This window comes from Velazquezella soli (genome assembly GCF_977018685.1).
The window spans coordinates 889,389-1,003,474 of record NZ_CDRNXF010000004.1 but is presented as its reverse complement, the minus strand read 5'-3'; the positions used below and the strand labels follow the sequence as shown (position 1 = coordinate 1,003,474).

104 protein-coding genes (3 of these 104 running past the window's edge) are annotated in these 114,086 nt (G+C 61.7%); 35 read left to right on the top strand and 69 right to left on the bottom strand.

Going from position 1 to position 114,086, the window contains the following annotated elements:
• On the top strand, positions 1-571 hold the 3' portion of the coding sequence (glgA, locus tag AC0JZ8_RS08375) for a glycogen synthase GlgA (protein WP_062461454.1). Its footprint begins 905 nt before the window's first position; 571 of the gene's 1,476 nt are visible here — the last part of the coding sequence; its start codon lies beyond the left edge, outside the window; its stop codon occupies positions 569-571.
• A gap of 96 nt (positions 572-667) precedes the next feature.
• Here the strand turns inward: glgA and AC0JZ8_RS08370 are convergent, their stop codons facing one another.
• Positions 668-1,372, bottom strand: coding sequence for an SDR family oxidoreductase (locus AC0JZ8_RS08370; protein ID WP_471892260.1), 705 nt, complete (start codon positions 1,370-1,372; stop codon positions 668-670).
• A 174-nt stretch (positions 1,373-1,546) separates the two neighbouring features.
• Positions 1,547-3,622 (bottom strand): glycogen debranching protein GlgX, encoded by a 2,076-nt coding sequence (gene glgX, locus AC0JZ8_RS08365; RefSeq protein ID WP_471892259.1) that lies wholly within the window; start codon positions 3,620-3,622, stop codon positions 1,547-1,549.
• A 188-nt stretch (positions 3,623-3,810) separates the two neighbouring features.
• Between glgX and AC0JZ8_RS08360 the strand changes: the two genes are divergently transcribed.
• The 3 genes from AC0JZ8_RS08360 (at position 3,811) to AC0JZ8_RS08350 (ending at position 5,301) form a co-directional block, all read left to right on the top strand.
• Positions 3,811-4,077 carry a hypothetical protein gene (locus AC0JZ8_RS08360; RefSeq protein WP_325263368.1) on the top strand — a complete coding sequence of 89 codons (267 nt, stop codon included), beginning with the start codon at positions 3,811-3,813 and terminating at the stop codon, positions 4,075-4,077.
• 409 nt (positions 4,078-4,486) lie between these two features.
• Positions 4,487-4,693, top strand: a complete 207-nt coding sequence (locus tag AC0JZ8_RS08355) for a hypothetical protein (protein WP_325263370.1) — start codon at positions 4,487-4,489, stop codon at positions 4,691-4,693.
• A 47-nt stretch (positions 4,694-4,740) separates the two neighbouring features.
• The gene (locus tag AC0JZ8_RS08350) at positions 4,741-5,301 is read left to right on the top strand and encodes a type 1 glutamine amidotransferase domain-containing protein (protein ID WP_062461469.1); all 561 of its coding nucleotides are present in this window, start codon (positions 4,741-4,743) and stop codon (positions 5,299-5,301) included.
• 110 nt (positions 5,302-5,411) lie between these two features.
• On the opposite strand, the gene AC0JZ8_RS08345 is transcribed toward AC0JZ8_RS08350, so the two are convergent.
• The 7 genes from AC0JZ8_RS08345 to AC0JZ8_RS08315 form a co-directional block, all read right to left on the bottom strand.
• Positions 5,412-6,437: a DNA topoisomerase IB gene (locus tag AC0JZ8_RS08345; protein WP_162728415.1), complete on the bottom strand. Its 1,026-nt coding sequence runs from the start codon at positions 6,435-6,437 to the stop codon at positions 5,412-5,414.
• 85 nt (positions 6,438-6,522) lie between these two features.
• On the bottom strand, positions 6,523-8,244 hold the full coding sequence (locus AC0JZ8_RS08340; RefSeq protein WP_471892258.1) for an HWE histidine kinase domain-containing protein: 1,722 nt from the start codon (positions 8,242-8,244) through the stop codon (positions 6,523-6,525).
• A 175-nt stretch (positions 8,245-8,419) separates the two neighbouring features.
• A complete protein-coding gene (gene treZ, locus AC0JZ8_RS08335) occupies positions 8,420-10,303 on the bottom strand; it encodes a malto-oligosyltrehalose trehalohydrolase (RefSeq protein ID WP_471892257.1) in 1,884 nt (627 codons plus the stop codon).
• A 134-nt stretch (positions 10,304-10,437) separates the two neighbouring features.
• Positions 10,438-11,529, bottom strand: a complete 1,092-nt coding sequence (locus AC0JZ8_RS08330) for an ABC transporter ATP-binding protein (protein ID WP_062461478.1) — start codon at positions 11,527-11,529, stop codon at positions 10,438-10,440.
• A 6-nt stretch (positions 11,530-11,535) separates the two neighbouring features.
• Positions 11,536-12,417: a carbohydrate ABC transporter permease gene (locus AC0JZ8_RS08325; RefSeq protein ID WP_062461481.1), complete on the bottom strand. Its 882-nt coding sequence runs from the start codon at positions 12,415-12,417 to the stop codon at positions 11,536-11,538.
• Entirely contained in the window at positions 12,414-13,340 is a 927-nt protein-coding gene (locus tag AC0JZ8_RS08320; protein ID WP_082471979.1) for a carbohydrate ABC transporter permease, read from the bottom strand. The genes AC0JZ8_RS08325 and AC0JZ8_RS08320 overlap by 4 nt, the downstream gene beginning before the upstream one ends.
• A gap of 193 nt (positions 13,341-13,533) precedes the next feature.
• Positions 13,534-14,790: an ABC transporter substrate-binding protein gene (locus AC0JZ8_RS08315; protein WP_062581941.1), complete on the bottom strand. Its 1,257-nt coding sequence runs from the start codon at positions 14,788-14,790 to the stop codon at positions 13,534-13,536.
• 248 nt (positions 14,791-15,038) lie between these two features.
• On the opposite strand from AC0JZ8_RS08315, the gene AC0JZ8_RS08310 reads away from it, so the two are divergent.
• Complete coding sequence (locus tag AC0JZ8_RS08310; RefSeq protein WP_113111850.1) at positions 15,039-16,127, top strand: LacI family transcriptional regulator; 1,089 nt, start codon at positions 15,039-15,041, stop codon at positions 16,125-16,127.
• A 192-nt stretch (positions 16,128-16,319) separates the two neighbouring features.
• Here the strand turns inward: AC0JZ8_RS08310 and AC0JZ8_RS08305 are convergent, their stop codons facing one another.
• From AC0JZ8_RS08305 to AC0JZ8_RS08285, 5 genes are all read right to left on the bottom strand, one after another.
• Positions 16,320-17,825 (bottom strand): tripartite tricarboxylate transporter permease, encoded by a 1,506-nt coding sequence (locus tag AC0JZ8_RS08305; RefSeq protein WP_062461487.1) that lies wholly within the window; start codon positions 17,823-17,825, stop codon positions 16,320-16,322.
• A 12-nt stretch (positions 17,826-17,837) separates the two neighbouring features.
• Complete coding sequence (locus AC0JZ8_RS08300; protein WP_062461489.1) at positions 17,838-18,299, bottom strand: tripartite tricarboxylate transporter TctB family protein; 462 nt, start codon at positions 18,297-18,299, stop codon at positions 17,838-17,840.
• Positions 18,300-18,557: 258 nt separating this feature from the next.
• Positions 18,558-19,541: a tripartite tricarboxylate transporter substrate-binding protein gene (locus AC0JZ8_RS08295; protein ID WP_471892256.1), complete on the bottom strand. Its 984-nt coding sequence runs from the start codon at positions 19,539-19,541 to the stop codon at positions 18,558-18,560.
• Between the two features lie 240 nt (positions 19,542-19,781).
• Positions 19,782-21,161: a sigma-54-dependent transcriptional regulator gene (locus AC0JZ8_RS08290; protein WP_471892255.1), complete on the bottom strand. Its 1,380-nt coding sequence runs from the start codon at positions 21,159-21,161 to the stop codon at positions 19,782-19,784.
• Positions 21,158-22,999 (bottom strand): sensor histidine kinase, encoded by a 1,842-nt coding sequence (locus AC0JZ8_RS08285; protein ID WP_471892254.1) that lies wholly within the window; start codon positions 22,997-22,999, stop codon positions 21,158-21,160. The genes AC0JZ8_RS08290 and AC0JZ8_RS08285 overlap by 4 nt, the downstream gene beginning before the upstream one ends.
• Positions 23,000-23,128: 129 nt before the next feature.
• Between AC0JZ8_RS08285 and AC0JZ8_RS08280 the strand changes: the two genes are divergently transcribed.
• The 3 genes from AC0JZ8_RS08280 to AC0JZ8_RS08270 all read left to right on the top strand — a co-directional run bounded on the left by AC0JZ8_RS08280 (position 23,129) and on the right by AC0JZ8_RS08270 (position 25,430).
• Entirely contained in the window at positions 23,129-23,605 is a 477-nt protein-coding gene (locus AC0JZ8_RS08280) for a DUF4126 family protein (protein WP_471892253.1), read from the top strand.
• A gap of 13 nt (positions 23,606-23,618) precedes the next feature.
• Positions 23,619-24,998: an FAD-containing oxidoreductase gene (locus AC0JZ8_RS08275; protein ID WP_471893340.1), complete on the top strand. Its 1,380-nt coding sequence runs from the start codon at positions 23,619-23,621 to the stop codon at positions 24,996-24,998.
• A 210-nt stretch (positions 24,999-25,208) separates the two neighbouring features.
• Positions 25,209-25,430, top strand: coding sequence for a hypothetical protein (locus AC0JZ8_RS08270; protein WP_062461504.1), 222 nt, complete (start codon positions 25,209-25,211; stop codon positions 25,428-25,430).
• 14 nt (positions 25,431-25,444) lie between these two features.
• Here AC0JZ8_RS08270 and AC0JZ8_RS08265 read toward each other — a convergent pair whose 3' ends face one another.
• On the bottom strand, positions 25,445-25,951 hold the full coding sequence (locus tag AC0JZ8_RS08265; protein WP_062461507.1) for a ferritin-like domain-containing protein: 507 nt from the start codon (positions 25,949-25,951) through the stop codon (positions 25,445-25,447).
• Between the two features lie 153 nt (positions 25,952-26,104).
• On the opposite strand from AC0JZ8_RS08265, the gene AC0JZ8_RS08260 reads away from it, so the two are divergent.
• Positions 26,105-27,643, top strand: a complete 1,539-nt coding sequence (locus AC0JZ8_RS08260) for a phospholipase D-like domain-containing protein (RefSeq protein WP_471892252.1) — start codon at positions 26,105-26,107, stop codon at positions 27,641-27,643.
• Here AC0JZ8_RS08260 and AC0JZ8_RS08255 read toward each other — a convergent pair.
• On the bottom strand, positions 27,614-28,564 hold the full coding sequence (locus AC0JZ8_RS08255; RefSeq protein ID WP_062581932.1) for a putative bifunctional lysylphosphatidylglycerol flippase/synthetase: 951 nt from the start codon (positions 28,562-28,564) through the stop codon (positions 27,614-27,616). The genes AC0JZ8_RS08260 and AC0JZ8_RS08255 overlap by 30 nt on opposite strands.
• 61 nt (positions 28,565-28,625) lie before the next feature.
• On the opposite strand from AC0JZ8_RS08255, the gene AC0JZ8_RS08250 reads away from it, so the two are divergent.
• Positions 28,626-29,399, top strand: coding sequence for an endonuclease/exonuclease/phosphatase family protein (locus AC0JZ8_RS08250; RefSeq protein ID WP_471892251.1), 774 nt, complete (start codon positions 28,626-28,628; stop codon positions 29,397-29,399).
• On the opposite strand, the gene AC0JZ8_RS08245 is transcribed toward AC0JZ8_RS08250, so the two are convergent.
• Together AC0JZ8_RS08245 and AC0JZ8_RS08240 are read right to left on the bottom strand one after the other, a co-directional pair.
• The gene (locus tag AC0JZ8_RS08245) at positions 29,396-30,301 is read right to left on the bottom strand and encodes a phosphoribosyltransferase (protein ID WP_471892250.1); all 906 of its coding nucleotides are present in this window, start codon (positions 30,299-30,301) and stop codon (positions 29,396-29,398) included. The genes AC0JZ8_RS08250 and AC0JZ8_RS08245 overlap by 4 nt on opposite strands.
• A gap of 61 nt (positions 30,302-30,362) precedes the next feature.
• Positions 30,363-30,917 (bottom strand): helix-turn-helix domain-containing protein, encoded by a 555-nt coding sequence (locus tag AC0JZ8_RS08240; RefSeq protein ID WP_062581925.1) that lies wholly within the window; start codon positions 30,915-30,917, stop codon positions 30,363-30,365.
• A 95-nt stretch (positions 30,918-31,012) separates the two neighbouring features.
• Between AC0JZ8_RS08240 and AC0JZ8_RS08235 the strand changes: the two genes are divergently transcribed.
• Both AC0JZ8_RS08235 and AC0JZ8_RS08230 read left to right on the top strand, forming a co-directional pair.
• Entirely contained in the window at positions 31,013-32,377 is a 1,365-nt protein-coding gene (locus AC0JZ8_RS08235) for an LLM class flavin-dependent oxidoreductase (protein ID WP_471892249.1), read from the top strand.
• An 88-nt stretch (positions 32,378-32,465) separates the two neighbouring features.
• Positions 32,466-33,668, top strand: a complete 1,203-nt coding sequence (locus tag AC0JZ8_RS08230) for a pyridoxal phosphate-dependent aminotransferase (protein ID WP_471892248.1) — start codon at positions 32,466-32,468, stop codon at positions 33,666-33,668.
• A gap of 32 nt (positions 33,669-33,700) precedes the next feature.
• Here AC0JZ8_RS08230 and AC0JZ8_RS08225 read toward each other — a convergent pair whose 3' ends face one another.
• Together AC0JZ8_RS08225 and AC0JZ8_RS08220 are read right to left on the bottom strand one after the other, a co-directional pair.
• Positions 33,701-34,006, bottom strand: a complete 306-nt coding sequence (locus AC0JZ8_RS08225) for a hypothetical protein (RefSeq protein WP_092659522.1) — start codon at positions 34,004-34,006, stop codon at positions 33,701-33,703.
• Between the two features lie 79 nt (positions 34,007-34,085).
• Positions 34,086-34,463 (bottom strand): winged helix-turn-helix transcriptional regulator, encoded by a 378-nt coding sequence (locus tag AC0JZ8_RS08220; protein ID WP_113111845.1) that lies wholly within the window; start codon positions 34,461-34,463, stop codon positions 34,086-34,088.
• Positions 34,464-34,571: 108 nt separating this feature from the next.
• Here AC0JZ8_RS08220 and AC0JZ8_RS08215 point away from each other — a divergent pair, with 108 nt between their 5' ends.
• Positions 34,572-35,633 carry an SDR family oxidoreductase gene (locus AC0JZ8_RS08215; RefSeq protein WP_471892247.1) on the top strand — a complete coding sequence of 354 codons (1,062 nt, stop codon included), beginning with the start codon at positions 34,572-34,574 and terminating at the stop codon, positions 35,631-35,633.
• Between the two features lie 54 nt (positions 35,634-35,687).
• Here the strand turns inward: AC0JZ8_RS08215 and alaE are convergent, their stop codons facing one another.
• From alaE to AC0JZ8_RS08200, 3 genes are all read right to left on the bottom strand, one after another.
• Positions 35,688-36,152, bottom strand: coding sequence for an L-alanine exporter AlaE (gene alaE, locus AC0JZ8_RS08210; RefSeq protein WP_471892246.1), 465 nt, complete (start codon positions 36,150-36,152; stop codon positions 35,688-35,690).
• A gap of 84 nt (positions 36,153-36,236) precedes the next feature.
• Positions 36,237-37,493: a DUF763 domain-containing protein gene (locus AC0JZ8_RS08205; RefSeq protein ID WP_471892245.1), complete on the bottom strand. Its 1,257-nt coding sequence runs from the start codon at positions 37,491-37,493 to the stop codon at positions 36,237-36,239.
• Between the two features lie 26 nt (positions 37,494-37,519).
• Positions 37,520-38,716: an aminotransferase gene (locus tag AC0JZ8_RS08200; protein ID WP_471892244.1), complete on the bottom strand. Its 1,197-nt coding sequence runs from the start codon at positions 38,714-38,716 to the stop codon at positions 37,520-37,522.
• Between the two features lie 90 nt (positions 38,717-38,806).
• Here AC0JZ8_RS08200 and AC0JZ8_RS08195 point away from each other — a divergent pair, with 90 nt between their 5' ends.
• Complete coding sequence (locus tag AC0JZ8_RS08195; protein ID WP_325263401.1) at positions 38,807-39,466, top strand: sulfite oxidase-like oxidoreductase; 660 nt, start codon at positions 38,807-38,809, stop codon at positions 39,464-39,466.
• A gap of 458 nt (positions 39,467-39,924) precedes the next feature.
• Here the strand turns inward: AC0JZ8_RS08195 and AC0JZ8_RS08190 are convergent, their stop codons facing one another.
• From AC0JZ8_RS08190 to AC0JZ8_RS08180, 3 genes are read right to left on the bottom strand one after another with little or no spacing between them, the layout of a single operon-like run.
• Positions 39,925-42,216, bottom strand: coding sequence for a xanthine dehydrogenase family protein molybdopterin-binding subunit (locus tag AC0JZ8_RS08190; protein WP_471892243.1), 2,292 nt, complete (start codon positions 42,214-42,216; stop codon positions 39,925-39,927).
• Positions 42,213-43,211 carry an FAD binding domain-containing protein gene (locus tag AC0JZ8_RS08185; RefSeq protein ID WP_471892242.1) on the bottom strand — a complete coding sequence of 333 codons (999 nt, stop codon included), beginning with the start codon at positions 43,209-43,211 and terminating at the stop codon, positions 42,213-42,215. The genes AC0JZ8_RS08190 and AC0JZ8_RS08185 overlap by 4 nt, the downstream gene beginning before the upstream one ends.
• On the bottom strand, positions 43,204-43,707 hold the full coding sequence (locus tag AC0JZ8_RS08180) for a (2Fe-2S)-binding protein (protein ID WP_471892241.1): 504 nt from the start codon (positions 43,705-43,707) through the stop codon (positions 43,204-43,206). Before AC0JZ8_RS08180 ends, AC0JZ8_RS08185 begins: the two co-directional genes overlap by 8 nt.
• Positions 43,708-43,988: 281 nt before the next feature.
• Between AC0JZ8_RS08180 and AC0JZ8_RS08175 the strand changes: the two genes are divergently transcribed.
• The 3 genes from AC0JZ8_RS08175 (at position 43,989) to AC0JZ8_RS08165 (ending at position 46,823) form a co-directional block, all read left to right on the top strand.
• On the top strand, positions 43,989-44,618 hold the full coding sequence (locus AC0JZ8_RS08175; RefSeq protein ID WP_471892240.1) for a TetR/AcrR family transcriptional regulator: 630 nt from the start codon (positions 43,989-43,991) through the stop codon (positions 44,616-44,618).
• A 79-nt stretch (positions 44,619-44,697) separates the two neighbouring features.
• Complete coding sequence (locus tag AC0JZ8_RS08170) at positions 44,698-45,804, top strand: carbohydrate kinase (RefSeq protein WP_471892239.1); 1,107 nt, start codon at positions 44,698-44,700, stop codon at positions 45,802-45,804.
• A gap of 95 nt (positions 45,805-45,899) precedes the next feature.
• On the top strand, positions 45,900-46,823 hold the full coding sequence (locus AC0JZ8_RS08165; protein WP_471892238.1) for a pseudouridine-5'-phosphate glycosidase: 924 nt from the start codon (positions 45,900-45,902) through the stop codon (positions 46,821-46,823).
• Positions 46,824-46,924: 101 nt separating this feature from the next.
• Here AC0JZ8_RS08165 and AC0JZ8_RS08160 read toward each other — a convergent pair whose 3' ends face one another.
• From AC0JZ8_RS08160 to AC0JZ8_RS08105, 12 genes are all read right to left on the bottom strand, one after another.
• Positions 46,925-47,527, bottom strand: coding sequence for a DUF2026 family protein (locus AC0JZ8_RS08160; RefSeq protein ID WP_471892237.1), 603 nt, complete (start codon positions 47,525-47,527; stop codon positions 46,925-46,927).
• Positions 47,528-47,717: 190 nt separating this feature from the next.
• Complete coding sequence (locus AC0JZ8_RS08155; RefSeq protein WP_471892236.1) at positions 47,718-49,091, bottom strand: M20/M25/M40 family metallo-hydrolase; 1,374 nt, start codon at positions 49,089-49,091, stop codon at positions 47,718-47,720.
• A 10-nt stretch (positions 49,092-49,101) separates the two neighbouring features.
• On the bottom strand, positions 49,102-50,904 hold the full coding sequence (locus tag AC0JZ8_RS08150; RefSeq protein ID WP_062581885.1) for an adenine deaminase: 1,803 nt from the start codon (positions 50,902-50,904) through the stop codon (positions 49,102-49,104).
• A 168-nt stretch (positions 50,905-51,072) separates the two neighbouring features.
• Entirely contained in the window at positions 51,073-53,412 is a 2,340-nt protein-coding gene (locus tag AC0JZ8_RS08145; protein ID WP_113166844.1) for a Wzz/FepE/Etk N-terminal domain-containing protein, read from the bottom strand.
• 93 nt (positions 53,413-53,505) lie between these two features.
• Complete coding sequence (locus AC0JZ8_RS08140) at positions 53,506-54,408, bottom strand: UTP--glucose-1-phosphate uridylyltransferase (protein ID WP_471892235.1); 903 nt, start codon at positions 54,406-54,408, stop codon at positions 53,506-53,508.
• Positions 54,409-54,455: 47 nt separating this feature from the next.
• The gene (locus AC0JZ8_RS08135; protein ID WP_471892234.1) at positions 54,456-55,418 is read right to left on the bottom strand and encodes a glycosyltransferase family 2 protein; all 963 of its coding nucleotides are present in this window, start codon (positions 55,416-55,418) and stop codon (positions 54,456-54,458) included.
• Positions 55,415-56,347: a glycosyltransferase gene (locus tag AC0JZ8_RS08130; RefSeq protein WP_471892233.1), complete on the bottom strand. Its 933-nt coding sequence runs from the start codon at positions 56,345-56,347 to the stop codon at positions 55,415-55,417. The genes AC0JZ8_RS08135 and AC0JZ8_RS08130 overlap by 4 nt, the downstream gene beginning before the upstream one ends.
• Positions 56,344-57,363 carry a glycosyltransferase family 2 protein gene (locus AC0JZ8_RS08125; protein ID WP_471892232.1) on the bottom strand — a complete coding sequence of 340 codons (1,020 nt, stop codon included), beginning with the start codon at positions 57,361-57,363 and terminating at the stop codon, positions 56,344-56,346. Before AC0JZ8_RS08125 ends, AC0JZ8_RS08130 begins: the two co-directional genes overlap by 4 nt.
• A gap of 13 nt (positions 57,364-57,376) precedes the next feature.
• Positions 57,377-58,570 carry a glycosyltransferase gene (locus tag AC0JZ8_RS08120; protein ID WP_471892231.1) on the bottom strand — a complete coding sequence of 398 codons (1,194 nt, stop codon included), beginning with the start codon at positions 58,568-58,570 and terminating at the stop codon, positions 57,377-57,379.
• Between the two features lie 22 nt (positions 58,571-58,592).
• Positions 58,593-59,492: an endo-1,3-1,4-beta-glycanase ExoK gene (gene exoK / locus AC0JZ8_RS08115; protein ID WP_471892230.1), complete on the bottom strand. Its 900-nt coding sequence runs from the start codon at positions 59,490-59,492 to the stop codon at positions 58,593-58,595.
• Positions 59,489-60,643 carry an acyltransferase family protein gene (locus AC0JZ8_RS08110; RefSeq protein WP_471892229.1) on the bottom strand — a complete coding sequence of 385 codons (1,155 nt, stop codon included), beginning with the start codon at positions 60,641-60,643 and terminating at the stop codon, positions 59,489-59,491. The genes exoK and AC0JZ8_RS08110 overlap by 4 nt, the downstream gene beginning before the upstream one ends.
• Before the next feature lie 389 nt (positions 60,644-61,032).
• Positions 61,033-62,517 carry a lipopolysaccharide biosynthesis protein gene (locus AC0JZ8_RS08105; protein WP_192085841.1) on the bottom strand — a complete coding sequence of 495 codons (1,485 nt, stop codon included), beginning with the start codon at positions 62,515-62,517 and terminating at the stop codon, positions 61,033-61,035.
• A gap of 110 nt (positions 62,518-62,627) precedes the next feature.
• Between AC0JZ8_RS08105 and AC0JZ8_RS08100 the strand changes: the two genes are divergently transcribed.
• Positions 62,628-63,611 carry a glycosyltransferase family 2 protein gene (locus AC0JZ8_RS08100; RefSeq protein WP_062461584.1) on the top strand — a complete coding sequence of 328 codons (984 nt, stop codon included), beginning with the start codon at positions 62,628-62,630 and terminating at the stop codon, positions 63,609-63,611.
• 45 nt (positions 63,612-63,656) lie between these two features.
• Complete coding sequence (locus AC0JZ8_RS08095) at positions 63,657-64,616, top strand: polysaccharide pyruvyl transferase family protein (protein WP_184654522.1); 960 nt, start codon at positions 63,657-63,659, stop codon at positions 64,614-64,616.
• Here the strand turns inward: AC0JZ8_RS08095 and AC0JZ8_RS08090 are convergent.
• The gene (locus AC0JZ8_RS08090) at positions 64,607-65,638 is read right to left on the bottom strand and encodes a glycosyltransferase family 2 protein (protein ID WP_471892228.1); all 1,032 of its coding nucleotides are present in this window, start codon (positions 65,636-65,638) and stop codon (positions 64,607-64,609) included. The genes AC0JZ8_RS08095 and AC0JZ8_RS08090 overlap by 10 nt on opposite strands.
• A 102-nt stretch (positions 65,639-65,740) precedes the next feature.
• Positions 65,741-66,022 carry an exopolysaccharide production repressor protein gene (locus AC0JZ8_RS08085; RefSeq protein WP_082472025.1) on the bottom strand — a complete coding sequence of 94 codons (282 nt, stop codon included), beginning with the start codon at positions 66,020-66,022 and terminating at the stop codon, positions 65,741-65,743.
• Positions 66,023-66,764: 742 nt separating this feature from the next.
• On the opposite strand from AC0JZ8_RS08085, the gene AC0JZ8_RS08080 reads away from it, so the two are divergent.
• The 4 genes from AC0JZ8_RS08080 to AC0JZ8_RS08065 all read left to right on the top strand — a co-directional run bounded on the left by AC0JZ8_RS08080 (position 66,765) and on the right by AC0JZ8_RS08065 (position 71,347).
• Complete coding sequence (locus AC0JZ8_RS08080) at positions 66,765-67,445, top strand: sugar transferase (protein WP_062461596.1); 681 nt, start codon at positions 66,765-66,767, stop codon at positions 67,443-67,445.
• A gap of 150 nt (positions 67,446-67,595) precedes the next feature.
• Entirely contained in the window at positions 67,596-68,963 is a 1,368-nt protein-coding gene (locus AC0JZ8_RS08075) for a polysaccharide biosynthesis/export family protein (RefSeq protein WP_092659470.1), read from the top strand.
• Positions 68,964-68,973: 10 nt separating this feature from the next.
• The gene (locus AC0JZ8_RS08070) at positions 68,974-70,287 is read left to right on the top strand and encodes an O-antigen ligase family protein (RefSeq protein WP_082476449.1); all 1,314 of its coding nucleotides are present in this window, start codon (positions 68,974-68,976) and stop codon (positions 70,285-70,287) included.
• Between the two features lie 34 nt (positions 70,288-70,321).
• A complete protein-coding gene (locus tag AC0JZ8_RS08065) occupies positions 70,322-71,347 on the top strand; it encodes an acyltransferase family protein (RefSeq protein ID WP_471892227.1) in 1,026 nt (341 codons plus the stop codon).
• 33 nt (positions 71,348-71,380) lie between these two features.
• On the opposite strand, the gene AC0JZ8_RS08060 is transcribed toward AC0JZ8_RS08065, so the two are convergent.
• The 3 genes from AC0JZ8_RS08060 to AC0JZ8_RS08050 all read right to left on the bottom strand — a co-directional run bounded on the left by AC0JZ8_RS08060 (position 71,381) and on the right by AC0JZ8_RS08050 (position 74,421).
• Entirely contained in the window at positions 71,381-71,536 is a 156-nt protein-coding gene (locus AC0JZ8_RS08060; RefSeq protein ID WP_092659468.1) for a hypothetical protein, read from the bottom strand.
• 41 nt (positions 71,537-71,577) lie between these two features.
• On the bottom strand, positions 71,578-72,273 hold the full coding sequence (locus AC0JZ8_RS08055; protein WP_062461599.1) for a superoxide dismutase: 696 nt from the start codon (positions 72,271-72,273) through the stop codon (positions 71,578-71,580).
• A 102-nt stretch (positions 72,274-72,375) separates the two neighbouring features.
• Positions 72,376-74,421 carry an NAD(+) synthase gene (locus tag AC0JZ8_RS08050; protein WP_471892226.1) on the bottom strand — a complete coding sequence of 682 codons (2,046 nt, stop codon included), beginning with the start codon at positions 74,419-74,421 and terminating at the stop codon, positions 72,376-72,378.
• A gap of 275 nt (positions 74,422-74,696) precedes the next feature.
• Between AC0JZ8_RS08050 and AC0JZ8_RS08045 the strand changes: the two genes are divergently transcribed.
• Together AC0JZ8_RS08045 and AC0JZ8_RS08040 are read left to right on the top strand one after the other, a co-directional pair.
• Positions 74,697-74,915 carry a hypothetical protein gene (locus AC0JZ8_RS08045; RefSeq protein ID WP_062461605.1) on the top strand — a complete coding sequence of 73 codons (219 nt, stop codon included), beginning with the start codon at positions 74,697-74,699 and terminating at the stop codon, positions 74,913-74,915.
• Between the two features lie 24 nt (positions 74,916-74,939).
• Complete coding sequence (locus AC0JZ8_RS08040; RefSeq protein WP_174197076.1) at positions 74,940-75,590, top strand: hypothetical protein; 651 nt, start codon at positions 74,940-74,942, stop codon at positions 75,588-75,590.
• Between the two features lie 6 nt (positions 75,591-75,596).
• On the opposite strand, the gene minE is transcribed toward AC0JZ8_RS08040, so the two are convergent.
• From minE to AC0JZ8_RS08000, 8 genes are all read right to left on the bottom strand, one after another.
• Positions 75,597-75,860: a cell division topological specificity factor MinE gene (gene minE / locus AC0JZ8_RS08035; RefSeq protein ID WP_062461607.1), complete on the bottom strand. Its 264-nt coding sequence runs from the start codon at positions 75,858-75,860 to the stop codon at positions 75,597-75,599.
• Complete coding sequence (minD, locus tag AC0JZ8_RS08030; RefSeq protein ID WP_062461610.1) at positions 75,857-76,672, bottom strand: septum site-determining protein MinD; 816 nt, start codon at positions 76,670-76,672, stop codon at positions 75,857-75,859. Before minD ends, minE begins: the two co-directional genes overlap by 4 nt.
• 53 nt (positions 76,673-76,725) lie before the next feature.
• Complete coding sequence (gene minC / locus AC0JZ8_RS08025) at positions 76,726-77,529, bottom strand: septum site-determining protein MinC (RefSeq protein ID WP_471892225.1); 804 nt, start codon at positions 77,527-77,529, stop codon at positions 76,726-76,728.
• A 91-nt stretch (positions 77,530-77,620) separates the two neighbouring features.
• Complete coding sequence (locus tag AC0JZ8_RS08020; RefSeq protein WP_471892224.1) at positions 77,621-79,273, bottom strand: urocanate hydratase; 1,653 nt, start codon at positions 79,271-79,273, stop codon at positions 77,621-77,623.
• A 14-nt stretch (positions 79,274-79,287) separates the two neighbouring features.
• Positions 79,288-79,839, bottom strand: a complete 552-nt coding sequence (locus tag AC0JZ8_RS08015) for an Imm42 family immunity protein (protein WP_471892223.1) — start codon at positions 79,837-79,839, stop codon at positions 79,288-79,290.
• Positions 79,836-80,933: a DUF917 domain-containing protein gene (locus tag AC0JZ8_RS08010; RefSeq protein WP_471892222.1), complete on the bottom strand. Its 1,098-nt coding sequence runs from the start codon at positions 80,931-80,933 to the stop codon at positions 79,836-79,838. The genes AC0JZ8_RS08015 and AC0JZ8_RS08010 overlap by 4 nt, the downstream gene beginning before the upstream one ends.
• 9 nt (positions 80,934-80,942) lie before the next feature.
• Positions 80,943-82,181 carry a Zn-dependent hydrolase gene (locus AC0JZ8_RS08005; protein WP_471892221.1) on the bottom strand — a complete coding sequence of 413 codons (1,239 nt, stop codon included), beginning with the start codon at positions 82,179-82,181 and terminating at the stop codon, positions 80,943-80,945.
• 4 nt (positions 82,182-82,185) lie between these two features.
• On the bottom strand, positions 82,186-83,562 hold the full coding sequence (locus tag AC0JZ8_RS08000) for a dihydroorotase (RefSeq protein WP_471892220.1): 1,377 nt from the start codon (positions 83,560-83,562) through the stop codon (positions 82,186-82,188).
• A 175-nt stretch (positions 83,563-83,737) separates the two neighbouring features.
• Here AC0JZ8_RS08000 and AC0JZ8_RS07995 point away from each other — a divergent pair, with 175 nt between their 5' ends.
• Positions 83,738-84,952 (top strand): LysR family transcriptional regulator, encoded by a 1,215-nt coding sequence (locus tag AC0JZ8_RS07995; RefSeq protein ID WP_471892219.1) that lies wholly within the window; start codon positions 83,738-83,740, stop codon positions 84,950-84,952.
• Here AC0JZ8_RS07995 and AC0JZ8_RS07990 read toward each other — a convergent pair.
• Positions 84,924-86,243 carry an Nramp family divalent metal transporter gene (locus AC0JZ8_RS07990; protein ID WP_062461632.1) on the bottom strand — a complete coding sequence of 440 codons (1,320 nt, stop codon included), beginning with the start codon at positions 86,241-86,243 and terminating at the stop codon, positions 84,924-84,926. The two genes, AC0JZ8_RS07995 and AC0JZ8_RS07990, sit on opposite strands and share 29 nt — an antisense overlap.
• Positions 86,244-86,465: 222 nt before the next feature.
• On the opposite strand from AC0JZ8_RS07990, the gene tsaA reads away from it, so the two are divergent.
• Positions 86,466-86,993, top strand: coding sequence for a tRNA (N6-threonylcarbamoyladenosine(37)-N6)-methyltransferase TrmO (tsaA, locus tag AC0JZ8_RS07985; RefSeq protein ID WP_471892218.1), 528 nt, complete (start codon positions 86,466-86,468; stop codon positions 86,991-86,993).
• 4 nt (positions 86,994-86,997) lie between these two features.
• On the opposite strand, the gene speB is transcribed toward tsaA, so the two are convergent.
• The 6 genes from speB to argH form a co-directional block, all read right to left on the bottom strand.
• Entirely contained in the window at positions 86,998-88,050 is a 1,053-nt protein-coding gene (gene speB, locus AC0JZ8_RS07980; protein WP_092659450.1) for an agmatinase, read from the bottom strand.
• 21 nt (positions 88,051-88,071) lie between these two features.
• Entirely contained in the window at positions 88,072-88,950 is an 879-nt protein-coding gene (locus tag AC0JZ8_RS07975) for a polysaccharide deacetylase family protein (protein ID WP_062581842.1), read from the bottom strand.
• Positions 88,951-89,095: 145 nt separating this feature from the next.
• Positions 89,096-89,929, bottom strand: a complete 834-nt coding sequence (locus tag AC0JZ8_RS07970) for an ABC transporter substrate-binding protein (protein WP_113166438.1) — start codon at positions 89,927-89,929, stop codon at positions 89,096-89,098.
• A gap of 50 nt (positions 89,930-89,979) precedes the next feature.
• Positions 89,980-90,750 carry an amino acid ABC transporter ATP-binding protein gene (locus AC0JZ8_RS07965; protein WP_062581839.1) on the bottom strand — a complete coding sequence of 257 codons (771 nt, stop codon included), beginning with the start codon at positions 90,748-90,750 and terminating at the stop codon, positions 89,980-89,982.
• An 8-nt stretch (positions 90,751-90,758) separates the two neighbouring features.
• Complete coding sequence (locus AC0JZ8_RS07960; RefSeq protein ID WP_430242087.1) at positions 90,759-91,631, bottom strand: amino acid ABC transporter permease; 873 nt, start codon at positions 91,629-91,631, stop codon at positions 90,759-90,761.
• Positions 91,628-93,088: an argininosuccinate lyase gene (argH, locus tag AC0JZ8_RS07955; RefSeq protein WP_471892217.1), complete on the bottom strand. Its 1,461-nt coding sequence runs from the start codon at positions 93,086-93,088 to the stop codon at positions 91,628-91,630. Before argH ends, AC0JZ8_RS07960 begins: the two co-directional genes overlap by 4 nt.
• 160 nt (positions 93,089-93,248) lie before the next feature.
• Here argH and AC0JZ8_RS07950 point away from each other — a divergent pair, with 160 nt between their 5' ends.
• Together AC0JZ8_RS07950 and eglC are read left to right on the top strand one after the other, a co-directional pair.
• Complete coding sequence (locus AC0JZ8_RS07950; protein ID WP_062461655.1) at positions 93,249-94,154, top strand: LysR substrate-binding domain-containing protein; 906 nt, start codon at positions 93,249-93,251, stop codon at positions 94,152-94,154.
• A 228-nt stretch (positions 94,155-94,382) separates the two neighbouring features.
• Positions 94,383-95,816 carry an endo-1,3-1,4-beta-glycanase EglC gene (eglC, locus tag AC0JZ8_RS07945; RefSeq protein ID WP_471892216.1) on the top strand — a complete coding sequence of 478 codons (1,434 nt, stop codon included), beginning with the start codon at positions 94,383-94,385 and terminating at the stop codon, positions 95,814-95,816.
• Here the strand turns inward: eglC and AC0JZ8_RS07940 are convergent.
• Positions 95,747-96,736 (bottom strand): hydrogen peroxide-inducible genes activator, encoded by a 990-nt coding sequence (locus AC0JZ8_RS07940; RefSeq protein ID WP_471892215.1) that lies wholly within the window; start codon positions 96,734-96,736, stop codon positions 95,747-95,749. The two genes, eglC and AC0JZ8_RS07940, sit on opposite strands and share 70 nt — an antisense overlap.
• A gap of 138 nt (positions 96,737-96,874) precedes the next feature.
• Between AC0JZ8_RS07940 and katG the strand changes: the two genes are divergently transcribed.
• Positions 96,875-99,079, top strand: a complete 2,205-nt coding sequence (gene katG, locus AC0JZ8_RS07935) for a catalase/peroxidase HPI (protein WP_471892214.1) — start codon at positions 96,875-96,877, stop codon at positions 99,077-99,079.
• Between the two features lie 57 nt (positions 99,080-99,136).
• Here katG and AC0JZ8_RS07930 read toward each other — a convergent pair whose 3' ends face one another.
• Genes AC0JZ8_RS07930 through coxB form a run of 5 tightly spaced genes read right to left on the bottom strand, consistent with a single transcriptional unit; the run spans position 99,137 to position 104,784 of the window.
• Positions 99,137-100,189 (bottom strand): c-type cytochrome, encoded by a 1,053-nt coding sequence (locus AC0JZ8_RS07930; protein ID WP_471892213.1) that lies wholly within the window; start codon positions 100,187-100,189, stop codon positions 99,137-99,139.
• On the bottom strand, positions 100,186-100,827 hold the full coding sequence (locus AC0JZ8_RS07925) for a cytochrome c oxidase assembly protein (protein WP_471892212.1): 642 nt from the start codon (positions 100,825-100,827) through the stop codon (positions 100,186-100,188). Before AC0JZ8_RS07925 ends, AC0JZ8_RS07930 begins: the two co-directional genes overlap by 4 nt.
• The gene (locus AC0JZ8_RS07920; RefSeq protein WP_062461668.1) at positions 100,824-101,207 is read right to left on the bottom strand and encodes a hypothetical protein; all 384 of its coding nucleotides are present in this window, start codon (positions 101,205-101,207) and stop codon (positions 100,824-100,826) included. The genes AC0JZ8_RS07925 and AC0JZ8_RS07920 overlap by 4 nt, the downstream gene beginning before the upstream one ends.
• Positions 101,204-103,720: a cytochrome c oxidase subunit I gene (gene ctaD / locus AC0JZ8_RS07915; protein ID WP_471892211.1), complete on the bottom strand. Its 2,517-nt coding sequence runs from the start codon at positions 103,718-103,720 to the stop codon at positions 101,204-101,206. Before ctaD ends, AC0JZ8_RS07920 begins: the two co-directional genes overlap by 4 nt.
• Positions 103,717-104,784, bottom strand: a complete 1,068-nt coding sequence (gene coxB / locus AC0JZ8_RS07910) for a cytochrome c oxidase subunit II (RefSeq protein WP_471892210.1) — start codon at positions 104,782-104,784, stop codon at positions 103,717-103,719. Before coxB ends, ctaD begins: the two co-directional genes overlap by 4 nt.
• A gap of 217 nt (positions 104,785-105,001) precedes the next feature.
• On the opposite strand from coxB, the gene ku (AC0JZ8_RS07905) reads away from it, so the two are divergent.
• A complete protein-coding gene (gene ku, locus AC0JZ8_RS07905; RefSeq protein ID WP_209902201.1) occupies positions 105,002-105,919 on the top strand; it encodes a non-homologous end joining protein Ku in 918 nt (305 codons plus the stop codon).
• A 14-nt stretch (positions 105,920-105,933) separates the two neighbouring features.
• Positions 105,934-106,740 (top strand): non-homologous end joining protein Ku, encoded by an 807-nt coding sequence (gene ku / locus AC0JZ8_RS07900; RefSeq protein ID WP_471892209.1) that lies wholly within the window; start codon positions 105,934-105,936, stop codon positions 106,738-106,740.
• Positions 106,741-107,107: 367 nt separating this feature from the next.
• Here ku (AC0JZ8_RS07900) and ligD read toward each other — a convergent pair whose 3' ends face one another.
• Complete coding sequence (ligD, locus tag AC0JZ8_RS07895) at positions 107,108-109,786, bottom strand: DNA ligase D (RefSeq protein WP_471892208.1); 2,679 nt, start codon at positions 109,784-109,786, stop codon at positions 107,108-107,110.
• Between the two features lie 153 nt (positions 109,787-109,939).
• On the opposite strand from ligD, the gene AC0JZ8_RS07890 reads away from it, so the two are divergent.
• A complete protein-coding gene (locus AC0JZ8_RS07890; protein WP_113111803.1) occupies positions 109,940-110,374 on the top strand; it encodes a winged helix-turn-helix transcriptional regulator in 435 nt (144 codons plus the stop codon).
• Between the two features lie 39 nt (positions 110,375-110,413).
• Here AC0JZ8_RS07890 and AC0JZ8_RS07885 read toward each other — a convergent pair whose 3' ends face one another.
• Positions 110,414-111,163, bottom strand: coding sequence for an SDR family oxidoreductase (locus tag AC0JZ8_RS07885; protein WP_471892207.1), 750 nt, complete (start codon positions 111,161-111,163; stop codon positions 110,414-110,416).
• A gap of 219 nt (positions 111,164-111,382) precedes the next feature.
• On the opposite strand from AC0JZ8_RS07885, the gene AC0JZ8_RS07880 reads away from it, so the two are divergent.
• Positions 111,383-111,892, top strand: coding sequence for a disulfide bond formation protein B (locus AC0JZ8_RS07880; RefSeq protein ID WP_471893339.1), 510 nt, complete (start codon positions 111,383-111,385; stop codon positions 111,890-111,892).
• A gap of 10 nt (positions 111,893-111,902) precedes the next feature.
• On the opposite strand, the gene AC0JZ8_RS07875 is transcribed toward AC0JZ8_RS07880, so the two are convergent.
• Positions 111,903-112,460: an HNH endonuclease gene (locus AC0JZ8_RS07875; protein ID WP_062461688.1), complete on the bottom strand. Its 558-nt coding sequence runs from the start codon at positions 112,458-112,460 to the stop codon at positions 111,903-111,905.
• Between the two features lie 101 nt (positions 112,461-112,561).
• Positions 112,562-113,215: a DNA-3-methyladenine glycosylase family protein gene (locus AC0JZ8_RS07870; RefSeq protein WP_430242066.1), complete on the bottom strand. Its 654-nt coding sequence runs from the start codon at positions 113,213-113,215 to the stop codon at positions 112,562-112,564.
• 18 nt (positions 113,216-113,233) lie between these two features.
• Between AC0JZ8_RS07870 and gluQRS the strand changes: the two genes are divergently transcribed.
• Positions 113,234-114,086 carry the 5' portion of a tRNA glutamyl-Q(34) synthetase GluQRS gene (gene gluQRS, locus AC0JZ8_RS07865; RefSeq protein ID WP_471892206.1) on the top strand. The gene runs 62 nt beyond the window's last position, so 853 of the gene's 915 nt are visible here — the first part of the coding sequence; it begins with the start codon at positions 113,234-113,236; its stop codon lies beyond the right edge, outside the window.
• Positions 114,071-114,086: the 3' end of a YihY/virulence factor BrkB family protein gene (locus tag AC0JZ8_RS07860; protein ID WP_192085789.1), read on the bottom strand. Its footprint extends 974 nt past the window's final position; the window shows 16 of its 990 coding nt (coding positions 975-990); its start codon lies beyond the right edge, outside the window; the stop codon is at positions 114,071-114,073. The two genes, gluQRS and AC0JZ8_RS07860, sit on opposite strands and share 78 nt — an antisense overlap.

Below are 114,086 nucleotides of genomic sequence, written 5' to 3'. Positions count from 1 at the left end.
CTGGCAGAAGGGTTTCGACATGTTTGCCGATACGGCGGACGAGGTCATCCACAATGGCGGTCGTATCATCGTGTTCGGCCAAGGCGACAAGGATATCGAACAGGCGCTGCTGGATACGGCTGCGCGCTATCCCGGCAAGATGGCCGTCCACATCGGCTACGACGAACCGACCGCGCATCTCATCCATGCCGGTTCGGACGCGATCGTGCAGCCCTCGCGGTTCGAGCCCTGCGGCCTGACGCAGCTTTACGCGCTTCGCTACGGCACCGTGCCCGTCGTCTCGCGCACAGGCGGGCTGTCGGAAACCATCATCGATGCCAATGATGCAGCGATGTCGGCACGGGTTGCGACCGGCTTCCAGTTCCACCCTGTGACGACCGACGGACTGCGTCTCGCGCTGCGCCGGGCCATGCACGCCTACCAGGAACCGAAAATGTGGGCCCGGCTGCAGAACCAGGCGATGAAGGCGAAATTCTCCTGGGAGCGCAGCGCCCAGCAATACGCCACCGTCTACACCAACCTGGTGCGCAAGGCCGGCAACTCCTCCGCGGACCGACGAGCGAGCTACTGATCCGGCAGGTGCCGTGATCGGCACCTGCGTCGTTTGATTCCTTGACGAACACGGCGCACGGCGCACACAGCGTTCGGCTAACGAAAACCGCAGGTCTCAGACCGACCGCGTCAAACCACCGTCCACCTTCAGGTTCTGCCCGGTGATGTACCCGGCACCTTCGGATGCCAGGAATGCCACGGTTGCGGCGATTTCCTCGCTTGTGCCGTAGCGCTTCATCGGCACGCTGTCGCGCCGATCATCGGTTGCCGGCAGGCTGTTGATCCATCCGGGCAAAACGTTGTTGATGCGCACATTGTCGGCCGCGTAGGTATCTGCAAAGATTTTCGTATAAGCGGCGAGCCCGGCGCGAAACACCGCCGATGTCGGGAACATCGCGGACGGCTCGAAGGCCCAGGCGGTCGAGATATTGACGATAGAGCCAGATTTCTGTGCCTGCATGATCGGCGCCACCAGCCGCACCGGACGGATGACGTTGAGCAGATAGACATCGAGGCCGGTATGCCACTGGTCGTCGGTGATCTCGACGATCTGTGCACGCGGTCCATGGCCGGCGCTGTTGACCAGCACGTCGATCCGTCCCCATGTCTCCATAGTCGCATCAACGAGCCGCTTCAGATCGTCGTTCGACTGGTTGGAGCCGGTGATGCCGAGCCCCCCGAGTTCCTGCGCCAAGGCCTCGCCCTTACCTGAAGAGGATAGGATCGCTACCTTGAACCCATCGGCCGCGAGCTTCTTCGCAGACGCCGCTCCCATACCGCTTCCGCCCGCTGTGACGATCGCTACCTTTTCTGCCGACATACTGTGCTTCCCTTCCCTGCATCGTGGTGTGAACAAGGACATAGCATGAGGAAAAGCTGTCATCGAATGAGTTCGGCTGAAGGCTGGTGAGTTCTGCCCTTGGGGCATACCACCCAAACGAAAAACCCCGCCGGAGACCGGCGGGGCTTGGAGATCAGAGTATTCAGGCTGCCATCACGGACGGCGGAACAGTGCCAGGCTGCGGCCTTCCAGCTCGAAGTCCCGTTCCTTGGTGATCACGAGACCCTTCTTGGAATAATCCGACGTGGTCATCTCCAGCACCCAGCCACCTTCGCCGAACTGCGGGATCTGGAACGGCACGTTGCCTTCGAACGGGTTGAACAGCAGCAGCACGTCGTGCCAGATGCCTTCTTCTTCCTTCAGGTCGCCACGGCCAATGTACAGACCGATCGTCGAGCCTTCGTCCCACTGTTCGGAGGTCTGGAAACCACCGCCGGCGTTGAACCACTTGATGTCCATGCCATCGCGCCAGTTCTCGCGGCGCAGCAACGGCTGCTCGTGCCGGAGCTTGATGATCTGGCGGGTAAACTCGCGCAGCTGCTCGTTGCTTTCAGGCAGGTTTTCCCAGGCGACCCAGGAGATCTCGCTGTCCTGGCAGTAGCCGTTGTTATTGCCGAGCTGGCTGCGACCGAACTCGTCACCGGCCAGCAGCATCGGCGTGCCGTGCGAGAACATCAGCGTGGCGAGGAAGTTGCGCTTCTGGCGCTCACGCACCGCGTTGATGCCCTCGTCTTCCGTCGGGCCTTCCTCACCGTAATTGTAGCTACGGTTGTCGTTATGGCCGTCGTTATTGTCTTCGCCGTTCTCGTCGTTGTGCTTCTCGTTGTACGAAACCATGTCGTTCAAGGTGAAGCCGTCATGGGCGGTGATGAAGTTGACCGATGCCCAGGGACGACGACCGCGCTGATCGTAAAGATCGCCGGAACCGAGAAGGCGCGCCGCAAAGTCCGTCGAGACGTTGTCGCCCTTCCAGTATTCGCGCACCGTATCGCGGTACTTGTCGTTCCATTCGGCCCAGCCGGGCGGGAAGCCGCCGACCTGGTAGCCGCCCGGACCGATATCCCAAGGCTCGCCGATAAGCTTGACCTTGGAGAGGACCGGATCCTGCGTGATGGCATCGAAGAAGCCACCACGCTCGTTGAAGCCTTCCGGCTCGCGACCGAGAATGGTGCCGAGATCGAAGCGGAAGCCGTCGATGTGCATGGCTTCAGCCCAGTAGCGCAGCGAGTCGGTGACCATCTGCAGAACGCGCGGATGCGAGGTGTTGACCGTATTACCGGTGCCCGTGTCGTTGATGTAGTAACGATGCTGGTCGGGCATGGTGCGGTAGTAGGAGAAGTTGTCGATGCCCTTGAACGACAGGGTCGGTCCAAGCTCGTTGCCTTCGGCGGTGTGGTTGTAGACCACGTCGAGAATGACCTCGACGCCGGCATCGTGGAAGTTCCTCACCATCTCGCGGAAACCCTGGATGCCCTTCGGCCCGAAGTAGCGCGAGGCCGGCGAGAAGAAGTTAAGGGTGTTGTAGCCCCAGAAATTCTTCAGGCCACGATCGAGCAGGTGCTGGTCATCCGGGAAGGAGTGGACCGGCAGCAGCTCCACCGAGGTGATGCCGAGGTTCTTGATGTAGTCGACCGTCGCCTTGTGGCCCATGCCTTCATACGTGCCGCGCAGATCGATCGGAACGCCGGGATTGAGCTGGGTGAAGCCCTTCACATGCGTTTCATAGAGGACTGTCTGTGGCCAGCTGATCTTCGGACGGTTGTTGTCGTACCAGTCGAAATTCGGGTCGATGACAACGCCCTTCGGCGTGTAGGGACCGCTGTCGCGTTCGTCGAAGGTCAGGTCCTTGTCTTCGGCAAGGAGATCATAGGCAAAATGTGCCTCGTTCCACTCAACGTCGCCGAACAGTTCGCGTGCATAGGGGTCGATCAGCAGCTTGTTGGGGTTGAAGCGATGGCCGTTTTCCGGGTCATAGGGGCCATGGACGCGGTAGCCGTAGAGGGCGCCGGGCTTCAGGCCGGGGATATAGCCGTGCCAGATCTCGTGGGTGTATTCCGGCAGTTCGAGGCGGGCGATTTCCACCTTGCCGCTCGGGTCGTACAGGCAAAGTTCGACGCGCTCGGCATGCGCCGAGAAAATCGCGAAGTTGACGCCATCGCCGTCGTAATTTGCGCCCAGCTGCAGCCAGGAACCCGGGTGAACGACAAAGTGGCTCGATTTCGTATCCATATTTCCCCGCTGGTCATACCAATTGAAACTTTCGCCTATAGAAGGTGCGAGGCTGCAATTCGTTCCAGAGGCCCTGTAATTTAGGAGGTTTCGCAAGTTGCCCGCGAAATTTTGAGGGCGGCACGCGTTTCCGGATGGGCCGCCTCCTCTATCTCTCTGTTGGTACCCATAACAACAGGGAGAAGACCATGACGACCATGCCCCCGGAAGAGCTCGAAGGCCGGCTGAACGCGCATCGCGAACTGATGATCGATCTGATCGCTGCAATGATTGGCGGCGAGCTGACGACCACCCGTTTCGTGCAGCGGCTGCGTGACGACGCTACATTCAAGGACAACGAGGAAGATCCCGGTTTCTCCCCCGATGGTGCCTTCGCGATCGAAAACGCCATGGCCCGCGAAGTGCGCTCGGTGCTGGAAGCGGCACGTGCAAGGGCAAAAGCCGACAAGAGTTAATCAAATTTTGTGAATAAGGCCGTTTCGCCGCATTTGTGGCCATTTCGTGGAACCATGATTCCGTATCGCAGTTGATAGGCTTTAGGAGTGTGGCGGGAGGCAATCATGGTCAAGGAATGGATCGAGGCTGCAGGTCTCCTGATGGTCATTGCGGCCTGTTACATGATGGTCGTTCCGATCTAGCGATCGACAGATCATCCGATTGATTGACACCAGCGACGCATAACTGTGGCTGGCCTCTTCGCTGACGCCAACCTTTGATCGGCGAGACTTCCTGTGAGCTTGGCGCGTTCGAGTCGTTCAGTAACGTAATGTTACATCGTGTAAGATCTGGAACGAAATGACACCGGTCGGGTTGGACATCCAGTGACCGGGCGAAAAACCTTGTGTTCACGACGGGAGATCCATCATGCATCACGTTCTGACAATGCTGAAGACCCGGTTCCTTTCGCATCGCAGCTTCGGCCAGCCAAAGCATCTTGCGGCCAAAAGCCCGCAAGAGCTTAGGGTCCTGGTGCCCGATGCCGTCGTACTGCCGCTTCCCAGAACAGCGCGAGAGGAGATCAGTGTCCCCGCGTCGATCAATGGCAGGGATCTCTCGACTGGCCGCCTTTAACCGGGCCGGCCACGACAACAGTCCATGACAATAAAAAGGAGTGAAACATGGCTGACATGAAGTCCGCTTCCATCCTGATTCTAGCAACCGACGGCTACGAGCGCTCGGAGCTCCGGTTTCCGCTCGATGAACTGCGCAAACGTGGTGCCGACGTGAAGATCGCTTCGATCAAGTCTGGAGAGATCAGAAGCTGGGACGAGACCGACTGGGGTGACTCTGTCGCGGTCGACCTTGAAGCGAAGGACGTCAAGGCAAGCGATTTTGATGCGCTGGTTCTGCCCGGCGGACAGATCAATCCCGATGTGCTGCGCAAGGATGAAACGGCGATCAGCGTCGTGCGAGATTTTGTGGCGAGCGGCAAGCCTGTTGCTGCCATCTGCCATGGTCCATGGCTGCTGATAGAGGCGGATGCCCTGCGTGGCCGCAAGGCGACATCCTACCCGTCGATCCGGACCGACGTTCGCAATGCAGGCGCGTCCTGGCAGGACGAAGCCGTGGTCTGTGATAACGGCATCATCACATCGCGGTCACCCGACGACCTGCAGCAGTTCGTCGACAAGATCGTCGAGGAAGTCAACGAAGGCCGTCACAACAGACAGGCCGCTTGATTGCAGAATGACTGATAACGAAAGCCCGCTCCGACATCGTCGGTGCGGGCTTTCTCTTGTCTGGGTGCCACGAGATCATACGCTGGCCGACTGAGCGAGAACCGGTCCGGTCAGATCTGTTCCTGCTTCAAAAATGCCAGAAGCCGGCGCTCGTTCATGCGCAGACCGCGGCGGCCGTCCGTCGGCAGGGTCTTCGCGTTCATGATCTTTTCGAGCGGCGAGACATCCTCGGCAAGGCCCAGGATCTGCGGATGGATATAGCTGGTGCGGCAGACGGCAGGCGTGTTGTGCAGCGCTTCGGAAGCCGCGTTGCACAGTGCCTTGATCTTGGGGCGGTGTCCGTCCTCAGCCATTGTATTCCAGGCTGACATGAAGGCTGCGAGGCTTCCGCCCCAGGTGCGGAACGTCTTTGCCGTGACCGGAAAGCCGGCGGCCTTGGCGAGATAGGCGTTAAGCCGGCCAGAATCGATCGGTCGCGGCGTACCGTGTTCATCGGGAAACGAAAACAGCTGGCGTCCCGGAAGGTCGGCGACGTCTTCCAGGATACGTTGCAGACGCGGATGTTTCAGCGTGTGCTGCACCCGCTTGCCACCCTTGGCGGTGAATTTCAAAAGGATGCCGTCGCCGGACAAAACCATGTGCCGCTTCAGAAGCGTCGTTGCGCCATAGGTGCGGTTTTCCTTGGCATAGGCGCGGTTGCCGACCCTCAGATGTGTCATGTCCATCAGCGCCACAAGTGCGGCGATCACCGCCTCGGACTTGTCGAGACCATGCGACAGATCGCGGGCAGCTCTGGACCTGATGCGCGGCAAGGCCTCGCCAAACTGGGCAAGCTGGTCGAACTTGCGCTCGCTGCGGAAATTCTGCCAGTCCGTGTGATAGCGATACTGCTTGCGGCCGCGGCTGTCATAGCCGGTTGCCTGGAGATGGCCGCTGGCATCAAGGCAGATCCAGACGTTTTCGTAGGCTGGGGGCAGGCCGAGTGCGGAGATGCGGGTATGGTGGTCATCCTCAACCAGCAAGCCACCATCCGGCAACCGATAACTGAACCCCTTGCCGCGTCGTTCCCGCCGAATGCCGGGTTCGGTATCGTTGACATAGGTGAGGCCGATCGTCTTGAGAGACTCGACGTCAATTTCAATGGTGCTGACTAACGTATCCATAACCGCTAAACTGAGATGGATATCGCTTCGTTCCCACGCATTGAAACACCCAGAGAACTTAAAGAGGGACGTCGCGCAAGCCTTCCGAAGCGTCCGGGCGCTCCAGGTTGGCACGCGGTACCGTCATCCGCCAGACCAGGCCGCCGGGCCGGAAATCAATATCGACAGTGCCGCTGAATGCAGCGGTCGCGTGGCGCTTGATGATGGTCGTGCCGAACCCGGTGCGGGTGGGCGGCTTTACCGTCGGGCCGCCGCTTTCTTCCCAGACCAGAAGCAGGTTCACACCACGGCTCTCGCCGTCTCCATCCGAGACCGTCTCCTCGGCGATATCGCTCCATGAGATCCGTACCGTACCATGGGGTACAGACAATGCGCCGTATTTGACGGAATTGGTGGCGAGTTCATGCAGCACCAAGCCGAGATTCTGAACTGCACCCGCCTTCAGCACGAAATCCTCGCCCTGGATCTGGACGCGGTCCGCCGCTTCCGCAAACGTGCTCATGTGGATCTCGACGACCCGATGCATCGGAACACCGCCCCATTGCTCTTCGGCGAGAGCCTCGATCGATTTCCCCAGCCCCTGGAGGCGGGTGCTGATTGCCCTCTGGAACTCGTCCATCGGCGTATCCTTGCGTGCCAGCTGGCGCATCATAGCCTGGACAAGCGTGAGGATGTTCTTTGTCCGGTGAACCAGCTCGTGCAGGATGAGATGAATACGGTCTTCCGCCTGGCTCCGGTCGAACGAGGCGTTCGAAAGCGCGACGGCGATCTGGTTCGCCTCGGTGATCTTGGTCTCCACCGGCGAGACGATTTCGCCCTTGCCGATCCGTTCGGCCATGTCGGCGATCTGCCTAATCGGGATCCGCAGCTGCCAGGCGACGAGGTAGGCGACGACCATGGCTATGGCGAGAAAGACGATGCCGCCCGCAACGAGCTGCCGCCAGGTGGAGATAATGTTTTCCTGCGCGGACGCGATCGGCCCCCAGACGACGGTCTTCCAGGCCCAGCCGGTAATCTGCGCATAGCCGTACATCTGTTTGCCCGCACCATCGACATCTTCGATCGTGCCGCGAAAACCGGTCATCAGCCGAAGAGTTTCGCTGGGAAACCTGGCGCCCTCCGCCATCTTTGCGGCACCGACCGAGGTGACGACCTGACCGCTGCTATCGAGGACCGCGGCAGACCAGCCATCCGGCAGGCCATCGACGGACAGTAGCTTTTGCAGATCCTCGGCATTCTGCGTGATGATCATCGCAGCGCCCGAGGCGTTTGTCTTCTCAGACAGCGGCATCGCGACGTTGAAGACCCACTTTCCGCTGGTCGTGCCGCGAAACATGCTGGAGGCTTCCGTCAAGCCGCTGCGCAGCATGGATTCGAGCGCTGGCATGTTGGCGGTCTTGCCGAGCGGCGTATCGAAGGGGACGCGGGTATTCAGCCGAAGCTGTCCGTCCCGGTCTGCGACGATCACGAAAAGCTTGGTGGAACGCAGGCTCGACCGGGTCCGCTCGTGGAAGGCGCGAAGGTCACCGGACTCCAGCTCGGGAGAACTGACCAGCAGGCGCAGCGTCGTTGCCATGTCCTGCAGCTCGCGGTCGACCGCACGAGCGATCATCTGGGCGTCTTCTGCCGTATTCGAGGAGAGCATGTCCCGTTCGTGCTCTTCCAGCTGCAGCATGAGAAAGGCGCCGAAGACAAGCAGCGGTAAAGCCACGCCCACGACGAGCGCGATCAGATAAGCCCCGATCGGTGCCGTCGGGAAGAGCCGCGCAAACCTAGCCATCCCGCACGACCGTTGCGCGGGAAGGTTGGCAGCCAGCAGAGCCGCCGCGCTGGTGATCCATTCTTAGCCCCGTCCCTTGGCTTTGAAAGCAACGCCATGAGTTCTAGCGGCTTTTGGAACACTGGCCAAGGACTTGGTGATGTGGCCGTCACCTTTCCGTCGAATATTCGAATATTCAGTGCCGCGAAATCGCGGCAAGCAGCGACGTTGCCGGCATGACGAGCGGCCCAGTTCCATCGGCAACGACGGTTTCCGGCACCCGGTGGATCACAAACCCGGAAATGCCAGGTGCTTCGACCTCAGACGCGCTCAGATTGGCACGCAGTTGCACGAGACGATCCGACAGCTGCCAGTCGATTGCGATCGTCTCCGGCGCGGAGGCAAGAACGCGACCGACGCTGTGAGGCATGCCGGAAAGCCCCGGAACCACGTGCTCGCGCCGCTTTCCGATCAGATCCCGGATCTTCCCGTAGGCGGCAGAGCCCTCCGCCGTGTCGCGACGCTCCCAGCGCAGTTTCGATTTCTCGAACGCTTCCGGCGCATTCGGATTGTCCAACTGCCAAGGTTCTGTGACGCCTTCCGGCAGGCCGCCGAATTTTTCCGCCTCGATCAACCGGTTGGCCCAGGTGGTCATGGCGATGTCGCCCTCGTATTCGGCAAAGAACGCGAACGGCTGCACTTCCCCATATTCCTCGCCCATGAACATCATCGGCACCTGCGGCGACAGAAGCAGCATTGACGTCATGACGTCGAGAAGCCCCGGCTCCGACAGGGAGATCAATCGTTCCCCATGGGCGCGATTGCCCACATGATCGTGGTTCTGCAGGAAGTGGATATACGAGGTAAGCGGCGAAGATCCGCCCGCGTCCGCGTCTGACCTCGCGTCTTGCTCGTCATCGTCCTGCGACGGCATGCCGCCATGCGCGAGGCAAGCGGCGAGCTTGGCGACCGGCTGCGCGGCAAAAGGTGCGGCATGGCCCACGGCCTCGCCTGTCGCGATCACATGTGCGGCGTGGTAGGCGTCGTTGTTCCATCCGGCCACAAACGCATCCGGCCTCCCGCCACGCTCCGGGTTGCGCAGGATGGCGCGATGGTCCTCCATCACGAGATGGCGCCGCCGACCCGTCGTTTCGGAATGAACGCGCTCTGCAAGTTCGACGAGAATGTGCTTCTCGGACGTTTCATCCAGGATCTCGTCCACCGCATCGATGCGAAGGCCATCGAGATTGAACTCTTCCAGCCAGTAGAGCGCGTTTTCGATGAAGAAAGCACGCACGGCTGGTTGGGCAAAGTTGATCGACGGACCCCACGGCGTGATAAACTGCGGATCGAAGAAAGACGGGATGTTCGAGACGATCAGGTTTCCAGCCGGGCCGAAGTGGTTGTAGACGACATCCAGCATGACCGACAGGCCGACCCGGTGGGCGGCATCGACGAAAGCCTTCATGTCATCAGGCGAACCGTAGGCGTGGTGCGGGGCATAGGGGAGCGCGCTGTCATAGCCCCAGCCGCGATCGCCCGGAAATTCGCTGACCGGCATCAGCTGAATGACAGTGAAGCCGAGATCGGCAAGATCGGCGAGACGCGACGCTGCGGCGCGAAACGTACCCTCGGCCGTGAAGGTGCCGATATGCATCTCGTAAATCACAGCCTCTTCCCAGGCATGCCCCTTCCAGGCCGGCATGTTCCAGCGGTAGAAGGCCGGATCGACGATCATCGAGTGGCCATCGACGCCACCGTCCTGCGCTCGCGATGCGGGATCCGCGAAGGCCTTACCGTCGGGCATGACGAACTGGTAGGGCGTGCCGGGCTCGACGCCTTCGACGGTCAGCGTGAACCAGCCCTGCCCGGCCGGCAGCATCTCGCGGTTGCGGCCGGCGATGCGGAGGCGCAGGCGCTCGATGTCCGGCGCCCAGAGGCGGAACAGAACGCTGTTTTCGCCGACATGTTCGGCACCCCAGGATTTGGGGAAGGATCGGCGCACGGGCGCGCCGGACGAGACGTGGCCGGACGCGGTCCGGCGCGAATCGTAGGGCGTGAAATCGCGGGTCAGCGACATGGCATCTCTCCCTTGTTTCAGTCACAAGGGAAACACGGGGCGGACAGGAATAGTTCCCTATTGCCCCGTAACGACCGGATTCGGGATAGGAAAATTGTCTTTTGTCAAGTCAATTTTCTGGCCCGATCATGGACTTAGCCGATGCGGTTGCCGCTTTCCGGATCAAACACGACGGCCTTGTCGAGATTGAAGGCGAAGCGGAATGTCTGGCCAAGCGTGACCGGTACTTCGGCGCGAGCGCGTCCCGTGAAATTCACCCCGTCCATCCGACCGGTCACGAACGTGTCGGAGCCCGTCGGCTCGACCATCGTTACCTGCGCATCAACGAAGGCAATCGCATGGGCTGTCGGATCGGCAAGGCCGGAATCGGTGATCGCTTCGGGGCGCAGGCCGAGAATGACATCCTTGCCCACGGACAGAACGGAAGTCACCGTCGGCGGCACGGCAACCGTCGTCGAACCGCCGAACAGGGCGACGCCGCCAGCGACGACCTTGCCCTTCAACATGTTCATCGCGGGCGAGCCCATGAAATCGGCAACAAACAGATTGGCCGGCAGATTGTAGATTTCGGCAGGCGTTCCGACCTGCTGTACGATGCCTTCCTTGAGGACGACGATCTTGGTCGCAAGCGTCATCGCCTCGATCTGATCGTGGGTGACATAGACGATCGTGGCGTTGGTGTTCTGGTGCAGCGCCTTGATTTCCGCCCGCACCTCGACGCGCAGCTTCGCATCAAGGTTGGAAAGCGGTTCGTCGAACAGGAACACGCGCGGCTTGCGAACCAGCGCCCGGCCCATGGCGACGCGCTGCCGCTGGCCGCCGGAAAGCTGGCTCGGGCGGCGCTTCAGAAGATGCTCGATCTGCAGGGTCTTTGCCACGCTTGCGACGGCCGTTTCCCGCTCCGCCTTGTCGATGCCGCGCATCTCCAGCGCAAACGCGATGTTCTCCTCCACCGTCATGTTCGGATAGAGCGCGTAGGACTGGAACACCATGGCGATGTCGCGCTTGGACGGATGCAGGTCCGTCACCACCTCGCCATCGATGACGATGTCACCGGATGTCGGTGGCAGCAGGCCGGCAATAGCGTTGAGCAGCGTGGACTTGCCGCAGCCGGACGGGCCGACCAGCACCAGAAAGCCGCCCTTTTCCAGATCGATGTCGATGCCCTTGAGGATCTCGACATTGCCGATCTTCTTGCGGATATTCTTGATCTCGAGAAAGCTCATGTTGGATCAACCCTTGACTGCGCCGGCCATCAGGCCACGCACGAAATAACGTCCGGCGACGACGTAGACGAACAGCGTCGGCAATGCCGCAAACACGGCGGCGGCCATGTCGACATTGTATTCCTTGACGCCGGTGGAAGACGAAACGAGGTTGTTGAGCGCCACCGTCATCGGCGATGCCTCGCCCGACGAGAAGGAGACGCCGAACAGGAAGTCGTTCCAGATATTGGTGAACTGGTAGATGACCGTGACGACGATGATCGGGCCGGAGCTTGGCAGCAGGATGCGCCAGAAGATCTTGAAGAAGCCGGCGCCATCCATCATCGCAGCCTTGACCAGCTCGTCCGGAAACGCCTCGTAATAGTTGCGGAAAAACAGCGTGGTGAAGCCGAGGCCGTAGACCACATGGACGAAGACGAGGCCGGCGGTGGAATTCGACATGCCCATGGCACCCAGCAGACGCGCCATCGGGATGAGCACCGCCTGGAACGGGATGAAGCAGGCAAACAGCATCATGCCGAACACCAGCTTGTGGCCGGGAAAGCGCCACTTGGTGAGAACATAGCCGTTGAGCGCACCGAGCAGCGTCGAGATGGCTACAGCCGGAACCACCATTTTCAGCGAGTTCCAGAAATAGCCCTTGATGCCGACGCAGGAGACGCCGATGCAGGCCTCGCCCCATGCCTTGACCCATGCGGCGATCGACGGATCTGACGGCAGCGCCAGCATGTCGCCGCCGCGGATTTCATCAAGAGACTTCAGCGACGTGGTCAGCATCACATAGAGCGGCAGCAGATAGACGGCGGCAAGGATGATCAGTGCGCCATAGATGAAATAGCGGACGGTGCGGACCGAGCCGGCGCTGACATTTTCAGGGATCGCGCTCAATGGTTCTTCTCCCGAAGCTCGGAATAGAGATAGGGGACGATGATCGCGGTAATGCCCATCAGCATCATCACGGCGCTGGCCGAGCCCACATTCATCTGGTTGCGGGTAAACGTGTAGGAATACATGAAGGTGGACGGAAGTTCGGTGGCATTGCCCGGCCCGCCGCCCGTGAGCGCGATGACAAGGTCATAGGACTTGATCGCCATATGCGCGAGCACGATGAAGGCCGACAGGAAGACCGGACGCAGCATGGGAATGATGATGCGGCGATAGATCGACACGGTCGAGGCGCCATCGATCTGGGCGGCTTTGACGATTTCGCCGTCGATGCCGCGCAGGCCCGCCAGAAACATCGCCATGATGAAGCCCGAGGCCTGCCAGACACCGGCGATGACGACGGTGTAGATCGCCATTTTCGGGTTGACCAGCCAGTCGAACTTGAAGCTTTCCCAGCCGAGATTGTGCATCGTGTTCTCAAGCCCGAGGCCCGGGTTGAGGAACCACTTCCAGGCCGTGCCTGTCACGACGAAGGACAGCGCCATCGGATAGAGAAAGATCGGCCGAAGGACGCCTTCGGCGCGGATGCGCTGATCCATCAGGATCGCGATGAAAAGCCCGATCGCGGTGCAGAGCACGATGTAGAGCACGCCGAATATGGCGAGGTTCTGCATCGCCACATACCAGTTGGGCTGCGACCATAGCCGGTAATAGGCATCGAACCCGCCCCACTTGTAGATCGGCATCATCTTCGACGTGGTGAACGACAGATAGACTGTCCACAGAATGAAGCCGTAGACGAACACCAGAATGATGGCAAAGGACGGCGCCAGAACGAGCTTCGGCAAGCCATTGCGCAAGCCATCGGCCATGGACCGCCGCGGCCTGGTCGGCGTCACCATCGGAGCCGGTTCGATTGTCGTCATGGGGGATCTCCGGATGCGAATAGAGACGTTTGAAGGTGCGCCGACAAAAACGCCCTCTCTGGCCTGCCGGCCATCTCCCCCACAAGGGGGGAGAAAACCTGCGGAGGCCCACCGACCAAATCAGGCCCAGACAGCGCGGCTGGGTTAAGCCCCTCCCCCTTGTGGGGAGGGGTTTGGGGCGGGGTCTTTTTGACTACTTCGCGGCAGCAACCGCTTCCGGCAGACGCTTCAGCGCGGCATCCGTGGTCAGCTGGCCATTCAGATGCTGGGTGATGACGTCAAGCATGGCTTCCTTGACAGCGGCCGGCTGCGCATAACCATGAGCAAGCGAGCCCATCAGCGTGCCCTTGGACGAGGCTTCCGCCAGATCCTTCATGCCCTTCTTGGCGCAATCGTCGAACTTTTCGTCCGAGACGTCGGTACGGGCAGGCACGGAACCCTTGACCGTGTTGAAGGCGATCTGGAACGCGGGATCTTCGACGGCGGATGCCATCTTCATCTGTGCGTCCTTCTGCTCTTCACCCACGTCGAACATCATGAACTGGTCGGCGTTGAACAGGACGGAGCCCTGCGTGCCGGGGAAGCGCATGCAGACGAAATCGGTGCCGGGGGTCTTCTTGGCGCGCAGCCATTCGCCCTTCGACCAGTCGCCCATTTCCTGAGCGCCGGCCTTGCCTTCGATGACGAGCGCGGTGGAGAGGTTCCATTCGCGGCCGGAGAAGTTCGGGTCGAAATAGGTGCGAAGCTTCGACATATCGTCGAACACCTTCTTCATCGTATCACCCGACAGCGCCGTCGGATCGGCGTCAAGCACGGCCTTCTTGTAGAAGTCAGGACCGCCGACGGAGAGAACCACGGCTTCCCAGAGCGTGCCGTCCTGCCACGGAACGCCGCCATGGGCGAGCGCGGTGATGCCCTGCGCCTTGAAGGCGTCGAGCATGGTGAACAGCTCGTCCATATTCGTCGGCTGCTTGCCGCCGGCCTTGTCGAAGGCAGCCTTGTTCAGCCACAGCCAGTTGGTGGAGTGGATGTTGACGGGGGCAGCAACCCAGTGGCCATCATACTTGGAAAACGCCTGCAGCGCTTCCGGAATGACCTTGTCCCAGCCTTCCTTGGCGGCGAGATCGTCAAGATTGGCGGCAACGCCCATCTCGGACCAGTCGCGCAGGTCGAAACCGAGCAGCTGGACGGCGGTCGGCGGATCGCCGGCGGTCACACGGGCGCGCAGCGCCGTCATCGCGGCAGAACCGGCACCACCGGCAACCGGCATGTCTTTCCAGCCGATACCCTGCTTGGCCAGGTTTTCCTTGAGCACGTTGAGCGCCGCGGCTTCGCCGCCGGACGTCCACCAGTGCAGAACTTCAACCTGTTCGGCTGCCTTTGCGGCGCCAGCGGTCAGCGCAATCATAGCCGCACCGGCGGCCAGTTTGCCGATCAAACGAATAGTCATTGAAATATCTCCCTCAAAGCCGGGCTCCTCTCCGGACATCGATTTATAACGATATAACTGATGTAAGTGTCAACCCCGTAGGGGACAGAATTTCTGTGATGCTAAAGATCCGGCATCACCCTGTTATAAAACGATAAAAGCGATCTTTCCTGTTTGCGACGGTGAAGAGTTGATTTGCACTTGCCGAATTTGCGGCGTTTTGCAACGATACAAACAGGCCGCCTGGAGGGGCGCTGGAGGAGACAGGAATGCCGCTTGACGACCGGGATGACCGGGGTGAGGACATCGACCCGGATACGCTGCAGCAGGGACGCCCGGCGCGGCCGCACGCGAACCGCTTGCCCCGCGATACAGCCCAGAAGAAACCGACGCTGAAGACCGTCGCCGAACTGACCGAGCTTGCGGTCACGACCGTATCGAGGGCGCTCTCCGACGATCCCCAGATTGCGCTCGAAACCCGCATCCGCGTGCGCCAGGCGGCCGAAGATGTCGGCTATCTGCCGGATCGCGCGGCGCAGCGGTTGCGCACCGGACGCACCAACGTGATCAGCCTCGTCCTTGATCCGCACGAGGAAATCCTCGGCTACGGCACATCGATGATCCGCGGCATGAGTGCGGCCCTGCGCGGCACCAGGTACCACTTGGTCATCACGCCGCATTTTTCAGACACGCCGCAGATCGATCCGGTGAAGCATATCGTCCGCAACCGGATGGCCGACGGCATCCTGTTCAGCCGCACCGAAGCCGCCGACGAGCGGGTGAAATTCCTGATGGAACAGGGTTTTCCCTTCGTGTGCCACGGCCGCACCGAGCTTGCGACGCCGCATCCTTACGTGGATTACGACAATTACGCCTTTAGCTATCGTGCCGCGAAAAGCCTGATCAATGCTGGCTGTCGGCGGCTGTTCATCATCCTGCCGCCCGCCCAGTTCACCTTCGCCCATCACATGCGCCACGGCTTCATGACGGCGGTGCGCGAGGAAGGCGTCGCCTTCGAGATTTCCGACCGTGTCTCGCTCGACAGCAAGTCCGACGCGATCCGCGACCATGTGGCGGAACGACTGGCGGCCGACGACGCGCCCGACGGCTTCATCTGCGGCGGCGAGGTCTCCGCCATGGCCGTGATGTCGGCAGCCTACGACACCGGCCGCATCATCGGCCAAGATGTGCGCCTGGTCGCCAAACAGACGTCCGGCCTGTTCGACCAGGTCCGCCCCCGCATCGAAACGATCTACGAGGACCTCGCGGAGGCGGGTCGTCTTATGGCCGCGCTGCTTCTGAAGCAGATGGGTGGAGAGGTGCCGGTCGAGGAACTGCAGGCGCTGCAGACGGTGTGATGCTGGGAGCCGCGGCGGCCCAGACCACCCCTCATTTTTGTGATTGTCACAGGAGGCCAGCCGCCACGCGTCCGCGTGGCGAAAGGAGTCTTTACACCCCAGGGACCTGGGCTGTCGGGATCCCTGTGGCAAGCACAGGAATGATGAGGAAAGGGAGCCGTCCCCCTCTCCTCCTCCAAAAGTTGCTACCCCTCAATCCTCCTCAACGAACACCTCTTCGCGCTTCTTCCGGACGCTGGGCAGGAAGACGACGATGAGCACAAGTGCGGCAAGCGCGAGCAGGCCGGCGCTGATGGGGCGGGTGATGAAGGTGGTGGCGTCGCCGCGCGAGAGGATCATTGCGCGACGCAGGTTTTCTTCCAGGAGCGGGCCAAGAACGAAACCGAGCAGAAGCGGTGCCGGCTCGCAGCGCAGCTTCAAAAGCACGTACCCGAGCAGACCGAAGAAGGCGACGGCATAGAGATCGAAGACGTTGGAATTGACGCTGTAGACCCCGATGGCGCAGAACGCCATGATGATCGGGAAGAGCACGTAATAGGGGATCGTCAGAAGCTTTACCCACAACCCGATCAGCGGCAGGTTGAGGATCACAAGCATCAGGTTGCCGATCCACATGGACGCGATGATGCCCCAGAACAGCGCCGGCTGTTCGACGGCAACGTTCGGACCTGGAACGATGCCCTGGATGATCATCGCGCCGACCATCAGCGCCATGACCGGGTTGGCCGGAATGCCGAGCGTCAGGAGCGGGATGAACGAGGTCTGTGCACCCGCATTGTTGGCCGATTCCGGCCCGGCAACGCCGGCGACCGCGCCGTGGCCGAATTCTTCCGGATGTTTCGATACCTTCTTCTCGACCGTATAGGACGCAAATGCCGCAAGGATCGCGCCGCCGCCCGGCAGGATGCCGAGGATGGAGCCGATCGCCGTGCCGCGCAGAACGGGGCCGACCATCGCCTTGAAGTCCTCGCGCGACGGCATCAGGTTGGACACCTTCGCCATCAGCACGGTGCGGGTCTTTTCGCTTTCGAGATTGCGCAGGATTTCAGCGATACCGAAGACGCCGACCGCGACCGCGACGAAGTTCAGGCCGTCGGCATATTCCCGGATTCCGAGCGTGAAGCGCGGCGTGCCGGTATAGATATCGGTGCCGACGAGGCCAAGCAGCAGGCCAAGGCAGACCATGGCGAGCGCCTTGATGATCGACCCGTGAGCAAGCGCGATCGACGAGACGAGACCGACGACCATCAGCGAGAAATATTCCGCCGCACCGAACTGCAGGGCGATCGAGGTCAGCGGCGGCGCGAAGATCGCCACAAGAAAGGTGGAAACCGTGCCGGCAAAGAACGATCCGATGGCAGCGATGGCAAGCGCCGGTCCCGCCTTGCCCTTGCGCGCCATCTGGTAACCGTCGATGGCGGTGACCGCCGACGAAGATTCGCCGGGCATATTGATGAGGATGGCCGTGGTGGAGCCGCCATACTGCGCGCCGTAATAGATGCCGGCCAGCATGATCAGCGACGACACGGGTTCGAGCTGGAAGGTGATCGGCAACAGCATGGCGATCGTCGCCGTTGCGCCGATGCCGGGCAGGACGCCGATCAGCGTGCCAAGCAGCACCCCGATGAGGCAGAAGAACAGGTTCTCGATCGACGTGGCGGTGGAGAAACCGAGGGCGAGATTGTTGAATAATTCCATGAACCGAGCCCCTTACATGCCCAGCCACGGCCCGAACCGCCGGAACGGCAGACCAAGACCATAGCTGAAGACGAGAACCGAAAAGACCGTGAGCAGAGCCGCCAGGATGACGGCCATCAACGGCTTCATCTTGTGCGAGGCGAATGCCGCAATCAGCGCCGTGAAGAAGATCGCCGGCACGAAGCCTAAACCGCGCACGGTGAGACCAAAGAAGATCGGTGCCGGCAGGATGAAGGCCATCCCGCGCCAGGCAAGCGCACCCACCGGTTCGCCGTGAACGCGAATGGCCTGGAAGACGATCACGCCGCCCAAGAGCACGAGAACGCAGGCGAGGATGAACGGAAAATAGCCCGGCCCCATGCGAAGCGCCGTGCCGAGTTCCAGTTCGATCGATTGATAGGCAAAGAACAGGCCGGTCAGCATGAGCGCCAGCCCGCAGACCAGATTGGTCCTGTCGATATTGAGTGAATTCATGATGGCTCCGAAATATTGGAAGAGCTCTGCGGATCTGCGCCGCGGGTCGGCATGGTCGCTAGCAGGAGTGTCGCTTGCCGGTGGGGTCCTTGCAGACGTTCGCGCCGATCAGCGGTCGATCTGAGCGATCAGCTTGCCGGCAATTTCTCCCCCGCGGGGGAGAAGGACGAAAGGTTGCGGGCTCCAAGGCCGATCGAGCAGAACTCCTCACCCTGCCCAGAGAGGGGCCAGGGTGAGGGGCAGTGCCGTGACGAGAGATCAGTCGGCGTACTGGCCGGCTGCCTCGATGACCGGCTTCCAGCGGGCGATTTCGCTTTCCAGCTTGGTCTTCAGCGCCTCAGGCGTGGCGTCGGCTTCCGGTGAAGGCTTGGTGCCGAGTTCACCGAAACGGGCAACGACGTTCGGGTCTTTCAGTGCGACTTTAAGCGCCGCAGACAGCTTGTCGTTGGCTTCCTTCGGCGTGCCCTTCGGCGTGTAGATGCCGTGCCAGATGCCCACTTCCATCTGCGGATAACCGGCTTCCTTGACGGTCGGCAGGTCCTTCAGGATGTCGAGGCGGTCAGCGGAGGTGACGGCGTAGGCCTTTACCGTGCCGCCCTGGATCTGCTTTGTCGTATTGGTGGTCTGGTCGCACATGATATCGACCTGTCCGCCGAGGAGATCGGTCATGGCCGGGCCGGTGCCCTTGTAGGGAACGGTCACGAGCGGCGTTTCGATCGAGCTCATGAACAGCATGCCGCAGAGATGCGACGCAGCGCCGATGCCGGCATTGGCAACAGTCACCTTGTCCTTGTTGGCCTTGGCGTATTCGATCAGGCCCTTGAAATCGGTGGCTTCCATGTCCTTGCGGGCGAGAAGCGTCATCGGCACTTCCGTGACGAGACCGACATATTCGAACGCGTTGAGCGTGTCATAGGCGAGCTTGCGATAGAGCGTGGCGCTGGTCGCCATGCCGATATGGTGCAGGAGGACGGTATAACCGTCCGCTTCCGCATTGGCGACGCGGCCGGCACCGAGCGAACCGCCGGCACCGCCGACATTCTCGACGACGATCTGCTGGCCGAGATGGCGCGACATGGATTCAGCCACAAGACGCGCAACCGTATCGGTCGGGCCACCGGCCGCAAACGGTACGATCATCGTGATCTGGCGTTCCGGATAGCTCTGCGCATTGGCAGAAGCCGAAAACAGCGACATTGCGGCCAGAGCCGTTGCGCCGATCATGGCGTTGACGATTTTCATAAATTGTCCTCCCGAGCGTGAAAATCAGCATGCAAACTGGTGTGCTGGCGACAGTCCTCCCTCGCCAGCCTTGGTGCCATTTGCAGTGGTGATTTCACTGGCCGCAATCAGGCGGGACGCAGCGTTGCTAAGTTTATCGCTGGCGTGCAATGCAGCATGGGTGGATTAGGGAACAATCACATCAAAGCCTGGGTGGAAATCCACCCAGTGCGGGGTTTCAAGACTTAGTTCGTCACCCATTCAATCGTCCTGAAGCATCTGGTCGGCCGAGATCAGCCGCTTGTCCAGCCCGTGTTTCTGCATCTTTTCGTAGAGCGTCTTGCGCGAAATGCCGAGCGATTCGTAGACGGGGCGCAGGGCACCGCCATGGGCAGCAATTTCGCCGGCGATCAGGTTGCGCTCGAAGGCTGCCACCTTGTCGGCCAATCGCCCGGCCGGATCGCGAAGTCTGCCATTTGAATCCGTCGGCGGAAGATCGAGACCCAGCACCAGCCGATCGGCGGCGTTGCGCAACTCGCGGACATTGCCGGGCCAGGCCTGGTCGCCGATCGTCGCGATCACGTCGACGGGAACGTCGAGATCGTCACGGCCGTAGCGGGCGGAGGCTTCGCGGACCAGCTGAAGAAACAGGAGCGCGATATCGGCCCGGCGCTCGCGCAAGGACGGGACATGGATGGTTGCGACGTTGAGACGGTAGAGGAGATCGGCCCGGAACCGGCCGGCAGCGACTTCCGCCTCCAGATCCACCTTGCTGGTGGCGATAAAGCGGACGTCGAGGGCCACGGTTTCGTTCGAGCCGAGCCTTGTGATGACACGCTCCTGCAGGACGCGCAGGAATTTCGCCTGCAGGTCGAAGGGCATCGAGCCGATCTCGTCGAGCAGGATGGTGCCGCCGCGACCATGTTCGAACTTGCCGTATCGGGGCCGGATTGCGCCTGGAAAGGCGCCTGCCTCGTGGCCGAACAGTTCGCTTTCGATCAGCGTTTCCGGAAGTGCCGCGCAGTTGATGGCGATAAACGGCCGGTTGGCGCGCGGGCTGACATCGTGCAGCGCCCGCGCCACCACTTCCTTGCCGGCGCCGGTCTCGCCGATGATCAGCGTATCGGCATCGGTGGCGCCGATCGCGCGGATCCGGTAGCGCAGGTCGACCATCACCTGGGTGCGGCCGGGCATGCGGGTTTCCAGATCGTCGCGCTTGCCGGCCACCGCCTTCAGTCGGCGGTTCTCCATGACCAGCGCGCGGCGATCGAGCGCTCTGCGGATGACACCAGCCAGATGCTGCGGCGTGAACGGCTTTTCGAGGAAATCATAGGCGCCCTCGCGCATCGCCTTGACCGCCAGCTGCACATCGCCGTGGCCGGTGACGAGAATGATCGGGATTTCCGCATCGAGTTCGCGCACCCGCTGCAGAAGCGTCATGCCGTCTGTTCCGGGCATGCGGATATCGCTGACGATAACGCCCTCGAAGCCGAAACCGGCGAGTTCGAGAACATGATCGGCATTGGAAAAGGTCTGCACTGAGAGCCCGAACAGCTCCAGCGCCTGGGCGGTGGATCGGCGCAGCTCCTCTTCGTCGTCAACCAGCAAAACCCTTTGCGCCGCATCCCTTGCTTCGCTCACTCGGCAGCCTCCATCAGGTTTTCATCGGCAATGTCGAGCTCGATGGTGAACACGGCCCCCCCATCGGGATCATCGGTGACGGAAAGGCTACCACCGAAATCCTTGACGATGTTGTAGGAGATCGACAACCCGAGGCCGAGACCCTTGCCGATGCCCTTGGTGGTAAAGAAGGGATCGAAGATGCGCTCGCGAATCGACGCCGGCACACCCGGCCCGCCATCGCGCACCTGCACCGTGATGGTATCGTGGGTTCTTGATGCCGAAACGGCGATGCGCCGGTCGGGTAGTCCCTCGACGGCATCTGCCGCATTGCCGATGACGTTGACCAGCACCTGCTGCAGACGGATCGAACCGGCCCTGACCTTCGGCAGGTTTGCCGGGATGTCGACGACGAGATCCGCATCGGCCGCCTTCAGCCGCGCCGCGACGATTTCCAGCGTGTCGTCCATCACCTCCTGCAGCGAGACGGCGCCGAGCTTTTCGTTCGGTTTGCGGGCGAAGTTGCGCAAATGCTTGCTGATCGAGGCCATGCGATCGATCAGCGCTGAAATGCGCCGCACGTTGTCGCGTGCCTCTTCCGTGCGGTCGAGATCCATCAGCACGCCGGCTGTCTCTGCATAGGTTTTGGCCGCGGCGAGCGGCTGGTTGAGCTCGTGCGACAGCGCCGCCGACATCTGGCCGAGACCGGCAAGCTTGCCGGCTTGGATGAGATCGGCCTGGGTCTGGCGCAGCCGCTGTTCGGTCGCCCGGCGCTCGGCCACCTCCTCCTCGATCTGGGCGTTGACGCGGGCAAGATCGGCGGTGCGCTCGGCGACCCGGTGTTCGAGCGCATTCTGCGCTTCCGCTTGGAGATGCATGCGCTCGGCAAGCCGCGCCCGGCGCTGCAGGATGACCGCAAGCCCGAGGACGGCGAGACACAAGGACAGAAGCAGGGCAGCGACGGTGGTCTTTGCCTGGGCATGCACGGACCCGGTATCCATCAGCACGCTGACGGTCCAGCCGGCGTCGGGCATCGGTTGCGACACGACGAGATATTCCCGGTCGCCACCGTTGTCGGCAATCGTCATCACCTCGTGGCCGGCGAATTCGCCGCGCCGAACCGGCAGCTCGCGCAGTTTCGCATCCGCATAGCGCCGCGAGGTCTGGGTGCGGGCGATGCGCCCCGGCGACAGCGGCAGGGTCGTGGCATAGAGCCATTCCGGCCGGCTGGTCATGAAGATGATGCCCTCGGGGTCGGCAACGAAGATGCGGTCTTCGGTGCCTTGGGCGGTCCCCTTCCCCCAGCTGTCCTCGACCAGATCGATATCGACCTTGAAGACGATGACGCCGCGGATCACCCCGGCGATCTCGATCGGCGACGAGAAGTAGTAGCCGCGTTTGAGCGACGTGGTGCCGAGCGCATAAAAGCGCGACTGGCGGCCCTTCGCAGCCTCCTGGAAATAGGGGCGGTAGGAAAAATTCTCGCCAACGAAACTGACGTCGCTGTCGTAGTTGCTGGCTGCAATGGTCTGCCCGTCCATCGTCATCAGATAGATGTCGGAGGATTTGAGGAGCGCGTTGGTGTCTTTCAAATAGGCGTTGGTGGCGGCCTGCAGGGTTGTGTTGGACGGATCGAGCACGAAGGCCTCGACATTCTGCTGGTCGGCAATCAGCGCCGGCAGCGCCTCGTAGCGCTTCAGGTGCCCGTCGAGACCGGAAACGGCAAGCCTCAGCGTGGTGTTGGCCTGCGCCTTCGCCTCCTCCATGTAGCCGCTCGCGATCATGCCGGCGCCCTGGACATAGATGCCCAGACCGATCATGACCGCCACGCCCGCCGCTGCAAGGATTGCGTATCTCACCAGATGCCGGGCTCCTCCTCCCAACTCGTCCTCGGTCGTCACCTTAAAATCCGGCACTGGCGAATTCCACTAAAACTTGCGAAGACTTGTTTTCACCGGCATCCGTCGGCGGCGGCAAAGGGAATCATCATGAGTTACATGCTTGCACTCGTCATCGGCGCGGTGGCCGGACTTCGCGCCATGACGGCACCGGCGATCGTCAGCTGGGCCGCCGGTCTCGGCTGGCTCGATCTATCCGGCACCTGGCTCGCCTTCATGGGCTCCAAATGGGCCGTGCTGATCCTGACGTTGATCGCCATCGTCGAATTCATCACCGACCAGTTGCCATCGACGCCAAGCCGCAAGGTGCCGCAGCAATTCGGTGCGCGCATCTTGACCGGCGCGCTTTCGGGTGCTGCGATCGGAATGCCCTACGGCTACTGGCTGGCCGGCCTCGTCTCCGGCATTATCGGCGCCGTGATCGGAACGCTGGGTGGCGCCGCAGTGCGGGCAAAGCTTGCTGCCCATTTCGGCAAGGATGCACCGGCAGCCTTTATCGAGGACGGCGTGGCCGTCTTCGCAGCCCTGATTGTCATCCTGCTTTTGCCGGGAACGCCGGCCGCCTAACGGAGATCTGAGCATCATGCAGACATTCGACGCGATCATCATCGGCGCCGGCCAGGCCGGGCCATCGCTTGCCGGACGCTTCAACGACGCGGGCAAGACCGTCGCCATCATCGAGCGCAAGCATGTCGGCGGCACCTGCGTCAACACCGGCTGCAAGCCGACCAAGACGCTGGTGGCCAGCGCCTACGCCGCGCATATTGCCCGCCGCAGCGCCGATTACGGCATCGGCATCGGCGGCGAGGTGACGATCGACATGCCGGCGGTGATGCGGCGCGCGCTGAAAGTGACGATGGACAGCCGCGGCAGCAATGAAAGCTGGCTGGAGAAGATGCCCCACTGCACGCTGATCCGCGGCCATGCGCGCTTTGAGAGCGCTAACACGATCCGCGTCGGCGACGAGTTGCTGACGGCGCCGCAGATCTTTCTCAATGTCGGCGCGCGCGCCACCATTCCCGATTTCGAGGGCGTCAACGACATCCCCTACATGACCAACAGCGACATCGTCGGGCTGGACCGGGTGCCGGACCATCTTGTGATCATCGGCGGCAGCTATATCGGGCTGGAATATGCGCAGATGTATCGCCGCTTCGGCGCGAAGGTAACCGTGGTGGAACGCGGGGACCGTATCGTCAGCCGCGAGGACCCGGAGATCTCGCAATCCATCCAAGAGATGCTGGAAGCCGAAGGGATCGTCATCAGAACGAGTGCCGACTGCATCCGCTTCAGGAAGATGGACGACGGCATTGCAGTCGGCGTCAGCTGCAACGAAGGCGAGCCTGAAGTCATCGGCTCCGACGTGCTGCTGGCGGTCGGAAGACGCCCCAACACCGACGATCTCGGGCTCGACAAGGCAGGCGTAACGCTCGACGAGCGCGGCTATATTGAGGTGGGCGACGATCTGTCGACCAGTGTCGCGGGCATCTGGGCGATGGGCGACTGCAACGGCCGCGGGGCGTTTACCCACACCGCCTACAACGATTTCGAGATCGTTGCGGCCAATCTGTTCGATGGCGAGAGCCGCAAGGTCTCCGACCGCCTGCTCGGGTATGCGCTCTATACCGACCCGCCGCTCGGCCGTGTCGGCATGACCGAGCACCAGGCGGTGAAGGCAGGCCACAAGGTTCTCGTCGGCACGCGGCCGATGAGCCAGGTGGGACGTGCCGTGGAAAAGGGCGAGACGATCGGCCTGATGAAGATCGTGGCCGATGCGGAGACGAAAAAGATCCTGGGCGCCGCCCTTCTCGGCACCGGCGGCGACGAGGCGATCCACGGCGTGCTGGACATGATGAATGCCGGCGCGACTTATGATGCCCTGCGCTGGGCCGTGCCCATCCACCCCACCGTTTCGGAACTGTGGCCGACCGTGGTCCAGTCGATGATGCCGGCAGGCTGACGAAACCATCCGGAATGACGGGGCGTTCACGCGCTGCGGCGCGCTCACTGACAATCCCGTCATTACAGGAATTTAACCTTCTCCCTCCCTTTGCAACGGGTGGGAGTTTGCTTAGACTTCACCCATCGTCGGCACAATCGAAGGCCGCCGGCGACGGGAAGACATCAGAGCGATCTCCCCCAACATCCATTCCACGACGGGAGGCCACAGATGAATACACCTGCATTCAATGCGGCGATGGAACCGCGGGAACTGGATTTCCTGCAGCACGTCTTCGATGCCGCCTGCGCCGAACGCGGCTTGTCTGGCGAAAGCACGGCGGCAAAGAACCTCGCGGCCGAGATCATCGATCTCTACCAGCACGGCGCCTGCGACGAAGGCGCCCTCCAGCATCGGCTGGACCTGTCAGGTCTTCTGAAAAGTCAGGACTGAAGCAGAGGCATCTACTACCGCTTCGCCTGGAGATCCCGCTCGTCCCGCATCAGGAATATCCGCGTGATGCTGTCGATATTGTCGTTCAGCCATTCCGCCATGTCTTCTTCCTCGGACAGGATGTGTTCGAAGACGGCAACGGCTTCCGGTTCGTCCAGTTCGTCGGCAGCGGCAATTAGCACCTTATAGGTGGCAATTTCCGTGTGCTCGAATGCGAAGGCAGTCGTCATCGTCTTGATGACCTCGTCGCTGACCAGCAATCCGCCGACACCTTGGGCCGTTGCGGCAAGCTTGGCGGTCATGTCCTTGAAGGTCGGCGTCGTCACGGCGAACTTTTCCAGCATCTCGGTCAGCGCCGCAACGTGGCCGCGGGTTTCCTCGAGATGCTCCAGAACGCGGTCCTTGAGATCCGGGTAGCTTTCGATCCGGCGTGCCTGCGCTGTCAGAAGCGTGACTGCCTGTTCCTCCATTGCATGGGCATTGCGTAGCCAAGTAATGAAATTGTCCCGCGCATGCGTCATGTTCACGTCCTCCTCGTTACGTCTTCCCCCGGGTCGATTTGGTACGCAACGACTGTAAACCCGTCAACGTCCGCGATGTTCCAGCGTCCCTGGAACATCTTGCAGCTTAGCGCGTTAATGGGCCACGCAATTGACGGGGGTCAAAAGGTGGACGTGTCTAATTTTTCTTCAAAAACTTCGCCGAGCCATACAGGCTCTTCCGCACTTTCGTCCTGGCGCCGGTCGGAGCCATCCGGCCGTGCAATCATTCGACCCGGCCGCAACGTCTGGCGCAGCGCCGAGGCCGAGCGCGTCGGCTTCCTGATCGATGGCGAGGAATACTACCAGCGCCTGGACGACGTGTTGAAGCAGGCCGAACGGTCCGTGATGATCCTCGGCTGGGACTTCAACCCTGGTATCAAGCTGCGTCCGCGCGATCCTGATTGCCCGACGCTTGGTGCCACGCTGCGCCGCATGGTCGAGGAAAAGCCGGAACTGGAAATCCGTATCCTCGTCTGGGGCATGGGCCCGGTCTATTCCGGCAAAAGCCTGAAGATGTTCGGCAAGATGGACTGGAACGACCATCCGCGCATCGAATTGCGCTTCGATTTTGAACATCCGTTGCGCGCCAGCCATCACCAGAAAATCGTCGTGGTCGACGACAGGACCGCCTTTGTCGGCGGCATCGATCTGACCGCGCGCCGCTGGGACGACCGTGGGCATGCCTGCATCAACCCGGCCCGCACCTCCCCCGACGGCACGACCTATGGTCCCGTTCACGACATGCAGACGATCGTCACCGGCGATATCGCCCGGCTGATCGGCGACGTGACGCGCCGCCGCTGGAAGAAGGTGACGAAGATCGAGCTCGAACCGGTCACGGTTGCGGGCGAAGCCGCCTGGCCGCAGGATCTCGAACCCAATCTCACCAATTGCCGCAGCGGACTTGCGCTGACCGAACCCTGGAAATGGAAGGGTCGCCGCGGCCATCGCGAGGCGATCAAGCTCACCCATGATGCGCTGAAGGCAGCCGAGCGGCACCTCTATATCGAGACGCAGTATCTCGCGTCCTTCGGCGTGGCGCGCACGCTTGCCCGCAAGCTCAAGGCAGCGCAGGGCCCGGAAATCGTCATCATCGTGACGCGCGAATCCCACGGCTTCCTCGAAAAGCTGATGATGGGCAACAACCGCACCCGCCTTATTCGCCGCCTGAAGCGCGCCGATCGCTACGGCCGGCTGCGGATCTACTACGCCACGACGCCGGATGCCGATGGCAACGATCGTGAGATCATCGTCCATTCCAAGCTGATCGTCGTCGACGACCGCTTCGTGCGGGTTGGCTCGTCCAACCTCAACAACCGGTCGGAAGGGCTCGATACGGAATGCGATATCGCGCTCGAGACCGTCGAGGCCGCGTCGCAGAAGGCAATCCTTGATCTGCGCGACGATCTTCTGGCCGAGCATCTCTGCGCCAACAAGGAAGATGTCTCGCGCATCATTCAGCAAACCGGATCGATGCTGGCGGCGATCGACATCCTGAACGTCAACCCACGTTGCCTGCGGCCTTTCGAGGTGGATACGCTGAAGGGCGAGATCACCTCGCTGTTCGGCACCGGTATTGTCGATCCGAAACAGCCGTTCTGGCCGATCCCGGAGATCAAGTCCGGGATCAGGAAGCTGTTTTCACGCCTTTCCTTCCGCCGCGCGGCCTGAATAGGCACTTCCCTGACGCCGGTAATAGGCCTCGCTTGCGATCAGCACCGGTACGCCGATCGCGAGCGGCACGAAGAAGTAGAGGACGCGGAAGGCGATCAGTGCCCCGATCGCCGATGTGCCCGGCAACAGGTTCAGCATGACCGCTTCCAGCACGCCGAGACCGCCCGGCACGTGGCTGACCAGCGCGCCGAGATTGGCGGTCACGTAGGCGCTGGCGACCTGCAGGAATCCGACATCGGTAAACGCAAGCAGCAGCTGGCGGATCGCGGAGGCGACACAGAGGAAATTCAGTGTGCCGACGATGATCTGGCCGATCGCGAGCGACAGATCCGGCGGCGTGAAACGCCACGAGCGGACGGGCAACGGCCGGCGCACGAAAGCGCAAAGCAGTAGATAGGCAGCCGGCACGGCCAGACAGGCGACGCCGATGGCGGCCCTCTCTCCCCTGCCAAGGCCGAAGAAGTCGTCCGATCCATTGACATCGAGCAGCATGGCAATGCCGCCCAGTGTGGCAAGCCCCAACCCAACAGTCGCGCCGCAAAATACGATGACCTTGGCGATGTCCTGAGGCTGAAGGCCCCAGCGGGAGTAGAACCGGTAACGGACCGCGCCGCTGCTGAGCGCTGCCATGCCGACATTGTGGCCGATCGACAGGCTTGCGAAGGACGCGAGTGCCGTCTTATGGTAGGCAAGCGGCTTGCCCGCATAGCGCACGCCAAGCGCATCGAACATGCCAAGGCAGGCATAGGAGAGAATGACGAAGCCGAACGCGGCCACCAACCGAATGCCGGCGATGGACAGCACGGACTCCTCGATTTCGTCCCATGTGTAGCGTTGCAGGCTGCGGTAGACGAGGAGTGCGGCAAGGCAGACCGCGGCAACCACAAGACATTTGATGAGGGGCCGCCAGATCTTCATTCCATCTCCATTCATGCTGTGCAGGGTGGAACGAAATGACTGTCCAAGGTGTTCCCGCGCTATGATCGATGCGCTTCCCAAACCGCCCTCCGACACCTCGCCTCAAACTTCCTCCCGGCGCCGCCTGAAAATTCTGAGCTACAACGTGCATAGCTGCATCGGCACCGATCGACGGCTCCATCCCGCGCGGATCGCCGACGTCATCTCGGAGTTGAAGCCTGATATTATCGGCCTGCAGGAACTGGATGTCGGCCGCTCGCGCACCGGTGGCGTCGATCAGGTCGATATCATCGCCCGCGAGGTGGAGATGGACTACCATTTTCACGCGGCGCTGCATGTGGCCGAGGAACGCTACGGCGACGCCATTCTGACATCCCTGCCGCTGAAAGTGATCAAGGCCGACATGCTTTCCTCGATCGGCGAGCAGCGCGGCGCAGTCTGGGTGGAAATCGACGTCGGTGGCAAACCGCTGCAGGTCTTCAACACCCATCTCGGACTCCGCGGTAAAGACCGGATGGCGCAGATGACGGAGCTGACGGGCCCGGACTGGCTCGGCGGCCTCGAGAAGGAAAACCCGGCGCGCATTCTGATCGGCGACTTCAACTCGACACCGATCACGAGGACCTACCGGCATGCGGCCAAGCGCCTGACCGATGTGCAGACGGCGCTTGTCAAACCGTGGCGGGCAACGTTTCCGTCCCGCTTTCCGCTGCTTCGGCTCGACCACATTTTTGTTTCCGACAGCATCAAGGTCATCGATGCGGAAGTGATCTCAACACCGCTGACGCGGCGGGCATCCGACCACTTGCCGTTGTTGGCGACGATTGAAATCTAGTTGATCAGCCGCTCCGACCGTTTGGCTTCCTTGAGCAGCCAGACGACGTCCTGATCGTTGGTGTCAGGGAAATCCTCGTAGTGGTCACCGACATCGCCGAATGATGGCGGGATCGACAGGCAGACCACGTCTTCAACCTTGTCCCTGATTGCATCGAGCGTGTCCTGCGAGGCGACCGGTACGGCAAGGGTAATGATCGCGACACCCAGCTGCCTGAGCGCGTGGATGCTGACCTCCATCGACCCGGCATCGGAAAGCCCCTCATCGATCAGAATGACGTGACGGCCGGCAAGATCGTGCTCGTCGGCGTGATCCTCGCCGAAATACATCCGGTGATGGCGGTCGACCTCGGCGATCTGATGCTGCCGCTCCGTGTTGAGATAGCCAGGAGGCAGGGGAAAACGCCGCACGCTTGCCTCGTCGATATGGACGATTGGTTCTTTGGCGTCGACCACGGCGCCGATGCTCAATTCCGGGTGGCCGGGGGCAGCGATCCTGCGCAGGATCAAGAGATCGAGATGCAGTCCAAGCCGCTGCGCCACTTCGAACGCCACCGGCACGCCGCCGCGCGGCACGGCGACCACCACGGGATCGCCGGCGACAGAGGACAAGGATTGTGAGATTTGCAGTGTCTCGGCCAGCTGCCGGCCGGCATCACTGCGATCGGCAAACTCAGGCGTTGCCGTTTCCGCCTTGCGGGCCTGCACCCGTTTCCAGAAATGACCCAATCCCAGCATCGCATCCTCCTCCCAGGCTTCGATCCGTTCATGCGGTGTAACCGACAGGATATCGGATCGTTCCGGGCAAGAAAAGGATTTCACACTTTCTGCGGGAACAAACCGCCAGGGGTTCGTGTTCACGGACTTGTAGGTCGCATCCATCAGCGCGACCGGCAAAGTCACAATCTCCCCAACTGGCGCTTCCCTCGGGAAGCGCCTTTTTCACGTCTGCCGTTCTGCTCCGTTACCTTCGGGAAAGCGCCACAACGTAACGCGCCGGGACCTTACCGGGATTGAAGAAGACGCAGTCGGCGGGCGGCCCCAGCATGAGACAATCGCCCTCCTTCAGAGAATGCAGCACCGTGCCTTCGATGAAATCGAGCGCGCCCGCGAGAAGCCAGATCTGCTGATGCTGGAAGGCGAAGGCGGAGGCCGGATAGGGAACGCGCACGGCAGGCGGCAGCAGAACCTCGATCAGTTCCAGCGGCGCATTGGGCGGCGACAGGGCCCGGCGGGTATAGCCGGTCTCGGGATCGGTCCAGACCGGCTGACCGGACTGCACGCGGAGCCGCTCCTCCCCGCCTTCCGCCAGTGCCAGAAGCACCGACAGCGGCAGGCCGAAAGCGCCGGACAGCCGGCCGAGCACGGCGGCCGATGGACTGGCTTCGCCACGCTCGATCTTGCTGATCATCGCCTTCGACACGCCGGAGCGTTCGGCGAGGTCCGCAAGCGACCATTTGCGTGTCTCGCGTTCCGTTTTGAGACGCGATGCAATAGCATCTCCAACATCTGCTTCCATGGCTTTATCCGCTTGCCTCCGAACGATCGTCTTCTATAGTGGACGATAGGAACTTATAAGAGACGCACCAGATCTGCAACGCGGGGGAATGCTCTTTGCGCGAAATCCGATTCAACGCCTTCGACATGAACTGTGTCAGCCATATCCAGCACGGATTGTGGACGCATCCGCGCGACCAGTCCAACCGTTACACCGAGCTTGCCTATTGGACGGATTACGCCAAACGGCTGGAGGCCGGCCTGTTCGACGGGATTTTCCTGGCAGATGTGGTGGGCGTCTACGACGTCTACGGCGAAAGCCCGGACGCGGCCTTGAGGGGCGCCGTGCAGGTGCCGGTGAATGATCCGATGCTGCTGGTGCCGGCCATGGCGGCGGTGACGAAGCACCTTTCCTTCGGGGTAACGGCGAACCTCACCTACGAGCAGCCCTTCCTGTTTGCGCGGCGCATGTCGACGCTCGATCACCTCACCGGTGGCCGCATCGGCTGGAATATCGTGACTGGCTATCTCGACAGCGCGGCCAAGGCGATCGGGCTCGACGCGCAGATGGCGCATGACGATCGCTACGATCTCGCCGACGAATATATGGACGTGATCTACAAGCTGCTGGAAGGCAGCTGGGACGACGATGCCGTCGTGTTCGACCGCGCCGCCGGTGTCTACGCCGACCCGGCCAAGGTTCGAAAGATCAGCCACGAAGGCCGGCAGTACCGGCTGGACGCGATGCATCTTTCCGCCCCCTCCCCGCAGAGAACGCCGGTTCTCTATCAGGCCGGCTCTTCCACCCGCGGCCGCGCCTTTGCCGCCACCCATGCAGAATGCGTCTTCGTCAACGGCCAGAAGATGGAGGGTGTGCGCGACCTCGTCGACGACATCCGCGCCCGGGCGATCAGCGGCGGCCGCATGACGGAAGACCTGAAGGTGTTCGTCGGCGCGACGATCATCACCGGCCGCACGGAAAAGGAAGCGCAGGAGAAGTTCGAGGATTTTCGCAGCCATGCCAGTTCCGAGGCGGCCCTTGTGCATGCCAGCGCATCGCTCGGCATCGATTTTGCGCGCTATGATCTCGACGAACCGATCCAGACCGGCAAAAGCGATGCCATCGTCTCCAATGTCGAGGCGATGACACGCAGCACCGGACCGCAATGGACGAAGCGCAAGCTGCTCGACCAGATGATTCTCGGCAGCCGCCAGATGCCGATGGTGGGCTCCGCCGAGCAGATCGCCGACCGTCTCCAGGAGTGGATGGAAAAGGCCGATGTCGACGGTTTCAACCTGTCGCGCACCGTGGTGCCCGAATGTTTCGACGACGTGATCGAGCTGGTGATCCCCATCCTGCAGGAACGCGGTGTCTATAAGACCGGCTATCGCGAGGGCACACTGCGCGAAAAACTGTTCGGTGCACCGCGATTGCCGGCCCGGCATGTCGGCGGTCGTTACCGGACGGGAAACCGCGATTGACGGCCATCACGCATGCCGCGCCATTTGCTCCGGCGCGGCGTATTTGCTAGAGGCGGCCCATCCTAATCCTCGAACATGAGGCCTATCCATGCGCTATGCCACGATCACCGACCGTCTCGCCCATCTCGGTTCAGGCCGCTGGGCGCTGCATCTGACTGCAAGGCGCATGAAGGCCGAGGGCGAGGACGTGGTCGAGCTGACGATCGGCGAGCCTGACGTGGTGCCCGACAAGGCGCTGCTGGATGAAGCCGCGCGCGCCATGTATGCCGGCCGCACCCGATATTCCAACGGTCGCGGCGAGCCGGATACGCTCAAGGCGCTTGTGGCCAAATACTCCAAACGCCGCAGCAACGTGACGGAAAAGAACTTCCTCTGCTTTCCAGGCACCCAGAGCGCGCTCTACTGCGTCATGACCGGTCTGGTTGGCGCTGGCGATGGCGTGCTGGTCGGCGATCCGCTTTACGCCACCTATGAAGGCGTCATCGCCTCCACCGGCGCGCATATGATCCCGGTGCCGCTGCGGCCGGAGAAGAAATTCCACATGCAGCCGGACGATCTGGAACGGGCGGTGACGCCGGAAGCACGCGTGCTGCTTCTGAACACGCCGCACAACCCGACCGGTGCGGTTCTGACAGCCTCCGAAATCGCAAGGATCGGCGAGATCTGCCGCAAGCACGATCTCTGGATCATCTGCGACGAGGTTTATGAACAGCTGATCTTCGACGGCACCAGCTTTGCCTCACCCTTTGACATGGCGGAACTGGCGGAGCGCACGATCGTGGTCTCGTCCATCTCCAAGTCGCATGCGGCACCCGGATTCAGATCCGGCTGGGCAGCCGGCCCGGAGGAATTTTGCGAACGTCTGCTGCCGGTTTCTGAAATCATGCTGTTCGGAGTGCAGCCCTTTATTGCCGACATGACCGCCATGGCGCTGTCTGAAAACTTCCCGACAGCCGACGTGATGCGCGCCAATTATCACAGGCGCGCCGCGATCGTCGAAACTGTGCTGAAGGGCAACAATCTGGTCAAGCCGATGATGCCGGAAGGTGGGATGTTCATCCTGCTCGACGTGACGGCAACAGGCCTCGGTGGCGAGGAATTTGCCTGGGAACTGCTGCGCGAGGAAAAGGTGGCAGTCATGCCCGGCACATCCTTCGGCGATCAAGCGGCAGGCTTTCTACGCATATCGCTGACGGTGCCTGATGATGTGCTGGAGGGAGCGATCCGCCGCATCGGCGAACTCGCCGGCCGGATCGCGGCGCGCGAAGAAGCGCCGCCGCATATCCAGTAGTTTCTCACCCGCGGCGACCGCGAGTGGAAGTCTCAGCCGCCGATGTCGCCGGCGTCGGCCTCATGATCGCTTGGGACGCCGGAGCCCTCGGCTCCAGCCGCCTTGCGGGCGCGATTGAGTTCGACGGTTGCCGCATCCGTCTTGCGCACTGACCCATCCTCGCCGGTACCAAAGCTCTTCTCGACCTTGTGGTCAGCCTGTACATCCTCAGCCGCATCGGCGGCCGGGTGGATGCTATCCCTTGACTGTTCGGAAACCTTGGGCTGGCTGCTGCCGAACCGGGTCGCTTCCTTGGAAGCCGTATCGGCTGCGGGGTCGACGTCTTTGTGGTCTGACATAGCAAGTCTCCCTTGTTCCCAAGGAGAACACGGGCCGGCCACCATCGTTCCATCCGAACTGGGAGGCCCAATCCCTGATCTAGGCTCCCTCGCCCTTCTTCGCTTTGAGCGCGTCCAGCGCATCGGCATTGTCTCGACCCCAACCGTAGAGCAGATCGATCAACTCGACGAAGCGCTTGCCAAGCGGGGTCAGCGTATAATCGACTGCCGGCGGCACCGTGCCATAGACACGCCTGATGACAAGACCCGAGGCTTCCATGTCACGCAGGGTCTGGGTCAGCATCTTCTTGGAGATGCCAGGCAGGCTGCGCAGCAGAACGCCGGTGCGCGCACAGCCCTCCAGCCGCGTATCGAGCACATGCAGGATCATGCTCGTCCACTTGGAGGAGAAAAGGTCGAGGACGCGGCGCGGTGCGCAGTCTTCTCTCCATTCGTTATCAGGTGTGCCGGGCTGCATGATCTGTTCCCCATCTGGTTACGTCAGGGTGCCTATGTCCCATTCGGGTGCCTTCTGGCACAGTCTGCCGCAAGACACTAGATCAGGCTCAGAACGACAGGAGCAATTATGACAAAAAAAGCATTGATCGTGGGCGCAAGCGGCATTGTCGGCAGCGCAACAGCAAAGGTTCTGGGCGACGACGGCTGGCAGGTTCTCGGCCTGTCGCGCACGCCTCAGCAGCAGACGAACGTGACACCGGTGGCCGCGGATCTTCTCGATCCGGCCTCGCTTTCGAAAGCGCTGGCGGGTCTTGATCCCTCGCATGTGTTCATCTCGAGCTGGCTGCGGCAGTCGACCGAAGCCGAAAACATCCGCGTCAACTCGTCGATGGTGCGCAATGTCCTCGACGCGCTGTCTCCGGCAGGCTCCGTCAAGCATGTGGCGTTGGTGACGGGCCTCAAGCACTACCTCGGACCGTTCGAAAACTACGGCAAGGGCGCCCTGCCGCAGACCCCGTTCCGCGAGGAACAGGGCCGGCTCGAGGTCGATAATTTCTACTACGCCCAGGAAGACGAAGTGTTTGCCGCGGCCGCCCGCGACGGCTTCACCTGGAGCGTCCATCGCCCGCACACGATCGTCGGCAAGGCCGTCGGCAATGCCATGAACATGGGCACGACGCTTGCCGTCTACGCTGCCATCTGCAAGCACACCGGCCGTCCGTTCCGCTTCCCGGGCGTCGAGATGCAGTGGGAGGGGCTGACCGACATGACCAGCGCCAACCTTCTCGCCCGCCATCTCCTCTGGGCCTCCACCACCCCGGGTGCAGCCAACGGCGAATTCAACGTCGTCAATGGCGATGTCTTCCGCTGGAAGTGGATGTGGAGCCGCATTGCCGCCTGGTTCGAGCTGGAACCTGCCGCCTTCGACGGCACCGTACAGCCGCTTGAGAAGCAGATGGCCGAGGATGCAGCGATCTGGCGCGAGATTGCCGAACGCCACAATCTGGCCGAACCGGACATGAACCGCCTCGTCTCGCCGTGGCATACGGACGCCGATCTCGGACGCCCGATCGAAGTCGTCACCGACATGTCGAAAAGCCGTCGCCTCGGCTTCCTCGAATACCAGCCGACCGACGACGCCTTCTTCGATCTGTTTGAAGATCTGCGCGCAAACCGGCTGATCCCGTAAGGTAGTCTGAGCGCCCATAGAATCATGTGCCCGGGGATTTCTTCCCGGGCGCATTCACGTGTTGAGGGACATCGGCTTCGTTCCGCCCGGCGACAGGCCGAAGCGGCGCCGGACGAAATTGAGGAACGCTCCGTAGGGCCGACCCGATACCAGCATGATCACGATCACACCCAGCGTTCCACGCAGCAACTCAGCACTGTCAGCCCCGGTGATGGCGAGGATCGCGGCATAGAGCGGGACCTGGAAGCTGACGAGCGCGAGCGTATCCCACAGGATCTGCGACATGCGCCCGGGGCCGGCAAACCGCATCACCCAGTCTCGCCACAGACCGTATGGGCGTCCCGATGGGACCATCAGCACGGCACCGAGAAGGCGCGCGTCAAACACCTGCTCCCAGCTCATTCCCGCAACGAACCGCTCGTTGATGATGCCGGTCGTGGTGAAGAACAGGATGAGGGCTAACGTATCGGCCGCGAACGATCGCCACCCGGCGCTTCGCGTCTCCGTTTCATGCGACAAATTGCTGGTCTCCCGGCCATCTCTGGAACGAGCGCCTTCGTGTTGAGGTCGATATGGGACAACCACGGTCGACGGCAAGCGCACTTACCCAGTCCGTTTATCGTCTTCCGCCGCCGGCTCCCAGCCGAACACACTGCGCCCGCCCCATTCGTGCGAGCGGGAAAATTCGCCGGCGACGATTTCCTTGAGGTCGGGGCCGGTCACGTATTTTTCGAGCTGGCGGGCCTGGTCGTCGAGGCGGCGCAGCGCCTGCATTTCCTCGTCGCGGCCAAGCCTTGCCTTGCCGACGGCCGATTTCATCACCCTGATCGTCTCGTCATAGACCCGGATCGGCACCGGGAACGGATGCCGGTCCTTGCCGCCATGGGCGAGCGAAAAACGCGCCGGATCGGAAAAACGGCAGGGTGCGCCGTGCACGACTTCGGCGACCATGGCGAGCGCCGACACGGTACGGGCGCCGACGCCGGGCGTCAGAAGCAGATCCTCGAAATCCTTCGGCCCACGATCGGCAGCGGCGGCAAGCGTGCCATGCAGGCGCCTCATGTTGACGTCTTCCTGGCGGACGTCGTGATGATCAGGCATGATCAGATGCGGCAGCATTGGCTGGGCCAGATCCTTCTTGCGCTGCCGGCCAGGATCGATCGCGATCACTTCGCGGACAATGCGGTCGGGACCGAGCGATGCGAGCAGATCGAGCTGGCCGTGGCGCGAGGCCTCTGCCCGGTGATCGGCGAGGTTGACGATGTCGCCCTGGCCGCGGCCCTCGATCGCCGCATGCGGCGAATCCACGAAGCTTTTCAGGCCCTGCGACTGCCAGTGATAGCGTCGCGCCTGCTTCCGGTCACCGTTCATGCCCTGCTGGACGACGACCCATTTGCCATCGTCGGTGACGATGAAACCGTGCAGATAGAGATCGAAACCATCCTGAACGGCGGCGCTGTCGACCTTGGAGACGAGCCGGCTGGTCTTGGCAAGCGCCAAACCATCGATGCCGACGCGGTTGCCGATGGCGATCAGTTCGTCCGGCGTCTGCCGCGAATTGCGGCCGCGACCGCCGCAGACATGAATGCCGAGTTCGCCCGACATCGGCGTCAGCCCGCGTTTGAGCGCGCCGATGACGCTGGTGGTGATGCCGGACGAATGCCAGTCCATGCCCATCACCGACCCGAAGGATTGAAACCAGAACGGATGCGCCAACCGGCTGAGCAATTCGTCACGGCCGTAATGCAGGACGATGGCTTCGGTAATGACGGCACCGAGCTTGGTCATGCGGTCGCCCAGCCACCGGGGAACCCGGCCACCATGAAGCGGAAGATCGGCGCTGCCTGCTCGTTGAACCATGGTTCCTTATAGAGCCGGTCGGGCCGTTACGACAGCGAAAAGTTCCGCAAACGTTCTTCCAGAAGACCGATGGTTTCGACATCCGCATTGGCGAAGGCAAACCGCAAATAGCCATCCTGGCCTTGCCCGAAATAGACGCCGGGGATGCAGCTGATGCCGGCGCGTTTGGCAAGCTGTTCGGCCACTTCCGCCGAGCCCCTGCCCGGAAAAGGATGCCGAACGAAGGCGAAATAGGCACCGATCGCATCGAGCTTCCAACCGGACACGCTGCGCATGACCGTTTTCAGCGCTTCGGCGCGGCGGCCGATTTCCTGGCGGTTTTCCTCGCGCCAGGCAGTCAGCAGCGGCAGTGCTTCGGCAACGGCTGCCTGGGCGGCTCGCGGCGCGCAGATCTGCAGATTGTCCATGATCTTGGCGATCTGACCGATCGCCTCTTCGCCGGCCGTGATGGCGCCGAGACGATGGCCGGGAATGCAGAAGGATTTGGAAAAGCTGTAGAGGCTGATCAGCGTTTCTTCCCAGCCGGACTGCGAAAACAGGCTATGGGCCCGGCTTCCGGCTTGCGGCAGGAAATCGCGATAGGTCTCGTCGAGGATCAGCCAGATGCCCTTTTCCTGGCATAGCTTGAAGATCGCCTCGAGCAGCGACGCCGGATAGATGGCGCCGGTCGGATTGTTGGGCGACACCAGCGCCAGCGCCTTCACCCCATCCGTCATCGCCGCTTCGAGCGACACCAGATCCGGCAGGAACCCGTTTTCGGCAAAACAGGGCACGAAGACGGTGCCGATGCCCATCATCGCAAGCGTCGTTTCGTGGTTGAAATAGAACGGCTCGGTCATCAGGACGGTGCTGCCGGGACCCGCAACCGTCATCGCCGCGCAGACGAAAGCCTGGTTGCAGCCGGAGGTGATGTGGATGTTTGCCTCGCCAAGCGCTGCGCCATAGACTTCCGCGACATGGCTTGCATAGGCGGTGCGCAGGACCGTCTCGCCCTCGATCGGGCCGTAGCCGGTATAGGCTTTGGACGATGCCGTCTCGCCCAGAAGCCGCAGCATGTCCGGATGCGCGGGATAGCCGGGCACCGCCTGCGACAGGTCGATCAGCGGCCCCAGCGCCTTGTCATAGGCACGGCCCCAGGCCGCGACGGCGGGAACCGGTGGCAGGGACAGTTGTTCGATCAAGGGGTTGAAGCGGGCATTCAAGCGCGGATTGGAGGCGGGCATGGGGTCTCGACGAAATCTTGGGAGGGGGCGTCAGGAATTGATTGCCCTTGTTGTTTATCAGATTATCCTCGGAGGCAAGGAGAACCACTTATGGACGACAATCTTCCGCAGGATTCCAAGCTCACCAGCACCAAGCGCAAATGGGCTGATGAGGGGAAATTCCTGACCGGCCGGCATGCACGGCCCGATACCGATCGCCTGCCGCCCGGCCAGCACCTGGTCAAGAACTGGCCGGTGCTCGATCTCGGCCAGCAGCCCAGCATTTCGCCGTCACAGTGGAAGCTCGACATATACGGCCTCGTCAACAAGCCGACGACCTTCAACTGGGAGAGTTTCCAGGCCCTGCCGCAGAGCGAGATGCGCTCCGATATCCATTGCGTGACGACCTGGTCGCGCTACGACAACGACTGGAAGGGCGTGTCCACCCGCGACCTGCTCGATGCCGTGGAACCGACCGACAAGGCGACCGCGGTGATGCTGACCGCCTATGACGGTTACACGACCAACGTTCTCCTCTCCGATTTCGCCGTCCCCGACGCGCTCATCGTGACCCACTGGGACGGCAAGCCGCTGACCGAAGAGCATGGCGGACCGGTGCGCCTCGTCGTGCCGCATCTCTACTTCTGGAAAAGCGCCAAATGGCTGAAGCGGATCGACTTCCTCGGCATCGACAATGCCGGCTTCTGGGAAAAGAACGGCTACCACATGCGCGGTGACCCTTGGGCCGAGGAACGGTATTCGGAGGATTGAGCGGCTGCAGCCTATCCCGTTGCTTTGCCTGAAAGAATATGCAACGGAAAGTTGATCACCTTTCCGTTGCTCCAGGAATTTTCATGCGTCCGATAGCCCTATTCTTACTGAGCTTTCTCGTTGTCGGCTGCAGTCCTGGCGAAAGAATTGGAGAAGTCCTGATCAGGACAGATGCGGCGGGAAAAATGGCCACAGTTTCCATGCGGAAATCGACTGGAAATCCCAAGGCAGATGCCCGCGTCATGCTGTATGCGCGCACGACGTTTCCTTCCAGAGTTCCGCATGCGAAGCCTAACCACACCTACATCCATGCGGTAGTTGGTGATCCGAAAACAAGTTCTGGCGACGTAAGGGTGTGGGGACCGCTCGGGTTGCGGTGACACTGCAAACGGGGATTCCAGCCAGCCGATACCGCAAAGTGTGAGAAAGGCTGCCGCCAGAGGCGACAGCCCATAAGATCACATCAGTTTTTCCAGCGTGATCGGCAGGTCGCGGATGCGTTTGCCTGTCGCGTGGAAGACGGCGTTGGCGATTGCCGGGGCGACGCCGACGATGCCGACTTCGCCTACCCCTTTGCCGCCAAGCGTGGACGCGTCGAGATCCGGCACGCCGACCGAGATCACCTCGATATCCGGAATGTCGGCATTGGTCGGCACCAGATAGTCGGCCATGTTGCTGTTGATGGTGCGGCCGTTGCGCGGATCGACGACACCTTCTTCGAGCAGTGCCTGGCCGATGCCCATGATGATGCCGCCCTTCCACTGGCTTTCCACCAGCTTCGGATTGTAGAGGCGGCCGCAATCGAAGGCAGAGACCATGCGCGAGACCCGGATCGTCCCGAAATCCTCGTCGATCCGGACTTCGACGAAATGGGCAGCCCAGCTGTGCATCGAGAGGTCGCCCGAGGTCGGCCCCTGCACTTTCGACATGGTGGTCCAGGCCTGTTTCTGATCGTCAGGCGTCTGCGCGTTTTCGGCAAGCGTGTTGCGGCGGATCTCGAGCTCATTGCGGCCGACAGCCTGCATCAGTTCCTGCAGCGACAGCGAAGGTCCACCGCCGCGCGATGCCTCGATCCGCCCGCCAACCAGCGAAAGCGTGTTGGCGCCGGTATCGCGGAACGGCGAACCGGTCTCGTTGAGCGCAAGGCCGATCAGTTCGTCGCGGGCTGCAATCGCTGCCTTATGCACGGCACCGGTGATGGATCCCGCCAGCATCGATCCGCCGGCGATCGACGAACCCGGCATGCGGCTGTCACCCAGGAGCACGTCGACCTCTGAGACCGGCACGCCGAGCGCGTCGGCGGCCGTCTGGGCAAGGATCGTATAGGTGCCCTGCCCCATGTCGATTGAGCCGCTGACCACCTCGACGCGGCCGTTCGCAAGCACGCGGATCATCGCTTCCGACGGTGCCCGGATGACCGGGAACGTCCCGCAACCGATGCCCCAGCCGATCAGCGTCTTGCCGTCCCGCATCGAGCGGGGTTGGTGGCTGCGCTTTTCCCAGCCGAAGGCGGCTGCCCCTTGCGTCAAGGCTTCGCGCAGCATCCGCGTCGACCAAGGCTTGCCGGACTGATAGTCGTGATCGGCATAGTTCTTCAGCCGCAGTTCCAGCGGATCCATATCGAGCTTGTAGGCAAGCTCTTCCATGGCGCTTTCGATGCCGTAAGCGCTGGGGTTCTTGCCCGGTCCCCGAAGCGCGCCTGGAGTAACGGTATTGACCGGCACGACGCGCGACTGGGAGGAGAAGTTTTCCACCTTGTAGAGGATGGGGGTCGCTGCCCCCGTCTGTTCCGGGTAATCCATATAGACTGACGTCTCGGTCCGGCCGCGATGGACGATCGCCTGCAGCACGCCGTCTTCGGAAGCGCCGAGCGCAATCGTCTGCCGGGTTGCGGCACGACCGCCGTAGCTGGTGAAGTTCTGCGGCCGTGTGACGGCAAGCTGGACCGGTCGCCCGAGCTTCCTGGCCGCCGCAACCGCCACCGCGCCATAGGCGAGCGGCTGGCCCTTGGAGCCGAAACCGCCACCGATATAGGGCGAGATGATCCGCACCTTTTCGTAATCCATGCCGAACCATTCGGCATACATGCGGGCCATGCCGTGCGACCACTGGCTGGGTTCCCAGATGGTCAGCTCGTCGCCGTCCCACTTGGCCGTCAGCCCGTGCGGCTCCATCGCGCAGTGGTATTCACGCGGCGTGCTGTATTCGCTTTCGATCCGGACCGGCGATGCCGCAAGGGCTGCTTCCGCATCTCCCCAGCCGATGGTGAGATTGTCCATCAGCTTGCCTTCGCCGGCCGCTGGATCGTCGATGCTCATGATCGGCGACGTTTCCTCATAGGTGACGACGACAAGCTTTGCGGCCTCTGTCGCCTGCTCGCGGCTTTCGGCAATCACGGCTGCAATCGACTGGCCGTTGAACTGCACCTCGCGCGGCAGCGGATGATAGGGCTTGTCTTCCGGCCGGTTGCCCTGCCAGTCGGCGGAAACACGCAGCCCGAGATCGTCTTCCGGTGTCAGCACCATCAGGACGCCGGGCGAGGCGAGCGCTCTGGTCGCATCGACGCTGACGACGCGGCCCGCAGCAATCGTGCTCTGCACGAGAGCCGCGTGGGCGAGGTTGTCGATCGGGTATTCCAGCGCATAGGTGGCAGCACCTGTGAGCTTGAGGCTGCCTTCGAACCGGGTCAGACGTCCGCCGACCATGCCGTCGGAGGCATCGCCGTGTTTGCGGGGGGGCATAATAGTCATGCGAGACCTCCAGATTTGTCCGTCGAGACCGTCTCGATCGCCCGGGCAACGACCCGTGGCGCAAGATCGATCTTGTATTGATTGTCGCCCTGGGCAACGGCGCCCTCCATGGCAAGAAGGCTCGCCGCCCGGATGGTGGCATCGTCGAGCACGTTGCCGATCAGCGCCTGTTCGACGGCGCGCGCCCGCCATGGCTTGGTGGCAACGCCGCCGAGCCCAACGCGGATATCCCTGACCGTGCGGCCATCGTCCTCCAGTTCAAGTCCGACGGCAGCGCTTGCGGCCGCAAACTCGTAAGACTGGCGATCGCGAACCTTCAGGTAGGTGGAGTTTTTCGCGGCAGCGCTTTTCGGGATCGACAGACCGATGATCATCTCGCCGGGCTGAAGCACGGTTTCCCGGTCCGGCCTGTCGCCGGGCAGGAGGAAGAACTCGTCGAACGGAACGGTGCGGGAACCGAGATCGACGACCGCGTCGAAGGCGACGAGCGCCACAGCCAGATCGCCTGGATTGGAGGCGAGACAGTGCTCGCTGGTGCCGAGAACCGCATGGTTGCGGGTGATGCCGCCAAGCGCCGAACAGCCAGAGCCGGGATTGCGCTTGTTACAGGCCGGGAACGTGCCCGGATCGCGGAAATACGGACAGCGCGTACGCTGCATCACGTTACCGCCGATCGTCGCCATGTTGCGCAGCTGCGCCGACGCCGCAAGCAGCAGCGATTCCGAGACAGCCGGGAGTTCCGCTTTGATGCCCGCATGATCGGCAACGTCAGACATACGGGAAAGCGCGCCGATGGTGACGGACTGGGGCGTGACATCGATGCCGGAGAGACCTTGGAGATGGGAGATATCGACGACCGTTTCCGGTTCGGCAACGCCGCATTTGGCAAGGTCGATCAGGGTCGTGCCGCCGGCCAGAATGGAGGCCCCTGCCTGCAGCACCGCCTGGCGGGCCTCATCGAGGGTGGCTGCACGAAGATAGGAAAAATCACGCATCGGCCATCTCCTTCGTTGCGGGAACGACGGCCTGCGCCGCCTGGCGCACTGCAGCCACGATGCTGTTATAGGCACCGCAGCGACAGAGATTGCCGGACATGTATTCGCGGATTTCCGCATCCGATCCCGCATGGCCCTCACGGATACAGGCGACTGCCGACATGATCTGTCCGGGCGTGCAATAACCGCACTGGAAAGCGTCCTGCTCCAGGAAGGCCGCCTGAACCGCATGCAGGGCTCCGTCGGCAGCGGACAGTCCTTCGATCGTTTCTACCTGACGGCCTTCGACCTGGGCCGCCAGGGTGAGACAGGATAACACCCGTCTGCCATCCACATGGCAGGTGCAGGCGCCGCACTGGCCCTGGTCGCAACCCTTTTTGGTGCCGGTGAGAACAAGATGGTCGCGCAACGCATCCAGCAGCGTCACGCGCGGCTCGACATCGAGGTCGTAACCCTTGCCGTTGATATCGAGGTTGAGGTGAATGGTTCGTGTCATGACAGGCTCCTGCAATCTTCACGAAGATAATTTCAAAGAATTAGGCTGGACCCGCCGTCTGGCGAGGGCATGGGTCCCTGATATCGTCTAAACGCGCGCCGCCGATCGCGGTCGATAAGGCGGAGCGACATCTTTCGACATGACATCCGGCCGCCTTCTGATCTAAAAAGACATATGCGTCGCCTCAAACGGAGGCAACTCCGTTTAAACTAGCCGCTCGCTGAGATCAGTCAAGGCTGGATTTCGAAAACATCCATGTCAGGATGCCGGAAACCAGGATTATGACCTCAGAGAGCCTAACCACTGGAACAGGATTTCGGGCTTTGGCCACGCCGAAAAATGCACAGACCCCGGCTCCGAAACTTCGCGCGGACGCTCGCCGCAACCGCGACAAGCTGGTCGAGGTGGCAGCGCAGGCCTTCGCGGAAAAGGGCGTCGAAACCTCTCTGGAAGACATCGCCCGCAAGGCCGGCGTCGGCATCGGCACGCTCTATCGGCATTTCCCGACCCGTGAACATCTGGTCGAACTCGTCTATCGCCGCGAACTGACGGCACTGGCGGCAGCAGCGGACGAACTTGCCGCCACCCATCCGGCCGACAAGGCACTGGAGCTCTGGATGCTGCGCTTCGTGAGCTATATGGCGACCAAGCGCGGCATGGCCAACAGCCTGAAAATCATCGCCAGTTCCAACACGACACTGTTTGCGGAGGGGTTCGGTACCATCCGGCAGGCACTCGACAGGCTCCTAACAAACGGCCGCGAGGCAAATCTCATCCGCAGCGATATCGGCCAGGCGGATCTGATGCATGCCATGTCGAGCATCTATTCCATTCCCGATTCCCCCGAATGGCGCGCCAGCGGCAATCGGCTGATCATGCTTCTGATGGACGGTCTTCGGGTCCGCAGCTGACGGCGTGAAGCGCGAACAAAACAACTGTTGACGAGATGAACAGTTGTTTATACACCGTGATCCTTCACGGGAAGCCACGATGGACGATCTGACCAGCCAGGAAGCCGCCGTTCTCGGCATTATCAGGGACAATCCCTTTGCCGGACAGCAGGAGATTGCCGAGATGCTGGGCCTCGCCCGCTCCACGGTGGCAGCGCATATCGTGCAGCTGATGCAGAAGGGCCATGTTCTCGGCCGCGGCTATGTGATGCCGCAGCCGTCGCGCGCGATCTGTCTCGGCGGCGCCGTTCTCGACCGGAAATATCACGCGAAGCAGGAGATCGTGCCGGGCACCTCGAACCCGGTCGACAGCACCCGCTCCATGGGTGGCGTCGCCCGCAACGTCGCCGAAAACCTCGCCCGTCTCGGCACGCAAACCGGTTTCATCTCGATCGTCGGCGACGACGAGGGCGGCCGCACGCTGATGACCTATATGCGCGAGCGCGGCATCGACGTCAGCCAGATGATCATCAGCACCGAGCGACCGACCGCGGAATATGCAGCCATCCTCGATCCGCGCGGCGATCTTTCGCTCGGCATTGCCGACATGGGCATATTCGACCTGCTGCGACCCGAACATCTCGACCGCGTCTGGCCCCATCTGGCTTCGGCAAGCTTTGTGTTCTCCGACTGCAACCCGCCGGCCGAGACGCTAGCAGCGCTGATCACGCGGCGGCGCGAGGCGCGGTTCCGCTTGGCGATCGACGCAGTCTCCACCGTCAAGGCCATGCGCCTGCCGAAAGACCTCACCGGTATCGACCTTCTGTTCATGAATATCGACGAGGCGAACGCCATTCTCGGCCTGTCGGCCCGCGAAACGATCGACGATGCGCTGAAGGCGGCACACGGCCTGCAGGCGGCCGGCGCCCGTGAGGCAGTGGTGACGATGGGGGCAGCAGGGATTGCCGTTGCCGGCATCGATGCGTCAGCCAGTTTCGAAGCAGTCGAAGCCAAGGCGATCGACATGACCGGCGCTGGCGACGCGATGATTGCCGGAACCCTGCACCGGGTGATCGCCGGCGACGATATCCACACCGCTGCCCGCATCGGCGCACTGGTTGCAACGCTCACGACCGAAAGCGCTGCGAGCGTCCATCCCGAACTCTCCGAGGCCTTTTTGCAGGTCCATATGCACCGTTTGTCCTGAAGTACGCGAGTGCTTCCAGTGTTTAATCCCAACGCAGGTCCAGACGCAAAACCGCTTCATGGCTTTGCCGGAACTGCTTCCAGAAAGGAAATCCAATGTCTCTGCTGAAGCCGAAACTCAGCCAGGAAGTTGCAGACGCTCTCGCAAACGGCGGTGCCATCGTGGCGCTCGAATCGACCATCATCACCCATGGCATGCCCTATCCGGCCAATCTGGAAACGGCGCTGTCTGTCGAGGCTGTCGTGCGTGAAAACGGTGCCGTGCCGGCAACTATCGCCGTCATCGACGGTGAACTCCGCGTCGGCCTGGAACACGATGAGCTGGAAAAGCTCGCCCAGGCCAAGGGCGTGGTCAAGGCTTCCGGCCGCGATCTCGCTGTTGCCATGGTGCGCGGCCAGACGGCGGGCACGACGGTGTCCGCCACCATGCTTCTGGCAGACCTCGCCGGCATCGAGATCTTCGCAACCGGCGGCGTCGGCGGTGTGCATCGCGGCGCCGAACAGACATTCGACATTTCCGCCGACCTGACCGAGCTTGGTCGCACCAAGACGGCCGTCGTCTGCGCCGGCGTGAAATCGATCCTCGATATCGCAAAGACGCTCGAATATCTGGAAACCCAGCGCGTGCCGGTCATTGCCTACGGCACCGAGGACTTCCCGGCCTTCTTCACCCGCCAGAGCGGCTACAAGGCCGATCACCGGCTGGATACGGCAGAAGAGATTGCCCGCGCCATGCACCACCACCACCAGCTCGGCACCGGCACCGGCCTCCTGATCGCGAACCCGATCCCGGAAGAAGCTGCACTGACCCCCGACTTCATCGACGGCACCATCGCCGATGCGGTGCGGGAAGCGGAAGAACGCGGCATCGGCCGCAAGGAACTGACGCCCTTCCTGCTCGCCCGCATCAACGAATTGTCGAAGGGCGAAAGCCTGAAAGCCAATATCGAACTGGTCAGAAACAACGCCCGCCTCGCTGCCAAGATGGCTGTGGCCTATGCGGCGCTGAAGAAGGGCTGACATCACGAGCGGCGGGGTGCCCGAGCATCCCGCCCTCTAACGCCCCCGTAGCGGAGCTGGCCGCTATCGGCGAGCCTGTCCCGGCTCGCAAGCCTCTGCCGTCACCAGGCGCCCGAAAGCGCGTTCCCCAGCAACGGCACGCTTTTTCCCGGCTCGCTTGCGATGGACAGTGAATTCGGCATCTGCTTAGGCGACTTCCGGAACCAGTTTGCGGCAACCGAGGCCAGATCACCGATCATGGCGTGCTTGTGCCAATCCGCGAACCGCCTTGCGCTCGCCTCCGGCTCCGACTGATAGAAGAAATCGCCGGATTGCTCGAGATCGTTGATGCTTGAAGCCATTGATGACAGCGGCCGCTGGAACATCTTCGAAGGCACCCGAAGCTCGGAAGCGCTCTGCGAAAACGCCGGCGCCATGAAATCGATCGCCCAGCCGTCGGCCTCCACCCAGCAATGAAAATTCTCGCCGGCACCCGTGACATACCCGTCTTCGCGCTGATCTGCGAAGAGAATGCGGGTGCCGCCGAGGTTATAGGCAGCCAGCCCACTCTTCGGCGTGGCCGTGACCCCGTAATGCTGGCGCAGGATGAACGCGCCGAACGTGCTGAAATACATTCCGGCAAAGGCGGTATTGGCGTTCTCGTTGACGAGCAGGCTGTTGATGACCCGGTAAATGCGGTGATAGTCGCTCTGCTTGATCAACATGATCCGTAACCTGCCCGTTCCTGATATGGCACCCTGCCTAGGCGGCCAGCGCGGCAATGTAAACTGCAGCGTTGCAGTGGGGCCGGACAGCCTGAGCTTTGAACCGGATTAGGGTCAATTTTCTGATTGACCCTTATTATGGTAAAATATAGCGCCTCGGCGCCCCACTCCACCATCCCTGCCCTACCATTCACCCCTTCATCTCGCCCAGCTTCGCCAGCAGCGCAGCACCGGTGCGGATGCCGGCGTGGAAGAGGTCGAGCTTGAGGTTTTCGTTGGGGGCGTGGTTTGCCTGGTCGGCATTGGCGTAGGGCACGACGAAAGCAGGCTTGCCGAGGATTTTGGTGAAGACGTAGTCCGGGAGGCTGCCGCCGAGGCTTGGGTAGAGCAGTGGCTCGACGCCGCGGGCAGCGACGATCGCTTCGCGGATCACGGATGCGAATGGGCTGTCCATCGGCGTTTTCGATGGCAGCATGGAGTTTTGCGGCACGAACTCCACATCGGGTGCGTATCTTTCCACATGCGCCCGGACCTTTTCGAACACGTAGTCCGGCGTCAGGCTCTCGACGAGGCGGATGTCGCATTTGGCATAGGCTTCGCTCGGAAGAACCGTCTTCTGCCCCGGCCCGCCATAGCCGCCATGCAACCCGTTGATGGTGAGCGTCGGCTGGAACATCAGCCGCTCGTAATAGGGACGATCCGCCGGCTCGTCGATCGCCGTCATTCCGAGCTCGGCCTTGATCTTCTCGATATCGAGCGGCAAGGCCGCCATCGCCTGCAGTTCCAGATCGGTCGGCGGCACGACGGGATCGTATATACCGTCTATGGTGATCTCGCCGCGGTCGTTCTTCATCGTTGCGAGCAGATGCACGAGCTTCCAGATCGCATTCGGCATGACGCCGCCGAAATTGCCGGAATGGGCATCGCGAATGGCAGTCTTTGCGCGCAGCTCGAACGAAGCGACTCCGCGCACGCCGAACGTGACGACGGGGCGGCCGCTGTCATGCAGCGAGCCATCCGAGGTGACGACGAGATCGGCATTGAGCTTGTCGGCATGCTCCGCGACGAATTCCGCCATATGGGGACTGCCGATCTCCTCCTCGCCTTCGAGCAGGAAGATCACATTGCAGGGCAGTTCGCCAACCACCTTGAGATAGGATTCAATCGCCAGCAACTGGGCGAAATGCTGGCCCTTGTTGTCGCCGATGCCGCGCGCGTAGATGCGGCCGTCACGGATTTCGGGCTCGAAGGGCGGGCTCTTCCAGAGATCCAGCGGCTCGGGCGGCTGCACGTCGTAATGGCCGTAGAGCAGCACGGTCGGCTTGCCGGGCTGGTTCTCCATCCGTCCGATCACCATCGGGTGGTTGCGGGTGGTGATCGTCTGGGCCTGCATGCCGAGGCCATTGAGGATGCCGACGAGGATATCGGCGGCTTCCGTGATCCCCTCGTTGGAGGCGCTGATCGACTTGCGCTTCACATACTCCATCACCCGTTCGACAAAACTGTCGCTGTTGGCATCGATATGGGCGAGAACGCGGGCGAGATCGGTGTTTTCAGGTGTCATTCTCAAAAACTCATGCCGGTTCGAACAGGGTCTGGATCTGCATTTCCGGCACCAGCACGAGGCCCTTGTCGGTAATGCGGATATCCGGAATGACCGACAGCGGAATGAGGTTGAAGCCCATATAGGCGATCGTGCATTCGGCCTTTTCCCATTCGAGCTTCAACGCCTTCACCTCGTCGGCGACCTCGTGGACGCGCTTGTCGGACAAGAGCCCCGCGATCGGCAGCGGCACCATGGCGGTCACCTTGCCATCCATCACCACGCAGACGCCGCCCTGGACCGCCTCGATGGCATCGAGCGCCACCTGCATGTCGCGTTCATTGGTGCCGGCAACGATGATATTGTGGCTGTCATGCCCGACCGAGGAGGCGACGGCCCCCTTCTTCAGGCCGAAGCCGTTGAGCAGACCGTGCGCGACATTGCCCGGCGATTTGCCGTGACGTTCCACGACCGTGACAAAGCAAAGCCCGTGGCGATCGAACTGGGTCTGCCAGTCGTTGGCGGGCTCGAGCGTGACGGTGACGTGGCCGAGCGTGATGCCCGGCAGCTCCGTCTTGATCGTGTGGGCAATGACGGTCTCGGTCGGCAGGTCAGGCGTCAGCTTGAGGTTCTTCGGCAGCTTGACCGTGTGATAGGCGGCCTCCGGATAGCGATAGGGTTTGGACAGTGCCTCATCGAGAACAGGCGTGATCTTCTTCTGGTCCACGACCAGTTCGCCGCCGTACCAGGTACTGACCGGCTCCAGGTTGTCGGAGAGGAGCACCAGATCCGCCCTGCGTCCGCCGCCGAGACCGCCGATCTCGTTTTCCATGCCGAAGCGGGTGGCGCCATGCAGCGAACCCATCGCCCAGGCCTGTTCCGGCGTCATGCCATATTTGACCGCCTCGCGGGTCACCCAGTCCATTCCGAAGGCGAGCAGATCCTCGGCGTCGCGGTCGTCGGTGCAAACGGCGACGCGCTTGTGCGAGGCGCCAAGCTCGGTGATGGTCTTGATCGCCTGTGGCAGCGAATGCCAGGGCGTGGTCGGCGGGCCGCCGCGCAGGAACAGCCAGACGCCCGCCTCCAGCAGATCGTCGGCAATATCGCGGTCGATCGCCTCATGGGTGTCGGTGACGCCGGAGGCGGCATAGGCCGCGACGAATTCACGGCCGTAGACATGGCCCGATACGGGACGGCCGCGTGACAGAGCGGCAGCGAGGATCGCATGGCTGCGTTCGTCGCCCATCGCGACAGGTACGAAATCCATCTTTTCGCCGAGCGCCACCGCTTCCGGCCATTTGTCGAACAGCGCTGCAATCTTGTCCGGCGTCAGGTCGCCGCCGGCGGTTTCCAGCTCCGGCGAGGTGGCGGGAACCGTGCTCGGCACTGTCAGGAAGATCGACAGCGGCGCCATGCGCGCGTCTTCCAGCATCGCCTCGACACCGGCGACATCCATGACATTGCCGATCTCGTGGCTGTCGCAGAAGATCGTGGTGGTGCCATTGAGAAGGGCAGCCTCCGCATAGGCGCAGGCCGTCACCATCGAGGATTCGATATGGATATGCGGATCGACGAGGCCAGGCGCGAGAATGCCGCCCTTTGCGTCGTAAATCTTGGCCGATGTTCCCTTGTAGGAACCGGTGGGCTTTACCGCGGCGATACGGCCGCCGGAGAGCCAGATTTCCCGCCCGGGCAGGATGCGCTCCGAATAGGTCGACAGCATCCGTGCATCCCGGATGACCAGATCAGGCTCGCGCCGTGCCGACGCGACGTCGGCGAGCAATCGCGTCATGGATGCCAGCGGGTGAACGGAGAAACGGTTGAGAGTGCTCATGAAATTCGGCCTCGCGGATCATCGGACTGGGGACATGGTAGGGAATTTTGTTCCCGCACGGAAGCACGCATTGGCGCTAAAGGCACACGGCAACCACTGAAACGTGAAAGGCCGCCGGTTCCTCAGGGAGCGGCGGCCTTCGATCAGTCTTTCGGAACGTGCCGCAACTTAGCGCGGCACGCCGGGAATGGCATCCTTGTAATAGGATGAATAGCTCGAATGCAGGCGCTCGGGCGCGCCTGGATCGGCATATTTGCGCAGCTCGCCCATCTCGGTCTTGTTGAGAATGACGCCGATCGTCTTTGCGGCGATCTGCGGTTCCGACTGAAGCACGCTTTGCACCGCCTTGACCGGCGTGACACCCCATTCGGTGACGAAGATGAAGCCGTCGACATAGGGCTCGAAGGCCTTCGCATCGATGACCGGGATCAGCGGCGCAAGGTCGACGATGATGACGTCGAACGTGTCCTTGATGCTTTCGAGGAACTGGCTCATGCCGGTCGAGGCCAGAAGCTCCGACGTATGCGCCAGCTGACGGCTGCGGGTGGTCATCGGGAGGATCGTCAGGCGCGAGCGGCGGTCGACGCGGGCGGCAGCCGTCCACGGAACCTTCTGCAGCACGACGTCGATCAGGCCGACATCCGGTTCGCTTGCCAGCATCTTGGACAGACCCGGATTGCGCAGATCGCCATCGATGACCAGCGTGCGCACGCCGTTGGACGAGATCAGGCCGGCAAGGTTGGCGGCCACCATCGACTTGCCTTCGCCGGGAAGGCAGGAGACGACGCCGATGACCGAGCATTTGCGACCCTGCAGCACGATATCGGCGGCAAGCTTGGCATTGCGCAGCGTCTCGGCAAACTGCGAGCGCGGCGCTTCGACGGCAACCCGCATCTTGCGGCGAAGCGCGATCGGATCGCCCTCCGGCAGGATCTGGCCGTCGATGGCGTCGGCTGGCTTGTCGGAGCCGTTGTCGTCGGTCTGGGCGCTGCCAATCTTCGGGAGGTAACCGAGGAAGCGGACGCCGAGCTTGTCCTGCACGTCGGCGCCGGTGCGGAAGAAGCGCTCGCGGAATTCTAGAAGTGCTGCAAGTGCGCCGCCGAGCAGCAGTCCAAGCACGACGGACAGAGCCATGGTGAGCGTCTTGCGCGGGCTGGACGGCGAGATCGGCACGCCGGCTTCCGAGATGACGCGCGCCTTGGCGATCGGCAGCGATTGCAGCTGCGACGCCTGTTCGAACCGCTGCAGATAGGACTGGTAGAGCGTCTTCAGAGCATCAGCGCGCTGCTGCAGTTCCTGCAACTGCACCATGGAAACATTGGCATCCTGGTTGCGGCCGGCCACGCTTTCGATGCTGGCACGCAGCGACTGCTCGCGCGAGCTTGCGACATCCAGCTCGTTGCGGAACGAACCGGTCAGCTGCTGCAACTCGCGCAGGATCTGTTGCGCCAGGTCCTGCTTTTCAGAGCGGAGCGCTACTGCCTGCGGGTGATCGGCGCCGAACTGCTCGACCACGCCCTTTTCACGATCGTTGACCGTCGTGTAGCGCTGGCGAAGGTTCTGCAGCACCGTGTTGTCGGTATCGCGGTTGGCAACGACGGCGTTTTCGACGGCTGCTTCCGAGCCCTTGTCGATGATCACCTTGTACTGGTTGTAGCGGGCCTGGGCGCTGGCTACTTCGGCCTGCGCCGAGATCAGCTGGGTATTGAGATCGGACAGCTGCTGGGCCGACATCAGCTCGCCGCGCGGCGATACGAGGCCGTTGTCGCGTTTATACTGCTCGACCGTCAGCGATGCCTGCTGTGCGCGGATGTTGAGGTCGTTCAAACGTTCCTGGAGCCACACGGAAGCGCGCTCGGTCGCGTCGAAATTGGCATTGAGCTCTTCCGTCAGGAAGGAACTGGCATAGGTCTTGGCAAGCTGGGCGGAAAGAACCGGGTCTGGCGAGCGGACGGAGAGCGAGATGACCGAGCTGCGTCCGACGCGCTCGACGGTGATCGACTGCTGAAGAATGGCGGCAGCCTTTTCACGGCGTCCGGCTCGCACCTGGTCTTCGCTCGGCAACGGGCCGCCTGATGACACCAGCGAGACAACGCTTTTCACCATGTCCTTGGCAAGATCGACCGGCGATTTTGGCGGATCGACGATCAGGTCGTTTTCCGCAAACTTGCCCTTGTCGACCACGCTGAGCGCCAGCGCCTTGGATTTCAGGATCTCGACCGAACTGGACATGCGGTTGTCGATCTGCTGCGCGGTCTGGCCTTCGGTTTCCTCTTCCGCATAGCGGGACAGGTTGTCGTCCACCAATATCTGCGTCGCGGCCGTGTATTTCGGCTGCGCCGTAAACAGATAGGCTGCCGCAAGCGCGACCATGGCGACCACGCAGATGATGATCACGCCAAGCCGACGCATGGCTGCCGACCACAGCTTGTCGAGGTCGATGAACGTGTCAGTTTCTTTTTGCTCGTTCGGGAAGATGTTCATCGGCCTATAATTAACCTGGTCCATGGCTTTGTCCGCTTTCCGGAATTGTAGAGAGGAACGGCAGAAATGGACTGCCGTTCCTCGGGCTTTGGTCTGACTGCGACGTTGGAGCGGCCCTTAAGCCGCCTTAACCTTCAATTCGTGGTTGGCGAGAAGCTCCTTGACGGAGTGATAGATCTCCTCGCCCATATCGCTCCGCAACATCGCGAAGGCCACATTGGCTTCGATGAAGCCGCGCTTGGATCCGCAGTCAAAGGTCCGTCCGGTGTAGGGCTGTGCGTGGAACGGCTGCTTCTGCAGCAGTTTCTGCATGCTGTCGGTCAGCTGGATCTCGTTGCCGGCCCCGCGTTCCTGGCTTTCCAGGAGTTCGAAGATCTGCGGCTGGAGAATATAGCGACCATTAAGGTAATAGTTCGACGGTGCATCGGCAGGTGCAGGCTTTTCGACCATGCCGGTCACTTCGAACCCATGGTTCTTCTGTTCGCCGATCGCCACGACGCCGTAGCTCGATGTTTCCTCGGGCGCGCACTGCTCGACGCCGAAGACGTTACCGCCGACTTCCTCATAGAGATCGACGAGTCCTGCCATGCAGCCGCGGGCGCCATAGGACACCATATCAGGCAACAGCAGCGCGAAGGGCTCGTTGCCCACCAGTTCGCGGGCGCACCAGACGGCGTGGCCGAGACCGAGCGGAACCTGCTGGCGGGTGTAGCTGACGGTGCCGGCGAGCGGCAGCATCTTTTCAAGCTGGGCGACCTGAACCGTCTTGCCGGCGCGGGTGAGGCTGGCGATCAGTTCGGGATTGCTGTCGAAATAGTCTTCGATCGCAGTCTTGTTGCGGCTGGTCACGAAGATGATGTGCTCGATGCCGGCCTGCATGGCCTCATCCACCGCGTATTGCACGACGGGCCTGTCGACGATCGTCAGCATTTCCTTTGGCATCGCCTTGGTGGCCGGCAGGAACCGTGTTCCATTGCCTGCAACCGGAATGACCGCCTTGCGAACGGGTCTCATTTCCATAGTGTCGTTGTCCTTTCCGGGACGCCCCCGCCCCGTCGATCGGATTGTCAAGAAACGCCGGCAGCTCTTGCGAACCGGCGCATACGGACGGCAATCGGCATGCGCAGGTGCTTGAGCGCCCGCGGGTTGTCGATTGCCGTTTTCAGAATCCCGCCGAATGATCGTTTCTTGATCTCGTCGACGAGTGTGAGGAAGGAAGCCGCTTCGCGAATGCTCTGCGTGCGGCGGCGCTGGGCGCTCGTTGCCCGCGGCTCGAGAGAGAAGCGCTTGAGGAACTTCTCGTCGCCGGCAAGCATCGCCGTGAGATGTTCGGGTTTGAGGACCCGCGAGATCGAACCGTGGCGCAGATGGTAGACGTAACCGGCCTCGGGCTCGATGGCGCAGATGCCGCCGCTCGCGATCGCAGAGGCAAGCAGGATGTAATCCTCGCCGATCCGCAGGTTTTCGTCAAACCGCAGACCGTGCTCGTTGAGGAAATCGCGGCGGAAGATCGGCTTCATATAGCCGAAATTGAACGTGCTGCCGAAGATGATGTTGGATTCGATGAAATCGGCGAGTTCGATCGTCTTGCGCGCTTCCAGATCGGCGCGCGAAAACATCGCTGTCGGCTCGCCGCCTTCGAGCGGGACGACATCGATATTGTCGACCACGATCCGTGCATCCATCGTCTCGGCGCGTGCGATCATCCGCTTCAGGCGCTGCGGATGGATCGTGTCGTCGGCATCGAGCACGGCGATCCAGCGGCCGGTTGCGGCGTCGAAACCGGCATTGCGTGCGGCCGCAGGTCCGCCATTGACGGGCTGGACGATGAGCTTCACGCGATCGTCGCGATCGCGGCAGCGAAGCGCAAGCTCGCGCGTGCCGTCGCTGGAGCAGTCGTCGACGACGATCACTTCCAGGGACACGTCGACCTGGGCGAGCGCGCTATCGATCGCGCTTTCCAGCGTCTCCGCAGCATTGTAGGCGGCGATGACGAAGCTGACATCGGGCACTGAGACAACGGAAGTCATGTGGCCTCCACCATGCCGTATTGGCGGATCTCGCGCATGCCGAGCGTCCCCATGACCGAACCGGCGTGGAGAGCTGCGCGCAGGGCATAGCGTGTGCGGGTGACGGGAACGGCGACCGCTCCGACCGTCACCACGGCGCAATAGGAGAATTTCATCGCAGCGATGGCGGCTTTCTTGATGCGCGACAGACCCGCGCTCTTTGCCGCGACGATGCGGCCATGGGTCTGGCCGGAGCGGAAGCGGCGTTTGGCAAGCCACGAGAAGCTGGCGCGCTTCTGCGGCACCGGCTCTTCCAGCAGGGCTTCGCGGGCAAACTCGATTTGTCCGCCGGCATCGGTCAGCTGGGTGAAATAATGCGTATCCTCGCCACCGCTCTGGCCGAGTGACAACGCGAACTTGCGGGCCGCGAGCTTCGGCGAGCGCATGTCGAGAAGCACGTTGCAGGTATAGCCGGTGACGATACGGCCATTGACCCAGACCGGATTGGTCGAGTGGAAATCACCGCTGCGCATCCAGTCCGGAACGTCGTCCGGATAGATGGCGCGGACGGGTCCTAGAACCGCATCGGCCGACGTCGCTTCGGCACGATCGACCAGCGCTGCGAGCCATCGGGGACCGGCTGTCTCGTCGTCGTCGATAAACGCCAGATAATCGGCCTGGCAGGCAGCAAGGCAGGCATTGCGGGCAATCGAGATGTTCGATTTCGGGCCGTGAACATACTGGATCTCGAAGGGTGAGACGGCTTTCAGCCGCTCCACCAAGGCTTGCGCACTCGGCTCCGCGTCATTGTCGGCGACGATCAGCCGGACCTGCGTGTGTTCAGGCACGTCGAGCGCGAACAGCGACCGCAACGTGACCTCCAGTTCCGGGCGCCGATAGGTGCAGATGCCGATATCGATGCGGAGCTTGCCGCTGCCAGCCACGATCATGCACGCCTCCTCGATTTGATGCCGATCAGTTCCATCCAGAAGCCTGCCGACCAGGCGAAATGCATGATCATTGCCGACACCGCGGCAAGCGGACCGAGCGGGTTGTTCTGGCCCACAGCCATCCAGACGCCGTAGCCGAGGCAGGCTGCCGCCCAGACAACCAGCGGAATGGCCGCCCACCAGTAGAGGACCGCAAGCACCGCGCCGATCACAACAGGTGCGACCGCCAGCGGAATGGCCTGGCGGATCTTGGGGATCGACCGATGCTTCAAAAGGTTCTTTGCCCGGCCGCGGCCATAGCCGAGATACTGCCGGAACAGCGCCGACGCGGTGGAGCGCGGATAATAGGTCATGTAGGTCTTGCCGGTCATCCAGATACGGAAGCCGGACTGGCGAAGGCGGAAATCCAGTTCCGCATCCTCGTTATGGCTGAAGCTCTCGTCGTAGCCGCCGACAGCCTGAAACGCGAAGATGCGCATCAGCGCGTGGTGGCCGTGATCGACCCACTCGCCGCCGCCGCCGGCGCGGTGCTTGGAGCCGCCATTGCCGAGCTTGGAATTCTGCGCCGCAGCCGTTGCCCGCTGGAACAGGCCGAAGCCAACCGTTTCCATCCCGACCACGATCGAATCCGCCTCAAGCGCCACCGCTTCCTGCAGAAGCGTCCGGCAGTAGTCGTCGGGATAATCGCCATGCGCGTCGATGCGGATCAGATATTCGAACTCCGCGCCGAACCGCTGGACGGCTAGATTGATCGCCGCGCTCTGGATGCGCTTGGCATTGTGCATCAGCGCCACGTTCGGCAGTTCCTGCGCGACGCGAAGGACGATCTCCTGCGTGCCGTCCTTGCTGCCGCCATCGGCAACGACGATCATGTCGCTGGCCGAGCTACGCTGCTGGTCGAGCTTGCGCAAAAGCGGCTCGATGGTCTTTGCCTCATCAAGGCACGGGACGACGATCAGGGTCCGGATCAAGGACAGGCCGCCATGGGAAACATCGGCATTCGAAGGCACACGCATGACCTATCTCACCTCACGACTGCACGGTTGAAATGACCGGTACCGACGGTACGGCCAGCGAAATATTACGATTGAGGCCCGCAAGCCTGTCGACCAGGGCGCGGCAATCGTCAGCATCGGTCACCCACTGGCTGCGATCGACGGCCGCAAGCCGGGTGAACCGATCGAGGTAGAGTGCGTCGGTCATGCCCGAGAACAGGGTTTCGAGATCCTTCGGCGTCGCGTTGTCGAGAAGGATGCCGATATCGCGCTTAGCCACAAAGCGGCCGGTTTCGGTGCGCGACAGCGCGATGGGAACCGCGCCATGCAGCCCGCCTTCGTAGAGACGGTTCGGCAAAAGCCACTCGGAGTTCAGCCCTTCCTCGAAGAAATCGATCGCCCAGGTGAACTGCACCTCGTTGTAGATCTCCGCCAGATCCTCCGGATTGCGGTAGGGACCCTCGAAACGCACGAACGGCGCGTTCTTCACCTGCGCATCGAAATCGGCAAACTCGCTATAGGCCGGCCGTCCGCGGATGATGACCTCGACCCCGCCGTTCATCTTCTCGGCAAAGGCCGTCAGGATATCGAGCGACTTGCGGCATCGGATCGCACCGAACCATCCGATCTTCCAGGGTTCACCCTGCTTAGGCAGACGCGGTTGCGGCTTTGCAACGGACGCTTCGCCAAGCTGGAGCACTTTGTTTTCGAGCAGAAGGACCGGAAGATCGAGCCCCGATTTCGGCTTGAAGAAGTTTTCGACAAACGCCGGCGAACTGGTGATCAGCAGCCGGGCCGACTTTGCGAAATGCCGCTGCACGGCACGCAGCACCCGCCCCTTAACACCCTCGTCAAGCAGCAGGCGGTGGATATCGAGACATTCGTAGACGACGGGCACGTCGCCGCCGAACAGCGACGCGGCACCATCGGCCAAAACCAGCATTTCGAGATTGCGGGCGATGATCACATCCGGCATGGGAACGCCGACAAGTCTCTTCTGCAGCTGCATCCGGGCAGCAATCACGGCCTTGATGCGCTGGCTGAACTGCCCGTCCTGCGTTGAACCGAGATCGATGGAGCGCACTCCGTCTTCCTGGCCCAACAGGTTTCCTGCACGCCTGAAGCCTGCCACCGTGACGCTGGCGCCGCCGGTTTTCAACGTCAGCACCCGCCGGCGAATGGCCGGGTCGGCAAGATCATGGGCCAGATAGAGGACCTGCAGTGTCACGTCGTTCAACTCCCTGTCGAGATCAGTCGAGCGTGCAGAGCACGGATTGCGGGAAAGCGCAGTCTTCGCCGAGCGCCGTATAGGCGATGCGGTCGACTTCCATCGTGGTGGGGCCGGAATAGGCGAACGGGCCCATCCAGGATTTCAGCGTATCGCTGCCCCACAGGCTCAGAAAGATCTTCTGGGCGTTCTGCGGGATCTTCGACGGGTCGGTGACTTCCTGCACCAGCTTGCCGTTGAGGAAGTAGCGCAACCGCTCCGGCTCCCAGATGAAGGCGTAGTCGTTGAAGCCCTTGTCCGCACCACCGGCAACGGGAACGATCTTCTCGTTCTTGCCCTTGCCGTTGATATACTGGTTGAGCTGAACCTGATCGACATTCTTGCCGAGCACCTCGAAATCGATCTCGTCCCACGGCTTTTTGTCGGTCGGGCCGATATAGGTGAAGAAGGCTGAGTTGAGGCCAGGACCGGTCGCCGACTTGTAGCGCGCCTCATAGGTACCGTAACCGAAGCGGGCGCGGGTCTGGATCTCGCCGCAGACGTTTTTGCGGTCCTTGTTCTGGCGCTCCTCGAAGGTGAGCTTCAGATTGCCGCCATCGGTCGTCACCTGGCGCTGCGACCAAGTGCAGTTCTGATGGGCGCCGTTGTTCCAGCCGTTCGAGACGAACCAGAACGACCGGTCGAGGCGATCGAAATTCTCGACGAAGGACGTGCCCTTGGCATCCGGCTGCGGCTTGCCGCCCGGATGGGGGTTGGTATCAGGACGGTGCTTTGCGGCCGGATCCTGCGCTTGGGTCGCCGGAGCTTCGGGGGCTGGCGGTGCCTGGGCATAAGCTGGAGCGCAGGCGAGCACTGCCAACGCGGCGACTGCCGTTGCAGCGGCTCGGAAAGCGGGTCGAATCTGTCTGGCTGATGCCATCATGTTTCACCTCTTCTGTGGGTCAGGGCGGGCTCACGACCATGCGCGGAATGCCCGGACGAATTGGAGTTCTGTGTCTGGGCGAGCTTTGCCTTGCGTCCGCGACTACCCGTCAGCGTCTGGTAAAGGCCGGGCATAAGACGCGAAACCAGGCCATTCGAAATCACCAGGATGATGAGGGCCGAGGCGATCGCGCCGACATAGAACAGCGGGTAGAGCTGATCGCCTGCGACGCGGTTCCAGACCATCCACATGACCACGAGCAGCGGATAATGGGCGCAGAAGATCCAGAAGCTGAGGCTGCCGGTGGCAGCCAGCCGCTTGCCGAGCGTCGAGCGGATGGCGAGCGCCGACATCAGCCAGAAACCGCCGGCACCGATGATCGACAGTGCGTTGCGCAGAAGTTCAAGCGACCAGGAATAGTCCGGTCCCGTCTGATAAAGCGCGATCGACAACAGGACGGCTGCCGCGAGAACCAGTGCCGTTCCGGGAACGGCAAAACGGTCGAGCGCCGAGAGATCGATCCGGTTCAGCGCCAGGAAAATGCCGAAGGTGAAGGAGAACAGGATCGACTTCTTCAAAACGATGAAGAGCGTGAGATCCGGCAGGATCGCCACCACGAACAGGATGACCAGCGTCGGCACCGCAGCCTTGCGCACGAAGAAGGCGAGGATTGGCGACAGGGCGATGCAGACGACAAGATCACGCAGGAAATAGAGCGGGATGTCGACGGGAAAATTCTCGCTCGCAAACGCATAGTTCGCCAGTTCACGGGAGGATGCATTCCACAGGTCCGGGAAATACCCGATGCCCATGCCGGCGCGCTGCACCAGAAGGACGACGGCGAACAGGCCGAGGTTCCACAACAGGAACGGCACAAGCACGGTCCGCGCCTTGGATTGCATCACCTTGCCGTAGTCGAAAGCATCCCAGCCACGGCGAAACAGCAGATAGCCGGAAATCGCGCTGAGGCACGGCACGCCGATACGAAACAGGCTGTCGCCAAAAAACACGCGGAGCCAATCGAAGAAACCGTTCTGGCCGAGGAACGGGCTGGTCTGGGGATCGAACGGGACGTGGACGAACACGATGCCCGAGATCAGAAGGATGCGCATCAAATTGATACGGGAGGAAATGGTTTGATCAACAGTCAAACGAACTACCCTTTTTGGGCGGCGCCTCCCGTCACCACCGTTTCAATCAGAGCAGACTTTGAGCCCGCATTTTCGAGTGCCAAGGATCAGGTGCAGTTTGGCACAAAATGTGGCGGCGCAGCGAAAAGCCGGGATCCGCCCGGCCCGCAGCGGCATCCCCTTACCCGTTCCATTCGCGAGTTCTACTTTCGCGAGTGCTGAAACGCTATGGATTCCGGGGGGATCACTGATTTCTTATGCTGCACTGCACAACAGAGAAAAAAATCAATTCGTCGTGAAAATAACTTCGACCTCAGACGACACTCAATCAAATCGGTTCGCATCCTCGCCCGATTGCGGCGCGATTAAGGCGAAAATGCGTCTCAACGATGAGGCAAGGGCATCCTTCGTTATGCAGGAGGTGCGTCCGCAACCGACCCACCACGACGCCGCTTGACCATGCCGATTATTTTTTTGACGAGCGCCCTTTCCGTCACGAGGAACATGGCGCCGTAGAGCACGCCGCCCACGACAGCGCCAACGAGGAGCTGGAGATAGGGACTGGTGAGCTGTGCTTCGAAGGTGGAAAGGGTCAACCGGACCCCGACGCCCATGACGAGCGAGGTGAGCATCGACCGGCTGCTGGTCATCAGACCCCAAAAGAACGGAATGCCGTCGACCCGGAACACGGCCCAGGAATAACCGACCAGCGTGATGGCGTTGACGACGCAGAGCGCCACCATTGCATCGACAAGGTTGCCATAGGTGGCACCGAGGATGATGGCGAGTGTCGTTGCAACGGCCCGCAGCACCGCCGACCAGAACAGCACCCGGCTTTGGCCGGTGCCCTTGAGATAGGGTATGAACGTGCTGCAGGGCGTTACGATCGCCTTCGACAGCGCGAGCAGGCCAAGCACCGGCCAGGCATAGGCCCATTGCGGCCCGAACAGCACCAGCATCGCCGGTTCCGCCACCGCCCACAGCCCGAACATGGCCGGCGCCAGCACCACCGTCATTACCTGAGTGGACAGCATCAGCGCATCGGTGCGGCGCTTGCGGTCATCGCCCATCAGGCTGAACGCCGGGAAAAGCACGCCCATCACCGCCGACAGCACGACCTGGTTCGGAATGCTGGCAAACCGGTTGGCGGCCGAATAGGCACCCGCATCGGCAAGCGTCAGCATTCGCGCGATCACCACCATCGGCGCCTGAAAGGTCACGAAATTGGCGATCTCGGACCCCATCAGCCCTGAAGAATAGCGCACCAGCGGCCCCATGCGATCCGGCTTGATGACAAAACGCGGCACGTAGCGCGTGATCGAGTAGAGGCCGACAAGCCGGATCACCGCCGAGGAAAACAGCTGCACGACCAGCGCCCAGATGCCGAAACCCATAAAGGCGAGCGCCAAGGCGACCAGCGCCGCCGTGGTTTCCGATACGGTGCTGAGGATCGCGTCCTTGCTGAAATTCATCTCGCGGGCGAGCAACGAATAGGCGACATCGGCCGTCAGTTGCAGCGGAATGAGAAAGGCCATGATACGCAGGAGATCGGCGCTCTGGGCCGCACCCATCCAGCTGCCGATGCCGTTTGCGCCGAGGAAAAGGATCACCGACATGATCAAAGACATCGCGAGATTGGCCCAGAAAACGGTGTGCACCGTATCCATGCCACTGTCCCGATCGACGATCAGCGCCGACGTCAAACCGGCACCACCGATCATCGCCAAAAACTGTACAACGGTGAGTGCGACAGCCACCGTTCCGAAATCTTCCGGGGTCAACAGTCTTGCCAATATCGGTACAGTGACAAATTTCAGCCCGAATGTGGCGGTCTTTGACAGCACACTCCAACCGACATTTGTCGTGATCGTCTTCACGCCTTGGGTTGGGGCCATCTTCGAATTCCTATTGTTGGATACTGATTGAGAGCCAGCGTGAAGCCGCAATCCAAGCCGTCCAGGCGGCTAGCGGTTTGCAATTCTTGAAAAAAAGCAGGGGCAGAAACATGGCGACATTCACCGTAATTATTCCATTTTATCAACGGGAACCGGGTATCCTTACCCGGGCCCTGCAATCTGTTTTCAGCCAGAGCTTCGTGGATTTTGATATCATCGTCGTGGACGACGAGTCACCCCATAACGCAAAAATCGAACTTCAGGACGCCGATCCGACCTGGCTCGAGCGCATCCGAATCATCGAACAAAAGAATGGCGGGCCGGGGGCGGCGCGCAATACCGGGCTGGACGCGGTGCCCGCCGAAACGCGTTTTGTGGCGCTTCTCGACAGCGACGACGTGTGGCTTCCGGATCATCTGACCAACGCATTCGAGAGCATGAGCCGCTTCGGCGCCGAGTGCTACTGGGCCTCGATGCAGGCGAGCGAAGAGTTCTATTACCACTTCGGCATGGCGCAGCTGGAGAAGACCGAAGGCGGCACACGGCTATCGGAAAAGCCGCTCATCATCGAGCTTCAGGACCTGGCAAGCGTCATGCTGCGCAACTGGAGCTTCCTGCATCTCACCTGCATGGTGATGTCCCGTCCGGTCTTCGAGGCTGTCCGCTTCGAGCCCGAATTGAGACTGGCCGCCGAAGACGTGCTGTTCTTCTGCGACTGCATCCTGAAATCGAAGCGGACGATCCTCTGCGACGAGCCGGGCGCTGCGCGCGGCATGGGCATCAACATCTTCCATTCGATCGACAACCAGTCGCCGGAATTCCTGCGCCAGCAGTTCAACACCTGGGTGGCGCTTGATACGCTGGAACAGCGTTTCAGCAACAGGCCGGGCGACGTCGCGTCGATTGCAGGTTATAAGAACACCGCAAGACGGCAGGCATTGTGGAGCCAGGCCGGGCGGATGAAGCGGCGCCAGAGCCCGGAATTCGGCCTTCTGGCCAAGTGGGTGATGCGTGATCCGGCACTCATCCGCGCGGCCTTCGAACTGGGCGCAGGGAAACTCGGCATGGGTGCGCGCGAGCGCTCGGCGACGTAAATTTCGCATTCTTTACAAAGACTTCACTCCCATCAGGAGGCTTGCATGCAACCTTATTACTGGGCATCCCACCACGGCAATTTCGGCGACGACCTCAATCTGTGGCTCTGGGATTATCTTCTTCCGGGCTTTCGCGACGTCCACGCCGATACGATGCTGGTCGGCGTCGGTACCGTTCTCAACCCCGTCCTGCTTCCGCCCGGGCAGAAGAAACTGGTGATCGGCAGCGGCTATGGCTATGGCGAGGCACCCGATATCAATGATCCCGAATGGGACGTGCGCTGCGTGCGCGGACCATTGACGGCGGCGAAGCTCGGTCTTCCCCTCGACAGAGGGATCACTGACCCCGCGGCCCTCATCCCGGACATGCCGGAATTCCAGAACCTGCCGAAGATCCACAAAAAGACCTTCGTTCCCCATTGGGAATCGGCGGAATTCGGCATGTGGCAATCGGTCTGCGAGCCCGCCGGACTGACTTGGCTCGACCCGCGCGGCGAAGCGAAATCGGTCATCCGGGCGATTGCCCAGTCCGAGATGATCGTTGCCGAATCCATGCATGGCGCGATCTTGGCCGATGCGTTCCGGGTGCCGTGGATTGCGGTGAGCACATCCAGATCCATCAACAATTTCAAGTGGAACGACTGGGCACAGTCCGTCGGTGCGACCTACAATCCGCACTTCGTGCCGGTTTCGACGCGCGCCGAGGCAGTGGCCAAGAAAACCAAGTTCTGGGGAATGAGCTTCGACGGCGGCGGCGGCCAGCAGCCGGCCCATCACGAACCCGCAAGCGCGGATGCGTCGGTGATGACGCGGACGTCTGCGCCGACAGCTCCTGCTCAGTCAGGCCTTCGCGGCATGGCGAAGCAGGTCCTTGCGGCACCGTCGATCCTGGCGCTCTGGCAGGCCAGCCGGACCGAGCCACAGCTCAGCCCGGATGCGATGCTCCAAGACAAGAAGCAGCGTTTTCGCGCTGTTCTGGACGAGATCCGCCGCGACTACTTCTGAACGGCGGCAGGGTCCGCTGCGGCCGGAACCCCGGCAAGCAGATAGCGCATGGCATGCGGCGTGGCGACCGGAACCGGTCCGCCACGTCTTGCCTCCATCTTGTCCAGCAGGATCGCCTGCGCGACATAGGGCAGGAACTGCGGCCGGCCGAACATGTAGCTAGCGGCCGCGACAATCCCCGAATTCGACTTGGTATCAAGGAAGGCGCGATGCTCGTAGCGTTCCCGGATGTGGTCGCGGTGACGGGTAATTACCGCCCTTGCCTGCGTCGGCAGAAGCGGATCCGACAGGATCGCCTCATCCGCTTCGTATAGCGTTTTCAGATCATGGGTGCGGTGGCGGCTGCTGAGCGAATCGGCCCTGACGACGGCGCCGTAGCCGCAATGCTCGATCACCTTGTAGCGCGCACCCTTGGCCAGAGCCCGCAGATAGAGATCGTAATCCTCGCCAAGCCTCAGGCCCTCGTCGTACCGAAGACGATGGGCATCGAGGAACGAGCGACGAATAATCGGCTTCAGAAACCCTGTCTCGCCGCGCGGCTTTCCGCGCTCGGAAATATTGCCCTCGACGAATTCGATGAGCGAGATCGTCCGCGCCCTCAACTCGAACTTTTCGGGCGGCACTGCGGCGGCGGGATCGGAGATGAAGGCGATGTTGTCGGCCAGCATGTCCCAGTCGCCGAGCGCCAGCATTGGCTCGAACCGTCCGGGAAAGAAGAAATCGTCCGCATCGAGAATGGCGATCAGCGGCGCACTGGAGGCGGCGATCGCCCGGTTTCTCGCAGCAGACGGGCCCTGGTTCTTCTCCAGCGAGATGATCTGCAGCCGCCCGCTGCCATCATCCACACTGCGGGCAGCGCCGGCCGTGTCGTCGCTCGAGCCGTCATCGACCACGACGACTTCGCTGACAAGCGCTTCCTGCAAGGCGGACCGGACGGCGGTGGCGATCGTGTCTGCCGCGTTCTTGGCTGCGATGACGACGCAAATCGTCTGAACATCGGGGTGGGCCGTTGCGCTCTCCATGAGACTGTCTCCATCGTTCGTCGTGCGAGGACCTGAACGCAGGAAGATGGCCTCCATATGGAAGCACTGCAACAAAAACCGAAATGGGACTGTGAGCGCCGGCTAGATATCCCGGGCAGGCAGGTGTGACGTCACGTCGGACGGAAGGTTGGAAACCTCTCTGGAGCGCGCAGCGACGGCGGTATCTGTCCGACCCCTGCTACCCGCGAGCTTCTCGCGGTGAACGAGGTAAACGATGCCAACGAAATAACCCACCTGGATAATAACCGCGCAGAGGAGCGTGTGTATAAATGCTGTGTAGACGGACCCGCTGATGAAAAAGGACGCGAGCGCGAAAACGACCAGGACGCAAAGGATACTTATAAATACGCGCGGCGCATACATGATCGCCCTCCCGAGCAGCTTATAGTTCTTGGCTTCTAGACGCAGGCTCCTCCCTGCACCGTCACGATAGGACCGGCAGTAGTCGGATGCAAGCAATACAGCATCTGCTATGCCGAGTATTAATGAAACTTTCGTAAGGTTTGCCGGTTCCCTGCCCCGCCTTGGCAGTTCCTTGCGATTAGCGTGAATGGATTCTTACCTTGGTACCACAGCGCCCAATCGCATTTCCGCCACAATTTGGACGTGAAGCTCGCCGTCTGGAACATTCCGCTGCTGGATGTCGCAGACTCGGGGTCACCGGCGTTCAACTTTTGTTACAAAGGTGACGAGGCCCGACGAAGCCATATTGCGCTGCATCATTGTATTGCGGTGCGAAATGCGTAGGCCTTTGGTCTTATACGCAAGCTACTTCCTGGCCCTGCTCAAAGAAGCAATCACAGGTTTAGCTCTGGACTGGCCCTGCGCAGAAGCCCCCCAATACGCTAATGGCACGGGTATTATTCTAACTCCGGGTATAGTTGCCAGAAAAGAACAGTAGACCTGGGGTCGCTATTCAATCGATTGTAAAAAAATCGGAGTGCTGATCGGATTTCTTCGCGCGTCGACCCGCATCGGGACAGCGCTCCCGGAAAAAATTGGCTGGCATCAAATTCCGAACACAGACTTATTATCAAATTGTCGACGAAAAGACCCGCCGAAAGGCATCACCGACTATCGCAAAACCTAAATGGAGTTACCCTCTATGAAGTCAGCGACACGTTCGGCTAGTTCGCCGTTTGTAGACTCCGACCAGGCCTTCGGTACCCTCCCGATCGGTGGCCTCGCTAAACGCAGCTTCGATATGACCGCAGCTGCATGCGCGCTGATCCTGTTCAGCCCGCTATTTCTGATGATCATGGCCCTGGTGAAACTCACCGATAAGGGCCCGGCCTTTTATGGCCATAGCCGTATTGGCCATAACGGACGCATTTTCAAATGCCTCAAGTTCCGGACCATGGCGACCGACGGCGACGAATTGCTGCGCAACTATCTGCGTGACAATCCGCATGCCGCGGAAGAATGGCGTCTGACGCGCAAGCTGAAAGACGACCCACGCGTGACGTCTGTAGGCAAAGTCCTGCGCAAGCTCTCTCTCGACGAGCTGCCGCAGTTGCTCAACATCGTGCGTGGCGAAATGAGCGTGGTTGGACCGCGTCCGGTCGTGGACGAGGAACTGAAAGTCTATGACGCGTTTGCCGTCTATTACCTTCGCACCCGTCCTGGCCTCACAGGCCTGTGGCAGATCAGCGGTCGCAACGATGTGTCCTACGAGACGCGCATCGCTTTCGACACGCAATACGTCCAGAACTGGTCGCTGGTTCGCGACATCGCCATCATTGCAAAGACCATCCCTGCGGTCTGCTTTGCCCGCGGCAGCTATTGATCTGAGTTTCTTTTGATAGCCTGAGAATCCTGGTCGGTCACCGGCCGCAAGAAAAACCAAGAACAAGTCACCAGACGAACTCAACAGTCGAAACAAGCGCAAGCCGACCTCCCACGGATTTGCGTTTGAATGCGATTGAAGGACCCGTAGATGTTGAAGAACGATCATTCGAAAAGCGGTTCGCCGGCGCTCCTTTTTGCAGCCGGCGCCCTGCTGCTGAGTTCAGTCGCGCCAGTCCTGGCGCAGGACAAAGCCCCGAAGACCACACAACAGACCTCCACTGAGGCCGAAACCGCAACACCTGGCAAGGCTGCGGCACCCAAGACCCCTGCAGCGGCTGCCGCAAGCGGTCCCGCCAGCGGCGGCTATAAGCTCGGCGTCATGGACAAGCTGCGCATCCGCGTGGCCGAATGGCAGCCGGCCGATGGCACGGTGCGCGACTGGGACGTGGTCGGCGGCGAATACACGGTCGGCCCGTCCGGGGCGCTGTCGCTTCCGTTTATCGGCGATCTCGACGCAGCCGGAAAGACGACCGCCGAAGTTGCCGGTCTGATCGGCCAGCAGCTGCGCGACAAGTTCGCACTTCGAAACCTGCCCTCTGCCTCGGTTGAAATCAGCCAGTACCGGCCGGTCTATCTCGCCGGCGACGTCACGACACCGGGAGAGTTTCCCTATTCCCCGAACCTGACCGTGCTGAAGGCGGTAAGCCTTGCCGGCGGCTTGCGCCGTTCAGATGCTGGTCAGCGCTTCGCCAAGGATTTCATCAACGCGCAGGGCGACGTTGCCGTCTACGACAACCAGCGCGGCCGCCTGATTGCACGTCGGGCACGGCTTGTGGCCGAGGTTTCCGGATCGCGCGATCTGCCGATCCCGGCGGAGCTGAAAGACGTGCCCAATGCCGCACAGTTGATTGCCAGCGAGACATCGCTGATGAAATCGCGCCGCGACCGCTATGAGCTGCAGCTGCAGGCCCTCAACGAGCTGCGCAGCCTTCTCGAAAGCGAAGTGAAGTCGCTCGCGCAAAAGACAGAGACGCAACAGCGCCAGCTCGATCTCGTGTCGGAAAACAGGGACAAGATGTCCCGGCTCACCGAACAGGGTCTGGCTACCAGCAGCCGCCTTCTGACCATCGAGGAGCGCACGGCCAGCATCCAGTCGACCCTGCTCGACATCGACACGTCGACCTTGAAGGCAAAGCAGGATATCAGCCAGGCGAACCAGGACGAGATCAACCTGCGCAACGACTGGGAAGCAGACCGGGCAAAGGAGCTTCAGGATACCGAAGCGGAACTTGAAAAGCTCGGCCTGCAGCTGACCACCAGCCGCCAACTGATCTCGGAGGCAGTTGCACAGTCCGCCGAGGCGCTGCGCTTCGACCCGAGCAAGACAGCCGCGACGATCAAATACACCGTCGTGCGCGACGAAGGCGACGGCCCCAAGGAAGTGGCCGTGGACGAGAATGCCCGTCTAATGCCGGGCGACGTGGTGAAGGTGACCTCCGAACTGCTGATGCAATAGGGGTAACCGGATGAAGATTGCCAAGTCGTCCCTGATCGACCCGGAGAAGAACGAGATCTACGGGATTGCCGCTGTCGCGCTGTCCTTTTTCGTCTTCGCCTATTCGAGCAGGTTCGGGCAGATCTCGATCCTTGCCTATTACGGCGTATGGTTCCTTCCGGTCGTAACCGACTACCGACGGGTGCTGGGCCGCTATTCCCGTTTCCTCTGGATCTTCTCGTTCGGCATCTTCTGCTTCATCTCCGCTTTCTGGTCGCCAGCCTTTGGCGTGTCGCTGCGCACGGCCATCCAGTATCTGACGCATATCGTCTGCGCATTGATTGCCATGCGGATGCTCAGCACCAAGACGCTGCTGCGCGGCGGCCTGATCGGAACCGGGATCGTGCTCGTCTATTCGATCCTGTTCGGCACCTATCTGATGGACGCGATGGACAATACGTTCAGCTTCGTCGGCGCATTTTCCTCCAAGAACCAGCTAGGTTTCTTCGCGTCGCTCGGCGTGATCTTCTCCTATGCGGCGGTGATGCTGTTTCGCATGCGCGGCATCTGGATGATCGGTGCCGGCGGCGGCGCGCTCCTGTCGGCCTATTGCCTCCTCGCCTCGCAGTCTGCGACCTCTGTCATCACCACGGCCGGTGTCGTGGCGCTCTGCATCGGCCTGCAGGGGTTCATGTTCTTTTCGCCGAAGCACCGACGCGGCTTCTTTGCGATTGCGCTCGTGTTCGGGCTTGCCGGCATCGTCGGTGCGCTGCAGTTTGGCGCGATGGATGCGATCCTCGGCGTGTTCGGCAAGGACTCGACCCTGACGGGCCGCACCTATCTGTGGCAGCAGGGCATTGCCGCCGCTGCACAGTCTCCCATCATCGGCATGGGCTACCAGGGATACTGGGTTCCAGGCGCCTCCGAGGCCGAACGCCTCTGGCAGGAATTCTTCATCACCGGCCGCAGCGGTTTCCATTTCCACAACACCTATATCGAAAGCATGGTGGAGACTGGCATCATCGGCACGGGCCTGCTTGTCTTCATCCTGATCGCCTGCCTCACCGGCCATCTGAAACGGCTGCTGACCATCTCGCGCACGCCGGAATCGCTGCTGTTTGTCGGCCTGTCGACCCTGCTTGTGATTCGGTCCTTCGTGGAGATCGACATCCTCAACCCATACCAGGTCGGGTCTTTCCTGTTCTACTTCATGGCCGGTCGTCTGACGCTGGCGGTGAGGCCGGTCAAGGCAAAGGCGGACCGCCCTCAATACGGTTTCATGCCGAATTCACCCACGGGGCCCGAGCGCGGGCAAAATGGCGAACCGGGCATTCCGGCAGGCTGACACGCCCAAACGGGCGTCGAAGGACGTGAAGACAATGCCTACTCTCTATTCGATCCAGTATCTGAGAGCCTTTGCGGCGCTGGCCGTGGTGCTGTTTCATGCCGGCGAGAAAAGCGGCCTGCACTTCACCATCGGTGCGGCGGGTGTCGACGTGTTCTTCGTCGTCAGCGGCTTTATCATGATGGCGATCAGCGACGCCCGCTCGGCAAGTCCCGGCACGTTCTTCAAAAACCGGCTGCTGCGCATCGTGCCGATCTACTGGGCGGCAACGCTTCTGATGATCGCCGGCGCCTTTGCGGGTGCGTTTCCAAACCTCGTGCTGAGCCTGCCGCATGTGCTGGGTTCGCTGCTGTTCCTGCCCGTTGCCTCGCCCAGCACCGGCGCACTCTGGCCTGTCCTCGTGCAGGGCTGGACGCTGAACTACGAGATCTTCTTCTACGCCGTGTTTGCGCTCACCCTGTTTGCGCGCCCATCGGCCCGGCTTCCGTTGCTGGCGCTGGTGTTCGGAACGCTTGTCGCAATCGGCCTCGTCATGCCGCCCGAAAATCCGTCGGTTGGCTTCTACACGGCCCCGGTCATTCTGGAATTCGTGGCAGGTGCAGCACTTGCGAAACTCTGGCAGCGCGGCGCGGTCCCGCCGGCCACGATCGGGCTGGCGCTGATCTGCCTGTCGATCGCCGGGTTCGCGGCGATCCAGATTTTCAAGCTTGAATTCGATGCGTGGTCCTGTGGACCGCTTGCGATCATGCTGGTGACCGGCGCGCTCAGCCTTGAAAAGAGCCGCTCGGTCCCAAAGATCCCTGCCCTCGCCTATCTCGGCGATGCGTCCTACTCAATCTACATCTGGCATACGTTTGCGGTCTCGGTCGCCGTCAAGATCCTGTCGTCTGCATCCCTGCCGCCTGTCGCGGAAACCACGATCGCCGTGGTCGCCGGCACGCTGGTCGGCGTCCTCGCCTATGAGGCGCTGGAGCGGCCGATGCAGGCACTGGTGAGGGGAAAGCGGACGGGCCTGTGGCGCCTTCCGGCGAAGCAGACAGAAAGACAGCCGGTCCCTTGACCGGCCGTCCCTTCTTCGTGGTGAGCCGCTAACTCAGGCGTATTGCGGCGGATCGTCGTTTTCATCCGGGTTCGGCACCGGATCTTCATCCGGCAACCTGTCGGGCTCCGGCTCACCGATCGGAGGGACCGGCGGAGCGGGTGTTGGCGGGATTGGGCCGGGTACGGGTTCAAATGGATCCTGGGCCATGGGCACTCCTCTCTCTGTTGACTAAAGGGAACATCGCAGCCTCAGGCGGCCATGCGTTCCTCGACCGAACGCCAGTTCACGAGCTTGTCGAGGACGGCGCGGATATGCTCCGGCTTTCGGTTCTCGTAATCGACGTAATAGGCATGTTCCCATATATCGATGCCGAGATAGGCGGGACGTCCGACAGCAATCGGGTTCTTGCCGTCCTCATAGCCGATCAGTGCCAGCTTGCCGGCGTCATCACGAGTGAGCCACACCCAGCCTGTGCCGAAGACCGTATCCGAGATATCGACGGCGCGCTTGATGAAGCCATCATAGTCGCCGAACGTCTCGTTGATCGTCGTTGCCAGCTCGCCCTGCGGTCGGTTCGGGCCACCGGGAACGAACTGATCCCAGTAGGCCACATGGTTCCAGGCCTGGGCGGCATTGTTGAAGATCTTCTTGTCCGCATCGGCATCGGACTTGGCTGATTCCACAACGATCGCCTCAAGATCCATGTCGGCATATTTGGTGCCGGTCGACAGCGTGTTCAGCTTGTCGAAATAGGCCTTGTGATGCTTGCCGTAATGCAGGCCCACGGTCTTTGCGGAAATGACGGGTGCCAGATCGCCCTCGCCGAATGGCAGCTTCGGCTGTGCAAACGGCGCGGCGGCGCGTGCAATATTGGGAATTGGAAACACCGCAGCGGCCGCTGTGAAAGCGGTTGCGGTGAGAACGGTTCGACGGTTGAGTTCCATGAATTGAGCTCCTTCCCTGTTACCTCTAGGAAAGAACAACCCCCGAGACGCGGATCGGTTTCCCGATCCCGCCTGACAATTGCGTGTTGCGGAGCACGGACGTCATGCGTCCGGCACGTTGTCCTTGAGCTCTTTGATCCAGATCCGGCCATTGCCATCCGACGGCGCCCGCCAGTCGCCGCGCGGCGAGAGCGAACCGCCCGACGTGACCTTCGGCCCGTTCGGCGAAGCCGAGCGTTTGAACTGGCTGATCGTGAAGAACCGGAACAGGAACGTCTCCATCCAGCGCTTGATGACGGGCAGATCGAACTGCCGCTTCTTCTCCTCCGGGAAATGCGACGGCCAGGCGCCAGCGCCGGCATCCTTCCAGGCCTGCAGCGCCATATAGGCGATCTTCGACGGCTTCAGGCCGAAACGGGTGAGATAGTAGAGCGTGAAATCATGCAGATCGTAGGGACCGATCTTGTCTTCCGTGCTCTGCATGGCCCCGTCGGCGCCCGCCGGCACCAGTTCCGGCGAAATCAGCGTATTGAGGATGCGCTGCAGCGTTGCATTGGTTTCGTCATCGAAGCTCTCGGCCTCGATGACCCAGCGGATGAGGTGCTGGATCAGCGTCTTCGGTACCGAAGCGTTGACGTTGTAATGGCTCATCTGGTCGCCGACGCCGTAGGTCGACCAGCCAAGCGCGATCTCCGACAGGTCGCCGGTGCCGAGCACAAGCGCGTTGCGCTGGTTGGCAGCGCGGAACAGGAAATCGGTGCGCAGGCCAGCCTGCACATTTTCAAACGTCACGTCATAGACCGGCTCGCCACCGCTGAACGGATGTTTGAGATCGTGCAGAAGCTGGGTGGCAAGCGGCTTGATGTCGACCTCTTCGGCCGTAATGCCCATGCCGCGCATCAGCGCCCAGGCATTCGACTTCGTGTCGTCGCCGGTGGCAAAACCCGGCATGGTAAAGCCGAGAATATCGGTGCGCGGCCAGCCGAGCTGGTCATAGGCCTTGGCTGCGACCAGCAGCGCATGGGTCGAATCAAGGCCGCCTGAAATGCCGATGCAGAGGCGCTTGATGCCGGTCGATTTCAACCGCTTCATCAGGCCCTGGACCTGGATGTTGAAGGTCTCGTAGCAATCCTGATCGAGCCGTTTCGGATCTGATGGCACGAACGGATAGCGCTGGATGGCCCGCTCCAGATCAAGCGTTTCTTGCGGCCGCTCGAAGTCGAACAGGACGCGCCGGAACGTCTTGCCTGCGGTCAGATGCAGCGTTGCGGCATCGTTGAACGTGCCGGTGCGCATTCTCTCGAGACGCAGCCGCTCGACATCGATATCGGCGACGCACATCTGCGGGCCGGCCGGAAAACGCTCGGTCTCGCCCAACAGATCGCCCAGTTCGTAGATGCAGGCCTGGCCGTCCCAGGCGAGATCGGTGGTGGATTCGCCGGGGCCTGCGGCCGAATAGAGATAGGCGGCAAAGTTGCGCGCCGACTGGGTAGCGCAAAGCAGCTTGCGCATCTCCGCCTTGCCGACGGTGATGTTGCTGGCCGACAGGTTGGTGAGGATCAGAGCACCGGCCATCGCGCCGAAATCGCTCGGCGGCGCTGGCAGCCAGACGTCTTCGCAGATCTCCACGTGGAAGATGAAATCGCGGATATTTTCAGCGGCAAACTGCAGATCGATCCCGAAGGGCACCGATTGTCCGGCAACCGAAATCATCATGTCGCGCACGCTCCGGCCGGATGCGAACCAGCGCTTCTCGTAGAATTCGCGGTAATTCGGGATATGGGTCTTCGGCACCACACCGAGAATGCGGCCTGCATGGATGACGACGGCGCAGTTGAACAGACGTCCTTCGTGACGCAGCGGTGCGCCGACAAGAAGCACGGGAAGCAGCGCCTTGCTTTCCTCGACGATCGTTGCAAGCGCGCTTTCGACCGCATCGAGAAGAACGTCCTGGCCGAGCAGGTCGTCGATCGAATAGCCGGAAATGCCAAGTTCCGGAAACACCATCAGCGCAACGCGGCGCGCGTGACCGTCGCGGGCAAGGTCGAGCGTTGCGCGCGCGTTGAATTCCGGGTCGCCGAGTTCGCAGACCGGCGTGCAGGCGGCGGCGCGAATGAAGCCGTGGCTATAGGGCGAATGGAAATTCATCTGGAACTCCGAAGGCATGGTCATTGGCCGCGATAGTGACGCCTCGCATTTGCGACTGCCCGAGACGCCTACCTAAATCATTGGCCTGTATAGCACCTCTGTAAACACGCGCCAGCATAGCGACATCAGAATCGGGTGACGTTGGAAATGGCGACGGCGATTGGCAAAATCGAATTTCCGTGACAGCTTGTCCGAACGTGTGACCGCACACGGTTTTTCCCGCATGCAATTTTTCAAGAAAGCCACATTCAAACGTCATATTTTGGAGCGTTGTCATGTCCGTACTGGATGATCTTCTTCGCCAGAAAGCTGAGATCGAGGCACGCATTCTCGATGCCCGGGCGCAGGAAATCGATCGCCTCAAGCTGGAATTTGCCTTCCTCGCGCTCAAGCTGCGGGAGCTGAACGGTCTGCCGAAGCCGCTTGTGGACCTGTTCACCGACAAGGGAGGAACGTTCAACTCATTCCGGGCGCTGAACGTCAAGAAGCCATAGCCGCCAGCGTCAGAGGACCCTGCGATGGACCTGGCGCAGCTTGCGAAAGACTTAGCTCTCACCGAGCGGACACGACTGAAGATACTGCGTTCGGGCTTCACCGTCAGCGGACACAAGCTCTGGACGGATGAGGAAGACCTGATCTGCCGGATCTTTCACCCCGATTACTTTGCCATAAGCCAGGTTCTGCATGCCCGGTCGAAAAAGGCCATACAGACACGCTGCCAGAGACTGGGTCTTGCACCACGCCGGCAGGCCTGGGGATGGTCGGCCCGGCAGAAATTGCGCAGGCTCTATCCCGCCGCAGACCGGAAAGAGATCTGCGACGCGTTTCCGGGCGTCAGCTGGGACCGGATCCAGGCGGCGGCCCGCTATTACGGTTTTCGCCGCAGCCGGAAGCCCTACAAGCTGACAGGCATTCCGGCGCTGGATCAGCTGCGAAGCCGCTGCTACGCGATCCGGTGGATCATGCGCGATATGGATGAAGAGGCCGGCACCGGCCAGTATTTCCAGACCCGCGGATACAAGAGCCGCTACCCGGATTTCAAAGCCATCGACAAGGGTGTCCGGGCGCTCGGCGGCCATCTGGAAGTCCGCTGGGACGACGCAAAAGGCGGGCATGTCCCGCCGGACATACCCGCCTTTCAAACCAGCCTTGGGAGGCTAACTCGATAGAGACGTTCAGGCTGCGGCCTGGGCGCTCGCATTGAGCGGGATCTCGACGTCGATCTCCAGGATAGTGCAGTGCTCGTCGCGATCCATCTTTACCGTTACGCGGTCGGCGTCCAGCTGGACGTGTTTGGCGATGACGGCCAGAATTTCCTCGCGCAGCACGGCGACCAGATCGGTGCCGACAACCATGCGTTCATGAGCAAGCAGTACCTGGAGACGCTCGCGGGCCGCGGGCGCCGATTTCGGCCTGTTGAAAAGGCGGAACATGTTCATGCGGCCTTCCTTCCGAAGATCTTGCCGAAGAGACCGCGCTTTTCGCCCGGGATGGTCATGGGCAGGACCTCGCCGGCGAGACGCCGCGCGGCATCGAAATAAGCCTGGGCCGGAGCGCTCTTGGCGTCGGCCAGCGTCACCGGTGCACCGATGTTGGAGGCACGCAGCACATCCATGCTTTCCGGAATGATGCCGATCAGCGGGATCGACAGGATTTCCAGAACGTCGTCCACCTTCAGCATGTCGCCACGCTCGGCACGGTTGACGTCGTAGCGGGTCAGCAAAAGATACTTTTCCATCCGCTCGCCGTTTTCGGCCTTGAGCGTCTTGGAATCGAGAAGACCGATGATGCGGTCGCTGTCGCGCACCGAAGAGACTTCCGGATTGGTGACCACGACGGCCATATCCGCATGGCGCATGGCAAGTGTCGCACCGCGCTCGATGCCGGCAGGGCTGTCACAGATGATCCAGTCGAAGTAGCGCTTCAGATCGGCCATCACGCGCTCGACACCTTCGGATGTCAGGGCATCCTTGTCGCGTGTCTGCGAGGCGGGCAGCAGGAACAGGTTGTCGAGGCGCTTGTCGCGGATCAGGGCCTGCGGAAGCTTCGCATCGCCCTGGATGACGTTGACGAGGTCGTAGACGACCCGGCGCTCGGCACCCATGACGAGATCGAGGTTACGCAACCCGACATCGAAATCGACGACGACGACCTTTTCGCCGCGGCTGGCGAGCGCCGCGCCGAGGGCCGCGGTCGAGGTCGTCTTGCCGACCCCTCCCTTGCCCGAAGTCACAACTATGACTTTCCCCATACCAATCTCTCCTGTGTCCTGCCGGCCCGTTATCATTTGCTTTTTTTCATTTCTTAACTGAGCGTTTCTGCCATGATGATGTCGCCGTCGAGCCAGAGCTGGACAGGCTGCCCGCGAAGGCTTGCGTCCATGTCCTCGGCCATCTTGTAGATGCCGTCGATCGCGACCAGTTCGGCCTCGAGCTTGCGGCAAAAGATCCGAGCCGTTGCATTCCCCAATGATCCAGCCATGACTCGGCCGCGTATTGCGCCGTAGACATGCACCGAACCGCCGGCAATCACTTCGGCACCGGAGGCAACCGAACCGATAACGGTCACGTCACCTTCCGCGAAGATGACCGACTGACCGGAGCGAACCGGCTCGTTGATCACCAGCGACTGGATGACCGGCCGGACCTCGGCAACCTTGATCGGCTCGTTGCGGAGCTGACTGTCGGTATCCGTTTCCGGCTGCTTGGCACCTTGCTTGGTAGCAACGCCAACTTGTCCGGAGCTTTCTTGAGTCGACTTATCCTCGGACTTTTCCGGGACTTCGAAATCGGATGCAGCCTTGCCGCCCCGCATCGCCGGCGGCATGCCGGGGCCAAGCATCGACGGGCGAGCGCCTTCGATACCCATGATCCGGACATTGCGTTCGGCCAGCTGTTCGAGCAGGTCCTTCAGCTCGATCTTGTCGATCGAGACCTCGGAAATATCGAGCACGACCGGCCGGTCGAGAAAGAAGCCGGCCGAGCGGGCTGCCAGATCGTCAAGGCGCGAGAGCCAGTTGTCGAGCGGCAGATCGGGGGACAAGACGACCGCCAAAAACGAGCGGCCCTTGATACGGATTGAGCGAGCGTCTGTTAGCACTTTGGTCATCTACGTAAACAAATCGTTGACGTTAGATGTAGCGCCGGGGTGGTTAACAAAAGGTTAACGCACCCCTTCAAAGCTTTAACGAAGACCCTTTCTACGGCAATTTCAGGCCGGCCGTTTCGGCAGCCTCGATCGCCTCGTCATAGCCGGCATCCGCATAGCGGATAATGCCGAGCGAGGTGTCGTTGGTGATCGAATGTTCAAGCCGTTCGGCGGCTTTTTCCGTCCCATCGGCAATGATCGTGACACCGGCAGATGTCATGTAACCCGCATAGCCGCCGCCGCCCGAATGGATAACGACAAGGTCCGCCATCGACGCGCACATCGTCATCGCGTTGATCAGCGGCCAGTCGGCGATCGCATCCGATCCGTCCTTCATGTTCTCGGTCATGATATTGGGATGCGCCATGGCGCCGGCATCGAGATGGTCGCGCGAAAACGCGATCGGCCCGGCAAGTTTGCCACTTGCGACCAGCGCGTTCACGGCCAACGCAAGCTTCGTGCGTTCGCCATGCCCGAGCCAGGCGATGCGCGCCGGCAAGCCTTCGAAGGGCACGTTTTCGCGCGCCAGCCGGATCCAGTTGGTGACGATGAAATTATCCGGGAAAAGCTCGAGCACGAGATCGTCGATGCGGGCGATATCGCTTTCTTCGCCCGACAGCGCCATCCAGCGGAACGGCCCGATCGCCCTGCAGAACAGTGGCCGCAGATAGGCTTCAGTAAAGATCGGAATGTCGAAGGCGTTGGCAACCCCGCCCTCGCGCGCTTGGGTGCGGATGAGGTTGCCGTTGTCGAACACTTCCGCACCCCGTTCCTGCAGGGTCAGCATGGCGCGGACATGATCGGCGATCGAGGCGCGGCTTGCGGCCATCAACTGGCCCTGGCCTTCCTTGCGTAGCCGGCGGACTTCGTCAAGGCTCATCCCCTTCGGGACATAGCCATAGACCAGATCGTGCGCCGAGGTCTGGTCGGAGACGATATCGGGCACGATGCCGCGCTTGACGATCTGCGGGTAGATGTCGGCGGCATTGCCGACGAGACCGATCGAGACAGCGCGTTTGTCACGAACTGCCGCATCGATCATCGCAAGCGCCGTATCGAGATCCGGCGCGACCTCATCGAGAAACCCGATCTCGCGGCGCTTGGCGACCCGTTCCGGATCGATATCAACCACCAGGATCGCAGCGCCCGCCATGCGACCGGCGAGCGGCTGCGCGCCGCCCATGCCGCCGAGACCTGCCGTCAGGATGAAGCGACCGGCAAGCGAGCCGCCGAAACGCTTCTCGGCGATCCGCATGAAGATTTCATAGGTGCCCTGAATGACACCCTGGCTGCCGATATACTGCCACGCCCCGGCCGTCAGCCCGCCCCAGCAGATCAGCCCCTTTTCCTGCAGCGCATAGAAATACTCGGCCTTCGCCCACTGCCCCACGATGTTGCAATTGGCCATGATGACGAGCGGCGCCTTGTCATGGGTCTTGAGCAACCCGACCGGCTTGCCGGACTGGATGATCAGCGTCTGGTTCTCGTCCATCGTCTTCAATGTGCGCACGATCGCCTCATGCGCCGCCCAATTGCGCGCCGCCTTGCCGAGCGCCGCATAGACGATCAGATTGTCCGGATCCTCGCCCACTGCCAGCACGTTTTCCAGAAGCCGCAACAACGCCTCCTGCCGCCAGCCCTTTGCGCGCAGCTCAGGCCCGCCGGGGATCGGGAATTTCGGATGGCGCGGGTTGGGCTTTGGCATCTTGAAGCGCTCGCTCAATGTCGTTGAAGGGCACGCAGTCGCTGTTCGCGGAACAATACCGGCCAGCGTGAAATCACGTCGTAGAATACTTCAGCCTTGACCCGTGTCTCGGTAAGTCGATCTGGCTGGTAGTTATCGTTCTTAAAGCCTACTACTCTGACGTGGCTACCAAGATCGAAGCGCAGGATATGGCTTCCGTCATCGAACTCCTCATCGTAACTTGGCCAGAGGCAACTCGCCGAAAGGAACTGGGTCTGACGATCCTTGAGGTCGTTTGCTGCAATTTTGTTCGAGATCTCTCGATAAAATATTTCAAGATATTCATCGGCTAGTTGGTCTGCAGTCATGTTTGAAAGACGCGAGTTCACTGTCACGCCCCTCGTACGCAACAACTCTGCAGCACCGTCAACAGCATTGGCCAACATCGTCGCATTGTCAGACCTTACCCCGTACTCCCGCCCGTTGACATGCACGATAAAAAAACCGAGGGCCAAAAAATGGTCGTCCGGATGTGCCTCGCTGATTTGAAATTCAATAGCAAACGTCTCGACATCGCCGACAATCATCTGCGGTAGCCCAGCGCATAATCCGCAATGCTGATCCCCAGCGCCGCCTCGCAGATCGGGTAGACCGACGCATCCTTGACGCTGGACGACAGCGGGATCAGCGCCTTCGGAACATGCAGCACGAACACGCGCATGCCGACTTGCAACTGGCCGACGCTCATCGGCTCGCCGTCGGGCGACAGCGTCGAGATGATATCCGGGAAGGTCGCGAGACGGTTTCCGCCAGCGTCATCCACCGCCATGTATTCATTCATCACATGCAGGGTGATCGCCCTATCACCGGATCCGAGCGTGATGGTGCCGACATCGAAGGCTTCCTTCGTATAGACCACCGATTTGGCGCTCACCTCGGCCTCGACCAGGATCGTGCCGCCGGTCGTCCTGACGATCGCGTCGATGACGGCGGATCCACCCTTGGCATCGGCCTCGATGATCGCCTCGCCAAGCGTCAAAGCAAGGCTGATGCCGCCGAGCGCCGCATTGTCGCGCACATAGGACGCCCGCAGCGGATTGCGGCATGAGGCGATGAAGCCGCCGGACATGTCAGAGGCGGTGCGCAGGATCGGCGAGACCTTGGCGGTGGCGCCGCGCACGACGAGTTCGATATAGCGGTTTTCCGCCCGGTTGCCGCCGACTGCGGTCTGGATCATCTGCTCGGGCGAATTCGCCATGCCGATCGAGCCCATATCGCCTGTCGGATGGGCGCGCACGTCACCGACCGCATCGAGCACCTTGGTGCCGAGGATGGCCGATGGCAGCCAGCCGTTAAGCGTCGAGGACTTGCCGTTCTGGCCGATCATCAGCGCCGCAACCTTTTCGCCCAGCGCATCCTGCAGCAGCTGCACGGCCTTCACATAGTCGATGCCCTGCATTTCCCAGGCCGTGGTCGACGCCGGGGCTCCGATCGCGGCAGCCGTCGCCACCCAGTCGTCGTCGGACAGCTCGTCGATGGAGACGAGTTCGGGCCGGCCGACCGAGACGGCCGCATAGCCGAGCATGCGCCCGTGATCCGACCAGCCGCCGCCGCCGGCCGCATAGACCGAGCCGCCGCGTACCGCCGCCTCGACATCCTTCTCCGTCAGTATGCGACCCATCCCGGGCTCCTATTGTTTGTCGAGTGCCAAGACCGCCTCGTAGAGAACGGCAGCACCCAGTGCGATGTCGTCGTTGTCGGACCATTCTTCCGCCGCGTGGCTGCGGCCATCCTTGCTGGCGATAAAGATCATCGCAGCCGGCGCCACCTTTGAGAGAAAGGCCGCATCGTGACCGGCGCCCGACACCATCGGTCGGCTGGTCGCGCCGATCCGCTGCGCACTTTCGGCAAGCACGCCAGTCACCATGTCCGACATCGGCGTCGGCGCCGCATGCGAGACCCGGCGCGGATCGGCGATGGTTACGCTACGCTCACTCGCGGTCTGTGCACAAAGCGCGGTGACGGAAGCGACGAATTCGTCCATCACGGCATTATCGACGGCACGCGCATCGATCAGCATGCGCACATGCGAGGGGATGACGTTGGCGGCGTTCGGCTCCATCGAGAACTCGCCGACCGTGCCAGCGAAATAGCTCTGACCCGACGCAAGCTCCCGGGCGATCTCCTCGATGCCGAGCACGATGATCGATGCGGCCCCTAGCGCATCGTAACGGGCATTCATCGGCGTGGTACCGGCATGATCGGCGCGGCCCTCGACAAGGATCTCGAACCGCGAGATGCCGGTGATGGCGCCGACGATGCCGATATCGACGTTTTCGCGCTCCAGCACCGTGCCCTGCTCGATATGCAGTTCGAGGAAGGCTTTGATATCGGTGCGCGTGAATACGGTGTCGGGATCTCCGCCGACCTGACGGATGCCGTCCGCCAGCGTTACGCCATCGGTGCTGCGCTCCAGCCATTCGGGCGGGCGAACGCCGGTCAGGCCGCGACTGCCGATGCAGGACACGCCGAAGATCGACACTTCCTCGGCCAGAAAATCGACGATTTCCAGATCATGTTCGAGCGCGATGCCGGCATCCTTGAGTGATCGCGCCACTTCGAGACCCGCGATGACGCCGGCGATGCCATCGAACCGGCCGCCGTTCGGCACCGTATCCGTATGCGAACCGAGCATGATCGTCCCCTTGCCGTCCACGGTTCCCCTGCGCCGCCCGGTCATGTTGCCGGCGGCATCGATGTGGGTTTCGAGCCCGGCCTCGCGAAAGATCTTTTCGACGTAGGCGCGGCCTTTGAGAAACATCGGCGTGAAGGCCCGGCGCGTCCAGGGCCTGTCCGGCTCGGTGATAGCAGCCAACGCCTCGATATCGGCTGCGATCCGGTCGGCGTTGACGGCGAGATTGGATGTCATGCAATCAAAAATCCTGAAGTGAAAGGTTGGCCGGGGGCCGCACGAACCGGCCGGTGCCGGGCTGCGCCAGCACCTTCGATCCGTCATAGGCGAGTGTGCCGCGAAGATAGGTTCCGGCCACCTTGTAGGGCAAGGTCATTCCGTCATAGGGCGACCATCCGACGACGTTGTTCCCGGTCTTCGACGCATCGAACACATGCTCTTCCGCCGTCAGCACAGCGATATCCGCATGCTTGCCGACCTCAAGCGCGCCCTTGACGTGATCGATGCGGAAATGCCGGGCGGGATTGAGCGCCATCAGCCTCGCGGCCCAGGTGAGCGACACACCGCGTTCCAGCGCACCCTTGATAAACAGCGGCACCATGGCTTCGAGACCCGGCAGGCCGGAGGCGTTGGCGAGCATGTCCGGATTGGTCTTGCGGTCGAGCGACCAGCTGACGTGGTCGGTCGAAAGAAGCGTGACATTGCCGGCCGCCAGATGTCGCCAGAGCTTTTCCACCTCCGCCCGCGGCCGGATCGGCGGATTGCATTTCGACTTGCCGCCGAGCCGTCTCGCATCGGTTTCCTGGTCGAGCGTCAGGTAATGGATCAGGCACTCGACCGTGGCGCGATGCCCCTGCGCGCGGTAACCGGCGGCGATCTCGTAACCGCGACCGAGCGAGCAGTGCACCACATGGGCCGGACAGCCGGTGGCCGCACCGATCTCGTAGATCTCGGTCATCGCCAGAAGCTCGGTCATTGGCGGACGCGACATTTCGTGGGCACGGTAATCGGTAATGCCGGAGGCCTTCACCTCAGCCATCGCCCAGCGGACATATTCGTCGTTCTCGTTGTGGACGCCGGCCGTCAGGCCGGTTGGCGCGATCGCAGCAAAGCACTCGGCCATCAGCGGCGCAAAGATGCGCGGAAAGCGCTTCGGGTCTGTCCCGAACGTCGAGAACTTGAAGGCCGCGACACCGGCTTCCACCTGTTCGCGGATGCGCACCGCGCCCTCCTGCGGATCGACCGTGCCATAGAGCGCGAAATCGACCCTGGCCTGCGTCTCCGCATGGGCCGCCTTGCGGCGCACCGCATCGGCCGAGCAGACGAGATTGCCCTCGTCATAGGGCATATCAACGATGGTGGTGACGCCACCGGCAGCAGCCGAGCGGGTCGACCAGATGAAATCCTCCTGGTTTTTCTGGGAAAGCGAATGCACCTGCGCATCGACCGCACCCGGAAGGATCAGCGATGCGCCGAGATCGTGGCTTTCGCGCGCGGACGGCGTCCGGCCCTGACCAACAGCGGCAATGAGACCGTCGCGGACTGCCACATAACCTTGGGGAACGATGCGGTCGGCAAGGACCAGCGTGCCTTTCAGAACAAGATCGAAATCCGACATCGGCCTGTCTCCTTGAAGCCTTGAAGCCTTGAGCCCTTGAGCCTTGAGGCGCGCGTTCGATCGGAACCGCTTGGGAGGGCAGACTAGGAGAATTTGATGGGCAGAGGGATATCCCATATCGTGAACGCACGATATCATTGCTGTCATCCTCTTATATGCTCACCCGGAAGCCGTCATGGACCTTGCCTCGCTGCTGATCGCTCATCATGTGCTGGCCTTGGGTGGCATCCGCGAAACGGCGAAGGTGTTGGATCGGCCCGTCTCCAGCGTCTCCGCCGCGCTGGCGCGGCTGCAGTTTCATATTGCGACGCCGCTGACGACGACATCAGGCAACCGCATCCAGCCCACGCTTGAAGGCGTGCGGATCGGTCGAGATCTGCAGCGGGCAGCAATGCTGGTCGGCGAGCTCTCGGGTCTCGGCCACAAGGACGGCACGCCCGAAGACGGAGCCCGGCTTTCCGTACCGCTTCTGGCGCTGCAGCGTTTCCTCGTGGTCGGGCGCAGCGGCAGCATACGGCGGGCGGCGCAGGAGATCGGCATCGGCCAGCCACAGCTGACGCGGCAGATCCGCAGTCTTGAGCGTGATCTGGGCCTTCCCCTTCTCGACCGGGCAGCCGCCGGCGCTGTTCCCAATGCGAGCGGGCAACGGGTGATCGCTCTGGGAGAAGAGCTCGAAGCGATCTGGCTGAAGATTTCAGACCATGCGGGTGACCGGTTCCGGCGTGCCGCATCGACGACCCGCATCGGTTCCGTGACGCCGCTTGGACGCGAAAGCCTGATTGCCCGGATCCTCGCAAAACTTGCCGCCGACTGGCCGAAGCACATGCCGCGCCGGCCGCTCTATATTTCCAGCACCAATGCCGAGGAGCTGCTGTCCGGTATCACCGACCGGACGTATGATCTCGTGCTGGTCGACACGCTCGACATGCCGCCCGGCGTCGAACACCGGGTGATTTCACGCAGCGGACTTGCCATGGTGGGAGCCGCTGATGTGATCGCTGACCATCGCGGCGATCTGCGGCAACTGCTCCTGCGTCATCCGATAGCGCTGCCGAGCCTCAAGAGCGGGTTGCGGCAGAAATTCGGGTTGCTGACCGAGGACATCCTGACCCCGGACGAACGGGCGGGACTGTCCTTCGTCGAAATCGATTCCATTCCCGTCATCGCCAACCTCGTCAGCGATCACGGCTATATCGCGCTTCTGCCGCTCTGGGCCATTCCACAGCCGGACGAGCGGATGGCGGCGATCGCGCTTCCCGAGGCCTACGACATGCATCTGTCGCTTGCCTGGAAAAAGGGAGCGGCCGCCGAGACGATTGCCCGCACGGCCGAGCACATTCTGGGCTCGATGACTTTTCCGGTTACAGGACGAAATCCACCAGCAGCTTGATGTTGAGGGCGCCGATGACGATGGCGATCAGCCAGGCAAAGGCGCGCAGCCAGAGAGGTGCGACGAAGACGCCCATTTTGCGCTTGTCGGACGTGAACATCACCAGCGGGAAGACCGCGAAGGACAGTTGCAGGCTGAGCACGACCTGCGTCAGGATCAGAAGCTCCGCCGTGCCGCCATCGCCGTAGAAGATGGTGACCGCTGCCGCCGGAATGATGGCGATGCCGCGGGTGATCAGCCGCCGTACCCAGGCTGCCAGCCGGATATGCAGGAACCCTTCCATGACGATCTGCCCGGCCAAGGTCGCTGTCACCGTGGAATTCAGGCCGCAGCACAGGAGCGCGATACCGAACAGCGTCGGCGCGATGGCGTAACCGAGAACCGGTGAGAGAAGATTATGCGCATCGCCGAGTTCCGCCACCGCCGTATGGCCGTTGGCATGGAAGGCGGCGGCGGCCAGAATGAGGATCGATGCGTTGATCAGAAGCGCGAACATCAAGGCGACGGTGCTGTCGATCGTCGCGAACTTGATCGCCTCCCGCTTCTCCTCGACGCTGTCCCCGTAATTACGGGTCTGGACGATGCCGGAATGCAGATAAAGGTTATGCGGCATGACGGTGGCGCCGAGAATACCGAGCGCCAGATAGAGCATGTTGGGATTGGTGACGATCTCGGTGGTCGGCGCAAAGCCGCGAATGACCTCGCCCCAGTTCGGATCGGCCATGGCGATCTGGATGGCGAAACAGGCGGTAATGACGCCCAGCAAGCCGATGACGAAGGCTTCCAGGAACCGGAATCCGAGCTTCTGCAGGTAGAGAATGAGGAAGACATCGAGCGCGGTGATGAGAACACCGATTTCCAGCGGAATGCCGAAGATCAGGTTGAGACCGATCGCGGTGCCGATCACCTCGGCGATATCGGTGGCGATGATGGCGATTTCGGCAAACAGCCAGAGCATGTAGGCGACGGGACGCGGGAATGCGTCGCGACAGGCCTGGGCGAGATCGCGGCCGGAAGCGACCGCCAGCCGGGCGCAGAGCGATTGCAGCACGATCGCCATGATGTTCGACAAGAGTGCGACCGACAGGAGCAGGTAACCGAACTGCGAACCGCCGGCGAGCGACGTCGCCCAGTTGCCCGGATCCATGTAGCCGACGGCGACGAGATAACCCGGACCGAAGAACGCGAACGCCCGCCGGAGCTTCGATCCCTGTCCGCGCACCGGGATCGAGCGATGAACATCCATCAGCGAGGCATCACCGCCGCTTTTGAGCCAGCCGCTGGAATTCATTCGGGATCGGATATCCATCGTCGATCGTGCTCTCGTTGTTGCAATTGCAATTCATTCGCACATAAAGATCGTAGTTGCAAATTATTCGCAATAAGAAATCCGGAAACAGGGAAACTGTTCCGCGCAGCTTCACATTTTGCGAAACAGCAGTATTTCGGCCATGCTGGGGAGATCTGGTTGCTTCGCGAAACGTGGAGCAGAACCAGTTGATCGGAGAATGACATGGCGCAGGATAACGGCATCCGCGAGAACGAGGTTCAGGTCACGCCGCCGGAGGCGAACGATGCGGGGCTGATCTTCATCGGACGCATTTCGACCCCCTGGACCGCACGCAGCGAAACGCCGCGTCAGGGCAGCCATACCGGACCGATCTGCCGGATCGAGATATTCGAGCCATGGGTTGCGGCCCTGAAGGGCGTCGAGAATTTCGAGCGGCTGGAAATCCTCTACTGGCTCCATCAGGCGCGCCGCGATCTGGTTCTGCAGAGCCCCGCCAGCAGCGGCAAGGTGCACGGCACCTTCTCTCTGCGCTCTCCTGTCCGGCCGAACCCGATCGGGACGTCGATCGTGGTGCTCGAAGGTGTCGAGGGGAATGTGCTTCTGGTGCGCGGCATGGATTGCCTCGATGGCACGCCGCTTCTTGATCTCAAGCCCGACCGGAGCCTGTTCAAGCCGATCGTGTCGCCGCAGCCAGGCGAAGCCGAGCCTGACAGTAATGCACCGACGGCGCATTACTGTCAGAAGGCGTGAGAAATCAGCCCTTCAGCGCCGGGCTGAAACGGATCAGGCTGAGGATTTCGAACAGCATCTGAGCGCCCGCATGCGCCGTGTTGGTGGTCGTATCGTATTGCGGCGCCACTTCGACGACGTCGCCGCCGACGAAATTCAGACCCTTTAGCCCGTGCAGGATATCGAGCGCCTGACGGCTGGTGAGCCCGCCGATTTCAGGCGTGCCGGTGCCGGGCGCATAGGCCGGATCGAGGCTGTCGATATCGAAGGACAGATAGGTCGGGCCATCGCCGACAATCTCGCGCGCCTTGGCGATGACGGCGTCGATGCCCATCTTGCCGATCTCTTCGGCATGAATGACGGTCATCCCGCTTTCGAAGGAGAACTCCCAGAGATACTCCGCCGCGCCGCGAATGCCGATCTGGATGACCCGTGTCGGATCAAGCACGCCGTCGAGAACCGCGTTGCGGAACGGGCCGCCATGGTGGAACTTGGTGAGATCGTAGGCGCCGCCCGTATCGCAATGGGCGTCGATATGGATCATCCCGACCGGTCGGTCGCGGCCGACCGCCTTGAGGATCGGATGCGTGATCGAATGATCCCCGCCGACCGACAACGGGATGACGCCCGCATCGATCACCTTGTTGAAATGCGCCTCGATATCGTCATGGCTCATTTCCAGCCGGTACCGGCTGCGAAACGGCACGTCGCCGATATCGGCCACCTTCATCTCGAAGGTCGGCGCGGTCTTCAGCACGTGATTATAGGGACCGACGCGCTCGATCGTGCGCAGTGCCCGCGGCCCAAAGCGGGAGCCCGGACGGTTGGTGACGCCGAGATCCATCGGCACGCCGATCAGCGCTACCTGAAGATCGCCGAAATCCGGATTGTCCGCATCGATGTGGACGAGCGGCGCATCGAGAAGCGTCGGAACGCCCGCATAGGGGGCCGAGCGCGTGCCGCTTGCGGAAAAGATCCGGTCGGCGACGGCGCGAAATTCCGGATCATGGATGCTGCCGCCGTGGCCTTCGCCGTATTTTGCTCGAAGCTCTTCCAGCTTTTTCGTGTCGAACGTCATGTCGGTTTCTCCAGGTCTTTCTTAAAGCTCTGCGCGGGCCGCTTCCAGCGCGTCGAAATGGTCCGATATCTCGGCGCCCGTGGCAATCCAGACATCGGTTCTGCTTTGCACATGGATCAGGAAATCGCGTAGCAGATGCCAGCGCATCGGCCGTCCCGAAACCTGCGGATGGAGGACCAGCGTCGTGACGCCGCCCCAAGCATGTGTCGCCTCGAATTCGTCAATCCACAGCTGCAGCACCGCGTCGCGTCCGAAGATCGGCCGTGAACTGGTGCGGCTCGTCATGCCGAAATTCCAGTCGTCGAAGGCGAAGTTGACCGGGATCTCAATGAGGCCGCGCTCGCCGCCATGATCCGCATGCCTGTAAGGCAGGATATCGTCGCGGAAGGAGCTGGAATAGCGCATGCCGGATTTCGAGAGATAGGCGAGCAGTTCCGGGAAATTCTCACCCGATGGTGCGCGGTAGCCGATCGGCCGCACGCCTAGCACCTGCTGCAACGCCTCATAGCCGCGATCGATTTCCTCGAAAGCCTCATCCAGCTTGTCGCGGTCGGGCAGCTTATGGAGATAGCCGTGATGGCCGATCTCGTGGCCAGCTTTCAGGATCGCTTCGCACTGGGCGGGATGCGCCAATGCCGTCCAGCCGGGAATGAAGAAGGTCGCCGGCAGCGACAATTCATCCATCAGCGACACGATTTTCGAAATGCCGACGCGGGCGTCGTAGCCCCCATGCGACGTCGTAACCATGCGATCGACATTGGAAGGATTGTTGCCGATCCAGGCGGTTTCCGCGTCCACGTCGAAGCCGATGAAGAGCGCGCTTTTCGCGCCGTTCGGCCAAACCATGGCGGGTGTGACAGGCGCCGGATTGAGCGGACGGGGAGAAAGGTCGAAGGGCATTATAAAACCTCCGGTCGGGAAGAATGCAAAGCCGGGCCACCGCTGAACAGATAGCCCGGCTTCCGATGCAAAACGGACTGGTCCGCCGACCGTCCGGCCTGAAGGAGATCAGGCCGGAGGCACCCGTTTTGCAAAACGTGAAAGCTTACTTCTGGGCTTCGCTGTTGACGTAGATGCCGTCGAGGGCAGCCGATTCCAGGTTCCACTTGGCAAGGATCGTCTTGTATTCGCCGCTGGCCATCAGGGCCTTCATCGCACCGATATAGGCGTCGCGCAGTTCGGTATCCTTCTTGGAGAAACCGATGCCCTGGTAGATGGCGGTGAACGGCGCGCCGATCGAAACGTATGCGCCCTTTTCGAGCGTCATCAGGTAGGGAACGGTTTCCGAACCCTGGACGGCTGCATCGACGCGGCCCTGCTTCAGCTGGGTGCGGGCATCGGCCGAACCTTCGGTGCCGACGACCTTGACGGCCGGCAGGCCCTTGGCTTCGCAGTTGGCAGCGCTCCACTTCGCCGTTTCGTCCGGGAAGGACGTGCGACGGCTCATGCCGACATTCTTGCCGCAAAGATCGGTTTCGGACTTCAGTTCATCCTTGCGGGCCGCCGTCGTGTAGAACTGGGCGCCGGACTTCATGTAGTCGACGAAATCGAGAGCGTCGCGACGCTTCGGCAGATCGCTCATGCCCGAATGGATGATGTCGACGCGGCCGGTGGCAACCGACGGCACCATCTGTTCAAAGCCGATATCCGACCATTCGACCGTCACGCCGAGCTGCTTGGCAAGCGCCAGACCAAGATCGATATCAAGGCCCATCAGCGTGTTGGTGGCCGGGTCCTTGTATTCCATCGGCGGATAGTTCGGCGTGTTGGCAACGACGATCTTGCCGGCGGTCTTGATACGCTCCGGCAGGGCCTGAGCCGAAACCGAGCCGGCAGCAGCAACGGCTGCGAGGGCGACGATTGCGAATGTCTTGGTCATGAAATCCCCTGTTCTCTTGTTTTTGGTCGACTGGTTGAACGTTGACGCGGTCAGTTATGGACCGCCCGGATGAATTCCGCGGTGCGCGCGCTTTTCGGCGCCGACAACACTTCCGAAGCAGGGCCGGTTTCGACGACCTTGCCCGCTTCCATGAACGTGACGGTGTTGGCAACGTTGCGTGCAAACCCCATTTCATGGGTAACGACGATCATGGTCATGCCGGACGCGGCCAGATCCTTCATCACGTCGAGCACTTCCGACACGAGTTCCGGATCGAGCGCCGACGTCGGCTCGTCGAACAGGATGAGATCGGGCTGCATGCCCATGGCACGGGCGATCGCGACGCGCTGCTGCTGGCCGCCGGAAAGCTCGGACGGATAATGGTTCGCCTTGTCGGACAGGCCGACGCGGGCGAGAAGCGCAAGCGCATCCTCGCGCGCCTTGGCGACCGGCTGGCCGAGAACCTGGACCGGTCCTTCCATGACGTTTTCGACAGCCGTCTGATGCGGAAACAGGTTGAAGCGCTGGAACACCATGCCGATGCGGCGACGCTGGCGGGAAATTTCCTTGTCCGCCAGTTCATGCAGGTTGTCGCCTTCGCGGCGATAGCCCATCAGCTCGTCATTGACCCAGATGGCACCTTCGTCCATCCGCTCCAGAAGGTTGATGCAGCGCAGGAACGTGCTCTTGCCGGAGCCGGACGGGCCGACGATGCACGCGACTTCGCCGCGCCGGACTTCGAGGCTCACCTTGTCGAGCGCCTTGAACGCATCGAAGCTCTTGGTGACGTCGATTGCCTTGACCAGAATATCTTTCGTCATGTCCAACCTCACATCGATGCTCTGATAGATTTCGATCCGCGGCCATAATAGCGCTCGATGCGCTGCTGGATGACGGACAGAACGGACACCACGACGAGATACCAGAAGCTTGCCACCAGCAGCAGTTCGAGAACGCGGGTGTTGGCGTAGTAGATGACCTGCGCATTGTGCAGGATTTCGGAAAACTGGATGACGCTGGCAAGCGAGGTGAGCTTGACCATGCCGATCACCTCGTTGCCGACAGGCGGCACCATGACGCGCATGGCCTGCGGCAGAACGATGCGGCGCAGCATCTTCATCTGCGTCATGCCGATCGTGCGGGCCGCTTCGTACTGGCCGCTATCGACCGACAGAAGACCGCTTCGCACCACTTCCGACGTGTAGGCGCCCTGCTGGATACCGAGACCGAGCATGGCCGCCACAAACGGCGTCATGATATCGACGGTGCGGAATTCGAACAGGCCGGGAATGCCGAGCGTCGGAAAGATCAGCGCCAGATTGAACCACAGCATCAGCTGCAGCAGTGCCGGCGCGCCGCGGAAGATCCAAAGATAGCCGATCGCGATCCACGACAGAACCGGGTTGCCCGAGATGCGCATGATGGCGATGACGACGCCGAGCACGATGCCGATCGCCATGGCAGCAACCGTCATGACCAGCGTGTTGACGAGGCCCTGCAGAATGACGGGCGCAAACAGGAAGTCGCGCACATAGGACCATTCGATCTGGCCGACGCTGAAGGCGCGCACCAGCGCTGCCATCAGCAGAATGACGATGCCGGCGGCCACATTGCGGCCGATATGCCGCTTCGGCACCAGCTTCAGATGGGCGACCTCGTATTTTGCGCTGTCGTCTACAGCAACGGTCGTGGGTGCGCTCATCGTGTGCCAGCCTCCGCAGAGTTTGCGGCAACAGCCGGCTTTGCGCCGATCTCTTCCAGCGCGAACTGACGGCGGGCGTCGATCGCTACCTCGAACCGGCCGATCTGGTCGCGCACCGCATCGGGTGCCGTGCAGCCATAACCGGTGCGGCTGGCAAGCGCATGTTCGAGCGTGATCGCCTCAAGCAGGCCGGGGCCGAGACGCGGATCGATCTTCGGCAGATCTTCGGCGGTCAGCCCTTCAAGATCATGGCCGCGCTCTTCGCAGTAGCGCACCACAGCGCCGGTGATTTCGTGGGCTTCGGCAAAGGTAACGTTCTGGCTGACCAGCCAGTCGGCCACTTCCGTTGCCAGCGTAAAGCCGCGCGGCGCTTCTGCCCTCAGCTTCTCGACGTCGAACTCCAGCGTCGCAACCATGCCGGCAAAGGCGGGAAGGATGAGCTGCAGCGTATCGATCGTCTCGAACAGGACCTTCTTGTCCTCGGCAAGATCGCGGTTATAGGCGAGCGGCATCGCCTTCATGGTGGCCAGGAAGCCGGTGACATTGCCGATCAGCGTGCCGGACATGCCGCGCGTCAGCTCGGCGATATCAGGGTTCTTCTTCTGCGGCATGATCGACGAGCCGGTGGAATAGCTGTCATGCAGGCGCACCCAGGAGAACTGCTTGGAGCTCCAGATGCAGATCTCTTCGGCCAGACGCGACAGGTTGACGCCGATCAGCGAGGCGATGAACAGGAATTCGGCAACGATATCGCGCGAGGCGACCGAGTCGATCGAGTTTTCCGCAGCTGCCGAATACCCGAGCTCAAGTGCCGACAGGTCCGGCCGGTTGACGATGCCGGAACCGGAAAGCGCTGCCGCACCAAGCGGCGACCGGTCGAAGCGGCGGTCGAAATCTCCAAAGCGTTCGAGATCGCGCAGCAGCGACTGCGCATGCGCCATCAGGTGATGACCAAGCACGACGGGCTGCGCCGGCTGCAGATGCGTGAAACCGGGCATGACCGTTTCCACATGCTGTGCCGCCTGCTCGCGGATCGCGTCCTCGACGTCGATCAGGCCGGCGGAGAGCTCACGCGCCATGCGGCGGAGATAGAGACGGGTGTTGTTGGCGGTCTGGTCGTTGCGCGACCGACCGGCGCGCAGCTTGCCGCCGAGAGCGCCGAGACGGGCCATCAGCAGCCGCTCGAGAAACGTATGCACATCCTCATCGCCGGCGACAGGCGTTTCGCGGCCTGCCGCGACATCGGCCTCGATCGTGTCGAGCGTCGAGCGGATGGCCGAAAACTCGGCCGCATCCAGCACGCCGGCGCGCTTCAGTTCGGACGCATGCGCCCGTGAGCCGGCGATGTCTTCGCGATAAAGGCGGAAATAGGAGGCAGGTGCCCGTGAAAGATTGGCCAGAGCTTCGGAAGGGCCGGACTTGAAACGTCCACCCCAGAGCTGTGCGGATGCCGACATGAGCAAACCCTTCTGTTCAGATAATGGGCAGGGATCCCATGTGCACCACGAATGGGCAAGCGAACTTATTTCCTTGGCCCTATGACAAAAACGACTAGCGCAAAACGACGCGCTGGCGATAATGGTTCGGACGCATCCCGACAAAACCAGTGAGACCCTGATGGAGCAACGTCGCAGGCGCCTGCCGTCCACCGCATCGCTTCAGGTTCTGCTGGCGGTGGCCGAACGCGGATCGACTAGTGCTGCGGCGGAAACGACGGCGCTCTCCCAGAGTGCTGTGAGCAAGCAGCTGCTGGCACTTGAGGAACTGATCGGCAGCCCCGCCTTCCTGCGCACGCCGCGCGGCATGGTGGCGACCGAGGCCGGCCGCATCTATATCGACCACGCGCGCACGGCACTGAAAGCAATGGAAGACGCCGCGCTTCTGGTGGCCCGGCTGAAACCCGGCCCCGGCGTGCTGCGCCTGCAGGTCCTGCCGATTTTCGGCGATCGCTGGCTGCTGCCGAAATTCCATCTGTTTGCGGAACAGCATCCCGATATCGAGGTGCAGTTCACGACCTTCATCTCGCCGTCGCAGTCTGAAGTCCCGGACGGCATTTTCGAGTTTGCGGCGACGCCACAACACCGAGACAACAGCACCTATCTCTTCGGTCAGGACGTGCTTCTGGTGAGCGCACCGAACTATTTCGCCAAGGCCGGAACGCCTTGTGACATCGACGACCTTGCCGAACACGTGATGCTCGAACATCCCCAGACGCCGTTTCACTGGCAACATTTTGTAGCTCATCACAACCGCGACGGGGCCACTGTTCGCCACATTACCCGCTTCGGCTATTACACGATGGTGATCCGCGCCGCACTTGCCGGCCAGGGCTTGGCACTGATCCCACGCGGCCTGATCCTCGACGAGATTGCTACCGGCAGGCTCATCAATCCGGCCGGCCTCGGTTACCGGAGCGATTTCGGCTACTGGTTCAGCACGCCCCATATCCATTCCAGCCCGTCCATGCTGACATTCAAGACATGGCTGACCGCGCAGCTGGGACCTGAACTGGACCGCCCGTAACCGCGACTGTCCACAGCCAGATCTGGCATGCCTGCCCCATACCCGCACACTTCTGTCGCAAAAAAGGACGGCACGAACAGTCGCGTCCAGAAATGGGAGCAGCTTGTTCAGCCCGCCAGCGGTTCGCGCTGTGCGGTGCAGCATCGACGCGGTAGCCTGAAACAGGGAGCTCTAACGAAACGGAGGAGAAGACCAAAGGTCAACGTTTTTCAAACAGGAGACACTTTGATGACCAAAACCGTTTTGAACGCCCTTGGCGAAACCTTGTATTACAGCGGCACATCCAAAGCCTGGATTTCGGCGACGGGTGCCGGCACCGCACTCTCAGGCACAGCGGCCAATGACTCCATGTACGGCGACAGCGCCGTCAACGTGACCATGAGCGGCGGCGCCGGCGACGACGTCTATTACCTCTATTCCAGCATCAACCGGGCCGCTGAAGCGGCAGGCCAGGGCATCGATACGGTCGATACCTGGATGAGCTACACGCTGCCGGACAATATCGAAAACCTGCGCGTCACCGGTGACAACCGCTTCGCCTTCGGAAACGATCTTGACAACATCATCTCGGGCTCGTCCTCGCGCCAGACCTTCGATGGCGGCGACGGAAACGATGTGCTGACCGGTGGCGGCGGGGCCGACACGTTTATCGTCGCCAAGGGCAATGGCAGCGACCTGATCACCGATTTCAGCGCCGACGACAAGATCCGCCTCGATGGCTACAGCTTCACCTCCTTTGAACAGGTGGGCAACAGCCTGACCCAGGAAGGCCCCAATCTGCGGCTTGACCTCGGGGACGGCGACAGCCTCGTATTCGCCGGCACGACAGCCGATGACCTGTCTGCCGACCAGTTTGCGCTCAGCCTCGACCGCTCGGTCCTGACGAAGACATTCGGCGACGAGTTCAACGCGCTTTCCCTGAACAACGGCACGAGCGGCACGTGGGACGCAAACTTCCACTGGGCGCCGGACCAGGGCAGTTCTCTGCCGACGAATGGCGAAAGCCAATGGTACGTGAACCCGCTTTATGCGCCGACCGCCGGTTACAGCCCGTTCTCGGTCTCAAACGGCGCCCTGACGATCACCGCCAAGAATACGCCGGATGCGATCTCGGACGCGGTCAACGGCTACGACTACGTGTCTGGAATGTTGAACACCTATTCGACATTCTCGCAGACCTACGGCTATTTCGAAATGCGCGCCGACATGCCGACCGACCAGGCGACATGGCCAGCCTTCTGGCTGCTGCCGGAAGACGGATCGTGGCCACCGGAAATAGACGTGGTGGAAATGCGCGGCCAGGACCCGAACACGGTTCATGTTTCCGCGCATTCCAATGAGACCGGCAAGCAGACCACGCAGACGTCTGCGATCAGCGTTCCCAGCACCGAAGGCTTCCACACCTACGGCATGCTGTGGACCGAAGAGGAAATCGTCTGGTATTTCGACGACGTGGCGATTGCCAGCGCCGAGACACCGTCAGACATGCATGACCCGATGTACCTTCTGGTCAATCTGGCCGTCGGGGGCGCGGCCGGGAAGCCGGGCGATCTGTCCGGCGGAGCCAAGATGGTCATCGACTATATCCATGCCTACGAAATCGACGACGACGCAGCGCCTACGTCGTCGATCTCAAGCGCATCGGACGACGGCCTCGTATAGGCCGTCTGCTGCCGCATGATGGCGGCGGCACCGAGAACCACGTCGGCCACCTGCAGCAACTGCTTGGCAAGCGGCGTCGAATTGCGCCAGATCATGCCGATGCTGCGGGCCGGTGGCGGTGAATCGAACCGCGAAATGGAGACCCGCGCGGAGCGGGTCTCGACCGGCACCGCCATTTCCGGAATGAGCGTGACGCCGATGCCGGCACCGACCATCTGCACCAGCGTCGACAGCGAGCTTCCCTCCATGATTTCCCGCGACAGGATTTCGCGCGGGCGGTTCGAACCGATGCCGCAGAAGGACAGTGCCTGATCGCGGAAACAATGCCCCTCCTCGAGAAGAAGAAGCCGCATTTCTTTCAGCGCATCCGGCTCCGGCACCGGTTTGTCGCCATCCTCCCGGCTGCGCACCAGCACGAATTCCTCGTCGAACAGTTTAAGCTCCGTCAGCGACGGCTCGGACACCGGTAGCGCGACGATCGCCACATCGAGCCCGCCCTGCATGACTTCCTGGACCAGTTTGGTCGTCTGCGTTTCGCGGATCTCGACCCGGATGCCATCGAATGCCCGGTTGAGCTCGTTGATGACCGACGGCAGCAGATAGGGTGCCACGGTCGGAATGACGCCGATGCGCAGTCGTGACAGAAACCGGTCCCGCGAGGCGCGCGACAGATCCGCAAGTTCGTCGGCGGCCCGGACGATGTCGCGGGCCCGCAGAGCAAAAAGCTCTCCGAACGCGGTCAGCCGGACATCGCGGGTGCCCCGGTCGAACAGGGCCCGTCCCACCTGATCCTCAAGTTCCTTGATCTGCATCGACAGCGCAGGTTGAGAGATCGCGCAGGCTTCCGCCGCCTTGCGGAAACTCGCCTCGCGCGCCAAAGCTTCGAAATAGCGGAGCTGCTTGAGAGTGAAATTAGTCATAAGGTGAAATTATCGCAACCATCAGGAAATCCAACTTAAATTTATCGAAATGTTCCTGTAGAACTCTCGGCAACGGGTTGAGACACACAATCCTCCCCTTTTCATGCAATGCACGACAGACAATCTAAGGAGAATGTCATGGACACGAAAACTGACACTGCGGGCAAGTGTCCCGTTGCACATGGCCAGAACCCCCAGGGCAATACGCCGCGCGGTCGCTCGAACCGCGACTGGTGGCCAAGCCAGCTAAACGTTCAGATTCTGCATACCCACACGGCACTGGCCAACCCGCTGGGCAAGTCGTTTGATTATGCCGAAGAATTCAAGACGCTCGATCTCGACGCCGTGAAGCAGGACCTTCATGCGCTGATGACCGATAGCAAGGACTGGTGGCCGGCCGATTTCGGTCATTACGGCGGTCTTTTCATCCGCATGGCCTGGCACAGCGCCGGCACCTACCGCATCACCGACGGCCGCGGCGGCGCCGGCATGGGCCAGCAGCGTTTCGCACCGCTCAACAGCTGGCCTGACAACGTCAACCTCGACAAGGCTCGCCGCCTTCTGTGGCCGATCAAGCAGAAATACGGAAACAAGATCTCCTGGGCCGACCTGATGATCCTGACCGGCAACGTCGCGCTGGAATCGATGGGCTTCAAGACCTTCGGTTTTGCCGGCGGCCGTGCCGACGTGTGGGAGCCGGAAGAACTTTATTGGGGTCCCGAAGGCAGCTGGCTGGGCGACGAGCGCTATAGCGGCGAGCGCGAGCTGGCCGAACCCCTCGGCGCCGTGCAGATGGGTCTCATCTACGTCAACCCGGAAGGCCCGAACGGCAATCCGGACCCGCTGGCCTCGGCCCGCGACATCAGAAGCACCTTTGCCCGCATGGCGATGAACGACGAGGAAACCGTGGCGCTGGTCGCCGGCGGCCACACGTTCGGCAAGACCCATGGCGCCGGTGATCCGTCGCTGGTCGGAACCGACCCGGAAGGCGGCGAGCTGGAATCCCAGGGCCTCGGCTGGGCGAGCAAGCACGGCACCGGCATGGGCGCCGACACGATCGGCAGCGGTCTCGAAGTCACCTGGTCGCAGACGCCGACCCAGTGGAGCAACTACTTCTTCGAAAACCTGTTCGGCTTCGAATGGGAACTGACGAAGAGCCCGGGCGGCGCCCATCAGTGGCAGGCAAAGAACGCCGAAGCTTCGGTACCCGACGCGCATATCCCCGGCCGCAAGCATGTCCCGACCATGCTCACCTCCGACCTGGCGCTGCGTTTCGACCCGATCTACGAGCCGATCTCGCGCCGCTTCCTCGAAAACCCGGCTGAATTTGCCGACGCGTTTGCCCGCGCCTGGTTCAAGCTGACGCACCGCGACATGGGCCCGAAGGTTCGCTACCTCGGCCCGGAAGTGCCAGCCGAAGACCTGATCTGGCAGGACGTCATTCCGCCGGTCGATCATCCGCTGATCGACGATGCTGACATCGCCAACCTCAAGGAAAAGGTTCTGGCAACCGGCCTTTCCGTGCAGGAACTGGTGTCCACCGCTTGGGCTTCGGCGTCCAGCTTCCGCGGTTCTGACAAGCGCGGCGGTGCCAACGGTGCCCGCATCCGTCTGAGCCCTCAGAAGGACTGGGACGTCAACCAGCCGGAACAGCTTGCCAAGGTTCTGCGTCAGCTGGAAGACATCCAGACCGCCTTCAACACGGCCCATGCCGGTGCAAAGAAGGTCTCGCTTGCCGACCTGATCGTGCTGGCGGGCGCTGCCGGCGTTGAAAAGGCGGCGAAGGCTGCTGGTCACGATGTCGTCGTGCCCTTCTCGCCCGGCCGGATGGATGCCTCCGAGGCGCAGACCGACGCCCTGTCGTTTGCAGCACTCGAGCCGCGCATCGACGGTTTCCGCAACTACGTGAACGAAAAGCGCACGCAGTTCATGCAGGCGGAAGAAGCACTGGTCGACCGTGCCCAGCTTCTGACGCTGACGGCACCGGAAATGACCGTTCTGGTCGGAGGCCTTCGTGTTCTGAACGTCGGCACACCTGAGCACGGCGTGTTCACGACTGCCAAGGAAACGCTGACGAACGACTTCTTCGTCAACCTCCTCGACATGGGCACCGTCTGGGCACCTGTTGCCGGCGAGCGTGGCGTCTATGAAGGTCGCGACCGCAGCACCAGCGCGCAGAAGTGGACTGCCACCCGCGCCGACCTCATCTTCGGCTCGCATTCGCAGCTGCGCGCGATTGCCGAGATCTATGCCCAGGCCGATGCCAAGACGAAGTTCGTCAAGGATTTTGTTGCCGCATGGGTGAAGGTGATGAACGCAGACCGTTTCGACCTGCGCGCCTAAAAAAACAAAACCGGCCGGACGCAACACCCGTTGCGCCCGGCCGATCTCTTTCTGGCGTTAGCGCTGGCTGAAGAAGGCCGACAGCGCATCGATATCGTCATCCTGAAGATATTTCGCAGCATTCACCATCAGATGGCTCGACGACGTGCCGCCACGAACATCGCCTCGAAACAGATCGAGCTGCTGTTTCAGATAGGCGGCATTCTGCCCCGACAATTTCGGATATCCCGGGTTCGCACCGTCCTTGTCATGACAGCTGAGACAGACGGGGATCTTGTCCGCAGACCTTCCCCTTTCGGCAAGCTCGCGGCCTCTTTCCACAAGCGCCTGGTCCTTCGGCGGCATATCGCGTTTCGGACTTTGCTGATCGGCATAGTAGCGCGCCAGTTCCGGCAGGCTTTCTTCCGGGAGCGTGCCGACTGCGACACCCATGATACCGCTCGGCCGTCGGTTGTCGTGATAGGCCTTGAGGCTTTCCAGCAGATAGGTCTCCGACTGTCCCGCGAGACGCGGGATTATGCTGCCATCGTTGAGCTTTGCTTCCGTATGACAACTTTCGCAGGTGATCGGCAGCGGCGATACTTCGCCCGCGGTTCCCATGCCGTGCAGACCTGATGCTGCGATATAGGCCTTGCCGTCCATCTCAGGCAGTTTGCGCAGAAACGCCACCATCGCCCAGACTTCGTCGTCACGCGTCTGCACCGGCCAGGCCGGCATGCCGGTAAAGCGAACGCCGTGCTTGACGATCTCGAACAACTGCGCGTCGGTCCAGGTCGGCACGACTGCTTTCAGATCCGGCGGCGGCGGCAGCATCGACAGCACGGCATCGTTCCGGCCCTGCGCCGGCGACCCGTGACAGGTGGCGCATCCGCTTTCGAAATGGCCGGCAGCGGCCGGCACCAAAGCCGGATTGTCGAGCGGTGGCGGATCAACGGACATCGACGCGGTGCTGACCGAATTGCGCATCACCCAATGCAGGAACCAGTCGGTCGCTGCCCAGTGTCCCGACGAGGCGCGCACGCTGATCAGGCCCGACCAGGCGACGCCGAAGCCGAGGATCGGCGCAAGGATGGCAAGAATGATCAGATGCTTCCAGCGGATCGTCATCATGCGTTCCCCTCAAGCTCAGGAGCCGGATCATGCCTCAGCATGCCGGCGAGCAGCGCCACGCCGCCTGCAAGATAGACGATAGCACCAACCAGCAGCATCACCACACCGCCTGTCTGCTGATCGGCGAGTGCGGTGAGCGGTATACCGAAACAGCTCACCTCGCCCGCGCCGTAAAGCGGCCGCGGCGAAAGCGACAGGAGCGCGCCGAGCAGCGTCATATGCATCGAGGTAAACAAGAGGCCGAACGTGCCGGCAAGTCGACGCGCCTCGCGTCCCGATGCCGCACCGCCGAGACAGGAGAGCCACAGCGTCAGCCCGGCCGTGAGAAATACCATCTGCTCGAGAGCGGCGAACGGGACCGACCCTTCCGATAGCTCGCGCATGGCCGGAATATGCCAGCCCCAGACGGCAAACAGTTCCAGCACCGAGGCGAGCATCGGTGTGAGCCAGAGATGACCGGCCGTGAAATCGAAGCGCGTTCCGGACATGCCAAACGCGATCAGCGGCGACGCGATGGCAACGACACCCATATGGGCGACCATATGCACCGAGAACGAGCCGCGATCGGAAAACGGCAGGATGCCGAACCAGAGCAGACCGAGGACCAGCGCCCCCGCGATCAGCGCAAGGCGTTTCATGGCTGGCACTCCGCAATGAAGATCAGCGGAATGGCCGCATAGACGACCGACACGAAGCTCAGGCCCGACAGCAGCAGCGTTGCAAACCCTTGGAACAGCGTGCGCGACGAGCGCGTCGGTTCGTCATGCGGCGCGTCCTTGGCACCGAAACCCCACTGGCGCCAGGCGAGATAGGCAGAAAGCACGATCATCGCGAGCGCGGCGAGTGTCACGACGACAAGCACGATCCGGACCGTGTCGAAGCTGAACGACGCCGGCAGACGCTTGGCGCAGAAAACCGCGACCGTCGCATAGCAGATGATGAAATGCAGCGCCCAGACCACGGGCGCCGTAAAAAGGGTCCAGAGAGTTTCGACCTCGCGGGGGATAACGCTCTTCATGATGCCACCAGCGGAAAGAGACCGAGCACGCCGAACGTGACGACGGCGGTAAACGCCATGAAATGCCAGTAGAGCGTGACGTTGCGGATATCCTGATCGTATTCGCCGGTCATGTTGCCGGTGAGGCTGCGGGCAAGGCAATAGAGCTGCATCACGACGCCGACCACGCCGTGGATAACGGTCCAGAGCGCGATGACCCAGACGGTGGCCGGATAGACGTTGGAAGTCGGATCCATGCCGGTAAGATAAGGACCGGCGAGACCAGCAAGCGAGGCGGCGATGGTAACGGCTGCGGCTGCAACGAGGGCCAAGCGGCAACCGACCGGGCCCTTTTCGTTCAGCTGCCGGGCCAGCATCGTCAGGCCCCAGGCGACAAGATAGAGCACCAGCGCCACCATCGGCCAGAACACACCCGGCCCGGCACTGACGCCGGTATAATCGTCATGCACCGTCCAGTAGAAGAAATAGCCGAAGATCAGGCTGGCAAAGGCGGTACCGTCCCCAACCATGGTGATGAACATCGCCCACCATCCGACGGACGCGGGGCCTGAAACATAGACCGGCAGGCTGAGGCCCAGCCCGACATCCGTCTCAGCCGCTTCAGGGATCTGCGCCGTGCCCGTCCACAGCCAGTAGATGATGGCGACAAAGGTGATGATGGCGCAGATGATGGTGGGGATCCACCAGTGGAAGGTGAGCGCGATAAACACGCCACCCAGCGACAGGGCGGCTATGATGGTGACATAGGACACGCCGCCGACGCGCAGGCACTGGATCGGCTTTGCATCGAGCACCGACGTGACCAGCGTCTCGCGCCGACCGGATTTCGCATCCGGCAGATAGAAGCGGCCAGCCTCGATATCGGCCTGCAGGTTCGGCTGGTCCCACAGCGGGTAACGGCTGGTGATGATCGGCACGGAGCGCATGCCCCAGCTCTCGTCCGGATCGTTGGTCCATTCCAGCGTTCCGGAATTCCACGGGTTGAGATTGCGTTCCGCAGGCTTGGGTTTCGGCCGGAAGATGTCGATCACGAAGGTGGCGACACCGGCTGCAAAGATGAAGGCGCCGATGGTCGAGACGAGGTTGAAAATATCCCAGCCGAATTCTTCCGGGTAGGTGAAGACGCGTCGCGGCATGCCCCGCAGCCCGGAAAAATGCATCGGGAAGAACGCGGTGTTGAAACCTGTGAACATCAGCCAGAACGACACCTTGCCCCAGGTATCCGACAGCTTTTTGCCGGTCACGAAGGGGAAGTAATAGTAGATGCCGGCGACGATCGGGAAGAACATGCCGCCGATCAGCACGTAATGCAGGTGGGCCACGATGAAATAGGTGTCATGCGCCTGCCAGTCGAACGGAACGAGGGCCACCATGACGCCGGTCAGCCCGCCGATCACGAAGATGATCAGCCCGCCCGCGCCAAACAGCATCGGCACCGAAAAGATCACCCGGCCCGCAAGCATGGTGGCGATGAACACGAAGATCTGCACCCCGGTCGGAATCGCCACCGCTTCCGATGCCGCCGAGAAGAAGGCGAGCGAAATCTGCGGCAGGCCGGTCGCGAACATGTGGTGGACCCACAACCCGAAACTCAGGAAACCCGTGCCGACAGCCGCCAGCACGATCCAGGAATAGCCGATGATCGGGCGCTGCGAAAACGTCGGCACGATCATTGCCATCAAGGCGATGGCCGGCAGGAAGACGATGTAGACTTCCGGGTGGCCGAAGATCCAGAACAGATGCTGCCAGAGCAAGGGATCGCCGCCGCGCGATGGATCGAAGAACGGCCAGTTGAACATCCGCTCCATCTCGAACAGGATGTCGCCGGCAATCAGCGGCGGGAAGGCAAACAGGATCATGCCCGCGACGATCAGCAGATACCAGGCAAACATCGGCATCATGTTGATGCGCATGCCGGGGGCGCGGCATTTCATGATGCCGACGATGATCTCGACGGCTGCGGCAATCGATGCCACCTCGATGAAGGACAGGCCGAGCAGCCAGATGTCGGCGCCGATGCCGGCATATTCCTTGTCGGTGGCAAGCGGCGGATACATGAACCAGCCCGCATTGGGTGCTGCGTTGAAGAAGATCGAGCCGCAGACGAAGATGCCACCAAGCAGGAAGCTCCAGTAGCCGAAGGCCGATAGCCGCGGGAACGGCAGTTCGCGTGCGCCGAGCATGGACGGCAGAAGAAAAATCGCGATCGCCTCAAAGATCGGCACCGCGAACAGGAACATCATGACCGTGCCGTGCAGGGTGAAGACCTGGTTGAACAGCTCGGCCGACATGAAATCGTTGTTGGGGACGACGAGCTGCATCCGAATCAGCAGTCCGAGAACGCCGGCAAACAGCATGAAAACGAATGCGGTGACGCCGTACCAGAGCCCGATCTCGCTGTTGTTGACCGAGGTCCAGTAGCGCCAGCCCTTTGGCGTTTCCCAGGTATCGCGCAGCCTCTTTTCCTGGGCGGCGCGCTCCTCGGGCGAGAAATTTCCGAGTTCAACGCTCATCGAAGCCCCTTCAGATACTGTGCAATGCGATCGGTTTCGGCTTCGGGCAACATGTTGTAATGCGGCATCCGCACACCGGGCTTGATGCCGGCCGGATCGCGCAGGAAGCGGGCGATATCGGCGGTGGTATTGCCAAGCGTGCCGGCCCCGACCGAACCGCGTTCGCCGAATGCAGTCAGATCCGGGCCGATGACGCCGCGCGCCTCGGTGCCTGAAATCGCATGGCAGGCGGAACAGCCGTTTTTCAGAAACAGCGCCAACCCCTCGGCATCCCCGCCACCGGACGCGCTGCGGCGGGATGCGAGCCAGGCGTCATAGGCCGGCTTTTCCATCACCTCCACGGTAAAGCCCATCAGCGCATGCGAGGTGCCGCAGAATTCGGCGCAGACGCCGCGATAGGAGCCGGGCTTGTCACCCTCCAGCGTCAGAACGTTGCGACGGCCGGGGATCATGTCCATCTTGCCGCCGAGCACCGGGATCCAGAACGAATGGATGACGTCGGGCGAGGTCAGCTGGAACGCCACCCGCTCGCCGACCGGCATGCGGATCTCGTTGGCGGTCTCGAAGGCGACAGAGCCGTCCGGATTGAGATACCGGACCCGCCACCAGTACTGCTCGCCGGTGACATCGATCTGCCGCAGCCCCTCACCGCCTCCGGAGAAAAACGGACGGACATTGGGCATCAGCCACATGGCGTAGGATAACAGCGCGCCAAGAACGATGCAGGGCATCACGGCACCGCCCCAGAGGATCAGCCTCCCCGCCCCTTGCTCGGAATGGGCGTTCTTCTTGCGCGCCGCATAAAACAGAAGCGCCACGACGCCGACCCAGATCACCGCGCCGCCGATCAGCATCGCGAAGAACAGTGTCGCGACACCCGCGGCTTCCCGTCCCGCGGGATCAAGCACCGACTGCACGCCGGAGCAGGAAACCATCAGCGGACAGAGGAGAATTAGGGAAAGGACTGCTTTCGCCGCAGGCAGAAGGGCGCGGACGATGACATCGTCGAAATAGGTTTGAGATCGGGTTGGCCGGCTGTCGCCGGTCACGCGGTCATCGTTCATTCTGCTCTTCACCCCCGGCTCGAACAGGCGCAATGCATCACTTCTAATTTTGTTCCCACCCCAAACGAATTTTTTTACCCGGTGAAAACGATGAGCGTTAAGGGCCGCGTCGCATCGAACTTCATGACAACCGCTCGCGAAAAGGAACTATCGCCCTCTGGCTCCGTTACGTCACCTTCGTTGACGATCCCGCCGTCAAGCAAGGGAGCAGGTTGATATGAGTGCACCACGTGCCAACTGGAAAGGTCATATCAAGTTCGGCGAGGTGAGCTGCCCTGTCGCGCTCTACACAGCGGTTTCATCGTCGGACCGGATCAGCTTCAACATCCTCAATCGCAAGACCGGAAATCGCGTGCGCCGCGAGTTTGTGGACAGCGAGACAGGTGACCCCGTCGAGCACGACGACCAGGTGAAGGGCTACGAGACCGGCAGCGGCAAATACGTGGTGCTGGAACCCGAGGAAATCGCCGCCGCTATCCCCGAGAGCGACAAGACGCTCGATATCGACGCGTTCATTCCATGCTCGGAAATCGACGACATCTATTTCGACAAGCCCTATTATCTCGCGCCCCAAAAGCTCGGCGAGGAAGCCTTTGCGCTTCTGCGCGACGGCATGAAGGAGGCGGGCGTCGCAGCGATCGCCAGCACCGTGCTTTTCCGGCGGTTGCGGACAGTGCTGATCCGTCCCCACGGCGACGGGCTGATCGGCACCACGCTCAATTTCGATTACGAGGTCCGCTCGACGGACAAGGCCTTCGAAGACGTGACAGAGGTCAAGATCGACAAGGAGATGCTCGAACTCGCCTCCCATATCATCGGCACCAAGAAGGGTAGCTACGACCCGACCAAGTTCGACGACCGGTATGAAGAAGCGCTGGCCGAACTGGTGAAGGCGAAGCTCGAGGGCAAGAAGATCCCGAAGCGGAAGGCCCCGACAGCCTCCAAACCATCCGATCTTCTGCAGGCCCTGCGTGAAAGCGCCGGCATGGGCGGCAAGTCCGGATCAACGGACAAGCCGAAGGCAAAGACCAAGGCGAGCGCCAAGCCGAAATCCGCCAACACCAACAAGACGCCGCGCAAGACTGCCAAGTCAGCACCATCATCCTCGACAAGCACGCGCCGCAAGGCCGGTTAAGGGAAACGACAGCCATGGCGATACGTCCCTACTGGAAAGGCTATCTGAAGCTTTCGCTCGTCACCTGCTCCGTCGAGATGACACCGGCGACCTCGGAAAGCGAGAAGGTGCGCTTTCACACGCTCAACCGCGAAACCGGCAACCGGGTGCAGAGCCACTACGTGGATTCGGTGACCGGCAAGCCCGTGCGTGACGACGATGAAGTCAAAGGCTATCAGCGCGGCGAAGACGACTACGTGATGCTGGAAGACGAGGAGCTCGACAATGTCGCGCTCGAAAGCACCAAGACGATCGATATCTCGACCTTCACTCCACGTTCCGACATCGACTGGATCTGGCTCGATACCCCCTACTATCTGACGCCCAACGAAAAGGTCAGCGAAGAGGCATTCTCGGTGATCCGCGCCGCGATGGACAGCCAGGAGATGGTCGGCATTTCGCGACTGGTGCTCGGCCGGCGCGAACGGGCCGTTATGATCGAGCCCCGCGGCAAGGGCATCGTTCTCTGGACGCTGCGCTACGGCGACGAGGTGCGCGAAGCCAAGGACTATTTCGACGGACTGGACAAGGCCGAGCCCGAGAAAGAGACATTGCCGCTGATCCGCAAGCTGATCGAACAGCAGACCCGCCCCTGGGACGCAAAATTCGTGACCGATCCGGTGCAGGACAATCTCCTCGACATCATCAAGTCGAAAAAGAAGCAGCGCCGGCCGGCGCCGAAGAAAGCCGAAAAGGAAGAGTCGGACAAGCCCAGCAATGTCATCGACATCATGGATGCGCTGAAACGCTCGCTGGCGGCCGACAAGCGGAAAAGTAAGTAGGCTGGCGGCTCGTAGGAACGGCGGGCTCGGACTGCTGACGGACATTGAAGAAGTTATTGCTCAGGATGCAGGCGATACGTCGGTCGCGCAGGCCTTGAAAGTCCCCCAGCCGCGCGTTGCTTGACGAGCGCGATACCCCACTCTCCCCTCATCCTCGCCCTTGTGGCGGGGATCCAGCGACCCGACGTCCGTCGGGTGAAAGACTCTTTTCAGCTCAAGGACTTGAGCTGACTGGATCCCCGCCACAAGGGCGAGGATGAGGGGAGTTTGGGACTGGGCTCACTTTTCCAATTGACTGTAGAGTTGTTCGATAACAGCATTGTCAGCTGCGTGAGTAGGCCGAACGACGGCCTACTGTCCTCACCACTCAACCTCGAGCTTCAACCTTCTTCAATCGCTTGATCGCCTCTGCAAGCGGCCGCTCGGCGTCGCAATAGTCTTTCCACGCTTCGCTTTTCGCAATCAGCGCCGGCACCGTATGAATGGTGAAGCGTTGCGGGTCGAGGTCGGCTTTGACCTGGGTCCAGGTGAGCGGCATGGACACCGTCGCACCCTCGCGCGCACGCGGCGAAAGCGGCGCGACGGCCGTCGCCATGCGGTCGTTGCGGAGGTAGTCGATGAAGATGCGGCCTTCACGCAGCTTCTTCGACATCTTGGTGAGGTAGAGGTCGGGATCGTCCTGCGCCATCAGGTTCGAAACCCGGTGCGCAAAATCCTTCGCTTCATCCCAAGTCAGTTCCTTGCGGCCGCCCGTCTTCAGCGGCACGACCACATGCAAGCCCTTGCCGCCCGTCGTCTTGCAAAAGCTCATCAGTCCCAGTTCGTCGAGACGGTCCCGGATTTCACGAGCGGCCTCGACCACCCTCGGGAAGGCGACATCGGGAGCGGGATCTAGGTCGAACACAAGCCGCCCGGGAACTTCGGGCTTGGTCGGCTGGCAGTTCCATGGGTGCAGTTCAAGCGATCCGACCTGCGCCAGCGCCGCCAGTCCCTCGATGCGATCGACCTGCAGATAGGCCTTCTTGTCGCCATGGACCTTGACCAGCTCCAGGAGGTTCGACGTGCCCTGCATGGCATGCCGCTGGAAGAACTGCTCGCCGCCGATCCCGTCTGGCGCGCGGATGACCGAGCAGGGCCGACCCTTGATGTGCTCTATCATCCAGCCCGCGACCGATTCGTAGTAACGGCCGAGATCCTCCTTGGTAACAGGCGTGTCGCCGTTCTGCGCATCGCTTGGCCAGAGCGGCTTGTCGGGATTGGAGAGCATCACGCCCATCACTTCCGCCTTGCCACCCCTGCCGCGCGGAGCCTTCGTCGTTTTTGCAGCACCGGCGGTCTTTTCGGCCTTGGGCTGCGGCGTCTCCCGATCCGGTGAGGCCGGCTTTTCGGCCTCGACCTCATCAGCCGGCTTGTCTTCCCTCAGGCCCTTGAACGCCGCCTGGCGCACCTGGCCATCATTCGTCCAACCCGCGAACTGGATCTCGGCAACCAGCTCCGGTTTCACCCAGTGCATGTCCTTCGTCTTCTTGGGCGCCCCGATACCGGTAAACGGGCTTTTCTCGGCAGAAAGCGGTTCGAGCTTGGACATCAGATCCGCAGCCCTGCCCGCGCCAAAACCCGTTCCGACGCGACCGACATAGACGAAATGGTTGTCGCGATAGACGCCGGCCAGAAGCGATCGGAACTTGCCTTCGGTCGTCGCATAGCCGCCGATCACCACCTCGTGGCCTGCGCGGCACTTGGCCTTGACCCAGGTGTCGCTTCGGCCCGACCGATAGGGCGCGTCCGCCTGTTTCGAGACGATGCCTTCGAGCGAGAGACGGCAGGCGGAACGCAGAACCGCATCGCCACCGGTTTCGAAATGGTCCACATACCGGATCCGGGCCCCGGCTTCCGCCTCGGCAATCACCTGCGACAGCCGCGATTTGCGCTCGTCCAGCGGCATGTCGCGCAGGTCTTGGCCGTCGTGGAAGAGGAGATCGAAGGCGAAATAGACGAGGTCGTCTGTCTTGTCCTCGGAAAGTGCGGCCTGCAGCGCTGCAAAATCCGGCGCGCCGTCGTGATCGAGCGCGCAGATCTCCCCGTCGATCACCGTATCCGGCAGAACTTCGGCATCCTTGGCAATCTGCGAAAACCGATCCGTCCAGTCGAGCCCCTTACGGGTCCTCAAGATGGTCTTGCCATCCTGCACGCGCATCTGAACCCGATATCCATCGAATTTGATCTCATGCAACCAGCCTTCTGCCGACGGTGGCCGGTCGCGGATCTGGCAGAGTTGCGGTGCGATGAAATCCGGCATTTTTTCCGAGGCCGGATTCGCCTTATCTGCGCTCTTGCCCTTACTTGCACTCTTGCTCCCAGCCTTCCGTTCGTCAGCCGCCAGCCCTTCGCTGCTGTCCCACACAGCATCCGCATCGACCGCGCTGCTGGTCAGCATGAAAGGTTTCGGCTTGCGTCCCTTGCCCGCAGCAATCGTCGCCATGTCGCGACCGGAAGCGACCGAGGTTTCCATCTCTTTCAAGACCGCATCGCCGTCCTTGTCGACCGAGTGATCGTCGTGATGCTTGATCAGCAGCCAGTTGGTGCGCTTGCCGCCATCGCGGTCCTTTTTCATCCGCACCAGCACGAAGCCGCCCTGCAGCCGTTCGCCATCGAGGATGAACTTGAAATCGCCCTTGGCGAGCGCCTTTTCGAGTGGGAGCGCGCCATCGACTTCCCAGTAACCCCGGTCCCACAGCATGACCGTGCCGCCGCCATACTCGCCTTTCGGAATGGTCCCTTCGAAATCGCCGTAATCGAGCGGATGGTCCTCGACCTCGACCGCAAGGCGCTTGTCCTGAGGATCGAGCGACGGGCCGCGGGTCACCGCCCAGGACTTGAACACGCCATCCATTTCCAGCCGCAGATCGTAATGCAGCCGCGTCGCATCGTGCTTCTGAATGACGAAGCGGCCGCGCTTGGACGGCCGCACTTTAGCGGCGCCGCTCGGCTCCTTGGTCTTCTTGAAATCACGCTTGCTGCGGTAGGTTGAAAGAGTATCGGACATGGAACGCTCCCGGCACGGCTAGGGAGTCCGAATGTCCCACCGGCGCAATAGTTCCACAACGCACGGTGGATGGATCGAAGGCGCTCGTCTTGCTGCCTAACTCTCCTTTCGATACAAACGCACTCAAGGTTCGAGCCCAAGGAAAACGCCACCATGAGCATCCAGCAGAAGCCGGTCTTCACGGCCGACGACGTGGCGCGGGCAGAGAGCTACAAGGCCCGCGATTATCCTGACAATGTCGATCCCAAGGTGGAAGACCTCGTCCGCCAGATGATCTCGGGCTTCGCCGACAAGTGGACGGTGGTCATCCTCGATACGCTGTGGGACGAAGGTGTTTTAAGGTTTTCCGACCTCGCCCGCCGCGTTACCGGCATCAGCCAGAAAATGCTGACCCAGACGCTCCGGCGCATGGAACGCGACGGTCTGGTCATCCGCAAGACCTATGCCTGCGTGCCGCCCAAGGTGGAATACAGCCTCTCTCCGCTTGGCCTGACGCTCGGAGCTGCCTTCTGCAATGTGTGGATCTGGGCGGTCGAGAACCACGATGCGGTGGCAAAGGCGAGAACGGCTTTCGACGACGAAGACTGAGGGCGCCGGCGATACCGGCGCCCTCGGATCGTGCAGCGGTCAGCTCGGGTTGATCATCGCAAACACCTGGTCGAAATTGCCGGTGGCTTCGGCCGTGCGCTGCCGCATGACCCGCTGAACCATCACTTCCGACGGCGTCGGATCGGCGCAGAGCAGACCGACGGATTCGGAGACGAAATCGGCAAGCGGCATGGCTGTCGCGAACTTCGACTGGCCGGGCGTCAGCTCCGTTGCCACCTGTGGCGGGGCAAGCTCCACCACGGCGATCTTGGTGCTGCGCAATTCGTGCCGCAGGCTCATTGTCCAGGAATGGATGGCCGCCTTGGTGGCGCTGTAGGTCATGGAATCGGTGCGCGGGACGAAGGCGAGACCCGAGGAGACGGTGACGATCACAGCTTCCGGCTTCTGGCGCAGATGCGGAAGCAGGGCCGAGGTGAGCCAGATCGGCGCGAGAAGATTGGTGGTGATGGTGCGCTCGGCGACATCGACGTCGTAAACGTCAGCGAGCACGTTCTCACGCTCCATGATGCCCGCATTGTGGATGACGACGTTGAGATCCGGATGGTCCTTCACGACCGAAGCGGCAAATGCGTTCAGGCCGTCCTTGTCCGTGACATCGAGCTGGTATCCGGAAAGCGCCGGATTGTCCTTCAGCGTTTCATTCAGGCTTGCCTCGTTGCGCCCGGTAACGATCACCTTCGCGCCGCGTTCGGAAAGGGCGACGGCGAGACCGCGGCCGATGCCGGAATTGCCGCCCGTGATCAGGATTGTTGCTTTCGTGAAATCCATTTGCATTCTCCAATGCTGCTGATGCGCTTCAATATCACCAATAGTAACTTTTAGTAAGAAGGCACCTTTTAGTAAGAAATAGGAAATCGGATGCGCCCATCACGGCAATGTGCCGCACACGGCCTGCCTGACAAGGGGCGCACGGTTTACAGGGTGGCCGGTTCTGATTTACAGCTGCGCCCGAAATCTCGTCGGGAATACAAGGATAAGCCGATGGCGCTGACAGCTTCCACCACCCATGCCCGCAAAGGCCTCGGCCATGCGGTCATCGTCACGCTCGGCATGGCGGCAACCGTCGGCACGGCCCTTGGCTTCCAGTATCTCGGCGGCTATATTCCCTGCGCGATGTGCCTGCTGCAGCGCGAACCCTATTACTACGCAATCCCGGTCGGCATTCTTGCCATGGGCGCCCTGGCATTCGGCATGCCCGCCTGGATCGGCCGCACGCTTCTGATCCTTGTCGGCCTGATGATGCTGGTTGGCGCCGGGATGGGCGTTTATCACGCGGGCGTCGAATGGGCTTTCTGGGAAGGTCCCGCAAGCTGCGGCGGCGGCTCGGGCGTCACCACCAATGCCGGCAGCCTTCTCTCCGACCTCAACACGGTGCACGGTCCGTCCTGCACGGAAGCAGCACTCCGCGTGCTCGGTCTGTCGTTCGCGGGCTGGAACGTGATCGCCAGCGTCATCCTCGCGGCCATCGCCTTCATCGGCGCCAAGAAGGCCGCGTGAGCCGTAACCCTTACGGCTGCAGCTCGGAATCCCAGTAGAGATAGTCCATCCAGCTTTCGTGCAGATAGTTGGGCGGAAACAGCCGGCCGTTGTTATGCAGGTCCTGCACGGTCGGCGCATAGGGCTTCTGGTGCGGGAACATGCCCGCCTGCTTGGGAAGCTTGCTGCCCTTGCGCAAATTGCAGGGCGAACACGCCGCCACAACGTTCTGCCAGGTCGTTTCGCCGCCATGGGCCCGCGGGATGACGTGGTCGAAGGTCAGATCGTCGTGATCGCCGCAATACTGGCACTCGAACTTGTCGCGCAGGAACACGTTGAAGCGCGTGAAGGCGGGATTGCGGGTCGGCTGGATATAGGTCTTCAGGCTGACGACGCTTGGCAGTTTCATCGAGAAGCTGGGCGAACACACCGAATGATCATATTCGGCAATGATGTTCACACGGTCGAGGAAAACCGCCTTGATCGCGTCCTGCCAGGACCACAACGACAAGGGATAATAGCTCAGTGGCCGATAGTCAGCGTTCAACACGAGCGCCGGTAAGGCCTGCGGGGAGACTGCAATCGTCAAATGACGCTCCTAACGGATTCGGCATCTATCTCCTCTATATTAGGACCGTTGTTACAGGATTGTGAAGCCCTTTAAGTACAGGCGGCTTCGTCACTCAAACTTCACAAAATCGGAGAGACGTCGCGCTTCGTCCGGACCCCGTAATAGGACCAGAAAAGCCTCGTCGCGACCGAGCGCCACGGCCGCCAGATGAGCGCGATGGCGGCGAGCTGCTTTTCTGTCGGGCGCGCTTCCATGCCAAGCCCATCGGCAACCGCTGCCTGCAGCGCCACGTCGCCTACTGGAAAGAAATCCGGGTGGCCTGCGGAAAACATCATGTAGCACTCTGCCGTCCAGGGACCGATGCCGGGAAGTGCGATCAGCTGTCGTGTCGCCTCTGATGCCTCCAGTCCCGCGATGGCATCGAGATCGAAGCCCTTCTGCGCAATCGCCGTCGCAAGATGCATCAGCGTCGCAGCCTTGGCCCGCGATAGACCGAAGCTCGCCACGACCTCGGGATCGAGCGCTGCAAAAGCCTCTGCTTCGGTGGCACCGACAGCCGCCATACGCTTCCAGATCGCGTCGGCGCTTGCCCGCGATACGACCTGCGAGACGATGATGGAGGCAAGGCCGGCAAAACCCGGCTCGATCAGCCGCAGTGGCAGCTCGCCGGACAGCTCGATGATGGGGGCAAGGCGCGGATCGGCGATCACCAGTTCGGCAAGCCCCTCGTCGATATCCGATCGGTCGCGGATGATCCGCACGGTTTTCTCCATGGTTGCGCATCACAAATCATGGCAGAAGGAGGCATGCCAGCCGCCCAAATCGCCACTGATCCTGATAGACCAATCCTGCGTTTCGCGCCAAGCCCGAACGGGCTGCTGCATCTCGGACATGCGCTGTCGGCGATCCTCAACCACGAAATTGCGCGGGACATGAATGGCCGCTTCCTGCTGCGCATCGAGGATATCGACCTTGCCCGTTGCACGTCTGACTACGAGGACGCCATCTACCGCGACCTCCGCTGGCTGGGCCTTTCCTGGGAAGAACCGGCGCGCCGCCAGTCCGAGCATTTCGAGACTTACCGGGAGGCGCTTGGCCGATTGATGGATATGGGGCTCGTCTACCCGGCCTTCATGACCCGCGGCGAGGTAAAGGCGAAGGTCGCGGACTCCGAGGCTAGTGGCACCACATGGCCGCGCGACCCGGACGGGTCACCGCTCTATCCTGATCATGACCGGTACCTGAGCGATACCGAGCGAAAGACGCTGATCGAAAGCGGCATCCGCTACAGCTGGCGGCTCGACATGGACAAGGCGCTGGCGAGAGTTTCGGACGCTTTGACATGGCGAGAGATAAGCGACGGCGCCGAAAGACTGGTCCCGGCGGACCCGGCAGCCTGGGGCGATGTCGTCCTGTCGCGCTCCGATGCTCCGTCGAGCTACCATCTCTCCGTCACCGTGGATGACGCGGCGCAGGGCATTACCCATGTGGTGCGGGGTATGGATCTCTATCACGCAACGTCGGTGCACAGGCTTCTGCAGGAGCTGCTCGGTCTGCCGCAGCCGATATACCACCATCACCGGCTTATCCTTGGCACGGACGGCCGGAAGCTTTCGAAAAGCGAGGGATCAACCGGGCTTGCGG

Bases quoted from the DNA above. Each gene is read 5' to 3' on its own strand.
- argH (WP_471892217.1), bottom strand. From the start codon at position 93,088: ATGTCGGCATCCGCACAGCTCTGGGGTGGACGTTTCAAGTCCGGCCCT.
- minE (WP_062461607.1), bottom strand. From the start codon at position 75,860: ATGAACATGTTCCGCCTTTTCAACAGGCCGAAATCGGCGCCCGCGGCC.
- AC0JZ8_RS08090 (WP_471892228.1), bottom strand. From the start codon at position 65,638: ATGGAGAGCGCAACGGCCCACCCCGATGTTCAGACGATTTGCGTCGTC.
- AC0JZ8_RS08220 (WP_113111845.1), bottom strand. From the start codon at position 34,463: ATGCAGCCCGGCACACCTGATAACGAATGGAGAGAAGACTGCGCACCG.
- AC0JZ8_RS08190 (WP_471892243.1), bottom strand. From the start codon at position 42,216: ATGACTATTATGCCCCCCCGCAAACACGGCGATGCCTCCGACGGCATG.
- AC0JZ8_RS08085 (WP_082472025.1), bottom strand. From the start codon at position 66,022: ATGTATGCGCCGCGCGTATTTATAAGTATCCTTTGCGTCCTGGTCGTT.
- AC0JZ8_RS07930 (WP_471892213.1), bottom strand. From the start codon at position 100,189: ATGATGACGATCCGCTGGAAGCATCTGATCATTCTTGCCATCCTTGCG.
- treZ (WP_471892257.1), bottom strand. From the start codon at position 10,303: ATGTCGCTGACCCGCGATTTCACGCCCTACGATTCGCGCCGGACCGCG.
- AC0JZ8_RS08280 (WP_471892253.1), top strand. From the start codon at position 23,129: ATGAGTTACATGCTTGCACTCGTCATCGGCGCGGTGGCCGGACTTCGC.
- AC0JZ8_RS08015 (WP_471892223.1), bottom strand. From the start codon at position 79,839: ATGATTGTCGGCGATGTCGAGACGTTTGCTATTGAATTTCAAATCAGC.
- coxB (WP_471892210.1), bottom strand. From the start codon at position 104,784: ATGAACGATGACCGCGTGACCGGCGACAGCCGGCCAACCCGATCTCAA.
- AC0JZ8_RS08295 (WP_471892256.1), bottom strand. From the start codon at position 19,541: ATGAAAATCGTCAACGCCATGATCGGCGCAACGGCTCTGGCCGCAATG.
- ku (WP_209902201.1), top strand. From the start codon at position 105,002: ATGAGTGCACCACGTGCCAACTGGAAAGGTCATATCAAGTTCGGCGAG.
- AC0JZ8_RS08160 (WP_471892237.1), bottom strand. From the start codon at position 47,527: ATGTTGATCAAGCAGAGCGACTATCACCGCATTTACCGGGTCATCAAC.
- AC0JZ8_RS07940 (WP_471892215.1), bottom strand. From the start codon at position 96,736: ATGACTAATTTCACTCTCAAGCAGCTCCGCTATTTCGAAGCTTTGGCG.
- AC0JZ8_RS08020 (WP_471892224.1), bottom strand. From the start codon at position 79,273: ATGCCAAAGCCCAACCCGCGCCATCCGAAATTCCCGATCCCCGGCGGG.
- AC0JZ8_RS08225 (WP_092659522.1), bottom strand. From the start codon at position 34,006: ATGTCAGACCACAAAGACGTCGACCCCGCAGCCGATACGGCTTCCAAG.
- AC0JZ8_RS08310 (WP_113111850.1), top strand. From the start codon at position 15,039: ATGCCGCTTGACGACCGGGATGACCGGGGTGAGGACATCGACCCGGAT.
- AC0JZ8_RS08205 (WP_471892245.1), bottom strand. From the start codon at position 37,493: ATGGTTCAACGAGCAGGCAGCGCCGATCTTCCGCTTCATGGTGGCCGG.
- ligD (WP_471892208.1), bottom strand. From the start codon at position 109,786: ATGTCCGATACTCTTTCAACCTACCGCAGCAAGCGTGATTTCAAGAAG.
- AC0JZ8_RS08230 (WP_471892248.1), top strand. From the start codon at position 32,466: ATGCGCTATGCCACGATCACCGACCGTCTCGCCCATCTCGGTTCAGGC.
- AC0JZ8_RS08080 (WP_062461596.1), top strand. From the start codon at position 66,765: ATGAAGTCAGCGACACGTTCGGCTAGTTCGCCGTTTGTAGACTCCGAC.
- AC0JZ8_RS07885 (WP_471892207.1), bottom strand. From the start codon at position 111,163: ATGGATTTCACGAAAGCAACAATCCTGATCACGGGCGGCAATTCCGGC.
- AC0JZ8_RS08240 (WP_062581925.1), bottom strand. From the start codon at position 30,917: ATGGAAGCAGATGTTGGAGATGCTATTGCATCGCGTCTCAAAACGGAA.
- glgX (WP_471892259.1), bottom strand. From the start codon at position 3,622: ATGGATACGAAATCGAGCCACTTTGTCGTTCACCCGGGTTCCTGGCTG.
- AC0JZ8_RS08255 (WP_062581932.1), bottom strand. From the start codon at position 28,564: ATGAAGATCTGGCGGCCCCTCATCAAATGTCTTGTGGTTGCCGCGGTC.
- AC0JZ8_RS07925 (WP_471892212.1), bottom strand. From the start codon at position 100,827: ATGAAACGCCTTGCGCTGATCGCGGGGGCGCTGGTCCTCGGTCTGCTC.
- AC0JZ8_RS08005 (WP_471892221.1), bottom strand. From the start codon at position 82,181: ATGACATCCAATCTCGCCGTCAACGCCGACCGGATCGCAGCCGATATC.
- AC0JZ8_RS08155 (WP_471892236.1), bottom strand. From the start codon at position 49,091: ATGACACCTGAAAACACCGATCTCGCCCGCGTTCTCGCCCATATCGAT.
- AC0JZ8_RS08130 (WP_471892233.1), bottom strand. From the start codon at position 56,347: ATGATCGTGGCTGGCAGCGGCAAGCTCCGCATCGATATCGGCATCTGC.
- ku (WP_471892209.1), top strand. From the start codon at position 105,934: ATGGCGATACGTCCCTACTGGAAAGGCTATCTGAAGCTTTCGCTCGTC.
- AC0JZ8_RS07995 (WP_471892219.1), top strand. From the start codon at position 83,738: ATGGACCTTGCCTCGCTGCTGATCGCTCATCATGTGCTGGCCTTGGGT.
- AC0JZ8_RS07890 (WP_113111803.1), top strand. From the start codon at position 109,940: ATGAGCATCCAGCAGAAGCCGGTCTTCACGGCCGACGACGTGGCGCGG.
- AC0JZ8_RS07950 (WP_062461655.1), top strand. From the start codon at position 93,249: ATGGAGCAACGTCGCAGGCGCCTGCCGTCCACCGCATCGCTTCAGGTT.
- AC0JZ8_RS08165 (WP_471892238.1), top strand. From the start codon at position 45,900: ATGTCTCTGCTGAAGCCGAAACTCAGCCAGGAAGTTGCAGACGCTCTC.
- AC0JZ8_RS08040 (WP_174197076.1), top strand. From the start codon at position 74,940: ATGGACCTGGCGCAGCTTGCGAAAGACTTAGCTCTCACCGAGCGGACA.
- AC0JZ8_RS08320 (WP_082471979.1), bottom strand. From the start codon at position 13,340: ATGACGACAATCGAACCGGCTCCGATGGTGACGCCGACCAGGCCGCGG.
- AC0JZ8_RS08270 (WP_062461504.1), top strand. From the start codon at position 25,209: ATGAATACACCTGCATTCAATGCGGCGATGGAACCGCGGGAACTGGAT.
- AC0JZ8_RS08370 (WP_471892260.1), bottom strand. From the start codon at position 1,372: ATGTCGGCAGAAAAGGTAGCGATCGTCACAGCGGGCGGAAGCGGTATG.
- AC0JZ8_RS07975 (WP_062581842.1), bottom strand. From the start codon at position 88,950: ATGCCCTTCGACCTTTCTCCCCGTCCGCTCAATCCGGCGCCTGTCACA.
- AC0JZ8_RS07870 (WP_430242066.1), bottom strand. From the start codon at position 113,215: ATGGAGAAAACCGTGCGGATCATCCGCGACCGATCGGATATCGACGAG.
- AC0JZ8_RS08010 (WP_471892222.1), bottom strand. From the start codon at position 80,933: ATGGGTCGCATACTGACGGAGAAGGATGTCGAGGCGGCGGTACGCGGC.
- AC0JZ8_RS08050 (WP_471892226.1), bottom strand. From the start codon at position 74,421: ATGAATTTCCATTCGCCCTATAGCCACGGCTTCATTCGCGCCGCCGCC.
- AC0JZ8_RS08340 (WP_471892258.1), bottom strand. From the start codon at position 8,244: ATGGCTAGGTTTGCGCGGCTCTTCCCGACGGCACCGATCGGGGCTTAT.
- AC0JZ8_RS08195 (WP_325263401.1), top strand. From the start codon at position 38,807: ATGGACGACAATCTTCCGCAGGATTCCAAGCTCACCAGCACCAAGCGC.
- AC0JZ8_RS08000 (WP_471892220.1), bottom strand. From the start codon at position 83,562: ATGTCGGATTTCGATCTTGTTCTGAAAGGCACGCTGGTCCTTGCCGAC.
- AC0JZ8_RS08140 (WP_471892235.1), bottom strand. From the start codon at position 54,408: ATGGAAATGAGACCCGTTCGCAAGGCGGTCATTCCGGTTGCAGGCAAT.
- minC (WP_471892225.1), bottom strand. From the start codon at position 77,529: ATGACCAAAGTGCTAACAGACGCTCGCTCAATCCGTATCAAGGGCCGC.
- AC0JZ8_RS08250 (WP_471892251.1), top strand. From the start codon at position 28,626: ATGATCGATGCGCTTCCCAAACCGCCCTCCGACACCTCGCCTCAAACT.
- AC0JZ8_RS08350 (WP_062461469.1), top strand. From the start codon at position 4,741: ATGGCTGACATGAAGTCCGCTTCCATCCTGATTCTAGCAACCGACGGC.
- tsaA (WP_471892218.1), top strand. From the start codon at position 86,466: ATGGCGCAGGATAACGGCATCCGCGAGAACGAGGTTCAGGTCACGCCG.
- minD (WP_062461610.1), bottom strand. From the start codon at position 76,672: ATGGGGAAAGTCATAGTTGTGACTTCGGGCAAGGGAGGGGTCGGCAAG.
- AC0JZ8_RS08265 (WP_062461507.1), bottom strand. From the start codon at position 25,951: ATGACGCATGCGCGGGACAATTTCATTACTTGGCTACGCAATGCCCAT.
- AC0JZ8_RS07960 (WP_430242087.1), bottom strand. From the start codon at position 91,631: ATGAGCGCACCCACGACCGTTGCTGTAGACGACAGCGCAAAATACGAG.
- AC0JZ8_RS08060 (WP_092659468.1), bottom strand. From the start codon at position 71,536: ATGGCCCAGGATCCATTTGAACCCGTACCCGGCCCAATCCCGCCAACA.
- AC0JZ8_RS07920 (WP_062461668.1), bottom strand. From the start codon at position 101,207: ATGAAGAGCGTTATCCCCCGCGAGGTCGAAACTCTCTGGACCCTTTTT.
- AC0JZ8_RS08185 (WP_471892242.1), bottom strand. From the start codon at position 43,211: ATGCGTGATTTTTCCTATCTTCGTGCAGCCACCCTCGATGAGGCCCGC.
- AC0JZ8_RS08105 (WP_192085841.1), bottom strand. From the start codon at position 62,517: ATGGCCCCAACCCAAGGCGTGAAGACGATCACGACAAATGTCGGTTGG.
- AC0JZ8_RS07970 (WP_113166438.1), bottom strand. From the start codon at position 89,929: ATGACCAAGACATTCGCAATCGTCGCCCTCGCAGCCGTTGCTGCTGCC.
- AC0JZ8_RS08070 (WP_082476449.1), top strand. From the start codon at position 68,974: ATGAAGATTGCCAAGTCGTCCCTGATCGACCCGGAGAAGAACGAGATC.
- AC0JZ8_RS08100 (WP_062461584.1), top strand. From the start codon at position 62,628: ATGGCGACATTCACCGTAATTATTCCATTTTATCAACGGGAACCGGGT.
- AC0JZ8_RS08200 (WP_471892244.1), bottom strand. From the start codon at position 38,716: ATGCCCGCCTCCAATCCGCGCTTGAATGCCCGCTTCAACCCCTTGATC.
- AC0JZ8_RS08065 (WP_471892227.1), top strand. From the start codon at position 70,322: ATGCCTACTCTCTATTCGATCCAGTATCTGAGAGCCTTTGCGGCGCTG.
- exoK (WP_471892230.1), bottom strand. From the start codon at position 59,492: ATGATGGCATCAGCCAGACAGATTCGACCCGCTTTCCGAGCCGCTGCA.
- AC0JZ8_RS08305 (WP_062461487.1), bottom strand. From the start codon at position 17,825: ATGGAATTATTCAACAATCTCGCCCTCGGTTTCTCCACCGCCACGTCG.
- AC0JZ8_RS08055 (WP_062461599.1), bottom strand. From the start codon at position 72,273: ATGGAACTCAACCGTCGAACCGTTCTCACCGCAACCGCTTTCACAGCG.
- speB (WP_092659450.1), bottom strand. From the start codon at position 88,050: ATGACGTTCGACACGAAAAAGCTGGAAGAGCTTCGAGCAAAATACGGC.
- AC0JZ8_RS08045 (WP_062461605.1), top strand. From the start codon at position 74,697: ATGTCCGTACTGGATGATCTTCTTCGCCAGAAAGCTGAGATCGAGGCA.
- AC0JZ8_RS07965 (WP_062581839.1), bottom strand. From the start codon at position 90,750: ATGACGAAAGATATTCTGGTCAAGGCAATCGACGTCACCAAGAGCTTC.
- AC0JZ8_RS08315 (WP_062581941.1), bottom strand. From the start codon at position 14,790: ATGACTATTCGTTTGATCGGCAAACTGGCCGCCGGTGCGGCTATGATT.
- AC0JZ8_RS08215 (WP_471892247.1), top strand. From the start codon at position 34,572: ATGACAAAAAAAGCATTGATCGTGGGCGCAAGCGGCATTGTCGGCAGC.
- AC0JZ8_RS08300 (WP_062461489.1), bottom strand. From the start codon at position 18,299: ATGAATTCACTCAATATCGACAGGACCAATCTGGTCTGCGGGCTGGCG.
- AC0JZ8_RS08355 (WP_325263370.1), top strand. From the start codon at position 4,487: ATGCATCACGTTCTGACAATGCTGAAGACCCGGTTCCTTTCGCATCGC.
- katG (WP_471892214.1), top strand. From the start codon at position 96,875: ATGGACACGAAAACTGACACTGCGGGCAAGTGTCCCGTTGCACATGGC.
- AC0JZ8_RS08145 (WP_113166844.1), bottom strand. From the start codon at position 53,412: ATGGACCAGGTTAATTATAGGCCGATGAACATCTTCCCGAACGAGCAA.
- eglC (WP_471892216.1), top strand. From the start codon at position 94,383: ATGACCAAAACCGTTTTGAACGCCCTTGGCGAAACCTTGTATTACAGC.
- AC0JZ8_RS08330 (WP_062461478.1), bottom strand. From the start codon at position 11,529: ATGAGCTTTCTCGAGATCAAGAATATCCGCAAGAAGATCGGCAATGTC.
- AC0JZ8_RS08095 (WP_184654522.1), top strand. From the start codon at position 63,657: ATGCAACCTTATTACTGGGCATCCCACCACGGCAATTTCGGCGACGAC.
- AC0JZ8_RS08125 (WP_471892232.1), bottom strand. From the start codon at position 57,363: ATGCGTGTGCCTTCGAATGCCGATGTTTCCCATGGCGGCCTGTCCTTG.
- AC0JZ8_RS08360 (WP_325263368.1), top strand. From the start codon at position 3,811: ATGACGACCATGCCCCCGGAAGAGCTCGAAGGCCGGCTGAACGCGCAT.
- ctaD (WP_471892211.1), bottom strand. From the start codon at position 103,720: ATGAGCGTTGAACTCGGAAATTTCTCGCCCGAGGAGCGCGCCGCCCAG.
- AC0JZ8_RS08150 (WP_062581885.1), bottom strand. From the start codon at position 50,904: ATGAGCACTCTCAACCGTTTCTCCGTTCACCCGCTGGCATCCATGACG.
- AC0JZ8_RS08075 (WP_092659470.1), top strand. From the start codon at position 67,596: ATGTTGAAGAACGATCATTCGAAAAGCGGTTCGCCGGCGCTCCTTTTT.
- AC0JZ8_RS08170 (WP_471892239.1), top strand. From the start codon at position 44,698: ATGGACGATCTGACCAGCCAGGAAGCCGCCGTTCTCGGCATTATCAGG.
- AC0JZ8_RS08180 (WP_471892241.1), bottom strand. From the start codon at position 43,707: ATGACACGAACCATTCACCTCAACCTCGATATCAACGGCAAGGGTTAC.
- AC0JZ8_RS08135 (WP_471892234.1), bottom strand. From the start codon at position 55,418: ATGACTTCCGTTGTCTCAGTGCCCGATGTCAGCTTCGTCATCGCCGCC.
- AC0JZ8_RS07990 (WP_062461632.1), bottom strand. From the start codon at position 86,243: ATGAATTCCAGCGGCTGGCTCAAAAGCGGCGGTGATGCCTCGCTGATG.
- AC0JZ8_RS08175 (WP_471892240.1), top strand. From the start codon at position 43,989: ATGACCTCAGAGAGCCTAACCACTGGAACAGGATTTCGGGCTTTGGCC.